The following is a 115,343-nucleotide window of genomic DNA, read 5'->3' as shown; positions in this document are numbered from 1 at the left end:
TGGCCTGTCAGCTGTTTCTCGAAACAATAGCTGACAGGATTGCCGATATATACCCCAAATGGTGCAATCGGCTGATAAGCCATCTCCTGATAGAGCGCAATAGCGCCAGATTGTTTGTTGCCGGTTTCCACCCGCATGCATATATATCCCTGTTGCAGGGCATGCTGTTCCAGCACTTGGATCAATCGTTTGGCAACTCCCTGCCGTCGGGCTTCAGGCAGGACAAAAAGTCGTTTGATTTCAGCACAGCCATCCTCCAGCGCCTGCATGGCAACACAACCTACCGCACGTGCATCGAGAAAGGCAATCAGAACCAATGGGCTATGCAATGGGCCCGGCTTCGGCATATCAGGGTAAATCTGCAAAAGCTCCTGCGTCATCTGCGTGAGCAGATGTTGCAATACGTCATCTTGCCAAGTACTCGCATGGATGACGATTGCGTCATTCACCAGCTATTCTTCGTCCTGATCTGGCGAATGGTAGGCAACATCGTCGTAAACCGACTCTGCGATCGGTAACAACGTTTCATGCAGGGCCTGCTCTGTCGTCAGGCTGTATTGCTGTTGCATGCTAAGAGTGGGATCTGTTTCCAGCGCGCGCAGCAAGGGTTCATAATCTGTTCCTGAAACACCGAAATGGTCATCGCTGCCGATAGGCTTGCTATAGGTGACCGAATATTGTTGCTGGTGCAGCCCAAGATCGAATCTGATATTAAAATACGGAGTAGCAGCGTCATTTTCCCTTGACTCAGCATAATCAAAGTCGAGCAGAACGGCGTTTACTCCCTGGATGTTGATGGTTTTGCCGCTTTGTGTCACTGCACAGTTCCCTTACTGACCAAATGCAGTATTGTACTTGTTTTCACCCTATTATATGACTCATCATTTTAAGGAGGATGTCATGGACAAGGTTTCCAAAACAGATGCCGAATGGCGCGAACAGCTCACTCCTCTCCAATACGAAGTCACCCGCCACGCAGCAACCGAGCGGGCGGGCACAGGAGAATATTCCCATCATTTTGAACATGGTATTTACCGTTGCGTCTGCTGCGGCACGCCTTTGTTCGCCTCTGATACCAAATTCAACGCCGGCTGTGGCTGGCCCAGCTACTTCGAGGCATTGAACCCGGAGCATATCCGGGAAGAACGGGATACCTCCCACGGCATGGTTCGCACCGAAGTGATCTGTAATGTATGCGATGCACACCTGGGCCATGTGTTCCCGGACGGCCCGCCACCCACGGGCATCCGTTACTGCATCAATTCCGCCTCACTGAATTTCGAGCCACGCTGAGCCTGCATGCGTGAACTGGACGAGCTGTTTGCGGCACTGGGGCGCTCTCGCTTCCGCAGCTCGTTCAGGCTCAATGCCCACGACCAGGCCTATCTGCATGCCAAGGGCCTGCCCGTCGTCGGCGACCACGCCCGCGACTTCATCGCCAAACGGCTGGCCCCCGCCGTCATTGCAAACGATGGCAAGCAGACGCCCTACCGCGGCCATCCGGTTTTTGTTGCGCAGCATGCCACCGCCTGCTGCTGCCGCGGCTGCCTGCAAAAATGGCATCAGATTCCCGCCGGGCGCGCGCTCAGCGCAGATGAGCAAACCTATGTGGTCAATGTGCTGATGCATTGGCTGGAAAAGGTTTATTGATATGGAAACAGAGTTTTACATCGCGGCGGCTTATGCCTATCATGGCGACCCAAGATCATCGCAATCCATATTCCCGGCCTGACATGAGCAATTCCATAGACACCGATATCCTGCTGGTTGGCGGCGGCATCATGAGCGCCACGCTGGGCACCATGCTTAACAAGCTCAACCCGGACTGGCACATCACCATGGTGGAGCAGCAGGCAGAAGTCGCCACCGAAAGCAGCGACGGCTGGAACAATGCAGGTACCGGCCATGCAGGATACTGCGAGCTCAACTACACGCCACAAAATGCTGATGGCAGCGTTTCCATCGCGCGCGCGCTCAAGATCAATGCTGCATTTGAGGAATCATTGCAATTCTGGGCCTGGCTGGTCGAACAGGACATTCTGCAAACCCCGGCCAGCTTCATCAACCCAACCCCGCATGCCAGCTTCGTTTGGGGAGAAAAGGATGTCGCATTCCTGAAAGCGCGCCATCAGGCATTGAGCGCACACCATTTGTTCGCCGATATGGAATACAGCGAAGACCCTGCAGTGTTGCAGCAGTGGATGCCCTTGGTCATGCAGGCCCGCAAGACAGATATGCCGGTAGCTGCCACCCGCGTCGCCTATGGCAGCGACGTGGACTTCGGCTCCCTCACCCGGCAACTGGTGCAGCACCTGCAATCCATGCCCGGCTTTTCTCTGTTGACCCGCCATGCAGTCACCAGCCTCCAGCAGAAACAGGGGCGCTGGCAGGTCAAAGCCGCAGACTTGTCCAGCGGCAAGCCCCTCACCATCCATGCGAATTTCGTTTTCCTCGGCGCGGGCGGCGCTGCGCTGCCCTTGTTGCAGAAATCCGGCATCAAGGAAGCCAAGGGCTATGGCGGCTTCCCGGTCAGCGGCCAATGGCTGGTCTGCCACAACCCGGAAGTCATCAAGCAGCATCACGCCAAGGTCTACGGCAAGGCGCCGATCGGCGCGCCGCCCATGTCGGTGCCGCACCTGGATACCCGCATCATCAACGGCAAGCCTGCCTTGCTGTTTGGGCCGTTTGCCGGGTTCACCACCCGTTTCCTCAAACAAGGTTCCTTGTTGGATTTGCTCAGCTCGGTCAAGCCTGGCAACCTGAAATCCATGTTGAGCGCAGGCTGCCACAATATGGATCTGACCCGTTACCTGATTGGAGAAGTGTTCCAGAGCCACCACCAACGTGTGACGGCCTTGCGCAATTTCTATCCAGACGCCATAGAAAGTGAATGGTCACTTGTTTCAGCAGGCCAACGCGTGCAGATCATCAAGCAATGCGACAAGCAAGGTGGCAAACTGGAATTCGGTACCGAGATCGTAGCTGCGCAGGATGGAAGCCTGGCTGCATTGCTGGGTGCCTCTCCCGGCGCTTCCACCTCTGTCCCCGCCATGCTGGAAGTCCTGCAGCGCTGCTTCGGCAAGCAGTTGCAAAGCGAACCCTGGCAACAGCGCATGCAGGCAATGCTGCCGTCCTATGGTCGATCCCTGGTGGAAGATGCCAACCTGTTGCGCACCGTGCGCCAACGCACCCTGAGCCGCCTGAATCTCGCATAAAGCATTTCCCGGATGCCATGCCCATCCGGGTATTCCTATTTGTCCTACACGGATATCAGCGTTTTCCAGACAGCTCCATACTGGAACATCCTTTATATTGAGCGGCGTATCCAGACACAATGAAGGAGGCCAAGATGCAAGCCTTATTGAACCTGCTGTTGATCACCGCGATGTTTGGCCCGGTGGCACTGGGCTTTATCTTTGGCTGATTACAGCCAGGGTTTACTATCCGCAGGCAGGCCTGCACAAGATAAGCGCCTGCCTGCCCCGCTCTTTTATTCCTATTTCCTTATGCTGCGCTGACTTGCCCAGCCCCAGTTTCCCTTTACAAATAACCAGCAAAGCCACACCGTCAGCCCTTTCCTACAGCACATTCAGTCACACGCCGATTAAGCCGCTCCCGCTATTTTTCTAGAATGAACACGGGTTCTATAGCAATAAACGCAATCAATAAATTCAAATCAAGGAGTCCAATATGAAAGCGAACTTGAAAAGCCTTATCCTGATCAGCGCGCTGCTCATGCCGGCAGCCAGCTTTGCCGCAGACGGCGACAGCATTGAAACCAAGCTGAGCGATTCCGTCATCACCACCAAGGTAAAGGCTGCCTTCGCCAAGGACAAAGTGGTCAGCGCCACCGATATCAAGGTGGAAACCGACAGCAACGGACTGGTGCAGTTAAGCGGTACCGCCAAGAGTAAAGAGGAAGCAGAACGGGCCGTGCAACTTACCAAGAGCGTGAAAGGTGTGACTGGCGTGAAGGACGATATCATCGTCCCCTAATCGCAACAAATACTGAATCACACACAAAATGAGGCGTCATGCCTCATTTTTCATGGTGTTTTATATGCCAGAGTCTTTGAGCCATAAATTGAGATACGCCAGGATTTCCTGCTTGAGCTGTTCGTGGAACTGCTCGCGGTCAAACCCTTCAGGGTCGGTAGTTGGTAATGAGCCGCCTTGCTTGATCTTGGATGGAAACGGGCTGAGAAAGGAAAAATGCCCGGCGTTTTTCACGCATCGGCTAGTCACTAGCGCCGGGGCAGGCACGCCTTTCAGCACAATCTCGTTATGCCAGGCCGGGGTGTAAGGATCATGCTCCGCGCTCAACATCAGAATGGGAACATCTACCCGCCTGAGCGCGTCCTGCGGTGAAAACCAGACGGTGGCCGGAGTGAGCAATATCAAGGCTTGCACCCGGTCGTCGTGCTCGACCTCGATTTGCATAGGTGCCGGGCCTGCATAATCCGGCTTGAACGCTTCTGGTGGATACCATGGTGTTCCGCCAGCCAGCGCCAATGCCGCGTAGCCGCCCATCGAATGGCCGATGACCCCGATCTTTTCCGGCTGCAAGTGCCCAGAGAATACCGCATCCTGAAACAGGTAATCCGCAGTCAGCTTGAGGTGCCGCGGTCGGTATTGCAGGTTTTCCACCTTCCCCATGAACCGGTTATCGAGCCGATTGTTGCCCGGGTGCTCGATCATGGCAACGATATAGCCATGGCGCGCCAGGTAGCTGGTGATGGTGCGATACAGCAGGTGCGAGCCGCCGCTGCCATGCGAAACCAGGATCAGCGGATATTGTCCCTCAGCCACCGGTGCATCCGGCCTGACCTCCATGACATAAGGGCCGAAAGCGTGGCTGGCAGCGGGCTGCCGCGTGGGATACATGACGAGCGCCGGAAAGGATAGCTCGTTCCCGGCGTCTTCCAATGTGAGTGCTTTGATGCCTACAAACATACCGTGGCAATAACCCTATTGAAATCAAGCAGTGACTCAAGATGACAGGCAAAATAAAAGCAGACACAAGGTCTGCTTTTATCAAATTTGGCGTCCCCACGGGGATTCGAACCCCGGTTACCGCCGTGAAAGGGCGATGTCCTAGGCCTCTAGACGATGGGGACATGAAACATAATGTTTCTAGAGGGTGCGAATTTTATCTAAAAACCCTGATGAGCGCCAGTTTATTTTGAAAATATTTTACCCACGCCTGTCCCCATGAGTTGCTGCATCCCGGCGCAATCATTGCTAGCATAGCGTCCAGATGAAAGACTCCCGCTTCCCCCACCGCCGCATTGCCCATCTCGACATGGATATGTTCTTTGCCGGTGTCGAATTGCTGCGCTACCCGGAATTGCGGGGGCAGGCCGTGGTAGTGGGCGGACGCTCAGCCATCCAGCCGCGATTGCTGGCAAGCGGACAGCATCAATTCGCGCGGTTGCGCGAATACCAGGGCCGTGGCGTGGTTACGACCTCAACTTACGAGGCCCGGACATTGGGCGTGTTCTCCGCAATGGGCTTGATGAAGTCCGCGCAACTCGCGCCGGACGCCATCCTGCTGCCCGCGGATTTCGAGTCGTACCGTCATTATTCCCGGCTGTTCAAGGCTGCAGTTGCCGCCATTGCGCCGCAGATCGAGAACCGCGGCATCGACGAAATCTATCTCGACCTCAGCGCCATCGAGGAAGAAACCGAGCCGCTGGCCCAGCGCCTGAAAAATGCCGTGCGGGAAGCCACGGGCCTTTCCTGTTCGATCGGCATTGCCGCCAACAAGCTGCTGGCCAAGATTGCCTCCGATCTCGACAAGCCGGATGGGCTGACCATCATCGACGCACAGGTTTTTCGTGAACGTATCTGGCCATTGCCTGCCAGGAAGATCAACGGCATCGGCCCCAAAGCGGCGGTCAAGCTGGAAAAACTCGATATCCGCACCATTGCCGACCTCGCTGCTGCCGACCTGGCGCTGCTGCAGGAACATTTCGGCCCGAGCTACGCGCAATGGCTGATGCAGGTGGCGCAAGGCCAGGATGAACGGCCTGTGGTGACTTCTTCCATACCCAAATCCATGAGTCGCGAAACCACCTTCGAGCGCGATATGCAGGCGCAACAGGACAAACGCTATCTCAGCACAGCATTCACCGCATTATGCGAACGGGTCGCCAGCGATTTGCAGCAGAAAGGCTATCTGGGGCACACCGTGGGCATCAAAATCAAATACCAGGATTTCCGCACGGCAACGCGCGACCTCACCCTGCCCTCACCCACTCACGATGCTGCCGCCATTCGCCGCGCTGCGGGCATTTGCCTGAAGCGCGTGCCCCTGGAGCAACGCTTCCGCTTATTGGGCGTAAAAGTCAGCAACCTGGTGCGCGCCGATGACATTGGCTCCGATATTCCTGAGCAAACCAGCCTGTTCAGCTAATCAAATCCACTAGCTAGCTTGAATATGGTGGGTGTTCACTTTTTCTGACACCCATGTAGGAAGCTGGCCGATGCACGGAAATTCAATCTCTCCTTACACTGATATCAAGGTTTCAGCTGGAAAAATGCGATTCAGCGGAACTGTGATGCATAAAACTTATCCCTATCAATAGGAGAACGTCATGCCAATGATCGAGAAATCCATAGAAGTTAACGTGCCTGTCAACGTAGCCTACGACCAATGGACACAATTCGAGGACTTTCCACAGTTCATGCAGGGGGTAATTGAAGTTACCCAAATCAATGACACTCATTTGCACTGGGTAGCTGAAATTGCTGGACGTCATGAAGAGTGGGAGGCCGAGATTACTGAGCAAATCCCTGACAAACGCATTGCCTGGCATAGTATTTCAGGCGCCCGCAATGCAGGTGTCGTCACCTTCCATCCAATTAGTCCATCTATTTCCCGCATCATGCTGCAAATGGAATATGACCCTGAGGGTTTTCTGGAAAATGCAGGTGATACGCTTGGCCTGCTCACGCACCGGGTGACAGGCGACATGGAGCGCTTCAAGGAGTTTATCGAGACGCGGAGGGCTGCAACCGGCTCCTGGCGCGGTGAAGTTGATCACGACACCCGCCATGTCACGCCACCCCGTTAACAGGTTTTATCTACTTTAGGAGGTTGATATGAAGTTACTGCTCAAAACCCTGGTTGCAGGTTATGTGGCCAAATGCCTTACCCACTATCTGCTCAACCACAAAAAAGCCAAGGCGACAGATGCCTGATTCCCAGCCGGGCCCTGCCCGGCTTCTTGTTTTTACGTCCGATTGCCCATGCCATATATTCTTCCCCTGCTATTGCTATGCCTGACCCTGGGCAATGCTTCGCTCCACGCCGCTGAAACTCGCCATCAATCGCTGAATGGCCGCTGGCAGTTCCTGCCCGTTACTGGAGAGGTCTCCGTCACTCCGCAACTGCAAGCGCCGCCCCAAGGCTGGAAATCCATCGACGTGCCGGACAACTGGTATCGCCAAGGCCATGACATCAATGGCTTTGCCTGGTATCAGACCCAGTTCAAGGTGGAAAGCAAAAATGCAGCACGAATAGCCAACCTGGTGTTCCATGGCGTGGATTACGCAGCCGATGTCTGGCTCAATGGTCATTATCTCGGCCATCACACTGGTTATTTTCAAGCTTTTGAGTTTGATGTCAGCGGCCTGCTTAAACCCGGCGGCAACCAGTTGCGCGTCCTGGTGAACAGCCCGTTGGAAAAACCACAAGACTGGTCGCTGCACAAGCGCCTGATCAAGGGCGTGCTCAGCCACCACGACACCCGTCCCGGCGGCGCATGGTCGGAGCGCGGACAGGAAAAGAATACCGGCGGCATCTGGGCGCCTGTCGAATTGCAGTTTTCCGACCAGCTCGCGCTGCGCCAGTTGCAGGTCATCCCCAACAAGCAGCCTACCCAGGCACAGCCGCAGCATTGGCAGATCAATGCCTCAGCCCAAGTTCGCCAGCATGTTTCACATGAAACATCCATCACTGTGGAAGCACGCATCAGCCCGGAAAATTTCAAGGGAGACTCCTTGAACTTCAGCCAGCAACAAACCCTGAAAGCGGGCGATAACTCCCTCGCCCTCAGTTTCCCGCTCGACAATCCCGTGCTCTGGTGGCCGTATGAACATGGCAAGCCCAACCTCTACAAGCTGCAACTCAGCCTGAAGGATGCACAAGGCAGGCTGCTCGACCAACAGGAGCAGGTGTTTGGCGTGCGCGAAGTCAGCGTCGATGACGGCTTGCAATGGCACATCAATGACCGCCGCCTGTTCCTGCGCGGCACCAATTACATCGCCAGCCAATGGCTGGCCGAAATGACGCCCGCCCGCTACCGCCAGGACCTGGAAATGATGCAGGCCGCCCACATCAACGCCGTGCGCGTGCATGCGCATGTCAGCGGCAAGGCTTTTTACGAGCTATGCGACCGCCTGGGCATCCTGGTCACGCAGGATTTCCCCCTGCTCTGGGGTTATAGCGACGATGCGGATTTCACCGCCGAGGCGCGCCGCCAGGCCAAAGACATGGTGCAGGCCTTGCAGCAACACCCTTCCGTCATCTCCTGGACCATGCACAACGAACCGCCATGGGATTCTCCCTGGATGGCGCAGAAATATCCCGATTACCAGCCCGACATCAATCGCAAACTGGACGAACTGCTGTACGAGGATGTCAGCAAGCTGGACCCGCTGCGCGTCGTGCGCAAGGAATCCGCCACCAAGGAACATGAATGGATGGGCTGGTATTTCGATCATTGGCTCGCTTTCTCCCGCCCGGCGCCAACGCCTTGGAGCACGGAATTCGGCGCTCAGGCTTTGCCTAGCCTCAAGAGCCTGAAGCGCATGTTCAGCGACGACCTGTTGTGGCCGGACAGCGAAGCCAAATGGCGCGAATGGGAATACCGCAACTTCCAGCGCAAAGAAACCTTCGAATTCGCGGGAGTGAAGCAAGGTGGCAATATCAATGAATTTATCGTCAATAGCCAGCAATATCAGGCCAAATTGATCCAGTTTGCCGTGGAAAATTACCGCCGCCAGCGCTACAGCCCGGTTTCTGCGGTGTTCCAATTCATGTTTGTGGAGAACTGGCCTTCCATCAACTGGGGCATTGTCGATTACTGGCGCGAACCCAAAGCCGGTTACGAGGCTCTGCGCACTGCCTACCAGCCCGTCTTGCCCAGCCTGGAATGGAAGCAGGAAGAATACAAGGTTGGTGAGGCACCCAGCATTGGGCTATGGGCCATCAATGACACTTGGCAAGGGTTTGAACATGCCAGTTATCACGTTACCCTTTATCGTGATGGAAAATCGCTGGACAGCCTTAGATTACCGCTGGAAATGCTGCCTGATTCGGGCTACAAGCTGCGGGATTATCAGCTAGCTGCACTGAAAACCGGCCAGTACGAACTCAAGGCGGAGATCATCAGCCAGGATGGCAAACCCATGGGAGCCAACCAATATCGTTTTCAGGTGAAATGATGACTAACATGTCCGTTTTCTGCCTGAAGTAAAACATTACCCTGAGAAATTGGTCCCACAAGCCACCAGTTGCGCAATCAGTGATAAATCAGCAATCCCGGTTGCAGGGAGCCCATGGGCAGCCTGATATTCACGAATACAGCGCGCGCTGGTATTACCATAGATACCGTCAGCCTTGATGTTCGTGCGCAATGCTGACAACCCCAATTGAACCAGGCGCACATCCAGCCCACGGATCAGCGGTGTCTGCACCGCAAGCGTACGGCTGCCGGGCTGGGGACCATCGAAACAACCAGCAGGCGTCGCTTCCAGGGTGACCCTGGACATCTCCAGCCCACGCACCACCAAGGGCAGCTCCAAGCCCCAATATCCCTGGTCGATCAGCCGCTGGAAAGCATCCATGCGATACACGGTAGGCCGCAGGTCGAGACGGTTGCCTGCCAGCCAGGCGCGACGGGTGCGCACATAAGCCTCGATCCATAGCTGCTCGCCTAGGGCGGCCAGCGTACCGGCTTGCTCATTGGTCCGGTCCCGCATCCGCACGACCGAACCGTGCACTACGCTGTCATAAATCACCGCGACGCCCAAAGGCGTCGTAATGCCTATCTGCCCGGCGATGCGTTCCGCGCTTTGCCAGAATCGGTGGTCAAAAAACACATCTTGAGTCTCACGCATCACCACATCATCCGCGCTGGCCTGCAATAGATTATGCAAATACTGATCGTGATCAAGGGAAAGGTCGCGGGACTGCAAACGGCTCAAATACTGGTGCAACGGAGCGCCAAACCGGGCACCGGGATTGTCGCAATACTGCCGTAACAAATTATGCAGATTACCCGAGCCCAAGGTCACCTGCGACCGGCCAAAAGTCAAATGCCCGGTATCGCCGGGCAGCAGCGTCACATTGCCATAATCCCCAAGCACGGAACCCGTTTCAAAAATGTTCACAATGGCCTGGGCAGTTTTCTTCTGGGTAGCGGTCAGCATGATCGAGACTCCTCAGAATATTTTCAGAAAACATCACGGGAAAAACTCACTGCGGCAAACGGCATTGCAACAAAATAATACCCGTCCGCCCGGCTGCCGGAAACACAAGCACGGCCATTGATCAGATAAAAATACTGCTATCTCAGGCCAATTGCTTGTCTTCCCGTATCATTGCCTCGAACTCCCACGGAGGGACAGGCCGGCTGAAGTAATAGCCTTGAATTTCGTCACAATGGTTCAAACGCAGAAAATGGTAATGCTGCTCTGTCTCCACGCCCTCGGCAATCACCTTGAAATTCAGGTTGTGGGCCAGCGCAATAACGGCGAGCACGATCGTGGCATCTTCGGTTTTCGTCAGCATATTGCGCACGAATGATTGGTCGATCTTCAGCGTATCCACATGGAACTGTCTCAGATAGCTCAAGCTGGAATATCCTGTGCCGAAATCATCGACCGATAGTTTCACGCCAATAGCCTGGAGCTGGTCGATCATATGGATCACTTTTTCGATATCTTGCGCGATTGCGCTTTCGGTCAGCTCAAGTTCCAGCCACTCAGGTGGCAAGCCGGTTTCCTCCAGCGTGCGCTTCACCCAGGCCACCATGTCCTGTTGCAGGAACTGGAGCACGGAAATGTTCACCGCAACGCGGACGGGCGGCATTCCGCTGTCCATCCAGCACCGTGCCTGCTCGCAGGCGGCATGCAATACCCAATCGCCGATAGAGACGATCAAACCCGAATCCTCTGCGATCGGGATGAAATCGGCGGGAGATACCGTTCCCAATTCCGGGTGATGCCAGCGCAATAGCGCCTCACAGCCGATGATGCTGCCACTCTCCAGATCCACCTTGGGCTGATAGACAAGCTGGAACTGCCCTGCAGCAGCGGCATTTCGCAGTTTGTTTTCGATATCCACGCGGCGTTGCGTCTCCTCGCTCATCTCACGCGTGAAGAATTGATAGGTATTGCGCCCCAGCTCTTTGGCCCGATACATCGCCATATCCGCGCTATCGATCAGATGACCCACATCCTCCCCATCCCGCGGAAACATGCTCACGCCAACGCTGACAGGCAGGTAGATTTCGCGGCCTTCGACGACAATCGGAGAATCCAGGCTTGCTACGATCTTGCGTGCCACGATATCGGCGTCGGTTGCCTGGCGCAAATCGGCAAGCAGGATCAAAAATTCATCCCCGCCAAGACGCGCCACGGGGTCTCCTTCGCGCACCAGCCCGCAAAGGCGCTTGCCAATCGCTTTCAGCACCATGTCTCCAAACAAGTGGCCATAACCGTCATTGACCCCCTTGAAACGATCCATGTCTACATAGAGCAGCGCGCCTAATGAGTTGGTGCGGCCTGCACGCGCAATCGCCTGCACGATCTCCTCCTCGATCATGTTGCGGTTTGGCAGCCCGGTCAGGTCGTCGTACATGGCCAGGTAACGGATATGCTGCTCGGCCTGCCTGCGCTTGGTAATGTCGCGATGGATCCAGATACGCCCGTAATAGTGCCCTTCCTTGTCGAGCACGGGCGCAGAATAGCGATCCAGGATAGTGCCGTCGATAAGCTCCAGTTCGTCATGCTCGATTTCTTCGGGGTGTTCATCGAGCCAGATGGCCTTGGCAATGAATTTGGTAGGAGATGTCGTGCGCTGCGCGACAAAATCGAGCAGGGACTCACTACCCGGCTCGACAGCAACGCGAGGCGGTATCTTCCATAGTTCACGCATACGCTGGTTTTCAATGACCAAATTCCCTTGCGTATCCACCACAATGATACCGTCGGGCGAACTCTCGACCTGGGCGTCGAACAACGCGGTTTTTTCGCGCAATCTCTCTTCCATCTGCTTGCGTTCGGTGATGTCATGACCAATGCCGACCACCACGCCATCAGCTCTGGAAAACGCCGCCGCCCAGAGCATGTGTACAACGCTACCGGATTTATGCACGCAACATGTCTCGAAATTCTTTGAGTTCCTGCCTTGCAGGACAGCTTGAAACTCGTCCTTGATACGCGCCAGATCATCAAGGTGGGCCAGCTTGTCGAAGTGCAGGCCTTCCAGCTCTCCAGGCTCATAACCCAATATGTTTTTCGCCGCGCTACTGACCTCCAGGAAATGACCTTGCTGGTCGAATAAGCAGATCAGGTCCGGCGAACTGTCGAGTATGATGGTCTTCATGCGCTCCAACCGATGCCGTTGACGCCTGATTTCAGCAGCATTGAGCGCCTGGTTGATCGCCGGGACGAGGCGGATCAGGTTCTGCTTGAGCAGGTAGTCGTCGGCGCCATGTTTGATGGTTTCGACCGCGACATCCTCTCCTACCGTGCCTGAAACAACAATTGCGGGAATATCGCAGTCCATTTCTCGAAGCACACGCAACGTTCCCTCAGCGTTGAAGGATGGCAGGCAGTAATCGCTCAGCACGATATCCCACTTCCCGTCCCGCAAGGCTTCACGCAAGCCAGCCTCTGTCTCGACGCGCATATGGCGCACATCTAGGCCTCCATGATTCAAGGTTTCCAGGATGAGGATCGCATCATCTTCGGAATCTTCGACCATCAGTATTCGAAGGATAGTTGTCATGCTCCATATCCACGTGTCGATTCAGGCGTTTCATTCAGCAAAAGCCAATACAGGCCGAGCTGGCGGACGGCTTCGAGGAATTCGGCGAAATCGACCGGCTTGCGCACATAACTGTTGCATCCCAGGCTATAGCTATCGATCAGATCCCGCTCTTCGCGCGAAGAAGTCAAGACCACGACCGGAAGAAATTTTGTCCGCGCATCCTCCCGGATACGGCGCAGCACTTCGAGGCCATCGACTTTAGGTAATTTGAGATCGAGCAAGACGATGGCAGGATCGATGCTGCCACCCTGGCTATCGGAGCCAAACAACAGGTCCAGCGCCTCCACGCCATCCCGCGCCACCGTAATGGTATTGAAGATATGGTTTTTCTCGAAAGCAAGCAATGTCAGCTCTTCGTCATCCGGGTTGTCTTCCACAAGCAGAATGGTTTTGCCGTTTTTTATGCTCATGATGCAGGCTGCCCTAAGGAAAAATGGAAGGTTGCGCCCTTGCCTGGCTCCGCATGCACCCAGATATGCCCGCCGTGACGGGTCACGATCCGTTTCACGGTAGCCAGGCCAATGCCGGTGCCGGGAAAGTCCGCTTCGCGATGCAAACGCTGGAAAGGACTGAATAGTTTGTTTGCGTAACGCATATCGAAACCATCGCCATTGTCGCTGATAAAGAAACTAGGCGTATCATCCTCGCCTTTCTCCGCAGCGAAGACGATACGCGCATCAAGGGTTTTGGCAGTGAATTTCCATGCGTTGCCCAGCAGGTTTTGCAGCATGATGCGCAACAGCCTGGGATCGCCCTCTGCGAGCAAATTATCCTCAACGACGGTTTCCACCTGGCGTTCCGGAGAACTCTCCCTAAGGTCGGCCAGAATCTCATTGGCCATTGCGCTCAGGTCGATAGTGTCGCGGCGCATTTCTTCGCGTGAAATACGCGAAAGCTGGAGCAAATCGTCGATCAATCCCTCCATGCGGCGCGTGGCTGCAAGCACGCGCTCCAGGTAATTCTTGGCTTTGTCATCGAGGCCATTGCCGTAATGTTGCACCACGATTTCGGCAAAGCCGGCAATACCGCGTAGCGGCGCGCGCAAATCGTGCGAGACGGAGTGGCAGAATGAATCCAGCTCCTGATTGGCAGCTACAAGCTCAGCAGTGCGGTGCGCCACGCGCTTTTCCAGCTCCGCGTTGAATGCGAGCAACCTAGCCTGAGCCCGCTTGCGCTCGGAAATATCATTGATAACCAGTGTATGAATTTCATGGCCATCCTGGACGACAACCACCAGCCTCAATTCCGCATCAAACTCTCCCTGCCCGCCTAGAAAGCGGAATGTGCCAGTGCCTTTCGTCCCCAGGATCGCCACCCAATCAGCAGAACCCTCTGGCGCCAATATGATTTCACTGACCGTGCGGCCAAGCACCTGGTCCCGTTCCACACCAAACAAATGCTCCGCGGCGGCATTCCATTCAATCACGCTCAATTGGCGGTTGAGGCTGAAAATCGCTGCTGAGGTAAAGTCAAAAATGGCTCCCTTGAGCGCAAGTGAAGCCATTTGCTGCTCCTTGGCAAGTACTTGCTGAGCAATAGCGAGAATCATGCGGTCGAGCGCTTCTCCAAGGCGCTGGGTTTCACGGAACTCTCCCGCAATAGCAACGCTGTCCGCATCCGACATATCCAGCTTATTTTCCTCGATGCGGATAACACGTTGCTCCAGCTCAGCCAGCGGCCTGCCGAAACGCCGTGCCATACGGACCAATACCATCACCAGCCCGGCTGCAATGAGCAATCCTATCCCGAGTAGCTGATACAACTGCTGACGCAATGCGTCACCGATAAAAGGCGCTGGCCGCGACACGACCACCAGCCAGGAAAGCCCCCCTGTGAGATCAATGCGTTTGGCCGCAATCCACCGGCGCTCCCCTTGCACCTCCATTTGTTTCAGGAAAATATCGCCAGAGAACCCAAGCAAGGAAGCAAACTCTCCAGGGACCGGAAGCGGTACTCTTCTGACCTTAGAACCACCAATCAACCGGGGAATCTCCCCCAGTTCCACAATGTGGATACGGGTACGGTATTCCTCGGCCAATGAATTGAGGAAACGGTTCAATGCCGGCATATCGAGATCAGTATCGAGCACGCCTATTACACGTCCGGACCTATCACGAAGAGCCTTGGCATAACTGAAACCCCAAAGCAGTTCGTTATCCGAGAAATGCGCGCTCCATTGATACATTGGTATCCAGGTGCTTCCATCTGGATCATCCAATGCCGCCTGATAGAAAGGCCGTTGGCGGGGATCATAACCATCAGTGGGATACGCTTCGTGTAGCACGAAGCCTTTTTCAGTGAGAATGAACCGCTGTATCAGCGGGTTTTCAATACGAGTGCCGGGAAAAGTCCTGAGCTGGATCGTGCCATTGGCTGCCCGCTCCAGGGCGCCATATTCCCCTGCTCCTGGCAAGGCAATTCCGAGATAGCTCAACTCCGGACGTTGTTCAAACGCGGCCAGCGAACTCTCCAGGATAGGTTTTATCGTTGCCCCCCGCAGCTCGGATGCTCGCACAACGCGTTCGGCAGATTCCACCGTCATCTCCGCTGCGCGAATAAGAAGCTGGAGACGGCTTGCCGTCAAGTTAAGCTTTTCACTGATTTCCTGCCGCGCTTCTTTCTCGGTGCTGACAATGGCCTGCCAAACCATTGCTCCAAGTAAAACCAAACCGAGGACAACAACCAACCCAGCGACGTTGGAAATCAAGACATAGGTAAATGAAGATGCTGGCTGTTGCCTGACATTCCTTGCGTGAAAACCGCTGTGGATGTCACGGCTGGATGCCATCAGTTGATCCGGTTCAGCTTGAGATGATTAGGCCAGCCAGCTGGCTGGCCTATTTGGGCGGTTCGACAGAACGCTGTTAGCGCTACTCGGCCCCGGTAAGTAAAATCCAACGGCTCATGCCATGACGGCATTACGCTGATCATGCTGCATCTCCCTAGATTAGGATTTATATTATTTGACAATAATGTTTAATAATATTCCAAGATGCAGCAGTTGTGTAGGTTCGCAAAAATACTGCGAACCTACGGCCCACTAGATATCCAGGTTATTGACGCCCAAAGCGTTTCCTTCAATGAACGCCCGGCGCGGTTCTACCTGGTCGCCCATCAATGTCGTGAAGATTTCATCAGCGGCAATCGCGTCGTCGATCTGCACCCTGAGCAGACGGCGAACGGCGGGGTCCATGGTGGTTCCCCACAGTTGTTCCGGGTTCATTTCACCCAGACCCTTGTAGCGCTGGATGTTGAGGCCGTGTTTGGCCTCACCCATGAGCCAGTCGAGCGCGGCTTTGAAACTGCTGATGGCTTGTTGTTTTTCGCCACGCTTGATAGTGGCGCCCTTGCCTACCAAGCCTTGCAGGATACGGTAAGTAGTTAATATCTGGTGATAATCGCCGCTGCTAACAAAATCACTGTCGATGACGGAAGCCTGCAGGTTACCGTGGACGTATTTATTGATTTCAATACGCCAGGTTTCAGTTTCCTGGTTATACGTCACTTGAATCTTGCTGTCGTCCCCGAGCAGCTTGCGCAATTGGGCGGCGCTGGCTTCTGCCGTTGACTGGCTTTCCAGCTCCACTTTATCCATTTCCAGCAAGGCGCGCAGGATGCTTTCATCAAAATGCGGGCCAAGGCGGCGGATGATGGCTTCGGTCAGCACCATTTGCTTGGCGATGACTTGCAGCGCTTCGCCGCTGATGGTTTCACCACCTTCCTGCTTGAGCAGTTCAGCGCCTTTCAATGCAGATTGCAGCAGGTATTGGTCCAGTTCCTGCTCATCCTTGAGATAGCGCTCATCGCGCCCCTGCTTGACTTTGTACAATGGCGGCTGGGCGATGTAGATATGGCCGCGTTCCACCAGTTCTCCCATCTGACGATAGAAAAAGGTCAGCAGCAAGGTACGGATGTGGGCGCCATCAACGTCCGCGTCGGTCATGATGATGATGCGGTGATAACGCAGCTTTTCCACATTGAAGTCATCCTTGCCTATGCCTGTTCCCATGGCGGTGATCAGGGTAGCGACTTCCTGCGAAGACAGCATTTTGTCGAATCGGGCTTTTTCCACATTCAGGATTTTGCCCTTCAGGGGAAGGATAGCCTGGAACTTGCGATCCCGGCCCTGCTTGGCGGAACCACCCGCTGAATCACCCTCGACCAGGTACAACTCACTCAGCGCCGGGTCTTTTTCCTGACAATCCGCAAGTTTTCCGGGCAATCCCATGGTATCCATGACACCCTTGCGGCGCGTCATTTCACGCGCTTTGCGCGCGGCATCGCGAGCACGGGCGGCATCAATGATCTTGTTGCAGATGACTTTGGCTTCGTTGGGATTTTCCAGCAGGTATTCAGCCAGTTTTGCCGATACCACTTCCTGCACCACAGGTTGCACTTCGCTGGATACCAACTTGTCCTTGGTCTGGGAAGAGAACTTGGGTTCCGGCACCTTTACGGACAACACGCAAGTCAACCCTTCGCGCATGTCGTCGCCACTGGTATCTATCTTGGCTTTTTTCGCCAGTTCGTTTTGTTCGATATAACTGTTCAGCGTCCGCGTCATTGCAGTGCGCAGGCCGGTCAGGTGCGTGCCGCCATCACGTTGCGGAATGTTGTTGGTGAAACATTGCACATTTTCGCTGTAGGAGTCGTTCCATTGCATGGAGACTTCCACTGTCATGCCGTCTTTATCGCCGGAAGCGTAAAAAGGCTTGGGATGCAGCACGGTTTTGCTGCGGTTCATATATTCCACGAAGCCTTTGACGCCGCCGGAGTGTGCAAAATTTTCTGTCTTGCCGTTACGGTGGTCGATCAGTTCGATCTTGACGCCGTTGTTCAAGAAAGACAGTTCGCGGATGCGTTTGGCCAGGATTTCAAAGTGGAATTCCACATTGGTAAAAGTTTCCGTGGATGCCAGAAAATGAACTTCGGTTCCCGTGCGCTCGGTTGTGCCGGTGACTGCCAATGGCGCGACAGGTACGCCACGACGAAACTCTATCTGATGCATCTGTCCATTGCGGCAAATACGTAGTCTGAGCCAATCGGAAAGCGCATTGACCACGGAAACACCCACCCCATGCAGACCGCCGGAAACCTTGTAGGAATTCTGGTCGAACTTGCCGCCGGCATGCAACTCGGTCATGACGATTTCTGCAGCAGAGCGCTTGGGTTCGTGCTTGTCGTCTTCCTTGATACCGGTGGGAATGCCTCGACCATTGTCCGAAATGCTGATCGAATTATCAGGATGGATAATGACCTTGATGTCGTCACAGTGACCCGCCAGTGCTTCATCAATGGCGTTATCCAACACTTCGAACACCATATGATGCAGACCGCTACCATCGGACGTATCGCCAATATACATGCCTGGACGCTTGCGTACTGCATCCAGGCCTTCAAGGATTTTAATACTGTCGGAATTATAGTCAGTCATAGTCCTGTGAGTTTCACGTGAAACAATCTAAATGTAATTAATATTCAAATGGTTAAATGCGCATTGGCATGACAACATATTTATAGTTGCTGTCATTGTCCACAGTCACCAGGCAGCTACTGTTGGCATCCGCAAATGAAAGCGTGACGCTTTCACTGTCCGAGTTGTTCAATACATCAATCATGTAAGTCACATTAAAGCCAATATCCAGGCTGCTACCGTTGTAGCTGATTTCAAGTTCTTCTTCCGCTTCTTCCTGTTCGCTATTGGTGCTGATCAGTTTCAGGCTATTGGCAGCCAATACCATGCGAATGCCACGATATTTTTCGTTGGACAGAATAGAGGCGCGCTGCATGGAGAGCAAAATAATTGTGCGGTCTATGGTAAAGCTGTTCTGATGCCCAGTTGGAATAACGCGTGTGTAATCCGGGAATTTTCCGTCAATTACCTTTGAAATCAATCGGATATTGCCAAATGCAAAATTTGCCTGCCCATTGGCAAGCTCTATTGTGACCTCTTCTTCGCTTTCATCCAATAGTTTTATCAATTCGATCACGGTTTTGCGCGGCAGGATGACTTCCTGTTTGTCATAACTGCTGTTGAGTTCTGCTGAGGTGAAGCTGAGGCGGTGACCATCGGTACCGACTACATTCAGACGGTTGCCGTTGACTTCGAACAACAGGCCGTTGAGGTAGTAACGGATATCTTGCTGCGCCATGGCGAATTCCACTTGCTTGAACAGGCGTTTCAGGAATTTCTGGCCAATGGTGATGACAGTATTACCTGTCTCGGCCGTTTTGGTCATCAGCGGATAATCTTGCGCGGGTAGGGTTTGCAGATTAAAGCGGCTTTTGCCGGTTTTTACCTGGATGCGGTTTTCCTGAGTGGCCATGGTGATGTCAGCGCTTTCAGGTAACGAGCGGCAGATATCAAGCAGTTTTTTGGCTGATATGGTGGTAGAGAGTTCACCCCCTACTGGTGTTTCTACAGAAAGCGATATCTGCATTTCCAGATCTGTGGCAGTCAAGACGATACTGTCTTGTTTTGCTTCCAATAACAGGTTGGAAAGAATAGGCAAGGTATGACGTCTTTCAACAATACTGCTCACGGATGAAAGAGGTTTTAGCAGAGTATCTCGGTTGATTTGGATGTTCATATCTTTAAAACCTAATATAGAAAAAATAAATTGATAATAACAATAACGTCGGTAACTTCTGTTGATAACTTTATTTTTTATTTAATATTCAATAAATTGAATGCAATTAAACTTTCTTGAAACTTTTATAATCTACTGTGGACAGAATGTTGGTTATTTTACTGTTTTCTCAAAATCATGTTTAACCTGCATATTTGTGCACAGCATTTCCATAGGTCTGGGTGATATTCAATCGCGGATAACCTGAATCAATACTGAAATATCCCTGGCCAGGTTGGGATCATTCTGACGGAGTTGCTCAATTTCATCACAGGCATGCATGACGGTGGTATGGTGGCGGCCGCCGAAGGCTTCTCCGATTTCAGGAAAGCTGTGGTTTGTGAGCTCACGGGCCAATGACATGGCAATCTGGCGCGGGCGGGCGAAATTGCGTGAGCGCTTCTTGCTGTACATCTCGGCTACTTTGATTTTGTAGTAGTCCGCCACGGTTTTTTGGATATTGTCGATAGTGATCTGGCGTCCACGTACGGCAATCAGGTCTTTCAGCGCTTCTTTGGCAAGACTCACATCAATCGCATGGCCGGTGAAGTTGGCCATGGCGATGATGCGGTTTAATGCGCCTTCCAGTTCCCGGACACTGGAGCGGACTTGTTTGGCAATAAAGAAGGCAACATCCTCATCCAACGTGACACGTGCTGCTTCGGCTTTCTTGAGCAAGATGGCGACGCGCATTTCCAGCTCAGGCGGCTCCACTGCGACTGTCAAACCCCAGCTGAAGCGGGTGCGCAGGCGTTCATCGACATCGGCGATTTCCTTGGGATAGGTATCGCAGGTAATGATGATCTGCTTTTTCGCTTCGATCAGGGAGTTGAAAGCGTAAAAAAATTCTTCCTGGGTGCGGCTCTTTTTGGCGAAGAACTGGATATCATCGATCAGCAGCAGGTCGAGCGAGTGATACTGGCGTTTGAATTCGTCAAACGCCTTGTGCTCGTATGCCTTAACCACATCCGAGACATAGCGCTCGGCATGTAAGTAGCGGATCTTGGCATCCGGGCGTTGCTGTTTCAGGTGATTGCCAATGGCTTGCAGGACATGAGTCTTGCCCAGCCCAACCCCGCCGTAAATGAATAATGGGTTATAGGCTGTGCCCGGGTTTTCTGCTACCTGGATAGCCGCAGCCCGTGCCAGTTGGTTGGCCTTGCCGGTAACAAAATTATCGAAACGGAAAGCAGAGTTGAGGCCATTGCTCTCGGTAGCGGCTTTGGTTTTCTTGACAGTTGCTGCGGCTGATTTGGCAGGTGTGACGGTCTTGGTGATTTTGCTGATTTCAGCTTCAATTTTTGCTGCTGGTTCAGGCTTTGCCACTATCGCAGGTTTGGCAATCGGCTTGATGGCTGCTTTGTCGCTGGCGTCATAAAGCGCCAACTCGATTTGCATGGGCGCAGGGAATACCTCCTCTGCCCAGTTGTTGATCTTCTGCAGGAAGCGATCCTTGACCCATTGCTGAACGAAACGGTTTGGCGCCAGCAGGCATAATGTGTCATCGCGTGTTTCAAAACGCAATGGCTTGATCCAGGTGTTGAATTGCTGTGCTGACAACTCTTCTTCAAAGCGACCGAGACAAAGAGACCAAAAATTTTCCATCGGTTGCCCGAAACTCCGCAGTGAAATGATGAATTGACGAATGAGTTGATATCAGGACAGCTGTTAATTTTGCTTGTTATTCAGCTGGATATTGGTTTGATGGGATTATTTAACCCAAAAACCATACTCAACGATTCTAGCCTGTTTGCCACAACTTATCCACAGGCAGGCCACAATCATTTTCACAGGCACTGCCTTTTTCCAAATAAACATTGACATAGGCGGATGTTTTCAGGTTAAATTACGCGTTTTTGATTCGTAACAAAGAATTCAACCGGAGATTCACATGAAACGCACTTACCAGCCTTCCAAAATCCGTCGTGCCCGTACGCACGGTTTCCTGGTGCGTATGAAGACCCGTGGTGGCCGTGCTGTGATTGCTGCGCGCCGTGCCAAGGGCCGTGCTCGCCTGGCTGTTTAATCAGCCGTTCGCCATCAGGGCGATTTTAGCTATACATGGTTTTGCCATCCTATGCGTTCAAGCGCCAGGCAAAATTGTTAAAAACGGATGAGTTTTCATCCGTTTTTAATTTCCGCAGACGGATATCGGGCCGATATCTGGTATTACATTACCGTTACAACGATCTTGATTACGCTAGGCTAGGCCTGGTGGTTGGTAAAAAAGTTGCTCGCCGTTCGGTTGACCGGAATTACATGAAGCGCTTGTTGCGGGAACTGTTCAGGCTCAACCAGCATCAACTATCAGGGTTGGATTTGGTTGTCAGGCCACAAATGTTGTTTTCACATGCGCAATATGCGGAAATAGCGCAGGAATTCATGGAGTTGCATAGCAAATTGCAGCGCAAGATAGCAACCCGGCAGGATACGGAATGAAGTTGTTGACCTGGGTCATGGTGGCCTTTATCAAGCTGTATCAATGGACATTGAGCCCGATGCTGGGCCAGCGTTGCCGTTTTTACCCTACCTGTTCGCAATATGCGATTGAAGTCATACAAAAACATGGCGCATGGCGTGGAGCTTTCTATACAATACGCCGTTTGGCCAAATGCCATCCTTGGCATGAAGGCGGTCATGATCCCGTGCCATGATATTTCATGGCTTGATGATTTAGATTAAGAGATTTATGGATACCAAGCGCCTGATTCTGTTTGTTGTTTTCTCATTTTCGATCCTGATGTTATGGGATTCCTGGCAACGCGAGCACAAGCCCGCTCCTGCTGCGATAGCAGTCGCGCAGCAAACCGAAGACAATAGCGTGCCTGGCGCGGCCAAGCCTGCAGGCAATAGCCAGCCTGCTTCCTTGCCTGTGGAAACAGGCTTCCGCCTGCAGTCGGCGGAGCGCATCAACGTCGTTACCGATTTATACAATGCATCTATTGACACCGTTGGTGGCGATTTGCGCCGTCTGGAACTGCGTGAGCACAAGGACGATGGTGACCTCAATCAGAACTTCGTTCTTATGGATGACCGCGCAGCGCCCATGCTGTATGTGGCGCAAACCGGGCTGATTGGTAGCGACTTGCCTACGCACAAGGCAATTTTCACTAGCGAAGCAAGCAGCTACGAACTGGCGCAAGGTGCTGACAAGCTGGATGTGCGGCTGACCTGGAAGGGCGACAACGGCGTCGAAGTAGATAAGATTTATACGTTCCATCGTGATAGTTATGCGATCGACGTGAGTTACCAGATCCGCAATCACAGCGAAGCAGCTATCGACCCTTCCGTGTATTACCAGATCGTTCATGACAACGAGTCCCACCAGGGTTCGCGCATGATGCCAACATTTACCGGCGCTGCCTATTTCACTGACGCTGACAAATACAAAAAGTTGAGCTTCTCCGACATGGCCAAGAGCAACTTGTCCAAGAATGCCGATGATGGCTGGATTGGCTTGGTGCAGCACTACTTCGTCAGTGCCTGGATTCCCAAGGAAGGCTTGGCGCGGGAATATTACTCCAAGAAACTTGCCGACAAGATTTATTCCATTGGCAGCGTCAGCCATCTTGGCAATATCGCGCCCGGCGCTTCTACAGAGCTCAAATCGCGTTTGTATGCCGGTCCGCAAAACCAGAATGACCTGGAAAGCGTCGCACCTGGCCTGAAATATACGGTGGATTACGGCATTCTCACCTTGATTGCCTCTCCCTTGTTCTGGGTGCTTTCTTCCATCCAGAAACTGGTGCACAACTGGGGTGTGGCCATCATTCTGTTGACCATTCTCATCAAGCTAGCTTTTTATCCGCTTTCCGCTACCAGCTATCGCTCCATGGCGCATATGCGTGAACTGGCTCCGCGTCTGCAACGTCTGAAGGAGCAATATGGCGATGACAGGCAGAAGATGCATCAAGCCATGATGGAGCTGTACAAGACCGAGAAGATCAACCCGATGGGTGGCTGTCTGCCTATCCTGGTACAAATTCCTGTCTTTATTGCCTTGTACTGGGTATTGCTGGGCAGCGTGGAAATGCGTCATGCGCCATTCATGCTCTGGATCCAGGACTTGTCCGCGCCGGATACCCTGTTCGGTACGATTCCCTGGTTGAATATGCCGATCGGCCTGCTGCCCATCCTCATGGGCGTGACCATGATCGTCCAGACCAAGCTGAACCCCAAGCCAACTGACCCGATTCAGGCCAAGGTCATGACCATCATGCCTATTGTGTTCAGCGTGTTCTTCTTCTTCTTCCCGGCTGGCCTGGTGCTGTACTGGCTGGTGAATAACATCCTGTCTATTGCTCAGCAATGGCATATCAACCGCACTACCGAGCGCGAAGCTGCCAAGAAGAAGGGCAATGCTCGCCGCTGATACCATCGCTGCCATTGCCACTGCTCCCGGCTCAGGGGGCATTGGCGTGGTGCGGGTTTCCGGGCCTTTGAGCCGGAAGGTTGCAGAAGGTGTACTGGGCCACTGCCCCGCGCCACGCCATGCAGCCTATCTTCCCTTCCGTGATGATAACCATGCCCTAATTGATCAGGGCATTGCCATTTATTACGCTGCGCCTTATTCCTACACTGGCGAGGATGTACTCGAATTACAGGCTCATGGCGGCCCTGCCCTCATGCAGATATTGCTGAACCGTTGCCTTGCATTGGGAGCGCGGCAGGCCGAGCCGGGTGAATTCACGCGTCGAGCCTATCTCAACGATAAGATCGACCTGGCCCAGGCCGAAGCTGTTGCCGATGTCATTAATGCTGCCACCGAGGCGGCCGCCCGTAGCGCGGTCAGGTCTCTTTCGGGTGAGTTTTCCAGCCGCATTCATAACCTGCTGCAACAGCTCATTGATCTACGATTATATGTTGAAGCGTGTCTGGATTTTCCTGAAGAGGATATTGATTTCATCAGCCAGGGCCGTGTAGCGGAAAAGCTGGCAAATGTGTCGGCTGGCCTGGAAGCTGTCTTCCATGAAGCGCGCCAAGGCAATTTATTGCGGGAAGGCATACAGGTGGTGCTGGTTGGCCAGCCTAATGTCGGCAAGTCCAGCCTGATGAACCAGTTGGCGGGCGAAGAAGTGGCTATTGTGACGCCTATTGCCGGGACTACTCGCGATACCATTAAAAATTCCATACAAATCAATGGAATACCGCTACATATCATTGATACGGCAGGTTTGCGTGACACTACAGATGAAGTAGAACAACATGGTATCGCCCGGACATGGCGAGCTCTGGAAAACGCTGGTGTTGCATTATTATTGCTCGATGCAGCTCATGGTATTGGCGAGATGGAAAAATCGATTCTGGAGCGATTACCGCAGTTTTTGCCCAAAATTTGGGTGCACAACAAGATAGATCTTGAATCAACAAGCCCGAAGATCGTAGAAATCGAGGGTCAGACCCATATTTATCTTTCAGCCAAAACTGGCGAGGGGATGGATTTGCTACGCCAGCGTTTGCTCGAAATCGCTGGGTGGCAACCCAGTGGTGAAGGCGTATTTATGGCCAGAGCCCGTCATTTGGAGGCAATGAATCAAGTACGTGGTCATCTCGATCTCGCCGCCGATTTATTGATGCAGCCTGAATTATTCGCGGAGGAATTGCGGCTGGCGCAAGAGGCTTTGAATACCATTACCGGCGAATTCACGCCGGATGATTTGCTGGGTGAGATATTTAGCCGGTTTTGCATCGGGAAGTGATGTGGAGTCCAGGGACATCCACTGAAGTCTACTCATGTGGCTGTAAGCCGCGTAAACAAAGGGATTTTTGTCTACTAGCGGATTCGGTGATACAGTCAAAGCCACTCTCTTTTATGTCCAAGTTTAGTTCCAAGTAGCTGGATAATTGCTTTCTTCCTCCTACTTGGACATACGGAGGATGAGATGGCACTGACCGACACCGCACTCAAGGCGCTCAAGTCCAGGGACAAGACCTACACGGTCACCGACGACCGGGGGCTTCATGTGGAGGTCTTCCCGACCGGGGGCATCGTCTGGCGTTACCGCTACCGGCTGAACGGCAAGTACGAGAAGCTGACGCTGGGCAAGTACCCCGCGTTGACGCTGAAGAACGCCCGTCTAAAGCGGGATGAGGCAGCTCAGCAAGTGGCGATGGGCGAGTCGCCCGCGAAGAAGAAGCAACAAGCCAAGGTGACCGGTGCTGAAGATGCCACCGTGGCCGACTTCGCCGAGCGCTTCTTCAAGGACATCCAGGCACGCGACCGCAAGGACGTGACCATGCCTCGTCGCTACCTGGAAAAGGACATCCTGCCGCACATCGGCAGCAAGCCGGTCCGGGAAGTCACCGCCGAAGACGTGCGCAGCGTCATCTGGCGCAAGAAGTCGCAAGGTTTCGACGCCGCCGCCGGCCAGGTGCGCGGCCTGCTCAAGCGCATGTTCGACTACGCGCTCACCTGCGGCCTGATCCAGGCCAACCCGGTCATGGCCCTGCCCATGCGGCACGTCTACCGCGCCGCCGCCCGCGACCGGGCGCTGACGCCAGACGAAATCCGGCGGTTCCTGCGCGCCATGCAGAGCTCCAACATCCGTCGCCAGTTCAAGATCGCCTTCCAGTTGATCCTGATGACCCTGGTGCGCAAGTCCGAGCTGATGCTGGCGCAGTGGAAGGACGTGCATCTGGACGAAGGCGAATGGCACATCCCGGTCGAGAACTCCAAGACCGGCAAGCCGCACATCGTCTACCTGTCCACCCAGGCGCAGATGCTGTTCAAGGAGCTCAAGCCGCTGGCCAGCAGCAGCGTCTGGGTGTTGCCGGGCCGTGGCACCCTGGCCAAGCCCTTCGCCAGCAATGCACTGAACCAGGCGCTGAAGGTGTCATTGCAGGGGCAGGAGATCCCGGCCTTCACCATCCACGACCTGCGACGCACCGCATCGACGCTGCTGCACGAACAGGGCTGGCCTTCGGATGTGGTGGAAAAGGCGCTGAACCACACCATCGGCGGTGTGCGTGGTGTCTACAACCGGGCCGAGTACGCCGAACAGCGGCGGGAGATGTTGCAGGCGTGGTCGGACTACATCGACGGGCTGGCGCCGTCGGGGAATCTGGTGATCGGTGCCGGCTAGACGTGACGGTGGCCTTTTCCTTTTCCGGGTAGGGCCGTTGTCTCTTGGGCACCATTCCCTTATCGCCTTTTCATCTTCCCTTTGGCCGGGCCAAGCCCGGCAATTCATTTTCTCTTTCTGCTGCTTTTGCCCGGCTTGGGCAGCGCCTTGGCGGCGTCCTCCAACGCTCGCACATTGGCATCTGCACCTTCGGCCTCCAACAAGGTCCGCCGCTGGACGGCGAACTGCTCATATTGGTTCTCAGCGTGGGCGTCGGCCTGCTTCTTGGAGATACGGCCTGCGCCGGTGAGCACATCGCGTTCGTTGAAGGCCAGGAAGGCATCGAGCCGCTCCGCCCAGTCCTTCAGGAACACCTCCTTGCGCCGGCGGGCCTGATCCTCGGCGAAGTCCAGCCACATCGTGACAATGCGGTTGAGTTCGCTAATTTCCGATTCCCGCAGGTAGTTCTTGGCAACGGTCACATCGGCCTTCTGTACGCTGCCGGATTTCCAAGTTGTCAGCCCCATGTTGGGCTGGCGGCTGTCGGCACGCTCGGCAATCAGTTCAGCGGCGGTCTTGCCGGTGACGGCGAAGTGCAGCTTGTTCTGAATGAAGCGGAAGAACTGGGTGGTTTCCGGCAACGTGGGCGAGTAGTCCGCCGCCATCGAGAAAATCTCGCGCACCCGCAGGTACATCCGGCGTTCGCTGGCCCGAATGTCGCGGATACGTTCGAGCAGCTCATCGAAGCGGTCGGGAACGGCGGAACCGGCGACGGGCGGGTTCTTCAGGCGTTCGTCGTCCAGCGTGAAGCCCTTGACCAGGTACTCCGCCAAGCGCTCCGTGGCCCAGCGGCGGAATTGTGTACCACGTGGTGAGCGCACTCGGTAGCCGACCGCCAGAATCGCCTCCAGGCTGTAGTAGGCCACCCGGTAACTCTTACCGTCAGAGGCAGTTGTCAACCATTGGTTGACAACTGCCTCGGGCCGCAGCTCCCCCTCGGCAAAGATCGCCTTCAGGTGTTTGGCAACGTTCTGCTTGCTGGTCTGGAACAGCTCGGCCATGCCCGCCTGCGGCAGCCACAGTGTATCGGCCACGAAGCGGCATTCGACGCGAGTGCGTCCGTCCTCGGTTTCGTAGAGCAGGAATTCACCAGGCAATGGTTGGAGCTGGTCAGTCATGAGCAATACATCCAAACGAGAGGATTTGCAGGGGATCGGCTTCGGTCATAGAGGCTATTTCAGTCATCGAATGCTCCCAAGCCGTCTGGGTTCTTACCTGCTTTTAGCATCTCGAACTCTTTCAAAAATTGTGAAACAGCCTCAGTCGCCTCACTGGGAACCGCCCCCTTTCTTGTCAATTGGGCCAATCTTTCGGCGCAGGCAGCAGTATCAAGATAACTCTCCAGCCATGTTGGATTGAGACGAGGCTGAAGGCGCACAGCCCAATCGCCCACGGTCTGGGATCTGGTGTGCTGAAGGAACTTTGACAGCAATGCCAAAAGCCCATCATCAGAAGCTGTTGTGCGGTCGCACCACGTTCTTACCTCGGAGCCATCGCCCCATTGCCGCCAAACGGCGAGCAGTCGTGGTAGTTCCGGATGTTCTATAAATTCGGCCTCGCCCGAAAGCACACGAACCCTATCGAGCCACGCGACCTTCAAGCTAGAGACTTCATCAGCCGATAGCAGCGTGGTTTCGTTCGTTTTCTTCGCCTTGGTGGTTTCATCATCCAAGGCTCGTAGGAGCCAAGCTTGAACTGCGACGGCGCTGCCTGACTTGATGGCAGCTTCCAGAACACTGGCGCGCTGATCAGCGGGTAATCTCTTCAACAAATGATAGACAGGGCGGGACGCACGCGAGATATTGCCAAAATCGAATGCGCCCCGTTCATCGGCAGGATCAATCAATGAATCGCCGATGTTGAAGATGGCTTGGATGACCAGCGGGATATGCTCATCCGGAATGTCTTTCTCGACGTGATCCATCAGGCGTTCGAGAAGCACCCGCGCTTTCGACAACCCGTCAGGACGCTTTTCTTCTTTGGCGCGAACGAGTGCATCACCGAAATCAGTGGGGGATGCCGCCAGACTCAGCAAGGCCATGATCTCATTGCGACGAACAGCACCAAGAGGCACGGTGAGCCGGAAATAGATCGGAAATACATCGGGGTGGGAGGCGCGCAGCTTCCTGCGCCACTCGTTCAACCATTCGGAGCCATACCCCATTTGGCTGATCTTCGGGAAAATACGTTCCAGCAATGCTTGGGTACTCGCCCGTAGCGACTCCGGCACCTGATTCACCCAGCCCTGACGGAAGGCTTGGGCTGCATTTCGATCCTCCTCGTATCTGTCGTCGCGGCTGTGGCCGGAGAACCTATTTGCATTCGCCCGAACAACTCCATACAGATCGGGCAGAAAGACTCTGACAGCTTCGAGTGCGATGAAATCGACAGGATTGACCTCTCCACGCACCGCCGGATAGGTCACGGACAGTGTATTCGTGAAGCGAACGACATCTCGGGGCACTTGTATAAGAGGATCAATGCCATCATAGAAAACGTTCGTCCAATAGGATTGGTCGAACAGACCATCTGGCGTGTCGCCCAATACCTGATCAAGGCGTTTGAAAAGCGCCGCCTGCAAGGCAACGCGTTCAATAGGCGGTAGCTCAAATGGAACCTGAATGATCTTTTCCAGGTATCGCTCACCTGGCAACCCGCTTTGCTGCTCGATGGCCTGCGCTGCAACGTCACGATCAAAAGCCAGCAGGTAAACCACGTTCGGGAAGTCCGCCAATGCCTTGATGACGGTGAATAACTGCCGTGTCTCATCAGGCGTCAGTCGATCGATGTCGTCGATCACGACCAATATGCGTTTCTTGGCCTCTCTCAATATCTTGCTGATCTCGGATTTGAGCGTGGGAACGTCTTTCGGCTTCCGCTTGGTCAGTATCCCGATGAGCTTCCCGAGCTTGCCTGCTGCACCGCCAGTCACACCAGATAGATCGATCAGTCCGCCCACGCCCTCTGCGAAATCACCGAGCAGGTCACCCAGCTTCTTGAACTTGTCACTCTTATTGGGCAGAACGGCTTGGAGTTGTCCAAGAAAAGCGCGAGCGAGGTTTTCTTGTCCAGAGAACCACCAAGGGTTGAACGGAACGACGACAGGCCGGTCTTCCTCAGGCTGTTGCTCAATGTAATGGCCGACATAGCCGAGCACCGTGGACTTTCCAGAACCCCATGGGCCGTAAAGGGCGAGCACTAAGCCATCGCTACCCGGATAACGATAAATGCTGTCAGCCAAGCTCTTGGCAAACGATGCATGGCCGAAAAGATCGTCTTTCGGGTCGATGCTGGGGCGATCAGCAGAAAGGGCGGTCATCTGTCACCCCTAAATCCATCCAGCAGACAGTGCCTCGGCTTGCTGCAACACCGTCTGCACCGCCGCGTCCTGCAAATCCGGCGGATAGCCGTACTTGCGCAGGATGCGCTTGACTAATACACGCATTCGGGCGCGTGCCGAATCGCGGTGTGCCCAGTCCACCGAGACGTTGCCTTTCAGGCTGACCAGTAGTTCATGAGCGATCACCTTGAGCTTGTCATCGCCCATTGCCTGCACCGCCGATTCGTTCTCGGCCAGTGCATCGTAGAAGGCGATTTCCTCGTCGCTGAGGCCGGATTCCTCTCCACGCTGCCGTGCCGCGCGGATGTCCTTCGCCAACTGGATTAGCTCCTGCAACACCTCGGCAGTGGTGATGGCATTGGCGTGGTAGCGCGCTACGGCGGCTTCAAGTCGTTCGGAAAACGTCCGCGTTTCGACGATGTTGGCCTTGCTGCGCGAACGGATGCCATCGTTGATGAGCTTGCGCAAGGCTTCCAGCGCAAGGTTCTTCTTCTGCATCTGTTGCACTTCGGCAAGAAACTCGTCGGACAGGATGGAAATGTCCGGCGACTGGATGCCTGCCGCTTTCAGGATGTCCACGATCTCGGTGCTGACCACGGCACGGCTGACGATCTGCTGGATGGCGAAGTCACGCTCTTGCGAGGTCACGCCAGAGCCAGTGCTCGATTTGACCAGCGCGGCGCGAATAGCTTGGAAGAAGCCGACTTCCTCGCGGATGCCGCGCGCCTCGTCGGAGGCTGACGCCAGCGAATACGCCTTCGACAAAGCCAGAACCGCGTCCTGATAACGCCGCTGAGCGTTCTTCTTGCCTTCCTCGGTGATCTTCGCCGCCGCCCATTGCTGCTGCTTGTCCAGAATCCACTCGATGGCTCCGGCCATCATCATCAAACGTTGATGGGGTGTGCCGTTCAGAGCTGTTGCGTAATCGAAGCCGTGGTACATGTCGCGCACCACTTCGTACTTCTCCAGCAGCACGGCCACAGCCTGCGCTTCATCGACGCCCGTGGTCGCCTGGTCGCGCGCCGAATACTGCGCCAGTGCCGACTTCAAACTCTGAGCAATGCCGATGTAGTCCACGATCAGACCCGCAGGCTTGTCGCGGAATACGCGATTGACGCGAGCGATGGCTTGCATCAGTCCGTGGCCCTGCATCGGCTTGTCCACATACATCGTGTGCATGCACGGAGCATCGAAGCCGGTCAGCCACATGTCGCGCACGATGACCAGCTTGAGCGGGTCTTTGGCATCGCGGGCGCGTTTGGCAAGCAGGTCGCGTCGCGTCTTGTTGCCGATGTGCTGCTGCCATTCGGGTGGGTCGCTAGCCGCGCCCGTCATCACGATTTTGATGGCTCCGGCATTGTCATCGGCGCTGTGCCAGTCCGGGCGCAACTTGACGATCTCGTTGTACAGCGCTACGCAGACGCGGCGGCTCATGCACACTACCATCGCCTTGCCATCCAGCGCGGCCAGCCTGTCTTCGAAATGGGCTACCAAATCCTGAGCCACGAGTGCGAGGCGTTTTTCGCTGCCGACCAGTTTTTCGACGGTCGCCCATTTCGCCTTCAGCTTTTCCTGTTCGGTGACTGCCTCGTCCTCAGTCAGCGCTTCCACCTCAGCGTCGAGCTTGGGCTTCTCATCTTCATTCAGTTCAATGCGCGCCAACCGCGATTCGTAGTAGATCGGCACCGTCGCGCCGTCCTCCACCGCGCGGCTGATGTCGTAGATGTCGATGTAATTGCCGAACACCGCCGGGGTGTTCACGTCGGTGGCCTCGATAGGCGTGCCCGTAAAGCCGATGAAGGAGGCATTGGGCAGCGCATCGCGCATGTACTTGGCGAACCCGTAGGAGACTTCGCCGGTCTTGGCATCCACTTTGGCGCGAAAGCCATATTGCGAACGGTGTGCTTCGTCGGCGATGACGACCACGTTACGGCGCGTGGTCAACGGCTCATTCACTTCTCCGAACTTCTGCAAGGTGGTGAAGATCACGCCGCCCGAAGCCCGGGCCAGCAGTTGCTGCAAATGCTCGCGGTTTTCGGCTTGGATCGGCGTCTGGCGAATCAGGTCGCGGCACATCGAGAAGGTGGCGAATAACTGGTCGTCCAGGTCGTTGCGATCGGTCAGCACGACAAGCGTCGGGTTCTCCATCGCCGGGTGTTTCACTAGTCGCCCGGCGTAGAAGGCCATCAACAAACTTTTGCCGGAACCCTGTGTGTGCCAGATCACGCCCGCACGCCGATCACCCTTGGATTGCGTGGCCACGCTGGGCAGACCGTAGGACGCCGGTTCCTCGTGCACCCCCTGCCACGGGTCGGCGGCGCGAATCGTCGATTCGACGGCGCGATTCACGGCGTGGTACTGGTGATAGCCCGCCACGATCTTCGCTAGGCCGCTGCCTGTTTCGCCGAACACGGTGAAGTGGCGCAGCAGATCGAGGAACCGCTGCTGCTCGAATACGCCTTCGATCAGCGTCGGCAGTTCCGGCAGGCCCTTTTCCAGAATGGACTTGCCATCCGTGGTGCGCCACGGCATGAAACGTTCCAGATCGGCAGACAACGAACCCACCCGCGCCGCGACGCCGTCAGACGTGACCAGCAGCGCATTGGTGTGGAACAGTGCCGGAATCTGCTGCTTGTAGGTTTGCAGTTGATTGAACGCGCCGGCCAGGTGCGCACCCGCGCTGCCCGGCGCTTTCAGTTCGATCACGGCCAGCGGCAAGCCGTTGACGAACAGCACGATGTCCGGCCTGCGGTTGACCTGGCCGTTGATGACCACAAACTGCTGCACCGCCAGCCAGTCGTTGCGTTCAGGCGCATCGAAGTCCAGAAGCTGAACCTTGCCCGCCGTCAGCACGCCATCGTCGCCGTAGTACTCAACATCTGCGCCTTCGGTCAGCAGCGTATGGATGCGACGGTTTTCTTCCAGCAGAGAGGGAAAGACGGATTGGGTGAGCTTGCGGGTGGCATCCGCCCGCGCTTCCGGCGGAAGCTGCGGATTGAGCCGTAGCACGGCGGCTTCCAGTCGCTTTTGCAGGATCACGACATCGTGACTGTCGCGTTCCGGCGCGCTGCCGTCCGGGCCGATGGTGTCGTCCGAGGCAATGGCGTAGCCCAGCCCGCGCAACTGATCGAGCAGGGCTTGTTCGACGGCGGCTTCGGATAGAAAGGCCATCAGGCTTCCCCTTGTTCTTCGTTTTGTTCCATGATGGCCGCGGGAACGCCACGCGCGGCGTTCAGGGCTTCGATGTAGGCACCTCGGTCGAGCTGATAGAGCAAGCGACTAACAGGGATATTGAGGGAAAGATATTCGCCGCCGGGCAGCAGAACCCGAAGTTCCGAGTTGCCGTCATCGTCCGTTACCAATTCCAAGCCGATAGTTGCGTCAATCAGTTGATTGAATGCCTCGAACCGTTCCCACGGTTCACGCGAACTGACGGGATCGCGCTGCGTTTCCAGATAGGCTTGGTGTAGGAACATCACCAGCGCATCTGCCGACAAAACTGCCGAGCGCCGATGATGGACAGACAGCTTGGCCAGGAATCCGTCCCGACCGTGGCTGACTGGCCCGGATTCATTCCGTAGATCGCCCAAGGCCGTCGTTAACTTGTGGTGCTGCGATACTAGCTTGAGGAACTTGTTGTTCTGGTTCTCGCCGAGCTTTAGCACTCGCACTGCTGCGCCGACCCATTCGCCGAAGTCCGGAGCCGCAGCCTTGGGCTTGACGGGGTGGGTAGGTGAATCCAGTTCGTCCACGATGATGCGACAGAACACTTCGACGATGGATTTCGCACAGTCGATGCACGCATCGTTATCCTGCTCCAAGGTACGCTCCAGCGCCTCAAAGGTCTGCTGCAACATCGGCGCATCGCGCCAATGCACGCAAGCTTCGCGAATACCGGGGCACCAATCCAGACTCATTGGGGCACCCGCAGTTGGCCGGAGAGAAGGCGTGGCAGCAGTGCGTCACGTATAGCTGCGAGGGTGGCAATGTGGCGCTCGTTGTTCTGGATGCGTTCCAGCATTGGTGCCGCCACTTCGTCGAACTGAGCCAGCGCGTCGGTCGGCGGCTGCACAACCTTGATGGGGCGAAATGCGGCCTTGCTGATCTCCATGAAGGTCGAGCCGTTGGCCTTTTGCTTGATGGCTTCCATGTTGACCTGCGCCCAGAACAGTAGCCACACTGGCGACAGGGCACCGCCGGGCAGCATGGCGATGAAGCCCTGATTGATGGCGACAGGCACGGCGGCGATGGCGAGGTAGCCGATGGGGGCACGCGACGACATCAATAGCGTGCCAGCGGGCAACAAGCCACTGCTGATGCGTGCTACGCCCGCATCGGTGATACGACGTTCGGTGGTTATCAGTATGGGCGCTTGTAGGCCGGATAAATCTTTCGGTGTGGCCCAGTGGTGTAAGCCGCCATTCCAAAAGACTTCGTCCTTGGTACTGGGTGTTGCGCCGCCCACGCACTGCACGAGCTTGCCGATTTCTTCCGCCCGCCACCCCTTGGGAATCAATCCGAGTTCCGATTCCTGCATATCCCCTGGCGGCACACCGTCAAAGTCCACAAAGCGGGACTTGAACAGCCCGGCGGCGATGGCTAGCAGCGTGGCGTTGGTCTGGCGCAGGTTGGCGATGCGGTCGTCGAGGGTTGCCAGAAAACCGGCAGCATCACGCCTAATGTCAGGCGACGGCAGTTCGATGGGATACTCTGCAATGGATTGCCACGAAACACGCTGACGCCCCGATGTGCCTTCCATCCGAGAGATGGCGAACTTGCGAAATTCCGGCTCCCTGCACAAGTAGTAAACGAAATCATTGTCCTCCGAATCGTGACCACAGAGCACGATGAACTCGGTTGAGCCTTCGCCGACGGCTCCATCTGCAAGCACATTGACCTGCGCCGTCTTGCCGTTTTCGAGGCACGGCGTAATCCGCGCAAGCAGCGTATCGCCGTTCTGAAAATGTGCGCCAGCTGCCTTTGCAACCCTAATTTCAACATCTGAAACCGAAATATCACGCCCACTCAAGGGCAACGCAGCCATTTGGATAAATGGCACGAATTCGCCTTTTTTGACCTTGCGGGTCGGGTTGATGGCGGCTACATCAGACAGCTTGGCCATAGCCCAACGCCTCCAACTTTTCACGGATGAGTGAATCCAGTTCGGTGCCACGCTCCGTCTGCTTGGACAACTGTGCAGTCAGGCGCCGCATCTTGTCGTCAAAAGCTTCGTCGTTATCCTCCTGTGCTTCCGCGCCGACGTAGCGACCCGGTGCCAATACATAGTCATGTTCTCGGATTTCTTCGAGGGTGGCGGATTTGCAGAAGCCGGGAATGTCCGAATATTCACCCGCGTCGGTTTCACCACGCCACGCATGGTATGTGGCCGCGATGCGGGAAATTTCTTCGTCGGTCAGTTCACGCCGCGTGCGATCCACCAGTACGCCCATCTTGCGTGCGTCGATGAACAGCACCTCTCCACGCCGGTCACGCAGCTTGGTCTTCTTCACCAAACCGTTGCTGCGGCCCTTCGCCAAAATCCATAGACAAGCCGGAATCTGCGTGGAATAGAACAATTGGCCAGGCATGGCGACCATGCAGTCCACCACGCCTGCCCCATCAGCAGCTTCAAGCATGGCTTTTCGGATCTCGCCTTCGCCGCTCTGCTGCGAGCTCATCGAGCCATTGGCCAGCACCACGCCTGCAACGCCATGCGGTGCAAGGTGATGGAAGATGTGCTGCAACCACGCGTAGTTGGCGTTGCCCACGGGCGGAGTGCCGAATTGCCAGCGCACGTCTTCACGCAGACGCTCGCCGCCCCAGTCGGAGATATTGAAAGGAGGATTGGCGAGGATGAAGTCGGCCTTGAGGTCGCGCAGCTCGTCCTTGTGGAAGCTGCCTTCGTTGTTCCAGCGGATGTCGCTGTCTATGCCACGCACGGCCAGGTTCATCTTGGCGAGGCGCCAAGTGGTGTAGTTGCTTTCCTGGCCATAAATGGCGATGTCGCCGATGCGCCCGCCGTGTTCGGTGACGAACCGTTCGCTCTGCACGAACATGCCGCCGCTACCGCAACATGGGTCATACACGCGCCCGTTATAGGGCTCCAGCATTTCCACCAGCGTGCGTACCACAGAACGTGGGGTGTAGAACTCGCCACCGCGCTTGCCTTCCGCACCTGCAAATTGGCCAAGGAAGTATTCATAGACGCGACCCAGTACGTCTTTTGATTTGTCGTTACCCTCGTTCAGCGTGATGCCGGAGATCAGGTCGATCAACTCGCCCAGCATCACCTTGTTGAGCGCGGGGCGGGCGTAGTCTTTGGGCAGCACGCCTTTCAGCGATTCGTTGTCTTTCTCGATGGCGCGCATGGCGTCATCGATCAGCGTGCCGATGCTGCTTTGCTTGGCGTTGGCTTGCAGATGCGACCAGCGCGCTTCCTTGGGCACCCAGAAGATGTTGTCGGCGAGGTATTCGTCCTTGTCCTCGGCGGCGGCGGCGTCCTCTGCCAGCAATTCAGCATGACGGGACTCGAAGGCATCAGAGATGTACTTGAGGAAGATCAGGCCCAGTGCAACGTGCTTGTAGTCACTGGGTTCCATGTTGCCGCGCAGCTTGTCGGCGGCCTTGAACAGCTCCGCTTCGAAGCCGAGGTTGCCGCCGTTGTTGTCGTTCTGTGCCATTGTTTCCTGTCCTATGTGCGTGCCGGGCCGCTCAGTACGACCAGAAGTTTTTTGCCACCGCTATTCATGAGCAAGCACCGCTAACAGGCTGGCGATGGCGGAGCGTGCCTGCTCCTTATCTGGGCTGGCCAACGTCGTGCGTACCCTCTGGGCCAAGTCGTCAGCCGATGGCGCCGATATCCCATTGCCGATATGCGCCTCCCGCATACAGGCATTGATCACCTTGGCGGGCGGGTCGTACTCCCCCCGCTCATACCGGCTCAACTGGGACTGCGAAACGCCCAGAACAGTGGCGAACTCCGCCTGGGTTCGCCCATTGCGGGCGGTCCGAATGAGATCAGCGACGCTGTTGACCATAGGGTGTCTCGGTGGCGGAAATATGCTTAATAAGCATTGTATACTATGTTTAATGCTTTAAGAGCATTTTTTCATCGAAGGCATCCGAGCCAATAGCTCGCTCCCCAGCCGCAAGCCCGGCATCAAGAGAATCAATTCATCGACCCAGGTACACCATCGTGATTTGCAGTCGCTCATGCCCCAATTCACGGCTGATCGTCTGTCGCGCAACCTGGTCCTGGCTGTGTTGTGCGGGTGTCAGTTGTTGTGTCGAAGAACCGCCTGCCGCCGGAGCCTTCCAGCCTGTCAGCACCAGATAGCGCGCTTGGGCATAGCGATGCCGCAGCCCGTGCATGTTGCTCAGGCCCGCTGCCTTGCATTGCCCGTCGTAGACGTGCCGCTGCTGGATGTAGGTCTTGTTCGCTGGGATCAGCGAGCCCAAACCTGCTAACCGATGCGCTTCGTCCAGCACCGCCCGCTGTTCCGGCGTCGTGATCGGCACCGTCCGGTCGCGCCCACCCTTGGCCCATGATCCCTTGATGGCGATGTGGTCGCGACGGTCGGCATAGTGGGGTTGGAACTTGATGGACTCCTCCCGTCGCAGGCCAAAGGCCGCTTGTAGGTGCAGGCTCATGCGAACGTAGGGATCGGTGATCCTGGCCAGCCCATCGCCCAGTTCCTTGGCCTTGCTATCGTTGGTCACATAGCGGCGGTCAGGGATGCCCAGCCTGGTGTTGTCCGCTGGCAGGATGCCTGCCTTGCCGACCTTCTCTGCCCACCAGCGCAGGTGGGCCATGCGGTTCTTGAGCGTGCCAGCCGACAGGCCTTCGGCCTGCCAGCGCTGCAACAGGGTTTCGACATGCTTGCCCTTGAGCGAGGTGGCCCGCATCTGGCGGAATCCGGCCTCGCGCAGTTGGCGAGCGGCCAGGCTCAGCGACCGTTGCCGGTCGGCCTGGGTGGCGTGGCTGCCGTCGCGGTTGCGCAGGCAGAGCTGGCGCAGGGTATAGGTCAGATCGTCCATCGCGGTGTTGTTCCATCGGTTGTCGGGGCTGAGAAGCAAACGGTCAGTGTTTTTGCCAACTCGCCAAGGCGAGATCCCCGAAGGGCAAGGGCCAGGCGCTCAGTTCACCTGTGACCTCGAATGAGGCGTCCGCCTTGCTTCCTGTGGGAAGGCCGGGCGGAAGAGTTGCAAGGGACGACAACGCGATGTGCTGGGATGGATACCCCCTGTTATGCAGTGGTGGAAAAGGAGCCGGCGGGCCGTATGAGGTCGGGCGAGCAGCGACGAAGCCTGGAAAGGCGAGCGTGTGTCGCGACGATGGCGGGACGAACCACGCCGAGGATGAGGAAGGCTCTGCCCATGGGTAGGGCGGCACACAGAGCGAGCCGGGGTGTGCCTGGGGTGGTTCCGCCCGGTGAACCGGGTCGGCGCTTGCAGGAACCTGCGCCAGGGTTCCGGTGCTCATACCCACCGGCAGGTCGTTGCTGGGCCAGTGTACCGAGGCATCGTCATGTGCGCAGCCATCAATGCGATGCTGTGCCAACCCGCATTCCTGCTGCAGTTCGTCGGGCCGTCACTGCGGCGGGCAGTGACGGCCCCATCTGTCTCACGCCGAACCCAGTGGCCCCAGCCTTGCAGCAGCAGGCGTATTTCCCGGGGCTGTTGGCAGCATTCCGCTGTCAGCCATGCACCCGATGATCTGCCCGATGGGCAGCGATGGCGTCTTCAACATGCGCCTGATCTGATCCAGATGCCGTTGCGCCACCTCGCGCGACGCAGGCTTTGCGGCTTGGCTGCTGGACGATGGCGAAGGAGCAGGCGGCGAGCTATGTTGGCTGTTGCTGACGGCCTGCACGGGTGTCTGCTGCGGGGTGGATTTGCGCGCCGCCCAGAGCTTGAACACGCCTTGCACGGCCTTCTTGATCAACCCGTAGAGGTAGGCGATGGCGTTGTGCACGCCACCTGATTCGCAGCGCACGTCCCACTCGGCCAGCACCGCCAGGCGTTGCTCCAGAGGCAAGCCCCTGAGACGAGCGGTGAGAATCTGCTGCTGATCCTGCGGCAGTTGCCGGAAGCGGACTGGCATATCTGGCCCCGATACCCGCACTTCAGGTTGTGAGCGGTACGTACGTACTTCTTTTAATACTTCTTTTTCTACAGTACGTACTGCTGTCGCAGATGCCGGAACGGGTTTCGGAATGCCGCCGCTGGCTTCGGGCACGAGGGCATCGCGCGCAGTTGAGCCACCAGGACTGCCCGGGTCATGGTCGTCGCCACGGTGCTGTAGGCGCCTGATCCGCTCTTGCATCGTTGCAGGCAGCTTTTCCAACCTGTCCGGATGGCGCATGGCCTCATCGAGAATGGACTGAGCCAGTTGGCGAATCGTCGCACTGGCATGGCCGAGTGCCCGTTCCAGCAGTGGCAGGTAATCCTCGTCCTCCATGCAGGCGTCGTCGAACGCGAGGGGCTGATTCCGCACCGCGTAGCGGCTGGCCATCGAGAAGCCGGTCATCGGGTTGCGGCGGTACTCGACCAGCGCAATCCACGTGGACAGCCGCAGGCACAGCACGGCCCTGGACACGGTTTCCAAGGCAGCCCTCTTGCTGCCCGGTGCGCTGGGAAGGTATCCGCGCAGCGCGTCGTAGCTGAGAACCACGGTGCCGTCGCTGCTGGCCAGCGCACGGAAAGTCAGCCAGGCATTGCGCTCCAGCGGCGTCAGTCGCTCATCGAGCAACAGGGCTTTCGGGGTGATGATGTCTGAGGCTTGGTGTGACATGGCGAGGCTCCCATCGGTATCGGCCAACTGGCCAAAGGAGCCGCCATCTCACTTCGGCATCACCGCTGCCGCAGCCATCAATCCGAACTGCGCGCCTCCCGTTTTTTCGGGCTGAAGCAGGGCGCAACATCCTTGGTGTTCTGGATCAGGAGGTGGGAAACTGAGCCTCCGCTACAGTCATTGGACGTTGCTGAACGTCGGTGGCCATGTTCGCCGTCCTTGATCAGACCGCTTGCTGGCGTGCTGTACCGGCGACGAGAGTGCGGGGAGCGTCCAAGATGGGCCATCCGCCGCTACCAAGGGACACACTTGGTGCTTGGGTCCAAGAATAGGTACAAGCACGTTGCGGGACCGCCTTAATTGGCTTGAAAATCAACGACATGCGGAATTAGTGCCGCTTCTGCATCGGGAAGTAATATCTCAATACGTGTCCTGCCAATAAAAAAGCCCGGAAATTCCGGGCTTTTTTATTGGCTAAATCTCTGCTTGTTTATGTACGACGGCGTGCGGCAAACGCCAATAAACCCAAGCCCACCATGAACATGGCATAGCTGGAAGGTTCAGGAACGGCGGTAATGACAACATTACCGGTAAAGGGCTGTAAATGAATCTCGCCATATTGGTTGAGATTCTTCACAAATACACCGCCTTCGATGTTCTGGTTATTGGACAATGCTGCATCCACTGCCAGGATCGAACCGCCGAACTGGGAATTCAGGGTAATGCTGGAAGCATCATAAAAATTCCAGATGACGGAGCTACCGATGGCTTGCGCGGAGCCGCCGAGGAAATTGGCGCCGATATTGATGTTTTGCAAGCCGGAATTGATAACAATGGTCGTTGCGCCATTCAGCAGGAAATCAAATTCACCCAAGCTAAAGATTTGAGCGGCTTGAGCATCGGTCAGGTTGAAAACAGCTAACCCTGTATTGTCTGCAACGGCAGAGAAAGTTGCCTTGTTGCCATTCACGATGACATCGCTGGTATTGCCCAACTGGCGCAAGGAGTCAGAGGTATTGCTCAACACGCTATAGAAGTCTGTTGAGTCAACCGCATTCATATTGGTTTGCATCAGGCTGCTAGGGGTTGCAAGCTTGCCGCCATTGAAATTGCTACTGTTGGTAGTTCCTTGCACATAGGCAGGCCCATTCAGGTTGCTGTTGAGTACATTGCCAAGAACGGCAGTGCTGCCGGTATTGACAATTGAATTACTGAAATTACCGCTAATGACTGCACCCAATCCGTTCACATGCAAATTGCTGGCGTTGCCTTTTACGGTCAGGCCAGCGTAGCTGGAAGCAGGAGTATTGGAACTGTGTTGTACATAATCGCCACCAGTAACATTACCACCTATCCAGGATCTTCCGTCAATGTGTGAATTTGATACGACATTGCCAAAGACAATGGCATTGAACTGGTTCAAGGTTTGATTGGCATCTAATGCAGCATGAGCGCCGATGCTATAGAAAGTAGCTGCTACAAGAGCTGGTAATACTAAGGTACGCGTTAGTTTCATGATTATCCCCGTAAGTTAAATGGAACGCCCGGCAACACTTGCCGTCCGACAAAGAAAAGTCTGGGCATTCGCAGGGTTGCAATTATGATGTTATGGAAAATACCATATTGCTGGTAAGGATTATATAGTCCGAATGGATAACGGAGATACTTGGGAAGTGTTAACAATCGTCAAATGTTTCACGTGAAACCAGATTTCTGATTTTTTTGGCAAACTTGATACGTTTCACGTGAAACATTGGTTATCGAGACTGACAGGTAGTGGCGAATGCAGTATCATTCGCTTGGTTACATCTAGGTTTTTTTCATGCAATATCCCGAAAAATTTGATGTCATCGTTGTCGGTGGCGGTCATGCAGGCACAGAAGCGGCGTTAGCAAGTGCTCGCATGGGGCGGAAAACTCTGTTGTTGACCCACAATATCGAGACACTGGGTCAGATGTCCTGTAATCCATCCATTGGTGGAATAGGCAAAGGACATCTGGTAAAGGAAGTGGATGCATTAGGCGGCGCCATGGCAGCTGCCACCGATGAAGGAGGTATCCAGTTTCGCATTCTCAACTCCAGTAAAGGTCCCGCAGTGCGGGCGACGCGCGCCCAGGCGGATCGAGTATTGTATAAAGCTGCCATACGGCGTCGGCTGGAAAATCAGCCCAATCTTTGGCTGTTCCAGCAAGCCGTTGATGACATCATTCTTGATGGTGAGCGCGTTGCTGGCGTAGTGACGCAACTAGGATTGCGTTTTGAAGCCAAGGCAGTGGTATTGACGGCTGGCACTTTCTTGGCGGGATTGGTGCATGTGGGCTTGGCAAATTACCAGGCAGGGCGTGCTGGTGATCCGCCCTCAGTATCATTGGCGGTGCGATTGCGGGAAATCGGGCTGCCCGCAGGGCGACTGAAAACAGGTACGCCGCCGCGTATTGACGGCCGCACGATTGATTACAGCGTCATGACCGAGCAGCCGGGAGATACCCCTGTACCGGTCTTCTCCTTTCTCGGCAATGCCGACCAGCATCCTGCGCAACTCCCCTGCTGGATTACCTTCACTAACGAGAGAACCCACGACATCATCCGCAGCGGCCTGGACCGTTCGCCCATGTATACCGGCGTGATTGAGGGGGTTGGCCCTCGCTATTGCCCTTCCGTGGAAGACAAGATACACCGCTTCGCGGATAAGGAATCGCACCAGATTTTCCTGGAGCCCGAGGGCCTGACAACCAACGAGATATATCCGAACGGTATTTCCACGAGCCTGCCTTTCGACATCCAGTATCAATTGGTGCGTTCGATCAAAGGACTGGAAAATGCTCATATCCTGCGTCCCGGCTACGCTATTGAATATGACTATTATGATCCACGTGGCCTGAAGGCATCTCTGGAAACCAAAGCTGTGCGAGGGTTGTTCTTTGCGGGACAAATCAACGGCACTACCGGCTATGAGGAGGCTGCCGCGCAGGGCTTGCTGGCGGGTGCCAATGCGGCGTTATATGTCCAAGAAAAAGAAGCATGGTGGCCTAGCCGCGACCAAGCCTATCTGGGCGTGCTGGTGGATGACCTTATTACGCGCGGCGTGAATGAGCCTTATCGCATGTTTACCAGCCGTGCCGAGTATCGTCTTATGCTGCGTGAGGATAATGCCGATATGCGACTGACGGAAATCGGCCGCAAGCTGGGCCTGGTAGATGATGCGCGCTGGGAAGCTTTTCAGCGCAAACAGGAAGCTATCGAGCGCGAGCAGCAGCGGCTGCGCCGGACGTTCATCCATCCGCAGCATGTGCCAGCAGAGCAATTACAGCAGATATTCGGTAAGGTGTTGGAGCGAGAGTATTCCATGTTCGAGTTGTTGCGCCGTCCGGAAATCAGTTATGAAGCCCTGCTCTCTCTTCCTCGGGCCGGTGAAGGCGAGGCAGATCCGCAAGTGCGTCAGCAATTGGAAATTGCTGCCAAGTATCAGGGATATATTGACCGTCAGGCCGAGGAAATCGAGCGTTTGAAAGAAAGTGAGCACTACAAACTGCCGATGGATATGGATTATGGCGAGGTGCATGGACTGTCGATCGAAGTGCAGCAAAAGCTCAACAAGCAAAGGCCGGAAACCATTGGTCAGGCCGGTCGCGTTTCGGGTGTGACGCCAGCAGCCATTTCCCTGTTGCTGGTGCATCTTAAGCGCAAGCAACGCAAGCATGGCGCTGCGGCGGATCACGTCGCATGAGCTTGCAGGAAAAGCTGGAAGCCGGGGCGCGTCAACTAGATATCGACCTGGCGCCACCCACCATAGATAAATTGCTGGCCTATCTCGCATTATTGGTGAAATGGAACAAGGTGCATAACCTGACCGCGGTGCGCGACCCCGAGGAAATGGTGACGCTGCACCTGCTGGATAGCTTGTCCGTTCTGCCGCATGTGCCCGCGGGCCGATTGCTGGATGTGGGCAGCGGCGCTGGTTTGCCAGGAATCGTGCTGGCTATCTGTCGTCCCGATCTGCAGGTGACGACCATAGATGCCGTGCAGAAGAAAGCCAGCTTCATGCGACAGGCCAAGGCTGAGCTGCAGATAGCCAACCTGCAGGTGGTAGCTGGCCGTGTTGAGCAACTTAAGCCGGTTGAGCCGTTCAATATCGTGATTTCCAGGGCGTTTTCCGAGATTGCGTTGTTTATCAAGCTGACCAGACACCTGATTGCGGAGGATGGCTTATGGCTGGCCATGAAGGGGCAAATGCCGCAGGAGGAACTGGAGGCGATAGCGCTCAAGCCTTCGAGAATTGAAGAGCTGAAAGTGCCAGGGCTGGATGCCCAGCGACACCTGGTTTTCCTGCCGGTGCGGCAACTTTGACGAATTCAACTAATGGGATGGCTTAAATCATGAGGATTCTGGCAATTACCAATCAGAAAGGCGGCGTGGGGAAAACCACGACATGCGTCAACCTGGCGGCCAGCCTGGCCGCCACCAAGCGCAAGGTGCTTGTGATTGACCTCGATCCACAGGGGAACGCCACCACGGGTTGTGGCATTGATAAATCCAAGATGAAGCACACCATCTACCATGTATTGATCGGTGACAAGACCTTGCGCGAGGTGATGCAACGCTCGGAGCGGGGCCGGTTCGATGTGGTGCCGGCCAATCGTGAGCTGGCGGGCGCGGAGGTGGAATTGGTCAACGAGTTTGCGCGTGAAACGCGCCTCAAGACCGCGTTGGCGGAATTGGGGGATGGGTATGACTATATCCTGATCGATTGCCCCCCTGCCCTCAACCTGACCACGGTCAACGCCTTGACGGCGGCGCATGCGGTCATGATTCCCATGCAATGCGAATACTACGCGCTGGAAGGTTTGTCCGATCTGGTGAACACCATCAAGAAGGTGCGCGCGCACCTGAATCCGCACTTGGAAATCGAAGGCTTGCTGCGTACCCTGTTCGATAACCGCAATACTCTGGCGCAGCAGGTTTCCAACGAGCTGGCGCAGCATTTCGGAGACAAGGTTTACCGCACCGTGATACCACGCAATATCCGCCTGGCAGAAGCGCCGAGCTACGGCGTGCCGGTATTGCTGTATGACAAGGCGTCCAAGGGGGCGAAAGCATATCTCGCGCTGGCGGGGGAAATCATTAACCGGCATCTCGTCAGCAATAGGCAAGCTGCGGCAAATTAGGAGTAGGCATGGTGAAGTTGAAGGGATTGGGGCGCGGATTGGATGCTCTGTTGGCAGGCGATATGGAGAGTGTGACGGGTAACGATGCGCCCAATACCCTGCCGATCGAGCAATTGCAACCGGGGAAATACCAGCCGCGCACGCATATGGACCAGGAATCGCTCAACAGCCTGGCAGATTCCATCAAGGCCCAAGGCATCATGCAACCTATTCTGGTGCGCAAGATTGCAGAAAACAAATATGAAATCATCGCTGGCGAACGCCGTTGGCGCGCATCACAACTCGCCGGTCTGACGGAGGTGCCCGTGCTGCTGCGCGACATTCCTGATGAGTCGGCGCTGGCAATGGCCTTGATCGAAAACATCCAGCGCGAGAACCTCAATCCGCTGGAGGAGGCACAGGGCATTCAGCGGCTGATCAATGAATTCAATATGACGCACCAAGCTGCTGCAGATGCTGTAGGTCGGTCACGCAGCGTGGTCACCAATCTGCTCAGGCTGCAGAATCTGAATAGAAATGTGCAGGACATGCTTATGAAAGGACAGCTGGATATGGGGCATGCCCGCGCCCTTCTTGCCCTGCCAGAGGCTAAGCAAATCATGGCGGCGGAACAGATTTTCCAGAAACGGCTTTCTGTTCGGGAGGCAGAAAAACTGGTTAAGCAGTTGAGTACCGAACCACAATCCAAGCCCGCAAAGATGGTTGATCGTGATGTATTGCGGCTGCAGGAGGGCTTGTCAGAGCTGCTGGGGGCGACTGTTGAAATCCGGGCCAAGGGCAAGGAGCGTGGCGAAGTCAAAATCCATTACAGCAGTTTGGATGAATTAGATGCTCTGATTCAGCGGTTTAAGAATGAAAATTAACAAATAAACTTGACTTAATGCTGATTTAACAACAGAATCTCGTGATTTTCACGGGTAGGGCAAATTTGCCTAGCTTTATTTTTGCCCATTATTTGTGAAACAGGGAACTCCGCACGGCATGGAAGCATTACTGGCAAGAATGATAAAAAGACAGGTTTTTGCCACGCTGGTAGTTGCAGTGCTTGCCTTTATTTTTCTTAATCAGTTTGGTGTTGGCTTGCATGGCGCAGTTTCGGCGCTGGCGGGAGGTTGCTCTGCCATACTGGGAGGGCTGGCTGCCAAAATGAAACTTCAGAATAAGGCAGTCGGCACCGGGGCGGGTTCTGTGTTGGTCAATATCTTGATTGCTGAGGCAATCAAGATCGCAGTGATTGCAATATCACTGCTCTTGGTATTCAAGTTTTATGAAAAGCTGGTTCCTGTTGCGCTGATTGCAGGGCTGGCAGCGGCGGCAGTCGTATCTGGCGCCGCAATTTTTGCAATTAACGAAAAAAACAACGCTTAAGGTTTGATGTTATGGCGACAGGTCAATTAACTCCTTCGGAATATATTGGGCACCACCTCTCCTTCAATGAAAAGGTAGTGGGTGATGGCGGTTTCTGGGTATTGCACATGGATACTCTGATGATGTCCATTGTGCTGGGTGTTGTGGTATTTGGCCTGCTGTGGTGGGTTGTGCGCGGTGCCACTTCTGGCGTGCCGACCAAGCGCCAGGCTTTCGTGGAATTATTGATCGAATTCATTGATAACCAGGTCAAGAGCATTTTCCATGGCGATCGCCATGCCTTCCTCGCGCCATTGGCTCTGACCGTATTTGTCTGGGTGCTGGTGATGAACGCGATGGATTTCCTGCCTATCGACATTATGGCGATTATCTATGGCTGGCTGGGTCTGCATGAGTGGCGCAGTGTGCCGACTTCCGATGTCAACGCTACTTTTGCCCTGGCGCTATCTGTTTGGTTGTTGATGATTTTCTTCAGTATCAAGGTCAAGGGTCTGGGCGGCTGGATTCATGAACTATTCTGCTCGCCGTTTGGCAGCAACCCGCTGGTTTGGCCCGCCAACTTCGCGTTCAACCTGATCGAATACGTTTCCAAGCCCCTTTCACATTCCCTGCGTTTGTTCGGCAATATGTACGCAGGCGAGATCATTTTCCTGCTGCTCGGCATGTGGGCGGCGACTGGCTTGGCAGGCACTTTCTTTGGTGCGCTGCTGGGTGCTGGCTGGGCGATCTTCCATATTCTGATCGTCTGTCTGCAGGCATTCATTTTTATGATGCTGACAGTTGTCTACATCGCCATGGCGCATGAAAGCCACTAAATTAGTTTTGTTTTTATATTTGATTTTTTATCGTTAACACTCTCTAAAAGCCGAAAGGAAATTAAATGGAGAATTTGCAATTGTTGGCCATGATTCAAGCTTACACCGGTGTTGGTATCGGTTTGATCATCGGTTTGGGCGCAGCTGGTGCCTGTATTGGTATCGGTATCATGTGTGCAAGCTTCCTGGATGGCGCAGCTCGTCAACCAGAACTGATTCCTGCCCTGCAAGGTAAGGTATTCCTGCTGCTGGGTCTGATCGACGCTTCCTTCATTATCGGTGTTGGTCTGGCTATGATGTTCGCCTTTGCAAACCCATTGCTGAGCGTAGTTGCTTAACTGAGCCAGTTCTGAATTAAGTGTAAGAATTAAACTTAAATCTGACTGGATTTAACGGCTCGGGAGCAAATATGAATATCAACCTGACATTAATTGCGCAGGCGGTCTCATTTGCCATTCTGATCTGGTTCACCACAAAGTTTGTGTGGCCATATCTCCTGAATGCAATCGAGACACGCCAGAAAACCATCGCGGATGGTTTGGCTGCAGCCGAGCGCGGTAAGCAGGAGCTTGAAGTGGCAACTCAGCGTTCCGCTGAAGTCGTCAACGATGCCAAGCAAAAAGCGACTTCCATCATTGCGCAGGCTGAAAAGCGCGCCAGCGAAATCGTGGAAGAAGCCAAGGCGAATGCCAAGACTGAAGGTGACCGTATCATTGCCGGCGCCAAGGCCGAGATCGATCAGGAAGTCAATCGTGCCAAGGAAGGCTTGCGCCAGCAGGTTTCTGTGCTGGCCGTGACTGGTGCGGAGAAGATTCTGCGCAAGGAAATCGATGCCAAGGCGCATGCTGACTTGCTGAACAGCATCGCAAGCGAGCTCTAAGGAATGGGGGCACGACATGGCTGAAGCGATCACCATTGCAAGACCTTATGCAGTCGCGGTTTACCGCCTGGCGAAGGAAAAAAATGCGCTGACAGACTGGTCGCAAATGCTCGCGTTGGCTTCGGCTATCGCGTCTGATGAGCAAATGCGGGCATTTATCGACAACCCCAAGGTTGACGCGGCTGATGTGGAGCGCGTATTCCTTTCCATAAGTGGAGATAAGCTCAACGAGGCGGGCATCAACCTGATCAAGTTGCTGGTGGAGTACAACCGCTTATCCATCCTGCCGGAAATCGCCGCTGCATTTGAAGAGCTGAAGGCGCAGGATGAAGGTGTGCTGGAGGCGGATATCATTGCTGCTGTGCAACCCAGCCAGGCTGAAATTGCAGCCATCGTGAAGCGTCTGGAAACCAAGTTCGGCAAAAAGGTTGAAGCAAGCGTAAAAGTGGATCCGGAAATTATTGGCGGGATCAAAATTGTAGTCGGCGATACGGTCATTGACGCTTCAGTCCGTGGCCAATTGCAAGAGATGGCCTACACGCTGAAAGGTTAGGAAAAAGTAATGCAATTATCCACATCAGAAATCAGTGAACTGATTAAGAGCAGATTAGAGAGTTTTTCCACCAGTGCTGAAGCGCGTACCCAGGGTACCGTGATTTCGGTGACTGATGGTATCGTTCGTATTCATGGGCTGTCCAATGTGATGGCTGGTGAAATGATCGAATTCCCAGGCAATATTTATGGCTTGGCGCTTAACCTGGAACGCGACTCCGTAGGTGCCGTGGTTCTGGGTGACTATGAAAACATCACCGAAGGTGACGTCGTCAAATGTACCGGCAAGATTCTGGAAGTACCTGTTGGCCCTGAGCTGATTGGTCGCGTTGTGAATGCGCTGGGCCAGCCTATCGACGGCAAGGGTCCGATCAATGCCAAGCTGACAGACAAGCTGGAAAAGGTCGCACCTGGCGTAATCGCCCGTAAGTCCGTGTCCCAGCCTGTGCAGACTGGTATCAAGGCGATTGACTCCATGGTACCGGTTGGCCGTGGCCAGCGTGAGTTGATCATTGGCGACCGTCAAACCGGTAAGACGGCAGTTGCGGTTGACGCGATCATTAATCAGAAGGGTCAGAACATGACCTGTATCTATGTTGCGATCGGCCAGAAGGCATCTACTATCGCCAACGTGGTACGTAAGCTGGAAGAGCATGGCGCGATGGAATACACCATCGTCGTGGCTGCAGCGGCTTCTGACCCTGCCGCATTGCAATTCCTGGCACCGTATGCTGGTTGTACTATGGGTGAGTACTTCCGTGATCGCGGCCAAGATGCATTGATCGTCTATGACGACTTGACCAAGCAAGCTTGGGCTTATCGTCAGATTTCCCTGTTGCTGCGCCGCCCACCTGGCCGCGAAGCTTATCCAGGCGATGTGTTCTACATCCACTCGCGCTTGCTTGAGCGTGCTGCTCGCGTAAGCGAGGAGTATGTTGAGAAGTTCACCAACGGTGAAGTGAAGGGCAAGACTGGTTCCTTGACCGCATTACCTATCATCGAAACTGCTGCTGGTGACGTTTCCGCGTTCGTTCCGACCAACGTGATCTCGATTACCGATGGCCAGATCTTCCTGGAAACCGACTTGTTCAACGCCGGTATCCGCCCTGCGATCAACGCCGGTATTTCTGTATCGCGCGTTGGTGGCGCAGCTCAGACCAAAGTCATCAAGAAGCTTGGTGGCGGTATTCGACTGGCGCTCGCGCAGTACCGTGAATTGGCTGCGTTTGCGCAGTTCGCTTCCGACCTCGACGAAGCTACCCGCAAGCAGTTGGAGCGTGGCCGCCTGGTTACCGAACTGATGAAGCAGGCGCAATATGCGCCATTGTCTACTTCCGATATGGCGGTGAGCTTGTTGGCAGTCAACAAGGGTTATTTCGATGATGTGCCGGTTGCCCGCGTGTTGGCGTTTGAATCTGCCCTGCACTCCTTCCTAAAGTCCAAGTACAAGAATATCCTGGACAAGATCGACAGCACCAATGATCTTGGTGGCGACGACGAGAAGGCCTTGGAAGCGGCAATTCAAGACTTCAAGGCAACTAACGCTTACTAAGCTTAAGTACAGACAGGCAGACTAGACAATGGCTGGTAGCAAAGAGATACGTAGCAAGATCAAGAGCGTGGAAAACACGCGCAAGATCACCAAAGCGATGGAAATGGTCGCGGCATCCAAGATGCGCAAGGCGCAAGAACGCATGCGCATGGCTCGCCCCTACGCAGAAAAAATTCGTAATGTGACAGCCCACCTGTCCCATGCCAATTCCGAATACAAGCATCCTTTTGTCGTTAAGCGGGAAAAGGTTGGCAACGTCGGCTTGATCGTCGTGAGTTCGGACAAGGGCTTGTGCGGTGGCCTCAATACGAATGTTCTGCGTTTGTCCATCAACCAGATGAAGGAGTGGGAAGGTGAAGGCAAGAAAACCTTGGTCAGCGCCATTGGCAACAAGGGGTTCACTTACCTGAATCGTATCAATGCTGATGTGCAATCTCATGCAACAGGTCTGGGAGATACGCCGCATCTGGAGAAGCTGATCGGCACGATCAGGGTCATGCTGGATGCTTACATGTCAGGCGAGATTGATCAGCTATATATCTCTTATACCCGCTTTATCAACACAATGAAGCAGGAAGCCGTGATCGAACAGGTCTTGCCATTGACTGATGACAAGCTGGATGTTTCGGCTACCACGGCAAAAGGCCATTGGGACTATATCTACGAGCCTGAGGCCAATGTGGTGATTGATGAACTGATGACCCGTTATATCGAGACCATCATTTATCATGCGGTAGCTGAAAATATGGCGTCTGAGCAAAGTGCTCGTATGGTGGCGATGAAGGCGGCTTCGGATAATGCGAAGAATGTGATCGGCGAGTTGAAGCTGGTGTACAACAAGGCACGACAGGCTGCGATCACCAAGGAAATTTCAGAAATTGTTGGTGGCGCAGCGGCTGTTTAAGGCGCGATCCCGCAGAATTTAAGTATAGATTGAGGATACCAAGATGAGTCAAGGTAAGGTTGTTCAATGTATTGGTGCCGTGGTTGACGTAGAGTTCCCACGTGACCAGATGCCCAAGGTATATGACGCGCTGATTCTGGATGAAGATACATCTACAGCAGAAGCGGGTCTGACCTTGGAAGTACAGCAACAGTTGGGTGATGGCGTGGTGCGTACCATTGCCATGGGTTCGAGCGACGGTTTATCCCGTGGCATGAAGGTGAAGAACACCGGTAACCAGATCCAGGTTCCCGTGGGACACGGCACACTGGGTCGTATCATGGACGTGCTGGGACGTCCTATCGACGAAGCAGGCCCGATCGAAGCCGACGAAAAGCGTTCCATTCACCAGAAGGCGCCAACTTTCGAGGAGCTCTCCCCTTCCGTCGATCTGCTGGAAACCGGCATCAAGGTGATTGACTTGGTTTGCCCGTTCGCCAAGGGTGGTAAGGTTGGTCTGTTCGGCGGCGCCGGTGTGGGCAAGACCGTGAACATGATGGAGCTGATCAACAACATCGCCAAGCAGCACAGCGGTTTGTCCGTGTTTGCTGGCGTGGGCGAGCGTACCCGCGAAGGTAACGACTTCTACCACGAAATGAAAGACTCCAACGTTCTCGACAAGGTAGGCATGGTGTTCGGCCAGATGAACGAGCCGCCAGGCAACCGTCTGCGCGTTGCGTTGACCGGCCTGACCATGGCCGAGCGTTTCCGTGACGAAGGCCGTGACATCCTGTTCTTTGTCGACAACATCTACCGTTACACCCTGGCAGGTACCGAAGTATCCGCGCTGCTGGGCCGTATGCCTTCCGCCGTGGGTTATCAGCCTACACTGGCTGAAGAAATGGGCCGCCTGCAAGAGCGGATTACTTCGACCAAGGTGGGTTCGATTACTTCCATCCAGGCCGTTTACGTTCCTGCAGATGACTTGACCGACCCCTCTCCAGCGACTACTTTCCTGCACTTGGACTCCACCGTCGTGCTGTCCCGTGACATTGCAGCCCTGGGTATCTACCCAGCTGTTGATCCGCTGGATTCCACTTCCCGTCAATTGGATCCACAAATCGTCGGTGAAGAGCACTACAGCGTGGCACGTGCTGTTCAATCTACACTGCAGCGCTACAAGGAACTGCGTGACATCATTGCGATTTTGGGTATGGATGAATTGTCTCCGGAAGACAAGCTGTCTGTAGCACGGGCTCGTAAAATTCAGCGCTTCCTGTCCCAACCGTTCCACGTGGCCGAAGTATTTACCGGCGCACCTGGCAAGTACGTTTCGTTGAAGGACACCATCAAGGGCTTTAAGGCTATCGTCAACGGTGAATACGATCACCTGCCAGAACAAGCGTTTTATATGGTAGGCGCGATTGAAGAAGCGGTTGAAAAGGCCAAGACACTCAACTAATTCCTGCGAAGCGAAGGATAGGACGATATGGCATCAACAATACACTTGGACGTGGTTAGCGCTGAAGAGTCTATTTTCTCGGGCGAGGCAGAGTTTGTCGCCGCGCCTGCGAAACTGGGCGAAGTGGGTATTTATCCCAACCATGCGCCGCTGATCACTACCATCAAGCCAGGCGTGCTGCGAGTCAAGGTTGCCAACAGCGGCGAAGAACAGGCTATCTACATTTCCGGCGGTTTGCTAGAAGTGCAGCCTGGCGTCATTACTGTGCTGGCAGATACTGCGATTCGCGGACATGATCTGGATGAAGCCAAGGCGATCGAAGCCAAGCGTGTTGCGGAAGAAGCGTTGCGTAATAATAATGCAGGCGTGGACTATGCTCGTGCCCAGGCTGAATTGTCCGAGGCGCTTGCTCAATTGCAGACAATTGAGCAGTTACGCAAGACGACGCACTGAAACCTGCAAGTTTTGCGTGAGAAGGCAGCCATTTGGCTGCCTTTTTTGTTTATACTTTCAAATCATTCTCAATGCTCAAACTGGATCAGAATTTGTCTCACTCCTCATCTTCCAAGCTGAATATCGTGATTCTCGCAGCGGGCAAAGGTACTCGCATGCATTCCAACAAGCCCAAGGTACTGCACGCGCTGGCTGGTAAACCCATCCTTCAACACGTGCTGGATACGGCACGCCAGCTCAAGCCTAGCAAGATCATCGTCATCTATGGTTTCGGCGGCGATGCAGTGCCGCAGGCCTTGTCAGCCGATGACATTACCTGGGTGGAACAGGCCGAACAATTGGGCACAGGGCATGCCATGCAGCAAGCCCTGCCTCACCTCGAGGCTGATGCGAGGACATTGATCTTGCTCGGAGACGTGCCGCTGCTGGAAGTGGCAAGTTGCGAGAAGCTGCTCGCGGAGCAAGCTCCGTTGGCTTTGCTTACCGTCATCAAGCACAATCCTGCGGGCTATGGCCGCATCGTGCGCGAACAATCCTCGGTGAAGGCAATCGTCGAGCACAAGGATGCCTCGGAAGCGCAACGCGCGATCCAGGAAGTGAATACGGGCATCATGGCGGCGGAGAATGCCTGGTTGCAGCAATGGCTGACTCGCCTGGATAATCGCAATGCCCAGCAGGAGTACTACCTGACGGATATTGTGGCATTGGCAGTAGCGGATGGACAGGCAGTTGCGGCGACGCAAAGCGATGATGAATGGCAGGTGGCTGGCGTCAACTCCAAGCAGGACTTGGCGACGCTGGAGCGCGTCTATCAGCAGCGCTATGCGGCCAGGTTATTGGCGCAGGGCGTGACGCTGGCGGATCCCGCACGGATTGATATACGCGGTACATTGATTGCGGGACGTGATGTCGAGATTGATGTCGGCTGTGTGTTCGAGGGTGAGGTGACGCTGGCCGACAATGTACAGGTCGGCCCTTATTGCGTGATTCGCAATGCCATGATCGGTGCTGGCACCGTATTGGCAGCTTATACCCATATCGACGATGCCAGCTTGGCGGAAGATTGCCGTATTGGCCCTTATGCGCGTTTGCGGCCGGGTACTAAGCTGGCAGATCATACCCATGTTGGCAATTTTGTCGAATTAAAGAATGCGTTAGTGGATATGGGCAGCAAAATCAACCACCTGAGCTATGTAGGTGATGCCACCGTAGGCAAGGACGTAAATATCGGCGCAGGTACTATCACCTGCAATTATGATGGTGCCAATAAATTCCGAACTGTTATTGAAGACAGGGTATTCATTGGTTCCGATACGCAATTGGTGGCGCCTGTGACTGTCAAGGCGGGTGCGACCATTGCGGCCGGATCCACGATCACGCAAGAAGCACCCGCGGACAAACTGACCATGTCGCGCGTGCGTCAATTTACGATAGAAAACTGGAAACGACCTGAGAAAGTGAAGAAATAAGATGTGTGGCATCGTAGGCGCAGTTGGCGCGCGTAATATTGTCCCGGTATTGATCGAGGGCTTGAGCCGCCTGGAATACCGCGGTTATGACTCAGCAGGGGTTGCCGTACTCAGCGAGGGTACTATCCGCCGCGTGCGCGCGGTGGGCCGCGTGGCGGAAATGCAGGGCAAGGTCCAGGCGGAAAACCTGACCGGGATGCTCGGCATCGGCCATACGCGCTGGGCCACCCATGGCGGCGTGACGGAGTCCAACGCACACCCGCATATCTCGCGCGGGGAAATTGCCGTGGTGCATAACGGCATCATCGAGAACCATGACGAGCAGCGTCAACGCCTGCAAGCGATGGGCTACGAATTCGAGTCGCAAACCGACACCGAGGTGATTGCGCACCTGATCCATCATTACCTTGCCCAGGATTTGGCATTGCTGGACGCGGTCAAGCATGCGGTCAAGCAGCTGACCGGCGCGTTTGCGATCAGCGTGGTGTCCATCCACTATCCAGGCCAGATGATCTGCGCGCGCCAGGGCTGTCCGTTGTTGATCGGCCTAGGGGAAGGCGAAAACTTCATTGCTTCCGACGTTTCTGCCGTGCTGTCCGTCACCCGCAACGTGATCTATCTCGAGGATGGCGATGTGGCGGATATCACCAAGGACAAGGTGATGATATTCGATGCCGCTGACCAGCTGGTGGAGCGTACCGTGCACCGCAGCGACCTCTCGCTGGCCTCTCTGGAACTGGGCCCCTACTCCCACTTCATGCAGAAGGAAATCCACGAGCAGCCGCGAGCATTGACCGACACGCTGGAAGCCATCATTGACGACAACGCCTTCAGCCCGGCCTTGTTCGGCGCAGAGGCGGAAACAGTATTTAACGAGGTGGACAGCATCCTGATCCTGGCGGCAGGCACGAGTTATTACGCAGGCCTGACGGCCAGGTACTGGCTGGAGAGCATCGCGCAATTACCTACTTCAGTGGAAATTGCCAGCGAGTACCGTTACCGAAAATCCGTGCCCAACCCCAGGCAGTTGATCATTACCATCTCCCAGTCCGGCGAGACCCTGGATACCATGGAAGCGCTCAAGCATGCCAAGTCGCTGGGGCAGCATTTGACGCTGGCGATCTGCAACGTGCAGGAAAGCGCCATTCCCCGGGCATCACGCCTTGTCTTGTATACCCGCGCAGGCGCCGAGATCGGCGTGGCGTCGACCAAGGCGTTCACTACCCAATTAGTGGCCTTGTTCACGCTGGCCGCGACGTTCGCCAAGCAGCGCGGCTTGCTGAGCCAAGAACAGGAGCAGGCGTATATTGAGGACCTGCGCCATTTACCTGGTACGGTGCAATATGCGCTCAACCTTGAGCCACAAATCCAAAAGTGGGCCAAGGCATTCAGCAACAAATCTCATGCCCTGTTTCTTGGTCGCGGCATGCATTACCCCATCGCTCTTGAGGGAGCACTCAAGCTCAAAGAGATTTCCTATATCCATGCCGAGGCCTATCCCGCTGGTGAGCTTAAGCATGGTCCATTGGCGCTGGTAGATAGCAATATGCCAGTTGTGGTGATTGCGCCCAATGACGCTCTGCTGGAGAAAGTAAAATCCAATATGCAGGAAGTCAGTGCGCGCGGTGGTGAGTTATTTGTATTCGCCGATGCTGATAGTAACTTTACTGCCAGCGAAGGTGTGCACGTTATTCGTACTCCGCGCCATGTAGGAGTGCTCTCCCCTATTTTGCATACTATTCCAGTGCAGATACTGGCCTATCATGCTGCCTTGCTCAAGGGCACGGATGTGGACAAGCCGCGTAATCTGGCTAAGTCCGTGACCGTGGAGTAATGACAGAGGCTTGCGCCTGTCCAGCGTGCTAACAAGTGCATAGGCTCGTTGTTGCAGACGATTTTGGTACTTGCCAATATTGATGGGTTCACAACAACAAGATTTATGGTCTGATGCAAACATAATATACAGATTGCGAAGCACAACATAATGGGTCCACATATTTTTGCGCAAGGCTTGAGTGAGGATATGCAGCTCAAGATGCTGGGTTTTGCGATGAATCGAGTCCAGGAAGCAGTTCTTATTTGCGACCAGGATGCCAGGATACGTTTGGTAAACCGAGCTGGCTGTGAGGAGCTCGGTTACCACGAGGTTGAACTGTTGCAGATGTCGGTAACAGACGTGATTGACGGCCTGGAGATTGGGCGATGGCATGCTGAATGGCAATTGTTGCAGCAACAGCAAACTAGTATGCGTGAAGCCCGGTTGCGCACCAGCATGGGCACGAAAGTGCCTGTCGAGATACGGGCCAGTTATTTTGTGGATACGGATCAGCAGTATTGCGTTTTGCTCATGCGTAACCTTACTTCCTATATCGATATGTTGGAAAAGCTGCGCGAGCAGGAGCTGCAATATCGCCAGCTGGTGAAGAATTCCCCGGATATTTTTATTCGTTATGATCAGGATTGCCGCCGTATTTTTCTCAGTGATCGTTATGAGCGTGTATTTGGATTACCTGCAGTAGAGGCCTTTGGCAAGAAGCCCACCGAAGCCTGGGGTTGGCCGATGATGCGTCCGGAGGATTATGAGGCATGGTTACGCGAGGTTATGCAATCCGGCGTAGCACAGGAGATTGAACTCGATTGGATGGCGGACGGGCAATATATTTGTCAGTCCATGCATGCTACCCCTGAGTGGAATGTCAAAGGCGAGTTGACGGGTGTCCTGATCATCACGCGTGATATCTCTCATATCCGCCGCGTGGAGCGGGAGTTGAGGAAGCGCGAGAAATATCTGAGTGCGTTGATCGAGAATTTTCCGTTCGTGGTCTGGCTCAAGGATCTGGATGGCAGGATACTGATCGCCAATAGCGCCTATGCCCAATTTGCCAGGGTAGCTACCAAAGAGGAGTTGGAGGGAAAGACTGATATGGAGTTATTCCTGCCAGAGCATGCCATAGCTTATGTTGAAGGGGATAGGCGGGTGTTGCAGAGTGGTATGCCATATCTTTCCATTGACTCCATGATCACGCCCAATAATGAACATGCTTGGATAGAAACTTACAAGTCACCGATAGAAATGGATGGCAAGTTGCTCGGTACGGTAGGGTTCTTTCGCGATGTGACCGATATCAAGCAGAATGAAGAAAAACTGTTGCAGCGTGAGCGTGAGTTGCAATCACTGATTGACAATACCCCAGATACCATCATCCGTTATGATCTCAACGCCCGCCGGTTATACATCAACACACCCAAACTGAAACGTGTTGGTATTGAAACCAACAAATTGATCGGTACCACTCCCTCGGAGCTTCCTGGTGACGATGCCTCTGTTAAATATGAGGAAAAGATTAAGGGCGTCATTGAAAGCGCCATGCCGGACTTTCTGGAGCTGCACGGCAAGGCCGATGATGGCAGTAACTGGTTCATCCATGTGCGCATCGTGCCAGAATTTGGCGATGATGGCCGGGTCATTGGCGTGCTAGCGGTAGAGCGTGATATTACCGAGCTGATGGAGTACCGCGAGCGCATCCACCATTTGGCTTATTACGATGCATTGACCGGCTTGCCTAATCGCACCCTGTTTGCGGATCGCGTGAACCAGGTGCTGGCGGATGCAAGCTGGCATGAGCAGTGTTTTGGCATCATGATGCTGGACCTGGACCGCTTTAAGGAAGTAAATGATACGCTGGGACACCAGGCGGGAGATGATCTGCTGGTTGCCGTCGCCCAGCGGCTCAATGCGTCGGTGCGCAGCTATGACACGATTGCCCGCTTGAGCGGGGATGAGTTTGCGATATTGCTGCCCGAGTTGCGCAGTTCCGATGACTTGGCGACCATTGCCCGCAAGATCAATGAGGAAATTGCCAAGCCGTTCCTGATCCATAAAAAAGAACTCTTCATTTCTACCAGTATCGGTATCGCCATTTATCCCGAGGATGGCCGTGACCGCGCGGCGCTGTACAAGAGCGCAGATGTCGCGATGTACCATGCCAAGAACTATGGCCGTAACAACTACCAGTTCTATTCGCGCGAGCTGGGCTTCAAGGCTTCGGAATACATCATGCTGGGCGCTTCCATCCGCCAAGCGCTCAAGAATGCGGAATTCGAGCTGTTCTACCAGCCACAGGTAGACCTCATCACGGGCCAGATTGTCGGGGCTGAAGCGCTGTTGCGCTGGCGCAACCCCCAGCTGGGCCTGGTGGCACCCGATCGCTTTATCAGGGTGGCGGAGGAAAGTGGGCTGATCGTGGAAATCGGGGAATGGGTGTTGCGGGAAGCATGCAATGCCGTGGTGCGTCTGAACCGTGACCGCCCTGCAGACAGTCCGCTCAGCATGGCAGTCAACCTGTCCTCGCGCCAGTTCCTCTACAACGACCTGCTTGCCTCGGTGAAGCAGATGTTGGCTGAAACGGGTTGCAAGCCGGAATGGCTGAAGCTGGAAATTACGGAAAGCCTGCTGCTGGAGGATAGTCAGGAAATCATCCATACCCTCAGCATGTTCAAGGCCATGGGTATCACTATCTCGATTGATGATTTCTGTACCGGTTATTCCGCCATGAGCTACCTGGGCCAGTTCCCCATTAGCCAGGTTAAGATAGACCGTTCCTTCGTGCGCGATATTGCTGCCAAGCAGGACAAGCTCGAGCTGGTGACCGCTATCATCCGCATTGCCCATGCCTTGCGGCTGGAACTGGTGGCCGAAGGCGTAGAGAGCAAGCAGCAGGCCAACCTCCTCAAGGTGCAGGGATGCACGATCGCGCAGGGATATTTCTTCGGCAAGCCCATGCTATTAAGCCATCTGGAGCTGATCCTGTCTGAAGGGCAGAACCTGATGCAGTAATGCACCTTTGAGGTGCCTACGGTTTCCCTTTTTATATTTGTAATTGCTTGCTGGGCTGCGTCCAGATATAGCCCGGCCGTTCCTTTCCATCTTCTCCTGATGCCATCGCTATTCTCCATGCACGGAAATTGTGCCTGAAAGATGCATGCGCACATTTTTGGTGCTTTTATCAGGTCGATTAACAGCCTGTTTCATGTAAGAAAAGCCAGCTATGTTTTTATAAGCCATTGTTTGTTAATGAATAATGTTGCCTGGTGCACGACCTTATGCAGAGTGGGGAAACACACATTGGCACGCCAATTGCATATATCAAAGCCCGGCACCAGCAGGGTGCAGGCGGCGGGCGATCAGACATCATGTACATGGAACATGGATGCCAAGCCCCGGACATCAATGAATTGCTGGAGAAGCACATGGGCACAATCAATGGTTCGCAGGACGAAAGCGCTTTCGGCTTGTATGACAGCTCCCTGGAAAAGGATAACTGCGGTGTTGGTTTCATCACCCGCAAGGATGGCGTGCAAACGCATGACGTGCTGGTCAAGGGGCATGAGGCGCTGTGCACGATTCCCCATCGTGGCGGCATGTCTGCCGAAGGGGTGGGCGATGGTGCGGGTGTATCCATTGATCTTTCATTGGCGTTTTTCCGCAGGCTGACCGGCCAGGCGCTGGAAGCAGGCCGCTTTGGCGTGGGCAATTTCTTTCTGCCCAATGATGAGGCGAGCTACTCCCACGCTGAGCAAGTCATTCGCAATGCATTGCAGAATCAAGGGTTCGAGGTGCTGCTTGTGCGCGAGGTGCCTGTGGACAACACTGTCATCCGCCCTGCGGCCATTCGCTATCAGCTTCCTATCCAGCAATGGGTGTTTGCCGCGCCTGCCAGCATGGACGGACAAGGATTCGATCATGCCATCTACCAGGCGCTGCTGGCGATCGAGGAACAGGCCTATACCGATTCCGCCTTGAGCGGGCTGTATCTGTTATCCATGTCCGCGCATACCCAGGTGCTCAAGGGCCGCCTGAATTCCAACGAGGTCATCCCCTATTTCCATGACCTCATGGCGGAGGATCAGGCGGTGCATACCATGTATTTCCATACACGGTTTTCCACCAACACCGACCCGCACCCCAGCATGGCGCAGCCATTCCGTCTCATGGCGCACAACGGCGAACTGAATACCGACCGCAAGAACCGCATCGCGGAAGCAGCGCTGGCGCGCGCGCGCAACAGCCGGATTTTCCGCCCCAAGGGTCAATCGGACAGCTCGCGCCTGGACCAGACATTGAACAGCCGCCTGATGGACGACGGCCTGGACTTGGTTACAGCAGTGGTATCCATGATGCCGCCCGCCTGGGAAAATGACTCTACCTTGCCGGACAACGTCAAGGCCATGCTGGAGTATTTCTCGCTCTATGAGGAAAAGAACGACGGTCCTGCCGCGCTGATTTTCGGCAATGGCAGCGTTGTGGGCGCGCGGCTTGACCGTCTGGGTCTGCGTCCTTTGCGCAGCGTGGAGACGGAAGAATACCTGTGCGTGATGTCCGAGGCGGGCCAGATCAATTTCGCACCGGAAAACGTGTTGCGCCGTGGCCGTATCGAGGCTGGCGGCATGCTCTATTACGACCACAATGAAAAACGCGCGCGCGGCACGCTGGAAACTCTGGAAATGCTGGCGGCCAAGCGCGATTACCCAGCCCTGCTGGCGCAGGCGCGCGCCACGTTGCAGCAATTGCCTGCAGTGCCTGCCGAAGTTGCGGGCTCTCCATTGCGCTATAACGGCGATCTGGCGCTGTATCAGCGCTTTGTCGCCTATTACTACAACCAGGAAAGCTTCAAGTTCATGATGGACCCGATGCTGGCGACTGGTGCGGAAAAGATTTCCGCCATGGGCTACGGCAACGCCATCAATGCCTTGAGCGGCCATGAAGGCGGCGTGGCGCACTATTTCTCGCAGCGTTTCGCCCAGGTGACCAATCCGCCGCTGGATTCCATCCGTGAGGCAGACGGCATGACATTGCGCGTGGCTCTGGGCGCCAAGCCTAACATGAACAAGGGCCGTGAGGGCAATGGCAAGCGCCGCCAGATCGTTATTGCATCCCCTATTCTCAGCCATCTCGATATGCTCAGGCTGCGTGAGCAGCAGGAAACGCCGTACCAATGCTTCGAGTCGCTTTATACGCCAATCATCGACGATGCAGCCGCGAACCAACAGGCGCTGGAACAGGCCATAGATGCGCTGGCGGAAGCGGTGGTGGATTTCGCTCGCGAGCAGGGCGGTATTGCCGTGATTTCCGACCGTCATATTTCCTCCAGCCAGGCAGCCATGCCCTTGCTGCTGGTGGTGTCTGCAGTCAACCAGCGCCTGATCGACGCCGGGCTGCGCCTGGATGTATCGCTGGTGGTGGAAAGCGGCCAGGTCGTTTCTTCGCACCATGTGGCTACTACCTTGGGTTTTGGCGCTTCTGCCGTTTACCCGATCGGCGTGCAGTTGCGTGCCGAGGAAAAATACGGCGCTGATGCCGACAAGGCATTCAAGAAATATGCCAAGGCGGCGGAAAAAGCCTTGATGAAGACCATGGGCAAGGTTGGGCTGTGTACCGTGGAAAGCTACATCGGCGGCGAATTTTTTGAACCCAATTTCCTCAATACCAATGACCCGGTATTAAGGAAGTATTTCCCCAATCTGAAAACTCCGGTGGGCGGCGCAGGCTTCGCGGAAATCGCGCAAATGGTCGCGGACTGGCATCAGGAAGCGCTCACTATCGCAAATGAGGGTGATGTGCCTTTGCTGGGATTGTTCAAGGAGCGTTCCGAAGGTGCTGGCCACTCTTATGGCACCATCGCCGTGCGCGGTTTTGTCGAGATGACGGAGGAAAAAATCCAGTTCCAGCCGCGCGGCAAGTCTTCGTCACAGGAGCAACCGGCAAGCGAGCAGCCGGAAAACGACTTCCTGCGCCTCATGACCCTATCGCGCCTTGAAGATGCTTTCCAGCTCAACAAGAAGCAAGTATTCAACGGCAGTTTCGACCGCCTGAGTGCGGAAGAAATCAACAGTGCTGCCATCACCCAAAGCTATCGCAGCTTCTCCCACATGATGGCGGATGAGCGCGCCAAGCGTCCTGCGGCATTGCGCGATGTGCTGGCTTTCCCGGCAGAGATGAACGCTTGCAAGACTGCGGATGAGTTCCGTGCCGTGCTGGCGCGCGATGCTGTCACTGGCAACAATAATATCGCTGTACGTGGCCTGGAAGCGCGAGAGGTGGCAGATCAGCGTTTCAGCCTGACACTGGCAGATGGCGACCTCTCCCGCCTTTCCGCGTTGGGCCAGGCGCTGGTGGCGCATTTTGGCAAGGAGATCAATGGCCATTGGCTGGAAAGCCAGGCATTGGCGGTGGAAGCCAGCGGCAAGGCTGCCGAATATCTGAGATTGTTGCGCCCAGCGCCTGCCAGCGTGCCACTGGCCGAAGTGCAGCCAGCCAGTGAAATCACCCGCTGCTTCGCGTCCGGCGCGATGAGCCATGGCGCATTGGTGGCGCCTGCGCATGAAGCGGTGGCGCACGGTACCAATATGGTAGGCGGCATGTCCAACTCCGGCGAGGGTGGCGAGCATATCTCCCGCTACGGGACTATTCGTGCCTCTCGGATTAAACAGCTTGCATCCGGCCGTTTCGGCGTATGGGCGGGTTACTTGGCCGATCCGATGCTGGAGGAGCTGGAAATCAAGATTGGCCAGGGCGCCAAGCCGGGTGAAGGCGGCCAATTGCCTGCGCCCAAGGTCACGGTGGAAATTGCCGCCGCGCGTGGCGGCACGCCAGGTGTGGAGCTGGTGTCCCCGCCGCCGCATCATGATACCTATTCAATTGAGGATCTGGCGCAGCTAATCCATGACTGCAAAGCAGCGCGGGTAAGAGTCATCGTCAAGCTGGTGTCTTCCGAGGGCATAGGCACGATTGCCGTGGGTGTCGCCAAGGCAGGCGCGGATGTCATCAATGTTGCAGGCAATACCGGCGGCACGGGTGCGGCTTCCGTCACCAGTCTCAAGTACACGGGCCGCGTGGCCGAAATCGGCATTGCCGAGGTGCATCAGGCTTTGTGCGCCAACGGTCTGCGCGACAAGGTGATACTGCGCTGCTCCGGCGCGCACCAGACCGGCAGCGATGTCGTGAAATCCGCCATGCTGGGTGGCGATAGTTTCGAGTTCGGCACTACCGCGCTCATGATGCTCAAATGCGTGATGGCGAAGAACTGCAATGTCAAATGCCCTGCCGGACTGACTACCAATGCGGAAGTGTTTGACGGCGATCCGCGTGCGCTGGCGCAATACTTGCTCAACGTGGCGCATGAAACCCGCGAGGTGTTGGCTGCTGTCGGCCTGCGCTCTTTGAGGGAAGCACGTGGCCGCAGCGATTTGCTGCAGTTGCTGAATCATCCGGCTACTGTAGGGCAGCTCGACTTGCGCGCCATGCTGACCGTGGTGCCTGAAGTTAAAATCGAAAATCCGGTTTATATGGAAAAGGATTTCGCGCTGGATGATGCATTTATTGATGTACTGTGCGAGGCGCTGGTGAATGGCGGTCAGCGTGAAGTGCAGTTGGGTGAAGGCCGTACGCTGAACAATTGCAACAAGACTGTGGGCGGCCAGCTGGCGATTGATATCGAACGCATGCTCAACCATGAGATGAGCGCAGAAGAGGCATTGCGTCTGCCTGCTGTTGTCGCGGACCAGCGTGGCCGCCGCTTCCTCAAGCCCGAGAGCGTCAAGGTCAGCACCACTGGTTCTGCTGGTCAATCCTATGGCGCGTTTTGCAACGACGGTATGGTGATGCAGCATAGCGGCACCTGCAACGATGGCGTGGGCAAGGGTCAGTGCGGCGGTACCATTATTGTCACTTCGCCCGGCGGTGGTTCCGAGCAGGCCGGCGGCAATGTGCTGGTGGGCAATTTCGCGTTGTTCGGCGCGACGGGCGGCCGCCTGTTCGTCGAAGGCCAGGCTGGTGACCGGTTTGCCGTGCGCAACTCCGGCGCGACTGCGGTGGTGGAAGGCGTGGGCGACTTTGCCTGCGAATACATGACCAATGGCGCGGTGCTCAACCTGGGTGCGTTCGGCAAGGGCTTCGGCAACGGCATGAGCGGCGGTTTCGCCTACCAGTACGATCCCTATGGCGAGCTGGCGGGCAACGTCACGGACGATTCCGTGCTGCTCGGCAATATCAGCGATGACAACGACATGGCGCGCGTTCACAGCCAGTCAGTCCAGCAATTGCTGCAATGGCATCTGGAGGCTACCGGTTCCAAGCGTGCTGCCTGGTTGTTGCAGCATTGGGAAACCGAGCGGCAGCACTTCGTATTTGTCATGCCGCGCGCCCTGCTGCTCTATCAGGATAGCGAGGAAATCCTCAAGGCCAAGCCGCGCAAGGAATTGCTGGAAGAGTTGTCCACTGCGTTGGCGACTTTCCAGGTGCGCAAGTTCAAGTTGGCCTACCGCGACGGCAAGCCAGTGCTGGGCGGTAAAGTGCCGGGGCAGGATGAGGTGGATGGCGAGCAGATGTTCGAGCTGCTCAACAACTACACGGTGCTCAATATGGCGCAACAGGTGGCGATGGCCAAGGTGCCCAACGCCCAATCTGCGACCGACCCCACAGTACAGAAAGCGGTGCGCAACCTGTTGCTGACCGAGGATTTCATGCTCATGCAAAAGCTGCAGCGCTATGCGCGCGAAGCGATCGAGGGCTACAGCGACCAGCAACTGGCTGTGCTGATTGCCGCCAAGCGCCTGCGCGACTACAAGGAGGCGTTGAGCCAGCGCAATATCCTCTCCATGGACAGTCCGGGCACCTATGGCTGGATTCTGTACCAGGATGCCCGCAACCGCGCGCAGCTTGGCGATCTGCCCAGCCTGGAAGCCCTGTTCGCCAGGGCGGCCATGCAGGACCTGGCAGCGACGCTCAAGGCGCACGCATGATTTTCTCCAACACCTTATGGCGTGCGGATGCATGACAGATATTCGTGAAGAACAATATGAAAATACCTTATATCCCTGACGACGCGCCGTTCAACCAGGACCAGAAATCCTGGTTGGGCGGTTTCATGGCCGGTCTGCAAACCCGCTTGCTGGATACCGGGAATGTTTCTGCCGCTGCCAAGCCGCCGCTTTACATCCTCTACGGCTCCCAGACCGGGAATGCCGAAGGGCTGGCCCGCACCGCTGCGGCAGACGCCAGGCAGCATGGCCTGGAGCCTGTGGTCAAAGCACTGGATGAAGTGGAGGTGGCGGCGCTGGGCGGCATGCGCCGCGTGCTCATCGTGACTTCCACCTATGGTGAGGGCGAAATGCCCGACAATGCCCAGTTGTTCTGGGAAGCCTTGTCAGCAGGCGATGCGGCGCGTATCGAAGACACGCGCTTCGCCGTGCTCGCGCTCGGCGACACTGGCTACGATGGCTTTTGCGAAGCAGGCAAGAGCCTGGATACACGGTTTGAACAGCTGGGCGCCAAGCGTTTGCTGGCGCGGGTGGACTGCGACGTGGATTTTGAGGCTGCCGCCAATGCCTGGCTGGAAGCCGCCCTGCCCTTGTTTGCTGAAGTTCCCGGCGGCGCAGACGAGCTGGCAGCTATTCCGGCAGCGGCGGAGGCACCTGCAACAACAGCTTCCCTCTACAATCGCAAGAACCCTTATACATCGGCGCTGGCGGTGAACCGTCGCCTGTCCGGCAATGATTCCGCCAAGGAAATCCGCCACTATGAGTTCGATTTGGGCGACAGCGGCATCCACTACGAAGCAGGTGACGCGCTGAATGTAGTACCGGAAAACAATCCTGAACTGGTGCAATTGCTCCTGGCGCGTCTGGGTGCTGCTGCGGATGCAGCCGTCGCCAGTCATGACCAGCCGCTGGCTGAACTACTGACCAGCAGTTTCGAGATTTCCACACCTTCGCGCGAGTTGATTGCGGCGATAGCGCAACGGGCCGGCAACGAAGACTTGAGCCGGTTGGTGCAAGGTGGCGACAAGGCCGCGCTGGAACATTGGCTCTGGGGCAAGGATATTCTCGACCTGCTGCAACTTAATCCCACGCTGAATCTGGGCGTGGATGAGTTCGTTGGCCTGCTCAAGCCTTTACAGCATCGCGCCTACTCGATTTCCTCCAGTTCGCTGACGCATCCAGGGCGCATCCATCTCACTGTCGCGAGCGTGCGCTATGCGGCTGGTGGCAGGCAGCGCGGCGGCGTGTGTTCCACCTATCTGGCCGACCGCGTGGCGGAAGGCGGCCACGCAGGTATTTTTCTCAGCAGCAACAAATCCTTCCGCGTGCCTGCCGACAAGCAAGCGCCTGTCATCATGGTAGGGCCTGGCACCGGTATTGCGCCCTTCCGCGCTTTCCTGCAGGAGCGCCGGGAATCTGCAGCTTCTGGCCGCAACTGGCTGTTTTTTGGCGACCAGACCCGTGCCAGCGACTTCATCTATGAAGACGAGCTCACCGCAATGATGAAGGACGGTGTGCTCAACCGCCTCGATCTGGCCTTCTCGCGCGACCAGGCCGAGAAAATCTACGTGCAGACCCGCATGAGGGAAAACGGCAAGGAGCTGTATGCCTGGTTGCAGGATGGCGGCCATTTCTATGTTTGTGGCGATGCCAGCCGCATGGCGAAGGATGTCGATCAGGCCCTGCACGACGTGGTTGCCGAGCACGGCGGCATGGATGTGGAGAGTGCCACGGCCTACGTCAACCAGCTCAAGCGCGAGAAGCGCTATCTGCGCGATGTTTATTAGGCGAATAGATATTTTTGCGGCGCAATGGGGCTTCGGCCCCGTTTCATCAAGTTGATCCCAAAATCCAATAGAATTACCAAACAGGATTTGTTGTATAGTCACCACCTGATTAATTCCTGTTCTCAATCAGCATGTCTGACAGCACACCACTCATTACCCCTGAACACCTGAACAACATCACCGAGGAAGAGTTGAAGCGCCGCCTTGCAGGCGATCCGCGCGAAGCTGTGCAGTGGATACAGGCATTGGCTGAACAAGGAGAGCCGGAGGCGCAGGTATTGTTGGGGCAGGCTTATCTGGATGGCCATGGCTTGGAGCCAGACCCCAAGCAAGCCAGAATCTGGTTCCGTAAAGCAGCGGAGGCGAGCCACTTGCTGGGCATGAACATGCTCGGACGTGCCTATGATCAAGGCTGGGGTGGGCCAGTGGATCATGACAGCGCTGCTTATTGGTTTCGCATGGCCGCCAATCAAGGGCTGGATTGGGGCATGTACAACTATGCGCATCTGTTATTGCACGGGCAAGGTGTGGCGAAAGACGAACCGCAGGCATTCGATTGGTATAACAAAGCTGCAGAGCTGGGGCATGCCAAGGCGTTGGGCGTGGTCGGCAGGTTTTTCGAGGAAGGCTGGCTAGGCGAGCAAGATCAGGAAAAGGCGTTCGATTATTACCGCCGCTCGGCTGAGGCGGGTGATTTCCGTGGTCAATACAACTATGCCCTCATGTTGTCGGAGCGCGGTCAAATAGAGCAAGCACGTTATTGGATGCGCGAAGCGCTGAAAAATGCGCATCTGGCATTTTCTCGCACCATGGCCATCAATTTGCGAAATCACCCGCAGCCGGCGTTACGTCAGCTAAGCATGGAAGCTCTGCACAAATGCGCGCACCAAGGCAATGTGGATGATGCTTATGCTTATGCAGAGTTTATGTTGAGCCAAGGTGATATTGTTAGCCGTTCCGTCGGGCGCTGGTGGATGCGTTGGGCAGCATACCAGGGACATATGCAGGCCCGGCAGGAAGTTTCCCTTTTTATCAGCCTGGTTTGAGGATTGTTGGTTAGCAGATATTGGCAATAGATATAATAATGATATTGACAATCATTATCGATAAAAATATAGTGGAAGCCATACATTACTGGCACCCAACTTTCTCCGCCAATAATGTCATTCCCGAAGCCAGTGACCCGGAGATGGGTGACTGACCTTCTATTTTATCTTCCGAGCTTATTCAAGCTACTATTGCCCTATAATTTGGCAATCACACGCGTTCCTGCGTCTGAAATCCGACTTTTTGCTGGAAGCTGCTTGGATGCATTCCACCTATATAGCCTGATCCATTGAGAGGAGGTTGTCATGAGCCAGAATTTCCATCGATTTTCCGAGCTGTTTGCCCAACTGGGCTTGCCGAATAGAGAATCGGATATTCGTGGATTCATCATCATTCATTCCCCTTTGCCTCACGCGGTCGCATTGCATGACGCACCTTTCTGGACACCATCACAATCCGCTTTTCTGCGTGAAGAGTGGTTGAAGGATGCCGACTGGGCCGAAATTATCGACCAATTGAACAGCGCATTGCGGTCCGCTTGAGATTTGGCTGATCAGGCGTAATCCTAGCGCGGATTCTTTTTTGATGTGTTGTCGTGATCTGACACTATTCTGGGCTTGTGTGGCGCGTTCTTTGTCGCTCTGTCCCACAGCCATCGCGGGATAACGCGCAATATGCGAGCTACCCAAGCCATTTGCCAAGGGATGACGACAAAGCGTTTGCGCTTGGCAATAGCATGGACAAATTTTGCTGCAGCAATATCAACATCCATGAGAAAAGGCATGCGGTAGCCGTTGACGTCGGTCATGGGAGTGCGGATATAGCCGGGGGCAATCGTGGTAACGGCAATGCCATCATGCTGCATTTCCGTGCGCAGGCTTTCGAGATAGGTGATGGCGGCGGATTTGGAGGCGCTGTAAGCGCCCGCGCCAGGCAGGCCGCGTATGCCTGCGACGCTGGCGATACCGACTAGCTGTCCTGGCGTGCGCGATTGCCGCATGGCATGAATGAAGGGCTGGAAGGTATGCACCATACCAAATACATTGATCTCAAACACGCTGTGAAAAGCAGTGATATCCTCTGCTTCTGCTGTTAATGTGCCGCGACTGACCCCGGCGTTGGCGATGACGATATCCGGAATACCAGCAGCGGAGATAAATTGTTCAGCACAGCGACGCATGGCTTCTGCATCGCGTACATCGACTTGATATGCCAGACAACGACCAGCAGGAAATTCCGCTGCCAGCGCTTGTAACGGCGCCAATCGGCGTGCGGTAGTGCCGACGATGGCTCCCTTTTTCAGATAATGTCGTGCCAAGGCCAGCCCGATACCACTGGATGCGCCGGTAATAAAAACCCGCTGGCTGGCAGCGGGTTTGATATTTAAGAACATATCAGCGATGGCCGGATTTACTTGGCGCCACCGCTTTTTTCCTTGCGGACGTTTTCAATGATGTAATCCGCTGTCTGCAATACCGCCTGGTTGCCGCCTGCCATAGAGCTGGAAGTCAGGTAGCGGCCATCGATGATGAGCGCAGGCACGCCGGTGGCACCCGAATCACGGAAAGTATTCATGGCACGTACCATGTTGTTATTGTTGGAGAAGGAGTTGAATGCTTCTTCTACTTTCTTGCGGTCCTGACCGCCTTTTTTCGTGATCCAGTCGATCAGTTGCGCTTCCACAGTCGGGTTAACGCTGCGCTCCTTGTGGATGGCGTCAAACAATTGCGCATGTAGTTTGTCTGTCAGGCCCAATGCTTCCAGTGCATAGAATGCCTTACCCGCAGGCGCCCAATTGGGGTTGGGCACGCCTGGCACGCGTTTGAAATACACATCTTGCGGCAGTTTTTTCACCCAAGTGGTCAGTAAGGGATCCAGCGTGTGGCAGTGGCCGCAGCCATACCAGAAGATTTCCATGACTTCGATCTTGGCCGGATTGTCGGTCTTGATGGTTTTGGCGGTCTGGAGGAATTCATTGCCAAGCTGGGGCGCAGCCATGGCGGTTGCGGAGGCCAACAGCAGCAAGGCGGCAAACAGTTTCTTCATGGTGGTTGTGTCCTTTGTTAAGTTGAATGGTTAACGTGCTGTATCGCTGGCAGGATGACACCGCGTTACGGCGTTGTGGAGTTGACTTTGATCAGGTCTGCCTTGAATCCGTTCTGTGCCAGGTCGGCTTTTGCGCTGTTGATCTGGCTCAGTTCGGTGAACGGGCCGACGCGCACGCGGTGCCAAACACCCTTATCAGGAATGGTGGCGGTCTGCACGATGGCTTCCATGCCCAGCAAGGCGAGGCTGGCTTTCATGTTGTCGGCTTCTTGCTCAGTCTGAAACGCGCCAACCTGCAGAAAATAGCTTTCTTGGCTTTGCGCCGGTGCCGGGTCGGCCTCTTTCTGCTGGACCTCCTGTTCCGTTACCTGGCTTTCTGTCCCTGGCAGAATGGTATAGAAGTCGAAACGCGGGCGCTCGCTGCTGGGTTCAGTGGCGGCATTGTTGGGTTTGGGTTCTGCCTTGGGCAGCACAATTTCGCCAGGCTCCAGCTCTTTGGGCTTGCCTGCCTTGTCGGAGAAGGGGCTGTCGCTCTTCATGACGACGATGGCGACGGCGACGGAAATGCCGACGCCCAGCAGCAGGCCAACCAGCAGGCCGGTAAAAAATGAACTGCCTTTGTTACTGCTGCTGGCGCTGGATTTGCGCTGTGCAGGCTTGTAATCTCGACTCACGATAATTCCTTTTCCTCTTTCACATTCATGCCCCGCTGGTTTTGTAGAGAACTAGCTGAGGACTTGATTCAGGTTGCATGGTTCCCCGAGATATAGGTTTACATCTTTTCTGGCGCACTGACCCCGAGTAGAGTCAACCCGTTGCGCAAGACCTGGCGAGTCGCATGGATCAAGGCCATGCGTGCCCTGACCAGCTTGCTGTCCTCAACCAGGAATTTGTGTGCGTTGTAGTAGCTGTGCAGGTCGCCTGCCAAATCCTTGAGATAGGTCGCCACCATGTGCGGTGCCAGTTCCTGTGCGGCGTTGGCGACCAGTTCCGGGAACTCGTTTAGACGTTGCATCAGCACGGCTTCGTGCTCGGTATCCAATGGACTGAGGTCGGCCTGCGCCAGGCTGGCGATGTCGCCGCCCCATTCGTTCAATACGCTGCAGATGCGCGCATGGGCATACTGGATGTAATAGACCGGGTTGTCGTTGCTCTGGGCGCGGGCGAGGTCGATGTCGAACACCAGTTGCGAATCGGCGCGGCGCGCGGCCAGGAAGTAGCGCGTGGCATCGCAGCCGACTTCCTCGATCAGGTCGCGCAGCGTGACGTAGCTGCCGGCACGCTTGGAAATTTTCACCTCCTCGCCGCCGCGCATCACGGTGACCATCTGGTGCAGCACGTATTCCGGCCAGCCCTTGGGGATGCCGACATCAAGCGCCTGTAAGCCGGCGCGCACGCGGGTGATGGTGCTGTGATGGTCGGCGCCCTGCTCGTTGATCACGCGTTCGAAGCCGCGCTGCCATTTGTCGAGGTGGTAGGCCACGTCGGGGACGAAGTAAGTATAGCCGCCCTCGCGCTTGCGCATGACGCGATCCTTGTCGTCGCCGAAATCGGTGGTGCGCAGCCAGAGGGCGTCGTCCTGCTCGTAGGTGTGGCCGCTCTTGACGAGGTTGCCGACAGTGCTTTCCACCTTGCCGTCGCGATAGAGCGCGGATTCGAGCGAGAACACGTCGAAATTGATCTTGAACGCCTTGAGGTCGAGATCCTGCTCGTGGCGCAGGTAGGCCACTGCAAACTGGCGGATCGCCTCGGCGTCTTCGGCGTCGCCTTTGCCGGTAACGGCCTGGTCGTCGGCGGTGACGGTTTCCTTCGCCATGTAGGCGGCCGCGACATCGGCGATGTAGTCGCCGCGGTAGCCGTCTTCCGGCCAGGCGGCATCGTCAGGCGTGATGCCTTTGCAGCGCGATTGCACGGAGATGGTGAGATTGTCGATCTGCGCGCCGGCATCGTTGTAGTAGAACTCGCGTGTGACCGCCCAGCCGTTGGCGGCGAGCAGCCGCGCGAGACAGTCGCCCACCGCCGCGCCGCGGCCATGACCGACATGCAGCGGGCCGGTCGGGTTGGCAGAGACGAATTCCACCTGCACCTTGCGCGACTGACCGATATTGTTGTGGCCATATTGCGCGCCCAGGCGCTCAATTTCGCGTACCACTGCCTGCCTGGCCGTCGGACTGAGGTGGAAATTGATGAAACCGGCACCAGCGATTTCCACCTTGGCGACATATTCCGAGGCAGGCAGCGCCTTGATGAGGGATTCGGCAATCGCGCGCGGATTCTGGCGCAGCGGTTTAGCCAGCATCATGGCGAGGTTGGTGGAGAAATCTCCGTGCTGCGCGTTCTTGGGGCGCTCCAGCTGGATGGCGATCACGCCTGCATCGGCGTTCAGGCTGTTTGCGGCCGCCTGTAGTAATTCGGTAAGATGTGCTTTCAAGGCAGGGCTACGAAACGTGAATAAAAGCATTATTTTAACCTACTGCAAGCCCGCGCTGATATGCAATTGTCGAACTTCATCACGGACGCCGATCATCAACCAGCAGAAATCCCGGGAAAAAGCGCCAACGAGGCAACTGGCATGACGGAACAAGCGCATAGCCAGCCCTTGCATATCCTCAAGGTGGCATTGGATGTGCCGCTCGACGGCGTGTTCGATTACCGTGCCGATACTATGCTCCAGGCTGGTCAGCGCGTGCTCGTGCCTTTTGGCTCGCGCCAGCAGGTCGGGATTGTGGTGGCGACTGCCAGTGAAAGTGAGCTGGAGCCCAGCAAGCTCAAGGCCATCATCCGTCATTTCGACCAAGAGCCGGTGCTGGACGCCGAATTTTTCTCATTGCTGAAATTCTGCGCTGATTACTACCAGTACCCTTATGGGCAGGCACTGCTCTCCGCTCTGCCTGCACGATTGCGGCAGACGGAACCAGCGCAGGCCCGGCAGCAGTTCCGCTATCGGCTCAATGCTGCCGGGCTGGCGGCGGGTGTGGCTGACCTGCCGCCTCGACAGGTGGTGCAGCGGCGAATTTTTGCCACATTGCGCGAGCGTGGCAGGCTGGATGAGGCCGAGCTGGCTGAGCTCAGTCCCAGCTGGCGCAAAGGTATTGCCGCGCTGTGCGAAAAAGGCTGGCTGGAGGAGGAACAGGTTTATGCCGGACTACGCGCAAGCTTACAGGCTTCCAATGTGGAGCCGGAGCTGAATGCTGAGCAAGCACATGCCGTGCAGAGTATCCTGCTGCAGCGCGACACATTCCAGCCGTGGCTGTTGCATGGCATCACTGGCAGCGGCAAAACCGAGGTCTACATCCGCTTGTTGCAAGCAGTGCTTGAAGACAACGATGGCCAGGCGCTGGTGCTGGTGCCCGAGATCAACCTCACGCCACAGCTGGAAGCACGCTTTCGCAGCCGCTTGCCGCAATATCCGCTGGTCACGTTACACAGCAATCTTAGTGAAAGTGAGCGCTTGCAAAACTGGCGACTGGCGCAAAGCGGTGATGCACGCATCGTTATCGGTACGCGTCTGTCCGTATTCACGCCCATGCCTAAGCTCAAGTTCATGATCGTGGATGAGGAGCACGATACTTCCTATAAACAGCAGGATAGTATGCGCTACCATGCGCGCGACGTGGCGCTGGTGCGCGCGCAGCGTCGCAATATTCCTATCGTGCTTGGTTCAGCCACTCCGGCGCTGGAAACCTGGTACAACGCGCAGAGTGGGCGTTATGGCCTGCTGACCATGCAGCAGCGAGCGGTGAGCCAGTCTCAACTGCCGCAGGTGAATTGCGTGGATGTGAGCCGGGTGCAGATACAGGACGGATTGTCGCCGCCATTGCTCAAGGCACTAAGAAAGCGCCTGGAACGCGGTGAACAAAGCCTGTTGTTCATCAACCGGCGCGGCTATGCGCCGGTGCTGTTATGCAATGCCTGCCACTGGATCGCGCCTTGTATGCGTTGCAGCAGCCGGCTGGTGGTACACCTGCGCCAGGGGCGCCTGCGCTGCCACCATTGTGGGCATGAGCAGAAGATTGCGCGCCAATGTCCGAGCTGCGGCAATCCCGATCTGCACCCTACCGGACATGGCACGCAGCGGCTGGAAGAAACCTTGGTCAAATTGCTGCCGGATGCGCGCATATTGCGCGTCGATCGCGACAGTACGCGGCGCAAGCATGCGTTGAGCGAGATGCTGGCCGCCGTGCATGCGGGAGAGGTGGATATTCTGATTGGCACACAGATGCTGGCCAAAGGCCATGATTTTCCCAACCTGACGCTGGTTGGCGTGCTGGATACCGACAGTGCCTTGTTCAGCCCGGATTTCCGCGCCGCCGAGCGCCTGTTCGCCCAACTGATGCAAGTGGCCGGACGCGCCGGACGTGCGGATAAGCCCGGTGAGGTGCTGATACAGACAACCTTTCCCGAGCATCAGTTGTTCAACGCGCTACGCAGCCAGGATTACGCCGCTTATGCCCAGGCACTGATGCAGGAGCGCGAGGTCGCGCAGTTCCCGCCCTACGAGTTTCTGGCGCTTATCAAGGCTGAGGCGAATGATTACGCGCCGGTGCAGCAATTCCTGCAATTTGCCGCCGATACCGCGCGCGGGCTAGGCAGCGATGCATTGGTCTATGACCCGGTCAGACCACAGATGGAGCGTTTGAAAGGCATGGAGCGCGGGCAGTTATTGTTCCAGGCAGCGACCCGACAAGCTCTGCAGGTAGTCCTGAGACAGCTCACCCCGCAATTGCGCGCGCATCCGCTGGGTAACCGGATACGCTGGGCAGTAGATGTGGATCCACAGGAGTTCTAGCGCGTGATAGCCCACTTTCGCGCATCATTGCCTGCAATGAAACAAGGATCGCATATGGACAGGGCGTAAAAAATACCCGGATATAAATCCGGGTATTGTTGAGAACGTTTGCTGCTTTTGCGAGATTATTCGTCGTGTTGGGCAGCGGCATCGTGCGCCTTGCTGATGGCATCCTCAGCCGCTTCCTTGGCATCTTCTGCGGATTCCTTGATGGATTCAGCCGCTTGTTCGGCGTGCTCTTCTGCCTGTTGTACTGCTTGGGCAGCAGCGGCTTCAACATTTTCTTCTTCTTTATTGCTACAACCACCCAACATGAGGCTGGCAAGGAAAATGGCAAGGGCGGAAGTCGAGAGTAGTTGTTTCATGTGTAATCTCCTGTACAGGGGGGTTATTTAGGGATACGTAAGGTCTGGCCCGGATAGATTTTATCAGGGTGCGTCAGCATGGGCTTGTTGGCTTCAAAGATTTTCATGTAGGAGTTGGCATTGCCATAATGATCCTTGGCAATCTTGGAAAGTGTATCGCCGCGTACTACGGTGTAGAACACTGGCGCGGATTCAGCTGCTGTCACCTTGAGGTTGTCCACCACTTCGCTGACACCATGGATGTTGCCGCAGCACAGCAGAATCTTTTCCTTGATTTCCTGCGTGGCTGCGGTGCCGGCTACGGTGACCTTGCCGCTTGCCCCATCAAAATCCACTTGCAGGCCATCCGCATCTAACTCCATCTTGTGAATGTAATTAAGGATAGCTTTGCCTGCTTCGGCATTGGCAGAAGCGACTGGATTTTCGGTTTTGGCTTCAGCAGCGGCGGGATGAGTACCGAATAGCTTTTCGCCCGCATCCTTGATGAAAGAAATCAAACTCATTTGCTAATCTCCTTGTTGTGATGAAGCTGTGACAAACGAAATGTATCAGTCGTTTATCTTACAACGATATTGCCAGGGCTGGCGGCAGCGATTGTGATTTTTTTGTCAATTACCCCTGCCAGCGGTGTTGCGTTTGAAAACGCATCCGCATCAGGCGTGATACTGACGGCTGAGGTCGTGCACGGCCTGGATCATGGCGCCGGCATTTTCGGGCGGCGTGAATTGTGTGATGCCGTGGCCAAGGTTGAACACATGGCCGTTGCCAGCGCCGAAATCAGCCAGGATGCGCTCGACTTCCTTTTCCACTGCTGCTGGCGTGGATAGCAGGATAGCCGGATCCATATTGCCTTGCAGCGCCACTTTGCCGCCTACGCGTTTGCGTGCTTCGCCCAGGGAAACTGTCCAGTCCAGCCCCAGTGCATCCGCACCGGTTTCTGCTTGCGCTTCCAGCCACAATCCGCCGCCTTTGGTGAAGACGATGCTGGGCACGGCGCGGCCCTCGTTTTGCTTGGTCAGTCCGCTGACGATACGGCGCATATATTGCAGCGAGAATTCCTCATAGGCATGGTGCGACAATGCGCCGCCCCAGGAATCGAAAATCATCACGGCTTGCGCGCCTGCGGCGATTTGCGCATTGAGGTAGGCAATCACCGTTTGCGCGGTAATGTCGAGAATGTGGTGCAGCAGGTCGGGCCGGGCGTAGGCCATCTGCTTGATGGTGAGGAAGTCCGTGCCTCCTCTGCCTTCGACCATATAGGTGGCCAATGTCCACGGGCTGCCGGAAAAACCGATCAACGGCACCCGTCCATCCAGCGCGCGGCGTATCTGGCTGACGGCATCGGTGACATATTTCAGCGATACGCCTACATCGGGTGCGGTCAGCTTGCGGATATCTGCTTCCTCGCGCAGCGTGCGCTCAAACTTGGGGCCCTCGCCCTCCTCGAAATACAGCCCTAAACCCATCGCGTCGGGAATTGTCAGGATGTCCGAGAACAGGATGGCAGCATCCAGCGGATAACGGTCCAGCGGCTGCAGGGTGACTTCCGTGGCGAAATCCGGGCTTTGACATAGGCTCATGAAGCTGCCCGCATTCTTGCGGCTGGCGCGGTACTCGGGCAGGTAGCGCCCGGCCTGGCGCATCATCCAGACCGGAGTGTAAGGCGTGGGCTGGCGTTGCAGCGCGCGGAGGAAAATATCGTTTTTCAAGGCGGTCATGACGATTGTCCTGTCAGTAAATTCTTTAGTGTCTCAAGCCTGCAGGCTGGCAAATGCCTTGCGCGCGGCGGCGACGGTCTGGGCAATATCGTCCTGGCTGTGGGCGATTGAGACAAATCCGGCTTCAAAGGCGGATGGCGCGAGATACACACCCTCTTCCAGCATGGCATGGAAGAAGCGGTTGAAAGCCTGTTTGTTGGCCTGCATCACTTCGTCAAAGCTGCCGGGACAGTTGGCGCTGAAATATACGCCGAACATGCCGCCTACGCTTTGGGCGCTGAACATGATGCCAGCATCACGTGCGGCCTGGGTCAGGCCATCGGTAAGCTGGTGGGTTCTGGCGGCGAGCTCGTCATGGAAGCCGGGACGCTGCAATTGCTTCAATGTCGCCAGGCCTGCGGCAACGGCGACCGGGTTGCCGGACAGCGTGCCCGCCTGGTAGACCGGCCCCAGCGGCGCGAGAAAGGCCATGACATCGGCACGGCCGCCGAACGCGCCGACCGGCAGGCCGCCGCCGATGACTTTGCCCAGTGTGGTGAGGTCTGGTTTGGTGCCGAATAATTGCTGCGCGCCGCCAAGGGCGACGCGGAAGCCGGTCATGACTTCATCGAAAATCAGCAAAGCGCCGGATTGGGTACAGAGCGCACGCAAGGCCACGAGGAATTCAGGCGTGGGCTTCACGAGGTTCATATTGCCGGCTACCGGCTCCAGGATGACGCAGGCTATCTCATTACCGGCCTGCGTGAACAATTGCTCCAGCGCTGCAACATCGTTATAGGGCAAGGTCAGGGTGTGGGCTGCAAGTTCCGGCGGAACGCCAGCAGAGCTGGGCTGGCCGAAAGTGAGCGCTCCCGAACCTGCCTTGACCAGCAGGGAGTCGGCATGGCCGTGGTAGCAGCCCTCGAACTTGAGTATCTTGCTGCGGCTAGTGAAGCCGCGCGCCAGTCGGATGGCGCTCATGGTGGCTTCCGTCCCTGAGCTGACCAGCCGCACTTGCTCCATACTGGGGACGAGTTGCGTGATTAGTCGCGCCATTTCCAGCTCCAGCGAGGTCGGCGCGCCGAAAGACAGGCTGTTGGCGGCGGCGGCTTGCACGGCGGCAACCACATCGGGCTGCGCATGGCCGAGGATCATCGGGCCCCATGAGCCGACGTAGTCGATGTATTCCTTGCCATCCTCATCCCATAACCTGGAGCCCAGGCCGCGCTTGAAGAACACCGGCGTGCCGCCGACCGAACCAAACGCGCGGACGGGGGAATTGACGCCACCGGGAATCAGGGCTTGGGATTGCTCGAATAATTGCTGGTTTCTGCTCATGGCCTTGCTCTAGCTGAAAAGTTGGTTGAATTGTCTGACTCGCGCCGTGATGTCCGTGGTGTTCCACAAGGCGCCGATGACGGCAATGGCATCGGCGCCAGCTGCGATGATGTTGCTGGCGTTTTCAAGGGTAATGCCGCCTATGGCAACGATGGGCAGGTTGAGTTCATGCGCGGCGTTGAACAATGTGAGTTCTGCGCGTGGCGCGTCTGGCTTGGTGGTCGAGGGAAAGCAGGCGCCGAAGGCGATATAATCTGCACCCAGCCTTGCGGCCTGACGTGCCAGCACCAGGTTGTTGTAACAGGATGCGCCAATGATCTTTTCGCTGCCCAGTTGCTGACGGGCTGCGGCGATATCTCCGTCATCAATGCCCAGGTGTACGCCGTCGGCATCCAGTTGCAGGGCAAGCTGCACGTCATCGTTGATGATGAGTTGCGCTTGATAGCGATGGCACAGGGTCACTAGCGCACTGGCCTGTCTCATGGCTATCTCGCCGCTGACATGCTTGTTGCGATATTGCATCAGCTTGGCGCCGCCTGCCAGCGCTGATTCGCATTCCGTCAACAGTTTCCCGGTATCGGTTTCGTCCGGGGTGATGGCATACAGCCCGGCAATGGATGGAGCATTACTCCGCGTCATCAGCTTCTTCACGCGCCCAGAACAGGCGGTCGGGAATATATTGGCCCATGCCGGGGCGGAAAGCATTCTGCAAGGAGTGCCAGGTGTATTCCTGTGCCTCGGCAATGGCTTCTTCCACACCTAGGCCATGTGCCAGGCAGGCGGCAATTGCAGAGGTCAGGGTGCAGCCTGAGCCATGGTAGCTGCCGGGCAGGCGTTCGCATGGATAGGAACGCAGCAGTTTCTGCGAGCCGTACAGGTTGTTGACGACTTGCGGTGAGCGCTCGTGCGTGCCGGTGATCAGCACATATTCAGGACCCAGCGCCAGCAGGCGTTCGGCAATTTGATCCATGGAGGCGTTTTCGACTTCGTCGGTAAAGTCGCCAGTAAATGCCAGGCGCCGCGCTTCGAGAATATTCGGCGTGATCAGGGTCGCTTGCGGGAACAGCAGGTCTATCATGGCTTCCTGCATGGCTTCATTCGCCAGTTCATCGCCACGGCCTGAAGAGAGCACCGGGTCTATCAGCAGGGGCACGTCGGGATAATCGGCGACGATCTCGGCGATGACGGCAATGTTTTCCACGCTGCCCAGCATGCCCAGCTTGAAGGCGGAAACCTGCATATCTTCCAGGATGGTGCGCGCCTGGTCGTCGATCAGCTCGGCATCAAGGGGAACGACATTCTCTACGCCCACGGTATCCTGCACAGTGATGGCCGTGACTACTGACAAGGGGTGGCAGCCGATGCTTGCCAGCGCCAGCAGGTCTGCCTGCAAGCCAGCGCCGCTGCTGGGGTCGGTGGCGGCAAAAGTGAGCACGCAGGGAGGCATGAGATTGATTGTTTCCATGGCGGTCCTGTCAAGAGATAAACACGCCTGGGCCGGGCAAGATGCTGGCGGAACCAGGAGCGTAAAGAGGTCTATTTTAGCCTAATCATGCTTGAAAAGAGAGGCTTGCCTTGTCCACGGATGAAGTTGTAGCGGTTTCCGATACTTGATGCCGCTGGCAACAGCTGGCTACGCTGTGATGTGGACGCCTAATTAGGCCATATCCAGGAAATGGTTTTGCCTCATTCTGACAAAGGCTCTTAAAATAGGGTATTCGGATTTAGTGGTTGATTTTACTCTGCATTACAATGAGGCAAGCTAAGATCCCATCGGATTATCTGGTTGATGCTTCAACCTACTGCTTATGCGCACTTCCCTTGCCGATTCCAGCAAGAACCCCACAAGCCTCAACTTCCCGGCCATCGCTACAACCCGCTCTCAGCGAAACGAGTTGTTTCTCAAGCGCTTGCAGAGCGGTTATCTGCGACCGCACATGAGAGATGTGATCATCGAGCAAGGCGTTGACGGCGGTACAAGGCTGATGAGGGTCGTCCTGATAGCTCTGTAGTTCGTGAATCTCAGCCAGTGACAGGCCCAGGATTCTGCAGCGACGGATGAAGGCCAGCCCCTCACCATGCTTCTCGGTATAGACACGGTAACCGTTGTCCTGCCGATCAGGCGGCGGCAACAAGCCCTGCTGTTCATAGAAGCGGATCGTCTGTGTTTCGACCCCTACCAACTGCGCCAACTGACCAATGCGCATCAGCCTCCTCCCCAACGGATTCTTTACTCTATTGACCTTATAGTAGCTTTATAGTTTTAAATGGTACCACAACATTGTTCAAGTGGAGTCGTATCATGAGCAAATCCTGTGGTGGCGCCTGTGGCGGTGATGCAACGTCCGCAGCGGATACCGATATACAGGCCTCCTCCGAGGCGCCAGGGAGATGGGTCAGTGTTTATGCCGTGCCGAAGATGGACTGTCCATCAGAAGAACGAATGATTCGCCTAGCCCTGAACGGCTTTGAGGAGATTCGGGCGCTGTCCTTCGACTTGTCGAACCGCCGGCTGAAGGTCGTGCATGACGGCGAGGTCGAGCCCGTCACCTCGAAACTGAAGACCTTGGGGCTAGGCGCCTCGCTTCAGGAAACCGTCGCTGCAAATCCGGAGACCATCAAGGCCGCCGAGTTTTCGGCAGCTTCTGCTAAGCAAGAATCCGGGACCCTGCGCTGGTTGCTCGGCATCAATGCACTTCTGTTCGTGGTGGAAATGACTGCCGGTCTGATCGCCCAGTCCACCGGCCTGATTGGAGAATCCCTGGACAATTTTGCCGATGCGGCGGTGTACGGGCTCGCCCTTTATGCGGTTGGACATAGCGTGAAAATGCAGGTACGTGCCGCGCATCTTGCTGGTGTACTGCAACTGATCTTGGCTGTGGGCGTGCTCGTAGAGGTGGTGAGACGCTTTGTATTCGGTAGTGAGCCTGAATCGCTGGTGATGATGGCTATCGCATTCGTCGCATTGATTGCCAATACCAGTTGTCTGCTGCTCATATCCAAACATCGGGAAGGCGGGGCGCACATGAAGGCAAGCTGGATATTCTCGGCCAACGACGTGGTGATCAACCTGGGGGTCATCACCGCCGGCGCCCTGGTCGCGTGGACCGGTTCCAATTATCCGGATCTGATTATCGGCACCATCGCGGGGGGCATTGTACTTAACGGTGCCAGACGCATTTTGGCGTTGAAGGGTTAAATAATGCTCATTATTGGCAAAAAGCTCTCGCCGTATGCCCTATTGTCCATATCGGGCCTGCTGGCAGCGTCTGATCAGGCTGTAAAGTGGCTGGTGCAGCAATCAATGGCCTATGGCGAGTATGTTTCGGTGACCCCGTTCTTTAACTGGGTGCACCTATGGAACACCGGTCGCGAAATTGCATCCCCACTGCTCACCTAATTTCATTCCATACTTCTCAGTAATTGCATAAGGTAATGCGCATCGATTTCATCTTTACTATTCACCAATTGCATGTGGCTGCTCAGCAATTGCATCATAGTGCTCAGCAGCACCCGAGTAATCAGTGAATTTTTAAGTGACGCCAAGACACACCGCCCTAGCGTCTTACCCCATCAGTCCTTTGCTCTACTCTTTCGCATAGAGTCTCCATTCAAATGAATATGGTGCGCAGAATGTACAATGCGATCCAGTATCGCATCGGCAACCGTAGGATCCCCCAGTAATGAATACCAGTTATCAGTCGGATATTGGCTGGTAATAACCAGAGGGCCTGTGCGCAACCGGTCACGTTCATCGACAATTGAAAATAGTGTTCTGGCTACCAGAGCGTCAAATGGCATTAACCCTAAGTCATCAATGACAAGGATAGCAGCCTTGACCAATCTCCCTTTCAGTTGCGGCAATGAGCCAGTTGCCTCTGCAATGATAATTTCTTCAGCAATTTGACTGGAAGAGCGGTAGATTGCCGATAAACCCAGACGGCACCCCTGAACAGCTAATGCGCATGCGACCCAACTCTTACCGGTACCTGTGGCACCGGTAAAGATAATGTGCCTGCATTGACGTACCCAGTCGCAAATGGTCAGCACTGCAAACAGTCCCTTCTCCAACCCACGGGATTCGCGGAAATCTACATCCTCGAGACAAGCAGAGGGGTACCGCAACTTGGCAACCTTCAACAGCCGATTCAACCGCCGACTTTCGCGAGAGGACACTTCACTGTCAACGAGGATACCTATCTGCTCCTCAAATGACAGGCTACGGAACGCCGGCTGCCCAAGGTTGGCTTGCAACGCATCTGCCATACCCAGTAGCTTCAGTTCTTTCAATTTCGATAGAGTTTGTTGTGTCATCATTCCTTTTCTCCGATACTTTGTTTGTAGTAATCACCACCACGTAAATTGGCGTGGCTAGCTTGTGCTTCAGTTTTTGAGGGTTTCTCCGGGCGTTGATCCACCTTGCTACGGAAAATAGACAGGATGCTGGAGTGGGTAACAGAGTTGATCCGGATGGCGTACTCGCATACTGCCTCCAGCCTCTCCACACCGTATTGACGGCCTAACTTCTGGATTGCACATGCGGTGCGTATTCCATTCGCCAGATGGCGACTTTCCAGCAGATGCTGTTGGAATACCTTTTCGGTTGCCGTGCCAACACTTTTTGACCATTGCAGCAATTGATCCGGACCACCTTCAAGATAGGCAATATGGTTTGGTGACCTATGTTGCGGATGGGTGGTATAAACGCCAGGGAGATTGGATAATACATGTGACGCCACCCGCATCCCGTTATGAATGATCTCTATGGTTTTCGAGCTGGCACGGATATCTACAAAGCTATGAGCAAGTGCATACGGCACTGAGTAGTAATGTCCATCATGGAGTACGTGGTAGTTATCACCGACCCGCACCTTGAGCCGCCAGGCGGCATATTCATAGGCAGTATCAGGTAGCGGCTTTAACGCAGACTTGTCCAGCATTTCGTAACGCTGCTGACGCGAAGCTTTGTATGCTTTCATTTCCCGATGGTTGAGTATTTCCAATAGCCTCAGGATTTCGGCATTGGCTTCTTCCAGTGAGAAGAATTGCCGATGACGAAGTGCCGCCAGAATCCAGCGCTGGACGATCTGCACCGATACTTCTACTGAGCCCTTATCATCCGGTTTGCGCGAGCGTGCCGGCAGTATTGCGGTACCGTAATGCTCGGCAAACTCGGCATAGGTAGGATTGATCAGTGGTCCGCTGCGGGTGATTTTGGTCACGGCGGACTTGAGGTTGTCCGGGGTGATGATGCGCGGTACCCCGCCGAAATATTCCAGCATCTTGACGTTGCAGAGTATCCAGTCTGGGATGGTTTGGGACCAAACTGCCATAGAGAAAGAGTAGCTTGAGGCACCCAACGTAGCCACGAATACCTGGGCACGTCGTACCTCATGGTTATCGGGGTTATAAATCGGTAAAGTGCGTCCGGCAAAATCGACAAATATGGACTCACCGGGATAATGGATTTTGCGCATACTGACGCGCTGCTTTTTCAGCCATTTACGATAGATGCGTGTTGCCTGTGGGTAGGAAACGCCATCACGATGGTCTGTATGCCATTCTTCCCACAACAAACGTAACGTCACATCCTTGTCGCGCTCCATTTCCATATGCCATAGCAGGCAATCTGGATAAGGTCGATTTGACTGTATTGGTTTTGGTTTGTTGATAAAGGCGGCCAGAAAGTCATCGTCGTCTAGTGTTTTAAGCTCATCCCAGGACATTCCCAACATCGGCAGTTGAGATGCGATCTTGTTGACAGAGCCGGATGCAACCTCAAGCATGTTAGCGATCTGGCGGTTCGATAAATTGCTGTTTACGCATAATAGGCGCACGATTTCACGGCGCTTGAAAATGGGTATTGCCATGACTACTCCTCACAGCTGCCAGCATGGATGCGATCAGCTGCATGATTAAAGAGTGTGGTTGGTGTTCGGATAAACTGAGGCCTCGGCCTTGACAGCCGATTTAGTAGCGTAGACAATAAAGTCATCAAGGGTGCAATTCTTGAGGTTTTGCCGAAAGGCTTGGGTCCACATAACCCAAGCCTTTTGCGCTTCTGGGCCTGACTAAAGCTTGCTGCTATGGTCCCATCATGATTTCCTTCTCATCATTATTGATTTGCAATGTTTTTATCTTGATCATTACTGCCACTGTTAGCGTGGCTTGCAAGCCCGGCGCGTTCCGATAGCCATTTCTCCACTTCGGTGGATAGGAATAAGCGGCACCTTCCCACACGAAATGAGGGAGGCATTGGCAAGCCCAGGCTCAACCGGTTGCGGCCGGTGTTTTCGTTTATCTTCAGAATCCTGCAAACGTCATTCAAAGTCATGGTTTCCACAATGGCTTCTCCATAAAAAACCCGAAACATCACGATGGGACATACTAGGAAATTTTGATAAGGTGTCGCTAGTCTCTGTTTTGGACACTTGATTCCAAATGCCTCTATATCTTGATTCGTCTGTGATCGAAGCTAGTTTCAGTGAGCCGGTGGCGGAAGCCCTGTTGGCAATCAAAGCTGCCATGGACGGCAAGCCCGCAACGCCAAGCTTAGCTGCACGCCTCATTAAGGATCATCTATTGCCGCTCATTGCGCTTGAGCATCGTGATATGTTCACCCCCGGCAAAGCCCCCAGTTGGGATGACATTGCACATGCCTACCCGACATTGGTTTTCCGTAGCGAAGGACAGAAGGGAATACTGACCGAGGTAGCAAGCGCGATTAATGCAATCTGGACGTATACGAAATCGCCGCCCCGTGATGTTGTGATATCAGACTTGATTGAAGTCAGTCACTTCTTTCACCTGTGCTCTTAAGATTCCGGTGAAGCACTTGCGTTACCAGCATGGCACATCTTTTGACCTGTTCCGATTCTGCAAATACTGCTGGCGCCGACCGGTGCCTGGGCGATCTATCTGTCCCGTGCATACATTGGGCAGCAATCATGTCAGTGGTATCGGGCCTCATTCGGAAACAAACCATCATAGTGATCTGGGGTTTCTGGAATATAAGGAAGGTAAGCGCCAACGAGAACGTTTCGATGCAGCCGTAAACGATATCCTGACGCGGGAGGTCATGGAATTTCATGATAGCAATTTCACTGCACAGATTTTGTTGCTAGCGGCAGGAATCAAGGACTGGCTAGCATTGCGCAGACCGCATCTGCGAGCCGCGCTTGCGCTTGAATGGGCATCGGCAACAGATGAGACCGTGATTGATATTTTAATAAAAGCCCTGCATAACCCGGGCAGAATGGCATTCTCGGTACAGCAAGCTTATGATCAGGCAAATGCCATGTTCAGCAATAACCCCATCCTGATTTGGCCGATGCTGCTGCGTGCAGAGGCTTGGTTGGTCGCCAGGCAGGAGCGACATGACAATTGGGGTGGGCAGAGAATGAAGGCGGGAAGGAAGAAAACCATACCAGCTATTGATGTGTCAAATTTCTGTAGCTACATAAAGAATTCACACATTTTGAGTTGGTGGTGACTTACAGTGGAGATTCAGGGTCAGTTCTGGCTGCTGCTGCGTAGCAGACGAAGTCCATTAAATACCACGATCAGACTTGTGCCCATGTCGGCAAATACGGCCATCCATAGTGTGGCTGCTCCTATTACAGCAAGCACCAGAAACACAACCTTGATACTCAAGGCAATGAAAATGTTCTGTTTCAGAATAGCGGCGGTTTTCATGCTCAGTCGAATAAACTGTGGAATCTTGCGTAAATCGTCATCCATTAATGCCACATCTGCTGTTTCCAGTGCTGTATCGGTGCCGGCAGCACCCATGGCAAAACCGATACTGGATTTGGCTAATGCAGGCGCATCGTTGATACCGTCGCCTACCATACCTACCGTTTCATAACTTGCCAGCTCAGCATTAATGACAGCCAGCTTATCTTCGGGCAGTAAATTGCCTCGCGCGTCGTCTATACCCACTGATTTGGCGATCACATTTGCCGTCAGGTCATTGTCACCAGTCAGCATCAGGGTACGTATAGCCAGTGCGTGCAACTCTATAATGGCCTGGCGGCTGGTTTCGCGAATTGTATCCGCCACACCAATCACCGCAAGCGGGGCTGTTTCGCTGCAAATGACGACAGCGGTTTTGCCTTCGCTTTCCAGTCTGCTCAATACACTCTCCGTCGTAGCATTGCATATGCCCAGCTCTTCGACTAGACGGTGGTTACCCAGGTAAAACCATTGATCTGCAATTCGGCCTTTTACACCGCGGCCGGTGATGGCTTCGAAGTCGCTGACTTCGTCCAGTACAACCGCGTCTGCTTGTGCTTTCCAGTAGACACTGACGGCGGTTGAAACCGGATGGTCGGAGCGTTCTGCCAATGCGGCTGCCAATTTCAGGCTGTCTTTCTGCTCGCCGCTCAATGCCACTAGGTCAGTGACCACCGGTTTTCCTTGGGTGATGGTGCCGGTTTTATCCAGAGCCAACGATTTCAGCTTGCGTCCTTCTTCAAGATAGACGCCGCCCTTAATCAGAATACCCACTTTAGCCGCCGCTGCCAGTCCGCTCACAATCGTCACCGGCGTTGAAATCACTAATGCACAAGGGCAAGCAATGACTAATAGTATTAGCGCCTTATATACCCATGGCAGCCAAGGCAGTGAGAATGCGAGCGGTGGTACGATGGCGATACTTAGTGCAAGGATAAATACAATAGGCGTATATATCTTGGAAAAATCGTCCACAAAGCGTTGCGTGGGGGCTCGGCCACCTTGCGCGTCTTCAACCGCACGGATGATGCGTGACAAAGTAGAGTCAGTTTGTGCAGCAGTGATGCGATACTCAAAAGAACCGGTTTCATTGATGGTGCCTGCAAACACCTTGTCACCGATCGCTTTAGAAACCGGCATGCTTTCTCCAGTGATCGGTGCCTGATTGACGGCAGATTGTCCTTTGGTCAATTCACCATCCAACGCTATCCGCTCGCCTGGTCCCACGCGCGCTATTGATCCGACCATTATCGTTGCCGCCTCCATTTCTTTCCATGTACCGTCTTCCTGTAATACATGGGCTTTGTCAGGGGTCATTTCCAGCAAACCGCGTATGGCATTGCGTGCACGGTCTAGGGATAGCGCTTCTATCATCTCGGCCAATGTAAAAAGCACCATCACCATGGCGGCTTCCGGCCATTGCCCGATAATCACCGCACCGGTAACAGCAATCGCCATCAGTGCATTGATGTTCAGATTGCGGTTTTTGAGCGCGATCCAGCCTTTAATATAGGTGCCGGTGCCACTGCTTGCAATTGCACACAGGGAGAGGGCAATTACTGGCCAGGATTTGTCCGTGCCAGTGCTCCAGGCAATAACTTCAGCAAGTATTGCGGCTACGCCGCCGAGGCCTAATAACCACCATCTTTTGTGCGAGTTTGGCGCTGGCATTTCTGCGGATGCGCTTGACCCCAAGGTCCTGGCTATCGGCACCGCATGCATGCTGATGGCTATCAGTGCCTGCTGGATTAGCTCTGGCTGATCTAGCGTATGTGTAACGGTGAGTTTGCGCTGCATTAGATTGAAATCCAGTTTTTCAATCCCATCCATGGGTAACAGTTTGCTGCGAATCAAGGCCTCTTCGGTCGGACAATCCATGTTGTCAATAGTGAAGATGCTTTGCGAACTGCTGCCATGCGGAGTCTCTATCGCTGGCCCCATGTCAGGTTTAGCCACTGTGGGCTGTGAATTTGACGGATTAGCGTGATTGCAACATTGGTGTTCCTGGTCCGACGTCATGATGTTTTCCTTGATAAGCGCTTATTTCAGAGCTACCTGCCTTAGCAGGTAGACGATCAACTCTTGGATCGATAAATCATTTGATAAAGCACTGGCAACACCAGCAAGGTCAGTAGTGTGGACGATAAGATGCCACCAATCACTACAGTTGCCAGTGGCCGTTGCACCTCGGCACCAGTACCTGTCGCAATCGCCATAGGAATAAAGCCTAGTGAAGCGACCAAGGCTGTCATCAGAATAGGCCGCAACCTGGTGAGCGCACCTTCTTCTATCGCTTCCATCAACGGCTTACCTTCGTCTCTCAAAGCGCGAATGAAGCTGATCATTACCAAACCATTGAGTACCGCTACGCCCGACAAGGCAATGAAACCGACTCCCGCCGAGATTGAGAGCGGGATACCACGTAACCATAAAGCGATTAATCCGCCAGTCAGAGCAAACGGGATTCCTGTAAACACGATAAGTCCGTCTTTCATATTGCCGAACACGGCATAGAGCAGCATGAAGACCAGCAACAACGAGATCGGAATGACGATCTTGAGTCGCTCTGTGGCCGATTGTAGTTGTTCAAATGTGCCACCCCAGCTCAACCAGTAACCAGTTGGTACTTTGACCTGTCCATCGATGCGCTGCTGGGCTTCGGCTACAAATGAACCAATGTCGCGATCACGTACATTCGCTGTGACGACCACCCGCCTTTTGCCATTCTCACGGCTGAACTGGTTGGGCCCGGGCGCTATATCAAGCTCGGCTACTTCGCCCAACTGCAGATAGACAGGATTGCCTGTGGTTGTCGATGGCAGGCGGATAGGCAAGCGCTTGAGCGCTTCCACATCGGTACGCATGGTTTCAGGCAACCTGACGACCAGTTCAAAGCGGCGATCACCCTGAAACACCATGCCCGCCTCCTGCCCATTGGTAGCGGTTGCCACAGCTTGTTGCACATCGGCAACATTGACCCCCAGCCTTGCAATCTTGTCGCGGTCGATTCTGACGGTCATGATGGGCAAGCCCGAGGTCTGCTCGATCTTGATATCCTGCCCACCTGGTATGCGGTTCAATACCTCAGCGATCTTGCCAGCCGTCTGGTTCATGACGTTCATGTCGTCTCCAAAGACCTTGATACCGACATCGCTACGCACCCCGGAAATCAACTCATTGAAGCGCATCTGAATAGGCTGCGTGACTTCAAAGTTATGTCCTGGCACTTCCTGCACGGCATGCTCGATACGCGCAATGAGCTCGTTACGGCTTAATGCAGGATTCGGCCATTCCGCTTTGGGCTTGAGCATGATGTAGGTATCGCCCATATTCGGCGGCATGGGGTCGCTGGCAATCTCAGCCGTCCCCAGTTTGGAGAAGACGCGCTCAACTTCCTTAAATTGCATGATCGTATGCTCGATCTCGCGCTGCATTTTAAGGGATTGCGTGAGGCTGGTTCCCGGGATGCGTATTGGTTGAATGAGCATATCTCCCTCGTTGAGGCTGGGGATGAATTCACTGCCCATGCGTGTGGCCATCAATCCGCTAAGCAGCACGGTGACAAGCGCTGCCGTGAGCACAATCGCCTTGTTGGCCATCGTCCAGTTGAATACAGGGTGATAAAGACGCTTGGCCCATGCAATAAGACGATTCTCTTTTTCTGAGACGTGACCCGTAATGAAAAGCGCGATGGCTGCCGGGATAAAAGTCACTGATAGCAACATGGCACCGATCAAGGCCGTCACCACGGTAAAGGCCATGGGATGGAACATCTTGCCTTCTGTTCCGGTCAGGGCAAAGATGGGCAAGTAAACCACCATAATGATGAGCTGCCCGAAGATCAGCGGTCTGCGCGCTTCGCTGGCTGCCTGAAACACTGCCGTGAAACGCTCCTCCTGCGTCAGCAGCCGTCCACTAGTCTGCTGTGCGTGGGCCAGCCGGCGCATGCAGTTTTCCACGATAACGACAGCACCATCGATGATGATGCCGAAATCGAGTGCTCCCAAGCTCATCAGGTTGGCACTAACTTTGTTGCTTACCATGCCGGTAAAGGTGAACAGCATGGATAGCGGGATAATCAGCATGGTAATGATGGCGGCCCGCATATTGCCGAGAAACACAAATAGCACAGCAATAACCAGCAAAGCGCCTTCGACCAGGTTCTTCTTTACCGTGTTGATAGCCTTGTCGATCAGATGGGTGCGGTCGTAGACGGTTTTGGTCAAGATTCCGGGTGGTAATGTCTTGTTGATCTCGGACAGGCGCTTATCCACAGCCGCTGAGACTTCACGACTGTTTTCCCCAATCAGCATGAATACGGTGCCGATCACGACCTCCTCACCATTTTCCATAGCAGCACCGGTACGCAGCTCATTGCCGAAACCAACCTCCGCCACATCCTTGATTCGTACTGGTATGCCGCTTTTACTGGCGACCACGATGTTGCCGATATCGTTGAAACTGCTGACCTGGCCCGGTACACGGATCAGGTATTGTTCGCCTGACCTCTCGATATAACCGGCACCAATATTGGCATTATTGCGTTCCAGCGCCTCCACGAGGTCGGTCAAAGCCAGGCCTTGCGCAACCAGGCGATCAGGAAACGGGGAAACCTGATACTGCTTGGTATAACCCCCGATGGTGTTGATCTCGTTCACGCCAGGTACATTCCTGAGCTGGGGTTTTACGATCCAGTCCTGAATCTCGCGCAGATCCATGGGAGTGTAAGGCGTGCCATCAGCTTTGAGTGCGCCTTCCCTTGCTTCCACTGTCCACATGTATATTTCGCCCAGGCCGGTCGATGTCGGCCCCATGGCGGGGATTATCCCTGTTGGCAATTTCTCCCTGGCCTGACCAATACGCTCATTGACCAGCTGCCGTGCAAAATAGATATCAGTGCGTTCCTTGAATACCACCGTGACTTGCGAGAGGCCATAGCGCGAGATCGAACGTGTCGATTCAAGCCCGGGCAATCCAGCCATTGCTGTTTCTATGGGATAGGTGATACGTTGTTCGACCTCTAGTGGCGAGTAGCCAGGTGCCACTGTATTGATCTGTACCTGAACGTTGGTGATATCGGGTACGGCATCGATAGGCAACTTCTGGTAGCTATAGAGGCCAATAGCCGCGATCGCCAGCGCTAGTATCATCATGAGCCAGCGCTGGGTGATGGATAAACGGATCAATTTATCGAACATGATGGCTACTCCTCATGCTCAGCGTGAGCCTTGCCAAGCTCGGCTTTGACCAGATAGCTGTTTTCGGACGCATAAGTATCACCGGCCGATATACCTTCGACCACCTCGGCATAACGCTCATCCTTGTGCCCCAGTTTGACTGGCTGGGTCTGGAAGTACTCTCCTTCACGACGAAATATCACCGTTTCACCATCCAGCTCTTGCAGTGCTTCCGTCGAGACCGCTACCGCCACTTCGATTTCCTGCGCTTTCAGGTCAATATTCACAGGTAGCCCTGGCAACCAGGTGCGGTCAGGATTTTGCAGCACAACACGCGCCATGGCCGTTCTGGATTCCTGGCCAACAAGGGCGCCGACATAGGTCACTGTGCCTTGGGCCTCTGCTTCAAAGGCTGTAGACTTGACCACAACCTGCTGGCCAACCTTGACGGTATTGATATCCTTGGCGTAAATGCGCATCTCGGCCCAGACAGTAGATAGGTCGGAAATCAGAAATAGATTCTCGGTGCCGACGAGTACCTGACCAGTGGCGACCTGTTTTTCGGTAATGATGCCATCGATAGGCGAGCGTATCTCGTAACGAGTCAGGTTGCTGCTGCCAGTACTTGCTCCTATCGCCTGTAGCTTCTGTCTCGCCTGTTGCACAGCGATTTCAGCTTCCTGCTGAACTTGCCTTGCTTGCTGGTAATCCTGCTCTGCGGATATCTTCTCTTCCCACAGCTTCTTCTCTCTGGCATAAGTCAGTTGCGCCAGTGCTAGGCGCTTCTCTGCAGCCAATAATTCACTGCGCTGATCAGCTATCGACTGGCTGGAAATGACGGCGAGCAATTGGCCTTTCCTGACCTTCTCGCCAGCATTCGCCGAAACCGTTTCGACTATTCCCGGTAATCTGGGAACGACCTGCACGTTGCGATCAGAATTAACGCGGATTTCGCCGATCAATCGCAAGCTGGTTCGTATACGCGCAGGTTCCGCCTTCAGGAGTTCGATTCCATTGAGCTTGACCTGCCTGTCGCTCATGGTCACGCGACCTTTGACCTCAGCCCCCTCATTACCATGCTCATGCTGGGCAACGGTTTTATCGGCAGCGGCTTCAGCCTTGGCTTCATCAAACTCCTGCCGCTGGGGCTGTCCATTACGCAGAATCAGCACGGCGAGCAGCACACCGACAAGCACAATATTTAGGATGATCGGTAGCTGCTTCAGCGGTAATTTTTTTTTGAGATTATCGAGTGACATGTAAGCCTCCTAAGGCTGTTTGTCCGGGTGCGGCATTGCATCACCCAGAATGCGTTCAATTTCTGCGGATGCCTGATGCGCTTCCACAAGTGCGTTGAGATATTGGTTCCTGGCCTGGAATAGTGTGCGTTGTGCGTCCAGCACTTCGAGATAGCTGAACTTGCCATAGGCGAACCCCTTGCTGGCAGCCTCGAAAGCACTCTGGGCACCTGGCAAAATTTCGCTCTTCAACGTCTGCTTCGCATCAATTGCGGCGCGCAAGCGTTCATAGCTCTCAGCCAGTTGAGCCTCAAGCTGAACCTGCAGAGCAGTCAACTCGTCACGGGCCTTATCGGTGCGGCTCAGCGCCTCTTGCAGATTGCCCTGGTTACGGTCAAATACCGGAATCGGTACCGTGAGCCCGAGCAGCGCTTGGTTGGCACCCAGTTCCTCATTGCGTTGCGCACCTACGCTGACGGTAATGTCTGGCGTCCTGCGCGTGGATTCGATGGTGGCCAACGCTTGGCGCGTCTCGATTTCCAGCTTGGCCTGCTTGATGGCTGGGGCCTGTTCTAGTTTCGATGATAGGTATTCGTATGCTACCAATGGCGAGATGCTCTCAATATCACCATCAGCTTCAGTAAATCGTGGAAGGGCATTACCCCATAAAGCAGCCAGTCGCTTGCGGGCAGCATTCAATTCGGAAACTGCCTGATTGGCCTCGATCTTGGCAGCGGATTCAGCTACGCGCGACCTGGTTTCCTCTACAGGCGAAATCTTGCCAGCCTGAACTCGCTTGGCTGCAGCATCACGTGCCTGACTGGCAATCCCCAGCGAGGCTTGAGCCAGTTTCAGCCGCTCCTGAGCTGCCAGCAAGTTATAGAACGCATTCAAGACGTTGGCACGAATCTCGGCCTGCTTGGCCTCTATCGCAGCAGAGGCTGCGTTATAACGTGCCTCTGCTGCACCCAAGCGTGCCGCGCGCTTGTTACCTAGCTCGAATGGTTGGTTAAGCATCACAGCCGTTTTTTGTGCGGAGTTTCGAGTAGTTTCGACCGATGTCGATATGGATGGGTTGGGGCGCAATCCAGCTTGCACACGCATGCCCTCGACGGCTTCACGCTCCCGCATTGCAACTGCGATTTCAGGATTAGCTTGCAGAGCCAGTTTGAGTGCATCCTGCAATCGTAATGCCGCAGCAGGCTCATTTTGGCCAGGCGCAGAATAACTGGTATCGGCTGCGAAAGCCGGAAGTGCTATCAGGATCAAACTGATCCATAGGAATAAATGACGCATTGAATTCTCCAAAAAGATGGGCGGAATTCAGCGAGCGTGAACAGCTAGGGTATTTAAAGTGTTAACAGGCTGGCGTCTCGCTGAACTAGGCAGCGATGAGCCAATTGGGGCGTTCCGGCTGGAGCGGGATCACTTGAGGAAAGGACTGTAGTATCTCGATGATATGCGGTGGCGCGTTAGCCGAAGGCGTAATAGTCGGTACCGGCAACATTGATTTCATGGCACCCAAGTGACAGTAGGGGCAATCACTATCCACACTTGGCATGGGTTTGCTATCGACTTTGAGGATGGTCTGATCAAATGCGGCTGGATCGCCATCCTTATGCTGATGCGTATGATGGCCAAAATGTTGGCCGGTTAGCCCAAGCTCATGACGGCAATATTGCGCTGCTGCAGCCCATGTGGACTCCATCAGGAATATAAGGATTATCAATCTGAGTATCAACCGAACCATAAGCATAGTCTATGCTTATTTAGGTAAACCAACAAGATTATGAAAGGCTTGGTTGGGAAAACGACAAAGGCCACAATTTTTCACGGCATTTACCGACTATAAAGACCGGGGGCGGGACGAAAACTTGTGACCTAGCGAAATTGTACGCTTCTCGAGCGTGCACCAAAAGAAATATCCTATACAATGACTTTCAAGCAAGGAAAAAAGATGTTTGAACTTAAGACTGTCGCACTATTTGTGATCACTGCTCTGGCGGAAATCATTGGCTGTTATCTGCCTTATTTGTGGCTAAATCAAAACAAAAGCCCACTTCTCCTGATTCCAGCAGCAATCTCATTGGCATTATTTGCATGGTTATTGACGCTTCACCCGTCTGCAGCAGGCAGGGTTTATGCAGCTTATGGTGGTGTGTATATATTTGTAGCTATCTTCTGGTTATGGGTAGTGGATGACATTATACCAAGCAACTGGGATTTCTTGGGAGCCTCGGTAGCATTACTTGGCATGGCAATTATCATGTTCGCGCCAAGAAGCACTTAACTAAACAATTCTATCGATTCAGCAATACTCACATAGACCAGTTCACTATGGGTTGACGGCAAAATCTATTTCAAATTTTGCTGTTCAATTTCTTGAATCTGACTTTGAACCATATTGATAAGCTCATTCAAATCTCTATTTTTTTCTAAATTGGTATAGGTCAGAAACAACAGCGTTAAAGGGTGAACCACTGTGGAGGTATGCTCAAACAGCATCTATGCCCCATGGTTTTATGTTGAATACGAAATTGATTATGGTGATTGGAAGCCTAAATCGATATTGCTATTAAACACTCTGGATCACTTAGACGAAATATCTTCTAGATCGGATATTAAAATCACACAGGCACACGTAGTAACGCCTGTGTATCTCAATAATTCAAACGACTGGAAAATGGATCGACTGAGTCAGGTACTCAAGGCTACAAGAAAAATAAAAGGTAACGAGATACCAGTTACCATCTATATATTGAGCGATGGCAGAAAATTAACTGACAGCCAAATCACTGAGAAATCGAAGTTAAAAAATCAAGGAATCGTTTTTACCCACTAGTCCCGCATGCACTCAAGAACCTAGAGTTCAACTACAGGTAAATATAGAGTTTTAGGCGTGAGCTGTATGCGCATTTCGCAATGACCACCATCACTATGCAATATAAAACATAACTGAGCAATCAGGGGGATCAAGGTGAGCATTTCTCTTGGAAATTAAGTGCCTAATTCAATGAAATTGGTCGCCGGTGCCGCATTCAGTCTTTTTGCGAATGGTGGAGGCTGGCAGCGCTACTTTTTTATCGGAATCGCGGTAGTGGTCTCGATTTTTCTGATCAAGCTGATCCTTGAAAATCGTCATAAAGGAGAAGCCATCGCTTACAGTCTTATCCTCGGTGGCGCCATGGGCAACCTGATTGACCGGGTCTTTCGCGGCTATGTTGTGGATTCCTTTGATTTCTATTGGCGAGACTGGCATTGGCCGGCCTTCAACCTGGCTGATATTGCAATTGTCCTCGGTGCCTTACTTTTCGTTTCCAGCAGCTTGTTGGGTAAAAAAGCAAACACCAATGCCGAGCCGGATGGATCTGACTGACACTACGCCTATACAACACCATGACCGAACTTCCCGACAACATCCTTCACCTGCCGCAATACCAAGTACTGGGCTGCAAATCCACCGACGACGAAATGCACTTCCAGGTGGACGTGCCCGATCCCATCGCCTGCGAGGAATGCGGCGTGCAGGGTGAGTTCGTACGGTTCGGCAAGCGTGACGTTCCCTATCGTGATCTGCCCATCCACGGCAAGCGGGTCACTCTCTGGGTGGTCCGCCGCCGATACACCTGCCGGGCCTGCAAGACAACATTCAGGCCCCAGCTACCGGAGATGGTGGACGGATTCCGTATGACACTGCGGCTGCATGAGTACGTGGAGAAGGAATCCTTCAACCACCCCTACACCTTTGTGGCGGCACAGACCGGCCTGGACGAGAAGACGGTGCGCGACATCTTCAACGCCCGTGCCGAGTTCCTGGGGCGTTGGCACCGCTTCGAGACGCCCCGCATTCTGGGCATCGACGAGCTGTACCTGAACAAGCGCTACCGCTGCATCCTGACCAACATCGAGGAGCGAACCCTGCTTGACCTGCTGGCCACCCGCCGTCAGGACGTGGTGACCAACTACCTGATGAAGCTGAAAGACCGGCAGAAGGTCGAGATCGTCAGCATGGACATGTGGAACCCCTACCGGGCAGCGGTCAAGGCTGTGCTGCCCCAGGCCCGTATCGTGGTCGATAAGTTCCATGTGGTGCGCATGGCCAACGATGCCCTAGAGAGAGTGCGCAAGGGCCTCAGAAAGGAGCTGAAACCGTCCCAGAGCCGGACTCTCAAGGGAGACCGGAAAATCCTGCTGAAACGCGCTCACGAAGTCTCAGACCGGGAACGCTTCATCATGGAGACCTGGACAGGCGCATTCCCGCAACTGCTGGCCGCCTACGAGCACAAGGAACGCTTTTACGGCATCTGGGACGCCACCACACGACCCCAGGCAGAAACCGCCCTGGACAACTGGATAGCCACCATTCCGAAGGGCCAGAAGGAAGTCTGGAGCGATCTGGTCAGGGCTGTGGGCAACTGGCGCGAAGAGATCATGACCTACTTCGAGACGGACATGCCCGTCACCAATGCTTACACGGAGTCCATCAACCGACTGGCCAAGGACAAGAACCGTGAAGGGCGAGGTTACTCCTTCGAGGTGATGCGGGCACGAATGCTCTACACTACGAAGCACAAGAAGAAGGCTCCGACTGCGAAGGTCTCTCCGTTCTACAAGAAAACCATCGGTTACGGACTGCCGGACTTCGCAGTGGAACTCAACTACGGTGTCGATCTATCAACCATCTGAGGGTGGTATCAGGTTGGTGGGGTGAAGGTGCCCCATCAACCATTAAATCCCTATACCCTTAAAATAAAAGATATTGATCACCGAAAGCTCATGCCCATGCTGCCATCCAGCGAGACAGCTCTGAACAAAACCAGCCCGCTCTGGCATGCGCTTGCTATAGGTGAAACGCTTGAATGCGTGCAATCCACCCCTGCGGGGCTCAGCAGTGAGGAAGCCGCGCGTCGTTTGCAGCAACACGGGCGCAACGAATTGCCCGCGCCGCGCCGCCAGCATCCGGTCATGCGCTTTCTGTCGCAGTTCAACAATGCCTTGATCTATTTCATGCTCTCCGGGGCAGTGATCGCCTTTTTCCTCGACCACAGGATTGACTCTGCGGTGATTTTTGCCGTGGTGCTGATCAATGCGATCGTCGGTTATATCCAGGAAGGCAAGGCGGAGCAGGCGCTGGACGCTATCCGCAATATGATGACGACGCAGGTCACGGTGTTGCGCGATGGACACAGGCGGCACCTGGACATGGGAGAGCTGGTGCCGGGCGATGTGGTGGTGCTGGAAGCCGGTGACAGCGTCCCGGCGGATGCGCGCGTGCTCAAGGCCAGACAGCTTGCCAGCGAGGAAGCCATCCTCACCGGGGAATCCCTGCCCAGCCAGAAGCAGGAGCAGGCAGTGGCCGCGGATGCTAGCCTGGGCGACCGGTATTCCATGCTGTATTCCGGCACCATCGTCGCGACTGGCCAAGCGCGCGCAGTGGTGGTGGAAACCGGCAGCGGCACCGAGATAGGCCGGATCAGCAGCCTGATTTCGCGGGTGGAAACCCTGGAAACACCGCTGCTGCAGCAAATCAACCATTTCGGCCGTCGCTTCACCTGGTTCGCCATCGGCTTGGCCTTGTCGCTGCTGATATTCGCCCGGCTTGTGCAGAACTATGACTGGATAGATGGCTTCATGATCGTGGTGGCCATCTCGGTCGGATTGGTGCCGGAAGGACTGCCTGCGGTAATCACCATCACGCTCGCCATCGGCGTGCAGCGCATGGCCAGGCAACATGCCATTATCCGCCGTCTGCCCGCTGTGGAAACGCTGGGCGCAACTTCCGTCATCTGCTCTGACAAGACAGGGACGCTGACTTGCAATGAAATGACGGTTAAACGGCTGGTCGCGGGCCGGGAGCTTTATCTGGTGGAAGGCAGCGGCTACGCGCCCGAAGGCGGCATTATTCCGCAAGATGGCGCGCCGCAGGACGGCTGGGAGGCATTGGTGCGAGCTGGCCTGCTTTGTAATGACGCCAAGCTCAAGCAGCAAGCGGAACAATGGCAAGTGCTGGGCGACCCGATGGAAGGCGCGCTGGTGGCGTTGGCGATGAAGGCGGGCAAGGATGTGCAGCAGGAACGTCAGCGCTGGCAACGGCTGGATGAGGTGCCGTTCGACAGCAAGCACAAATTCATGGCGACGTTGCATTACCATCAGGAGCAGGGCTACTGGATTTTCATCAAGGGCGCGCCGGAAAGTGTGCTGGCTCGCTGCCATGATGTAAACCACGACGATTGGGCGCAATGCATCAGCGAAGCGGCACAGCATGGCGAGCGTGTTCTCGGGTTTGCCGCCAAGCGCTGTGAAGAGTCCCAGCAACACTTGGCATTTCAGGATGTGGAGAGCGGCTTTGAGTTCCTCGGCATCATGGGCTTTATTGACCCGCCGCGCCCGGAAGTGCCGGAGGCGATTGCGCGCTGCCGCTCTGCCGGGGTCAAGGTCAAAATGATCACTGGCGACCATGCGGCGACGGCCAAGGCCATTGCGCAGCAGTTGCGCTTGGCCGATGAGCCGGGCGTCATGACCGGCGCGGAACTGGACAAGGTCTCTGATGACGAATTGGGTGCTGTGCTGGCAAGAACCGGCGTATTCGCGCGCACGACACCGGAACACAAGCTGCGCATCGTCAAGGCATTGCAGCAACAGGGCGAGGTAGTCGCCATGACTGGTGACGGTGTCAACGATGCGCCTTCGCTGAAGCAGGCTGACGTTGGCATTGCCATGGGCAGGAAGGGTACGGAAGCAGCCAAGCAGTCGGCGAAAATGGTGCTCGCGGATGACAATTTCGCCACCATTGTCTCCGCCGTGCATGCCGGACGCACCGTGTATGACAATGTGCGTAAGGTGATTGCCTGGACCTTGCCTACCAATGGCGGCGAGGCGTTGGCGGTGGTGGTGGCGCTGATGCTGGGCATGACGCTGCCGATGACGCCCGCGCAGATTCTCTGGATCAACATGGTGCTGACTGTGACGCTGGGGCTGGTGCTGGCATTTGAACCCGCAGAGCCCGATGTCATGCAGCGTCCGCCACGCTCGCGTAATGCTGCCCTGCTTTCTCCCTTCCTGCTCTGGCGTGTGGGTTTTGTTTCCGTACTATTCACGATAGGCGTATTCATTATTTTTGCCTATGCCATGCAACGTGGGTTGGGAGAAACGGCAGCGCGCACTCTGGTAGTGAATACCCTGGTGGTGCTGGAAATTTTCTACCTCTTCAATGTGCGCTATCTCAATTCTCGTTCTTTTACCTGGCGCGGTGTGCTTGGCACGCCCATTCTGCTGGTCGCGCTCGCCGCGGTGATCGTGGCACAACTGGCGTTCACGTATGCGCCGCCTTTGCATGCCCTGTTTTCCAGCACGCCAATTGACTGGATGGATGGTCTCGTGGTCATATTGATCGGCATTGTGTTCATGCTGGTGCTGGAGTGCGAGAAAATGCTGATACGGAAATACATCAAGATCAAAGTGCTGGCGTAATAACAGGAAAGGAAACCCGGTGGTGACAGAGTTCAAGACCAAACAACCGAGCCGGCTGGTGCTGGCGACTGACCTTGGCGCGCGTTGTGACCGGGCATTGGATAGGTCAGTGCAGCTTGCCCGCCAATGGCATGCTGATTTGACTGTTGCACATGCGTTTGAGCAACCCATTGTGCCGATCGCCGAAGAGCCATCCTGGCGGCAGCCCCAGAATGCGGTGCTGGCTATCCAGTCTGAGTTGGAGGAAGTGCTGGGCGAGACAGGCATGGCTGGTATCAGCGCACGTGTGGTGCGGGGTAAGCCGAGCGCCGCGATATTGCAGCTGGCGGAGGATGTGCAGGCCGAGTTGATCCTCACTGGCGTCAAGCGCGATGGTGCATTCGAAAAAGCATTGCTGGGCGATACGGTGACCGAATTGGCGCGGCAATCCCGCGTGCCGGTGCTGGTGGTGAAAAAGCGCGCGCGCAAACCCTATGGCAAGATTGTCGTGACAACGGATCTTTCAGAGTCGTCACGTGTGGCGCTGGCCCGCGCGATGGACATGTTCGGCCCCGAGAACCTAGTGTTGTTCCATGCTGCCTTTGCCCACTTTGCCAGCCGCATGGATGACAGGGTCGCCTATGAAAGCGAATTGCGCGGTGACGTCATCCAGAATTGTCGCGACTTTATCCTGGATGTCGTGGGCCAGGAAGCGGCGGACAGGATAGAAGTAGTCGTGGAGTATGGCGAACCGGATTTGCTGCTGGAGCAATATGTGCAGGATAAGCGCGTGGACCTGGTCGTGGTGGCAACCCGTGGCCGCAGCGGGCTATTGGGCCTGCTGCTGGGCAGCGTGGCTACGCGCATCCTGGACAGCGTAGCCTGTGATGTATTGATCGTGCGGAGTTGAGAGATATAACGATACGATACTGTGCAAGAGACTTTTAGAAAATTCTGACAAGATTGTCAGCAACAGTCTGATACTGCTGCTTCAAGATGCCGGTTAGGCTGGAGACTCATTATTGACAAAGAGCACTATCATGAGTCTCTCCCACGGAATTCTACCCGGCATGCCAGTTATTTGTTCTGAAGGCATGCAATTTGCCACTGTTGACCATATGGAAGGCAGCAATCAGATCAAGCTCAAGAAGGACGAGAACGGCCAGCATCACTTCATTCCTGTGAGCTGGGTTGCGGCCACGGACAATGCCGAAATCAAGTTGGATCGGCCTCACGAAGAAGCCATGCAGCAATGGTTCACCAAGCCTCTGCCTGATCAACCTCATGCTGATGAGCAGCGAGGCTGAACAAGGCAAGGATGATCAGAACGAATACACCCATTGGGCGCTGAGGAGATTGACCTTGGAATTAAATTCCCCCTCAATGTTGTGACGCAGCGCTCCTTCGCTGGAGTGATTGGTTGCCGAGTCCCTTAGGCGCAGATAGGCATAGCCAATATCCACGGTGTTGGATGGGTCGACTTTCCAGCTTGCGCCCACGGCGAACCAGATGCGGTCGGCATCGGGGATGCGTGGCGTGCGGCGGCTGGCATCTGGGATAGGCGTCTGGTCGTAGGCAACGCCCGCGCGCAAGGTAAGCCTGTCGCTATACCGGTAATTGCCGCCCAACGATACCCGGTAAGTGTCATCCCATTTCGTGGTTGTCACATTGTCGTCCAGAGCGCTATTAAATTTGACGCGCAGTTCCTTGAAACGGCTCCAGTTGGTCCAGGTGACATCGGCAAGCAGTTCGAATTTGTCAGTTAGGGATTGAGCAAGACTCAAGGACACGGTTTCTGGCAGTGATACACTCGCGCTGGCATCAGAATTGGGCAGACGAGTTGCCAAGGCAGGAGAAGCATGTTTGAAACGCGCTTCACCGTCCAAAGAATGCTTGATATGTGAGCGATAATTTACGCCCAGGGTGGTGCCTTCCCATGGCTTATAGATTGCGCCCAGGTTGAAACCCCAGCTTAGGTCGTCTCCTGACACTTTGCTGTGACTGTCTTTTGTAACGGCGCCCGAAGTGATAGCAGAAGCATCTATAGCATTGGTGAGTTCCGCCTTGATGTACTGCAGGCTGATACCGCCGCCGATAGACCATTGTTCCGAAGGTTTGAACGAAAAGGCTGGATTGATATTGACGGTAATCAGTTCTGACTTGAGTGCCTGATAACGTCCTTTCCATCCATTGTTGTACTCCGAAGTCAACCCATAGGGCACGGTGATGCCCAGGCCGAACTTGATATCCGGGCTCACGTCCGTTGCAAAGTAAAAGTTAGGCACGAGTTCCAGCGAACCAGCATCGCCCCCATTATTGCCAGGGACCGAAATGCCAGTACCGGCATAAGTAGCGTTGGAATCCTTGAGCTTGGCGCTGGGCAGGATGGCACTGCCTCCGAGTACTATCTGTTTCCCCGCAGGCAGCCACGAAAGGCTGGCAGGGTTGAAAAATTGCGCGCTGGCATCATCTGCGCGCGCCGCCATGCCTGCATAAGCATTTCCGAGGCCGGAGGCGCTTTGTTCAATCAGGGCAAACCCTGCCGCTTGCGATGACAGGGCGACTCCGCTGCCGATCCCTGCAATCACTAAAAAGCCTAGCTGTTTCATCATTTGTTTGTTTTCCGGGGGTGGTATCTTGATTAAGCCTGAATATTAACGGCAAATCCTGGCGATTGTTGAATTTTCAATAATCAATCAGACATTTACCTTGCCACACAATTGTGTTACGTGTGTACCTGTAGTGCTTTTTTATTCTTAACTTAATGGGGAATCCATCATGAATGCCATCGTCGATTTCAATCCTTTAAATTCCGTTCAATTTGAGCAAGTGCGCACGCGCTATGACGCCGAGTTTGGTATCAGCTGGCTGTTCATGCAGCCTAGCCCGCGTCCATGCTTTAACCGGATATGTATGCGCGAATTGCTGCTGAACCAGACGCAGATCGAGGCAGCACATCTTGACCCTCAACACCGTCCGCACCTGGCAACCAATTACCTGGTGCTGGCATCTGATGTTGAAGGTGTGTTCAATCTGGGTGGAGACCTGGCCACTTTCAAGGAAGCCATCGAAAAACGCGAGCGCAGCAAGCTGCTCGACTATGCCTATCTGTGCATAGAAAACCTGTGGACTTTCTATAATATGCAGGCACCAATCACTACGATTGCGCTGGTGCAAGGACAGGCAATGGGGGGTGGCTTCGAGGCTGCCTTGTCCGCACATGTGCTGGTGGCCGAGAAAGGCTCGCTCATGGGCTTGCCTGAAGTGCTGTTCAACCTGTTCCCCGGCATGGGGGCGATGAGTTTCCTTGCCCGCCGCATTGGCTTGCCCGCTGCGGAAAAAATGATCCGCTCAGGCAAGGTATATACCGCCGAGGAGTTGTATGACATGGGCGTGGTGGACGTGCTGGCTGAAGCTGGTGAAGGTGAAAAAGCCTTGCAGGATTGGGTGCGCAAGACTCATAAGTCGCTGAACTCCTTCCAGGCTATCCAGAAAGCCAAGCATCGCGTCAACCCGCTGACCAAGCAGGAATTGCTGGACATTACGGAAATCTGGGTGGATGCTGCATTGCGCCTGACCGAGCGTAACCTTAAGGTGATGGAACGTCTGGTGCGCGCCCAGAATGTCAAGGTGAACGAGCAGGAGGAGGCAATCAGGGCGGCAGGATGAGTGTCAGCTCGAGGCTGCCTTGCGGCTACTCAAGTAATCATTGATAGCCTGCTTGGCTGCCTCGAATTCTTTTTCCAGTTGGTCGAACATGATGGTGCCGCGGAAACGCAGCTCCTCGGGGCTCGCCTTGTCCAGCAGTTCCGCCTGTTTGCTGACTGCCATGGCGCCCACGCTCAGACTATTGCCTTTGAGCGCATGGCAGAATTCATGCAACTCGCCATAGCGCTTTGCAGACAAGTTCTGCTTGATTACTTTTACCAGCGCGCCGCAGTCGGTCACATATTTACTCAGCAAGCGCGGTACGAACATATTGTCCTGCCCTCCCAGGAATTCCAGCTCCGATAATGTCAGGGAGGATAAGACCTCATTGATGGTGGGACCTGCTTCTGCTGGAGATGCTTCGCTTGCGTTGGCGTAAAGCTGTGCTACCTGGTTGGGAATCGACAGGTCGCCCTTGAGGCTGGCAATGGTGTCGAACAATAACTTGGTTTCGATGGGTTTGGTCAGGTAAGCGTCAAACCCGGCGATTTCCGCTGCGGTCTTGGTTTCTATGGTGGCGTCGGCAGTGAACAGAATGAATTTGGTGTCATGGTCATCGGGGCGGAGGAAGCGGTATAGCTTCAAGGCGTCGATTCCCGTCATGCCGGCCATGTTGAGATCGGAAATGACCAGGTCAAACTGTTCGGCTTCCAGTTTATCCAGCAATTCGTCGGCATTGTTGGCTACAGCCACCTCATGCCCGGGCAATTGCAGCAATTTGACGAGGATGGTCTGGTTGGTAGCATTGTCCTCGCACACCAATATCTTGAGTGGTGAGGTTGCAGACTGTTGGGCGATTTCTATTGATTCCGGCGCGATGGCAGGGGCTGGCGTATTGAATCCCAGGGAAAGGTCGAACCAGAAACGGCTGCCGAGATTGGGAGAACTGTTCAGGTGCAGTTTGCTGCCCAGCGCCTCGACCAATCGCTTGGCAATGGTGAGGCCCAGGCCGCTGCCGCCATATTTGCGCGTGGTGGAAATATCGGCCTGGGTAAAACTCTCAAAAATACGGCTGCGTTGCTCCTCGGAAATGCCGATGCCGGTATCGATGACCTCGATGCGGAATATGCCATGGTCAATGGTTGATTCCAGCACATGCATAGCCAGCGTGACTGAGCCGCGCTCGGTGAATTTGACGGCGTTGCCGACCAGGTTGGCGAGTACCTGCTGCAATATGTAGGGATCGCTGTGCACGCGGATATCGTCAAGCTCTATGCTGCTTTCCAGGCTGATGCGCTTGTTGAGCGCTTGCCCACGGAATACCTCTATGGTTTGCGCTGCCAGTTGATGCAGGGAAAACTCGGTATGCTCGATTTGTAGCTTGTCCTGCTCGATCTTGGCAAAGTCCAGCACGTTGTTGAGCTGTGCCAGCAACAGCTTGGACGAGCTTTCCAGCGTTTGCAGCAATTCTTCCTGGTCGCTGTTGAGCGGCGTGTTGCGCAGCAATGTGCTGATGCCGATGATGCCGTTGAGCGGGGTGCGGATTTCATGGCTCATATTGGCGACAAAGCGTGTTTTGGCGTGGTTGGCGACCTCGGCCTTTTGCCTGGCTTCCTCGATGCGGGTGATGAGGGTGGCGACATAGAGTGGCAGCGCCGCCAGCATGAGCAGCAGGCTATAACTGATGGCTTTGTGTTGCAGCCAGAAGGGATTGACGTTGATGGTGTAGAAGAACCCGATCAAGCTGAGCGCCTGCGAATGGAACAGGTAGTTTTTTCCATAGCGGAAGCCGTTGCCGAAAGTCACCCAAAGATAAACCCCGACCAGGATAACGCCCAGTTCGCCTGTCATTGCCATGAACATGGTGGGCAGGCCGATGTCCAGCCAAGCGCATGATAACCTGCGCAGCCTGGCGTGCGTATGCGTTAACAGGATCAGTCCAAGCAGGACGAAGGACAACAGCTGAAAAATCAGCGTCATCGGGATAGCATGAGGGAAGCTCTCGCTGAGCGGCGTGAGGCTGGTGAGTTCCTGATAAATCAGGAACGAAATAAAGATGATGCCCAGCGCGATGCGGATCAACGCCTGCTCTAATTCAAGCGGGTCGCAGTGCCTGCGTAACGACTGCCAGTATTGTCTGGCTCGCCTGAAAGATTGCATAAGTGCCATCGTGCTTAGTCAGTATATTGGGGACGGAAACCGCTGCAATGCAATTGCAGCGTCTTGTTCTTCTCTGAAGCACTTGTAAGGTTGCGCCCAGATAAAGTTATATTCAAGCCCCGAGCGGGGGTTTTTACAACTTTCAGGAAGAATAGCGGTGATGGATTTCCTCGAATAGCATGCGCACATCGGGGATCAGCTTGATCAATTCGGGGTCGAAATGCTTGCCGCTTTCAGCATGCAGGTATTCCACCGTGCTTTCGACGCTCCAGGCTTCTTTATAAGGCCGGCGGCTGGTGAGTGCGTCGAATACATCCGCAACTGCCACGATGCGGGCGGACAAGGGAATTTCCTGGCCCGAGATGCCGTAGGGGTAGCCGGAGCCATCGAATTTCTCATGGTGAGCCAAGGCGATTTCACTACCTTTCTGCAGATATTTGGAAGGGCTACCCTGCAGAATTTCATAACCAATCAAGGGGTGGCGTTGCATGATCTTTTTTTCTTCAGGCGTAAAAGGGCCTTGCTTGAGCAGCACGCTATCCGGGATGCCGATCTTGCCGATATCATGCAAAGGTGAGGCTAGTTCGATCAGCTCAGCCTCTTCATCAGGAAATCCCATTGCCTCTGCCAGGACGCGGCTATATAACGACATGCGCAGCAAATGCTGTGCGGTATCATAGTCGCGATATTCTCCAGCACGCGCCAGATGCATCAGCGTTTCCTTCTCGCGCATCAGGATGTTTTCCGTTGCTTCGCGCACCATGCTTTCCAGCAAGCGGCTCTTGTCTTCCAGGGTCAGTCGTTGCTGGCGCAGCGTGATCAGGTTTTTGCAGCGCGCCATGCATTCATGCATGTCCACAGGCTTGGTGAGAAAGTCGGTAACGCCTGCATCCAGCGCTGCGTAGCGGATTTCCACATCGTGCTTGATGGTGATCATGATGGTGGGAACGGACTGATACCGCGGCATGCGGGTGATCTCGTTGATGAAGCACAGTCCATTCATACCCGGCATCTCATAATCCACCAGCAACAGGTCTGCGGTATTGTCCTGCGCCCATACCAATGCTTCGGTAGGTGATGAGAATTCATAAGTCTTGATACCGCGGCCCAGGTTTCTGACGATTTTCGACAGAATGGAACGGCTGACGGCCTGATCATCCAGAATTAATACCTTGGCGGTATCAACGAGGTTGAGAGTTTTCATAATTACCTAACAATGCTTAATCCAGTGGAGTTGAGTCCGGTTTTACCATCTCGATTAAGGGGTGAATTTATCGCCAATACAATGGAGAGTACGTTTCATTATCGTACAGCTGGTCCCGAAATTGAAGTATTGATATATCAATCGGCAGCAAGAAACAAAACATTAGGAATGCCTTGCAGATGGTTATGAGCGATACCGAATTAAATGCGGTCCTCATGGGAAAACCATGTTGTAAAAAAATGTAAAAGTTGTTTGGCAATGGGTCCGATCATTATTTGATGCGTGGTGAGACAGCACGGGCAAGGAAAAATGCCAACGCTACAAAAAACAATACCACCAGCAGCGCCTGGCGCAAGGAGAAATGTTCACCGAGGAAACCCAGCAATGGCGGGCCTGCGAGGAAAGCAATGTAGCCTGCGGTGGCGACAACGCTGACGCGTGCAGTGGGGTGGTTGCCTGTGTCGCCTGCGGCGGAAATGGTGAGCGGAAAGCCCAATGACGTGCCCAGTCCCCAGAACAGCACCGCCGTGGCGGCCACGTAAGGGTTGGCGGAAAAAATGACCAGGCTGATGCCGATGACACCCAATAGTGCGCTGGTGCGTACAACAGCTACCCTGCTGAAATGCTTGAGGAAAAAATGACCGCTGAAACGTCCTAGCGCCATCATGCCAGCAAAGCCGGTATAGACCATGGAGCCGAGGGCAGCGTTGAAGCCGTGCTCGTCCACCATGAGGATGGGAATCCAGTCGGTGGCCGAACCTTCGGCCAAGGCCATGCCGAGCACGATCAGGCTGATGCACAACAATTGCCCGTCCTGCCATGGCTTGAACGGCGGGCCAGGCTCAGCAGAAGTATCTGCTGTGGAGTCTGTCTCAATGCCCACGTCTGGTGGAATTGCCTGTAGCCCCCACAAGGTGAGTGGCACGCCCAGCAATGCAGTCAGGCCGATGTGCCATGTGACGGGAAAGGCAATGCTAGCCAAGTAGATGCCCACTACGCCACCGAGGAAGGTTCCCAGGCTGAAGCCTGCGTGCAGCATAGCCAGCGCGGGCTTTGCTGTAATACGCTCGACTTCCGCGCCCTCGACATTGAGCGCGATCTCCCCTACCCCAATGCCCAGGCCGAACAGCATGAGGCCCAATGCCGCCAGGAATACCATTGGGGCGCCCAGCCCCACCGCCAGCACGCCCAGGCCGGATAACATCAGCAGTATGCCGCTGCGGATCACTGGCTTGGTACCCCAGCGCTGCACCAGCCTGCCGGAACTCAGGATGCCGGTCATGGCACCAACCGAGATGCTGAACAGGATCATCCCCATTTCCGCAATCGACACGCCTAGCTGATCACGAATCGCAGGCGTGCGTGTGACCCAGGAAGCCACAGCCAGCCCGGTCAACAGGAAAAACACGAACAAGGCACGGCGGCGCTGCAATGGGGAATCAAGCATGGGGGATAAGTCGCTCAAAAGAGGCGGGAAGCAGAGAATGCGGGCATATTTGGCGATGGAGGGTGATGGCTTGCCATATCGTATGGGGTAGGGATTATAAGGGAATCGGTGGTGAAAGACCGTCCTGCGTCTGAAATGTTGCGACCGATTATGGGTCAGGGGAGAACGCCTGATGTTGTTCTGCCAATTGCTGCGGCGACATGTGCAGGCTGGGAGTGGATTGCATGAGCGCAAACGCCCAATCCACAAAACAGCGCACCCGCGCGGAAAGGTGTTTGTTGCTGGGATAGAGAATATGGATGGGACGCGAGGGAAAATGCCAGTGCGGCAGCACTGGTACCAGCGCCCCGCTTCGCACCCAATGCTCGACGGCAAAGGGTATGCCGGGACAGATTCCGCTTCCCGCGATACAGACAGTGGTTGCCACCTCGGAGTTATCGAATTGCATGGCGGATTCCAGGTTAATTTCACAGGACTCCGTAGCGCATTGCAGTTGCCATGCGCCGGGATTGCGCTGATTGGTGAACCATGTCAGGCAGCGGTGTTGCGTCAATTCCGCAGGGTGGCTGATCGCGCCTGCTGCCGCCAGATAGGCAGGTGCAGCATATAGGCCGGGCGTGATGTCGCAGATATGGCGTGCGATCTGGCTGGAGTTTTCCAATTGTCCGCCGCGAATGGCGCAATCTATGCCTTCTTCCAGCAATTGGCTGATGCGGTCGCTGCTGTCCAGCCGTAATGCTATATCGGGATAGCGCGCCTGGAATTCAGGCAAGGCAGGCGCCAATATCCAGCGCGCGATGGAGACCAGCGAATCTACCCGCAGTTTGCCGCATGGGGCAGTGTTTTTACCGGTGAGCGCATCTTCCAGTTCGTGGATATCCTGGAGAATGAGCTGACATTTGGCAAAGTAGGCCCGCCCGTCCTCGGTCAGATTCAATGCGCGGGTGGTGCGTTGCAGCAACCTGACGCCCAAATGATGCTCCAGGTCGGAAACACGCTGAGAAACACGGGGCTTGGGCAGTGCCAACAGGTCGGCAGCTTTGGTGAAACTACCAGTTTCAACCACTGCGGCAAAGGTGGTCATGGCAGCAAGTTTATCCATGATATTGTTAAATAAAATTTAATAAATAATTATATTGTCAGGTATATATTAAAAATTCAATGACAATTAATATATAAGCTAAATTGAACAGCTCAATATCGAGCGGAAACGGTATGGATTGCATGATGCATTGTGACCCTGAGACAGGCGCGTGTTTGTCATCAACTCCCGCAACGACGGATAAACGAGTGAGTCCAACAGCCTCGGGCCGGGTGGTACATTACATTGGCGATCCCATGTGCTCCTGGTGCTGGGGCATCGCCCCGGCAATCAAGGCAGTGGCAGATTTTTGCACTGCAGCAGGTGTTACGTTCAGGATAACCATGGGCGGATTACGTGCTGGCGGCGGTGATTTATGGAACGCGGAGTTCAAGGCATTTTTGCGGCAGGAATGGAGCAAGATTGCGCAAATGACAGGCCAGCCCTTTGGCTTTACCCTGCTGGATGCTCCGGCTTTTAATTACGACACTGAGCCCGCCTGCCGCGCCGTGGTGGTGGCGCAACTGCTACAGGCTCGGCACCATCTCCCGCCAACCATGGCGCTGGAATTTCTCGCAGCCCTGCAACACAAGTTTTATGTGGATGGCCAAGATCCTGGCGAGATGCGTTTCTATGTGGAGATATGCGCCAGTCTGGGGCTGGATGCCGCTGAATTCCACGAAGCATTCGAATCGGCTGCGGCAAAACAGCAAACGCAACAGCACTTCATGCGCAGCCGCGAATGGGGCGTCCGTTCTTTTCCGACATTGCTGCTGGAACGGGATGGGCAATTCATCCCTCTCGCCGTGGGCTATGTGAGCGCAGAGCAACTATTGTCCCGGTTGAGGCAGCAACTGGGATAAGCCGGGCGGCGTAAAGCGCCATATCAATAGAAGTCAACAATAAATAAACTGGAGAAAGAAATGGTATTACTGGATGGAAAAGAAAAATATGGATTGGTATCACGGCTATTGCACTGGGGCATGGCCGCGCTCTTCGCTTGGCAATTTACTGGCATGATCCTGCTGGCGATCCTGGGCAAGACGCCATTGGTCAAATTCTTTCTCGGCACGCACGGCAATATCGGCGTACTGTTGCTGACCTTGATCGTGCTGCGCGCGATATGGGCACTCAGCAATGCCAGCCGCCGTCCAGCAGCTATCAACATCATGGCGCAGCTGGGACATCTCGCCCTGTATGGCTTGGTGCTGATTATCCCTACCCTGGCCTTGATACGTAGCTACGGCTCGGGTCGCGCATTTGTTCCTTTCGGCATTCCATTCTGGGATGCCAGCGAGAAAATCGAATGGATGGTCGATCTTGGCGATATGTTCCATGGCGAACTGGCCTGGCTGTTGCTGGCACTCATTGCAGGACACATAGTCATGGCGCTTTGGCACCGGACGGTCAAGCGTGACCGGGTGTGGGAAAGAATGGCGTAAATATCATCAAAGGTTGGAGCAGTCCGAGTGAGTTGCTCCAACCGTTCATTTTGGTGGCCTGGTTTTTTCAATCACTGCCGGCTTTGATGCGGGGCGATGTTTCAGTTTGAACAGATGGTCAGAAGGGATTCCAGTCAGGCTGAATTGGAGCGGGCGACGGGAATCGAACCCGCGTATCAAGCTTGGGAAGCTGGCGTTCTACCATTGAACTACGCCCGCGCTGGCGGCAATTATACCTGTTTCTTATCCATGCACCATGCGCCAGGTGCGACATTATGACGCATCCTTGTAGATGAGCTGTGCCATTACAATTCAGCCTTTTGATCAGCGCCTGCGTGAGTGTGCGGTGTGAGTGGCGGGATGAAACAATAATGGATACAGCAATGAGGATTTCAGGAATGGCGAGAAACGGCATGCGTTTCAAGTGGGCGGTGCTGGCGTTGGCGCCATTGTTCAGCGGCGTGGCGCAGGCGGATCATGACCATACGCATGAGCTGCCGGCAGTTGAGGTGACAGCGCATGCGCATGACAGTAGCGGGCATTTGCACCAGCGCATGGTAAATAGCGCTGATACCTCGGAGATGCTGCAGGACTATATCGGCGCATATTCCTATCAGGCGGGAGGTATTTCCGCCCTGCCGAACATCCGCGGCATGAACGACAACCGCATCCGCGTGCTGGTGGACGGCACGGAGTTGACGGCGGCATGCGCCAACAGCATGAACGCGCCGCTGACTTACATTTCCCCCGCTGCCGTAGCCAATGTCAGCGTGCTGGCGGGCATCACGCCGGTGAGCATGGGCGGCGACAGCATTGCCGGGACGATCACTGTGGATTCCGCCAAGCCGGTGTATGCCGATAGTGCCGATGCATGGCTGTACCAGGGCAGTTTCTCTACGGTGTACCGCAGCAACAATAACGGCCTGAGCACGGCATTGAGCGCGACTGCCGCCAGCGACAACCTGAGCCTGAATTTCACCAGCACCATGGACCGGGCGCAGAGTTATGAGGACGGCAATGGCCGCAAGGTCAGGTCAACGCAGTTTGAGCGCCATATCCAGACATTGACGATAGGCGCCAAGGGCGATAATGAAGATTTCGTGCTGCGATTGAGTCACCAGGAAGTGCCGCACCAGGGCTTCCCCAATCAGCGGATGGACCTGGTCGGCAACAAGGCGGATTCCATCAACGCGAGCTACAGCCGCCAGTTCGGCTGGGGCGATCTGGATACGCGCATATATTGGCAGGAAGTCAGCCATGAGATGGGATTTTTCTCCTCGGAAAAGCCCGGCATGATGCCGATGAATACGCATGGCAAGGATATGGGCTACAACATCAAGGCGACCATCCCGCTGAATGACGCGCATCTCCTGCGCATCGGCAATGAGTTCCACCGCCAGACGCTGGATGATGAATGGCCGCCTGTCTCCAATAACCCAATGAACATGATGAGTCCGAATACCTTTGTGAATATCAACGATGGCCGCCGGGACCGTATCGGGATATTTGCGGAAGTGGAATCGCAATGGGATAGCCGTTGGAGTTCATTGCTGGGTGCGCGCGTGGATCATGTGCGTAGCAGTGCAGGCAGAGTGCAGCCGTACGGCAACAACATGATGAATATGGCAGACGTGACAGCCGCAAACATCTTCAATGCAAGTAGCCGTTCTGACAGCAACAACCATCTTGATCTGACGGCCACCGGTAAATACGAGTTTTCCGATACCACCAGCCTGGAATTTGGCTATGCGCGCAAGACGCGTTCTCCCAGCCTGTATGAACTATATTCCTGGGGGAAAGGGCCAATGGCGCGCAACATGATAGGCTGGTTCGGCGATGCCAACGGTTATCTTGGCAATCCTGATTTACGCCCTGAAAAGGCCAATACCATCAGCGCCACGCTGGATTGGCATGACGCCGAGGGTAAATCCTGGCAGGCCAAGGTGACGCCTTACTTTACATATGTGCAGGATTACATTGGCGTGGAGCGTGATCCTAGCGCACCTGGTAATGCGCCCAGAACTCACTTGATCTTCGACAACCAGGATGCCCGTTTCTATGGCATCAATATGGAAGGCGCGAAACAGCTTTGGCATGACACCCCTTGGGGTGAGGGGCGCATGAAGGCCAGCCTGGCCTGGACGCGCGGCGAGCGTACCAATGGCGATTCGCTCTATCAGATCATGCCGCTCAATGCGCGTATCAGCTTGGAGCAAAAGAAAGGCGCATGGGCCAACGGCATTGATGTGCAGTTCGTCGACCGCAAGACGCGCGTCGATGACACCCGGCTGGAGCCGGAAACCGGCGGCTATACTTTGGTAGATTTGCGCAGCAGCTATCAATGGAGCAAGGCCAGGCTGGATTTCAGCGTGACCAACCTGTTCGATCGCTACTATGCCTTGCCGACTGGCGGCGTGGCGTTCGCCGATTGGAAAGCCAATGGCTCGGTCGGTGCCATGGGGCCGGTCGCAGGCATGGGCCGCTCCGTCAATGTAGGGCTAACGCTGGATTTTTAATCTGAGGCACTACTCCACACCCACCATGCGCAGATAGCGCTCGCGCATGGTGGCGCTTCCTCTCAGGCCGCCCTGGTGCAGGTAAAGCCAGGGCTGTTTGAATCGTTCGCGCTGATGCAGGATGCTGGCCCAGGCGGGCAAGTCGTAAAGCAGGTCGAACGGGATGCCGGTGTGCGCCAGCAGTTCTGCTTGCAGTTCCCACAACTCCCGATATAAAGCGCCAAAACGGTAAGCATGCTTCGGCGGCAGGATGACAGGTATGGCTTCGTCTGGTTGCTGCATTGAGGCCACTGCGTTTTGCAGATAGTCCGTATCGCCATAGACCGGCATGGTCATTACTTCCATTTCAGGCAACGAAGCTGCGAGATGGCAGGCGCTTGCTCCCGTGCCGGAAGGCAGGAGCACGCGGTTCAACGACAACTCCTTGCCACTCTCCACTAATTCCTTGCCCAGTATGGCGAAGCCATGGCGCAGATACGCATGGCTGGCGCCCTCCCCGAATATCCATTCATCCTCTTTCACTACCAAGGCGTGCTGCGCCATGCGGCGATATAGTGTGCTGTCTATATGCAATTGCATGCCACGTTCGAGTGCCAATGCCAGATTGCCGGCAGGCTGTGTTTGCAGCGTATCCGGCAGATATGGCACGACATAATGAAATTCAGCCTGCAAGAGCTGTGCCATCGCGCTTAATGCCAACATGGCGTTCGATTGTGCCGAGCCATGGCTCCAGATGCGCCGTACGGGCGGTAGCGCAGAGAGGTTTTCCAGGTAATACGCCAGTTTATACAGCTTGTTGCCCTCGATGGCAGCCAGTGATGCCGGTGGAATTTTTTGGGAGAAGGCAGGCGCTGGCATGGTGTGGATGACTCGGTTGCTGGCAAGCAGCGCGGGCGCAAGCAGGCTGGATTCGATACGCACGGTGAAATCCAGGCCGGCGAAATTGCATGCGATATAACTGAAACTGGGTAAGAACATGCGAAAGCGACTCAATTTTTCTGCTGATGATAACGCGGACAACCCATGAGCCGTTAATAAAAAACCGGCCCGCGGGCCGGTTATCAAGGGAGAGCTATTGGAGAAGAATATATCGATAGCGTTGGCTAATGACAGTCGCAATTCTTATTGAAAGATTCAATCTGCTTCTCAGCTTCTTCTTTTGAAATGCCGTATAGCTCCTGCAATTTGCCAGAGAGCATTTCGCGGTTGCCCTTGATCTGATCGAACTGGTCGTCGGTCAGCTTGCCCCATTGCTGGCGTACCTTGCCCTTCAGTTGTTTCCAGTTGCCTTCTACTTGATCCCAATTCATGGTGAACTCCTTTTGTGAGTGAGTCGGATAGAAATCGCATGGCGATTGATCTGGTGCTCATCATAGGAAATACGGACTGATCAGGCAGTCGGGGCAAGGATGAATTATGTGTCAGCGCATGCTGACAACTGCAAACATTCATTGCGACTGAAGAGCATAGCGCGTCCATGATGCAATGGATGACGCATCACCTCGAAGATGGGCGTATGACGCGTGCCAGGACGCTATCATTGCCTCATCCAGAAGATAGGATGTCCATGTCAGGCAGGCCGCACCGGATATTGCGCTGCAATTCAGGCGGTAGGCGTACTGCTCGTTCTGGCAGATGCTGAACGCCTGCAAGGCGTCTGGATTTGCGTCCACCAGCACGTATCGCCATGGTCCTTGCGGCAGCGGCGAGCCTTGTTGCTGCAAAGAGTAAGGAAGAGAAATGGCGGGGTGAAGATCGCGCCATGCCAGCACTGAAAAGTGTTGTTTTAATTCAAGCATCAATTCGGCTGGAACG

Annotated in this window: 94 protein-coding genes and 2 tRNA genes (2 of these 96 only partly in view); 48 read left to right on the top strand and 48 right to left on the bottom strand. The window is 55.0% G+C overall.

The features are described from left to right. On the bottom strand, positions 1-449 hold the 5' portion of the coding sequence (locus tag V7Z75_RS07710; protein ID WP_334108027.1) for a GNAT family N-acetyltransferase. The gene continues 7 nt to the left of window position 1, outside the view; only the first 449 of its 456 coding nucleotides appear in the window; its start codon is at positions 447-449; its stop codon lies off the left edge, out of view. Positions 450-452: 3 nt separating this feature from the next. Continuing rightward, positions 453-818, bottom strand: coding sequence for a hypothetical protein (locus V7Z75_RS07705; protein ID WP_334108026.1), 366 nt, complete (start codon positions 816-818; stop codon positions 453-455). 82 nt (positions 819-900) lie between these two features. On the opposite strand from V7Z75_RS07705, the gene msrB reads away from it, so the two are divergent. The 4 genes from msrB (at position 901) to V7Z75_RS07685 (ending at position 3,996) form a co-directional block, all read left to right on the top strand. Next, a complete protein-coding gene (gene msrB / locus V7Z75_RS07700; protein WP_334108025.1) occupies positions 901-1,293 on the top strand; it encodes a peptide-methionine (R)-S-oxide reductase MsrB in 393 nt (130 codons plus the stop codon). A 6-nt stretch (positions 1,294-1,299) separates the two neighbouring features. Beyond that, complete coding sequence (locus V7Z75_RS07695; RefSeq protein ID WP_334108024.1) at positions 1,300-1,650, top strand: DUF4186 domain-containing protein; 351 nt, start codon at positions 1,300-1,302, stop codon at positions 1,648-1,650. A gap of 83 nt (positions 1,651-1,733) precedes the next feature. Then, positions 1,734-3,215, top strand: coding sequence for a malate dehydrogenase (quinone) (gene mqo, locus V7Z75_RS07690; RefSeq protein ID WP_334108084.1), 1,482 nt, complete (start codon positions 1,734-1,736; stop codon positions 3,213-3,215). A gap of 475 nt (positions 3,216-3,690) precedes the next feature. Then, on the top strand, positions 3,691-3,996 hold the full coding sequence (locus V7Z75_RS07685; RefSeq protein WP_334108023.1) for a BON domain-containing protein: 306 nt from the start codon (positions 3,691-3,693) through the stop codon (positions 3,994-3,996). Positions 3,997-4,056: 60 nt separating this feature from the next. Here the strand turns inward: V7Z75_RS07685 and V7Z75_RS07680 are convergent, their stop codons facing one another. Together V7Z75_RS07680 and V7Z75_RS07675 are read right to left on the bottom strand one after the other, a co-directional pair. Further along, positions 4,057-4,953 (bottom strand): alpha/beta hydrolase family protein, encoded by an 897-nt coding sequence (locus V7Z75_RS07680; protein WP_334108022.1) that lies wholly within the window; start codon positions 4,951-4,953, stop codon positions 4,057-4,059. An 88-nt stretch (positions 4,954-5,041) separates the two neighbouring features. Beyond that, positions 5,042-5,117, bottom strand: a tRNA-Glu gene (locus V7Z75_RS07675). A 140-nt stretch (positions 5,118-5,257) separates the two neighbouring features. Between V7Z75_RS07675 and dinB the strand changes: the two genes are divergently transcribed. From dinB to V7Z75_RS07660, 3 genes are all read left to right on the top strand, one after another. Then, a complete protein-coding gene (dinB, locus tag V7Z75_RS07670) occupies positions 5,258-6,415 on the top strand; it encodes a DNA polymerase IV (protein ID WP_334108021.1) in 1,158 nt (385 codons plus the stop codon). Between the two features lie 181 nt (positions 6,416-6,596). Then, positions 6,597-7,076 (top strand): SRPBCC family protein, encoded by a 480-nt coding sequence (locus V7Z75_RS07665; RefSeq protein WP_334108020.1) that lies wholly within the window; start codon positions 6,597-6,599, stop codon positions 7,074-7,076. Between the two features lie 175 nt (positions 7,077-7,251). Next, complete coding sequence (locus V7Z75_RS07660; protein ID WP_334108019.1) at positions 7,252-9,450, top strand: glycoside hydrolase family 2 protein; 2,199 nt, start codon at positions 7,252-7,254, stop codon at positions 9,448-9,450. A gap of 36 nt (positions 9,451-9,486) precedes the next feature. On the opposite strand, the gene V7Z75_RS07655 is transcribed toward V7Z75_RS07660, so the two are convergent. The 7 genes from V7Z75_RS07655 to dnaA form a co-directional block, all read right to left on the bottom strand. After that, the gene (locus V7Z75_RS07655; RefSeq protein WP_334108018.1) at positions 9,487-10,437 is read right to left on the bottom strand and encodes a peptidoglycan-binding protein; all 951 of its coding nucleotides are present in this window, start codon (positions 10,435-10,437) and stop codon (positions 9,487-9,489) included. A 142-nt stretch (positions 10,438-10,579) separates the two neighbouring features. Next, complete coding sequence (locus tag V7Z75_RS07650) at positions 10,580-13,021, bottom strand: EAL domain-containing protein (protein ID WP_334108017.1); 2,442 nt, start codon at positions 13,019-13,021, stop codon at positions 10,580-10,582. Further along, the gene (locus V7Z75_RS07645) at positions 13,018-13,473 is read right to left on the bottom strand and encodes a response regulator (protein WP_442919898.1); all 456 of its coding nucleotides are present in this window, start codon (positions 13,471-13,473) and stop codon (positions 13,018-13,020) included. Before V7Z75_RS07645 ends, V7Z75_RS07650 begins: the two co-directional genes overlap by 4 nt. After that, positions 13,470-15,851 (bottom strand): sensor histidine kinase, encoded by a 2,382-nt coding sequence (locus tag V7Z75_RS07640; protein WP_334108016.1) that lies wholly within the window; start codon positions 15,849-15,851, stop codon positions 13,470-13,472. The genes V7Z75_RS07645 and V7Z75_RS07640 overlap by 4 nt, the downstream gene beginning before the upstream one ends. 252 nt (positions 15,852-16,103) lie before the next feature. After that, positions 16,104-18,497 (bottom strand): DNA topoisomerase (ATP-hydrolyzing) subunit B, encoded by a 2,394-nt coding sequence (gyrB, locus tag V7Z75_RS07635; protein ID WP_334108015.1) that lies wholly within the window; start codon positions 18,495-18,497, stop codon positions 16,104-16,106. A 52-nt stretch (positions 18,498-18,549) separates the two neighbouring features. Further along, positions 18,550-19,653: a DNA polymerase III subunit beta gene (dnaN, locus tag V7Z75_RS07630; RefSeq protein ID WP_334108014.1), complete on the bottom strand. Its 1,104-nt coding sequence runs from the start codon at positions 19,651-19,653 to the stop codon at positions 18,550-18,552. Positions 19,654-19,881: 228 nt separating this feature from the next. Next, on the bottom strand, positions 19,882-21,297 hold the full coding sequence (gene dnaA / locus V7Z75_RS07625) for a chromosomal replication initiator protein DnaA (RefSeq protein WP_334108013.1): 1,416 nt from the start codon (positions 21,295-21,297) through the stop codon (positions 19,882-19,884). A 286-nt stretch (positions 21,298-21,583) separates the two neighbouring features. Between dnaA and rpmH the strand changes: the two genes are divergently transcribed. The 6 genes from rpmH to V7Z75_RS07595 all read left to right on the top strand — a co-directional run bounded on the left by rpmH (position 21,584) and on the right by V7Z75_RS07595 (position 26,774). Beyond that, positions 21,584-21,718: a 50S ribosomal protein L34 gene (gene rpmH / locus V7Z75_RS07620; RefSeq protein WP_230348357.1), complete on the top strand. Its 135-nt coding sequence runs from the start codon at positions 21,584-21,586 to the stop codon at positions 21,716-21,718. 35 nt (positions 21,719-21,753) lie between these two features. Continuing rightward, positions 21,754-22,131, top strand: coding sequence for a ribonuclease P protein component (gene rnpA / locus V7Z75_RS07615; RefSeq protein WP_334108012.1), 378 nt, complete (start codon positions 21,754-21,756; stop codon positions 22,129-22,131). Continuing rightward, entirely contained in the window at positions 22,128-22,346 is a 219-nt protein-coding gene (gene yidD, locus V7Z75_RS07610) for a membrane protein insertion efficiency factor YidD (protein ID WP_334108011.1), read from the top strand. Before rnpA ends, yidD begins: the two co-directional genes overlap by 4 nt. Positions 22,347-22,381: 35 nt before the next feature. Continuing rightward, on the top strand, positions 22,382-24,064 hold the full coding sequence (gene yidC, locus V7Z75_RS07605) for a membrane protein insertase YidC (protein WP_334108010.1): 1,683 nt from the start codon (positions 22,382-22,384) through the stop codon (positions 24,062-24,064). After that, positions 24,051-25,391: a tRNA uridine-5-carboxymethylaminomethyl(34) synthesis GTPase MnmE gene (gene mnmE / locus V7Z75_RS07600; RefSeq protein WP_334108009.1), complete on the top strand. Its 1,341-nt coding sequence runs from the start codon at positions 24,051-24,053 to the stop codon at positions 25,389-25,391. The genes yidC and mnmE overlap by 14 nt, the downstream gene beginning before the upstream one ends. Positions 25,392-25,574: 183 nt before the next feature. Further along, positions 25,575-26,774, top strand: a complete 1,200-nt coding sequence (locus tag V7Z75_RS07595) for a tyrosine-type recombinase/integrase (RefSeq protein ID WP_320564616.1) — start codon at positions 25,575-25,577, stop codon at positions 26,772-26,774. 104 nt (positions 26,775-26,878) lie between these two features. Here the strand turns inward: V7Z75_RS07595 and V7Z75_RS07590 are convergent, their stop codons facing one another. The 10 genes from V7Z75_RS07590 to V7Z75_RS07545 all read right to left on the bottom strand — a co-directional run bounded on the left by V7Z75_RS07590 (position 26,879) and on the right by V7Z75_RS07545 (position 41,462). Further along, positions 26,879-27,931, bottom strand: a complete 1,053-nt coding sequence (locus V7Z75_RS07590; RefSeq protein ID WP_320564615.1) for a virulence RhuM family protein — start codon at positions 27,929-27,931, stop codon at positions 26,879-26,881. 59 nt (positions 27,932-27,990) lie between these two features. Continuing rightward, on the bottom strand, positions 27,991-30,132 hold the full coding sequence (locus V7Z75_RS07585; protein ID WP_320564614.1) for a KAP family P-loop NTPase fold protein: 2,142 nt from the start codon (positions 30,130-30,132) through the stop codon (positions 27,991-27,993). A 9-nt stretch (positions 30,133-30,141) separates the two neighbouring features. Next, entirely contained in the window at positions 30,142-33,324 is a 3,183-nt protein-coding gene (locus V7Z75_RS07580; RefSeq protein ID WP_320564613.1) for a type I restriction endonuclease subunit R, read from the bottom strand. After that, positions 33,324-34,070 (bottom strand): abortive infection family protein, encoded by a 747-nt coding sequence (locus V7Z75_RS07575; RefSeq protein ID WP_320564612.1) that lies wholly within the window; start codon positions 34,068-34,070, stop codon positions 33,324-33,326. The genes V7Z75_RS07580 and V7Z75_RS07575 overlap by 1 nt, the downstream gene beginning before the upstream one ends. Then, a complete protein-coding gene (locus tag V7Z75_RS07570; protein ID WP_320564611.1) occupies positions 34,067-35,275 on the bottom strand; it encodes a restriction endonuclease subunit S in 1,209 nt (402 codons plus the stop codon). Before V7Z75_RS07570 ends, V7Z75_RS07575 begins: the two co-directional genes overlap by 4 nt. Next, positions 35,259-36,833 carry a class I SAM-dependent DNA methyltransferase gene (locus V7Z75_RS07565; protein ID WP_320564610.1) on the bottom strand — a complete coding sequence of 525 codons (1,575 nt, stop codon included), beginning with the start codon at positions 36,831-36,833 and terminating at the stop codon, positions 35,259-35,261. The genes V7Z75_RS07570 and V7Z75_RS07565 overlap by 17 nt, the downstream gene beginning before the upstream one ends. 60 nt (positions 36,834-36,893) lie before the next feature. Beyond that, positions 36,894-37,190, bottom strand: a complete 297-nt coding sequence (locus V7Z75_RS07560) for a helix-turn-helix transcriptional regulator (RefSeq protein WP_126671507.1) — start codon at positions 37,188-37,190, stop codon at positions 36,894-36,896. 136 nt (positions 37,191-37,326) lie between these two features. Continuing rightward, positions 37,327-38,190, bottom strand: a complete 864-nt coding sequence (locus V7Z75_RS07555) for a phage integrase N-terminal domain-containing protein (protein ID WP_320564609.1) — start codon at positions 38,188-38,190, stop codon at positions 37,327-37,329. A gap of 586 nt (positions 38,191-38,776) precedes the next feature. After that, entirely contained in the window at positions 38,777-39,946 is a 1,170-nt protein-coding gene (locus tag V7Z75_RS07550; protein ID WP_320564608.1) for an STY4528 family pathogenicity island replication protein, read from the bottom strand. Between the two features lie 490 nt (positions 39,947-40,436). Further along, positions 40,437-41,462: a choice-of-anchor A family protein gene (locus V7Z75_RS07545; protein ID WP_334108008.1), complete on the bottom strand. Its 1,026-nt coding sequence runs from the start codon at positions 41,460-41,462 to the stop codon at positions 40,437-40,439. A 306-nt stretch (positions 41,463-41,768) separates the two neighbouring features. On the opposite strand from V7Z75_RS07545, the gene mnmG reads away from it, so the two are divergent. The 20 genes from mnmG (at position 41,769) to V7Z75_RS07445 (ending at position 68,739) form a co-directional block, all read left to right on the top strand. Beyond that, positions 41,769-43,673 (top strand): tRNA uridine-5-carboxymethylaminomethyl(34) synthesis enzyme MnmG, encoded by a 1,905-nt coding sequence (mnmG, locus tag V7Z75_RS07540; RefSeq protein WP_334108007.1) that lies wholly within the window; start codon positions 41,769-41,771, stop codon positions 43,671-43,673. Beyond that, positions 43,670-44,293 carry a 16S rRNA (guanine(527)-N(7))-methyltransferase RsmG gene (rsmG, locus tag V7Z75_RS07535; RefSeq protein WP_334108006.1) on the top strand — a complete coding sequence of 208 codons (624 nt, stop codon included), beginning with the start codon at positions 43,670-43,672 and terminating at the stop codon, positions 44,291-44,293. The genes mnmG and rsmG overlap by 4 nt, the downstream gene beginning before the upstream one ends. A 29-nt stretch (positions 44,294-44,322) precedes the next feature. Continuing rightward, positions 44,323-45,111 carry a ParA family protein gene (locus V7Z75_RS07530; protein WP_334108005.1) on the top strand — a complete coding sequence of 263 codons (789 nt, stop codon included), beginning with the start codon at positions 44,323-44,325 and terminating at the stop codon, positions 45,109-45,111. Positions 45,112-45,119: 8 nt separating this feature from the next. Then, on the top strand, positions 45,120-45,974 hold the full coding sequence (locus V7Z75_RS07525) for a ParB/RepB/Spo0J family partition protein (RefSeq protein WP_334108004.1): 855 nt from the start codon (positions 45,120-45,122) through the stop codon (positions 45,972-45,974). 118 nt (positions 45,975-46,092) lie between these two features. After that, positions 46,093-46,479, top strand: a complete 387-nt coding sequence (locus tag V7Z75_RS07520; RefSeq protein ID WP_334108003.1) for an ATP synthase subunit I — start codon at positions 46,093-46,095, stop codon at positions 46,477-46,479. A gap of 11 nt (positions 46,480-46,490) precedes the next feature. Beyond that, positions 46,491-47,294 carry a F0F1 ATP synthase subunit A gene (gene atpB / locus V7Z75_RS07515; protein WP_334108002.1) on the top strand — a complete coding sequence of 268 codons (804 nt, stop codon included), beginning with the start codon at positions 46,491-46,493 and terminating at the stop codon, positions 47,292-47,294. A 65-nt stretch (positions 47,295-47,359) separates the two neighbouring features. Next, positions 47,360-47,632, top strand: coding sequence for a F0F1 ATP synthase subunit C (gene atpE, locus V7Z75_RS07510; RefSeq protein ID WP_011480965.1), 273 nt, complete (start codon positions 47,360-47,362; stop codon positions 47,630-47,632). Between the two features lie 71 nt (positions 47,633-47,703). Next, positions 47,704-48,174 carry a F0F1 ATP synthase subunit B gene (locus V7Z75_RS07505; protein WP_334108001.1) on the top strand — a complete coding sequence of 157 codons (471 nt, stop codon included), beginning with the start codon at positions 47,704-47,706 and terminating at the stop codon, positions 48,172-48,174. A gap of 16 nt (positions 48,175-48,190) precedes the next feature. Continuing rightward, positions 48,191-48,727, top strand: a complete 537-nt coding sequence (locus V7Z75_RS07500) for a F0F1 ATP synthase subunit delta (RefSeq protein WP_334108000.1) — start codon at positions 48,191-48,193, stop codon at positions 48,725-48,727. Positions 48,728-48,736: 9 nt separating this feature from the next. Beyond that, complete coding sequence (atpA, locus tag V7Z75_RS07495) at positions 48,737-50,278, top strand: F0F1 ATP synthase subunit alpha (RefSeq protein WP_334107999.1); 1,542 nt, start codon at positions 48,737-48,739, stop codon at positions 50,276-50,278. 28 nt (positions 50,279-50,306) lie between these two features. Continuing rightward, positions 50,307-51,182 carry a F0F1 ATP synthase subunit gamma gene (atpG, locus tag V7Z75_RS07490; RefSeq protein ID WP_334107998.1) on the top strand — a complete coding sequence of 292 codons (876 nt, stop codon included), beginning with the start codon at positions 50,307-50,309 and terminating at the stop codon, positions 51,180-51,182. Positions 51,183-51,225: 43 nt separating this feature from the next. Next, on the top strand, positions 51,226-52,623 hold the full coding sequence (gene atpD / locus V7Z75_RS07485; protein ID WP_334107997.1) for a F0F1 ATP synthase subunit beta: 1,398 nt from the start codon (positions 51,226-51,228) through the stop codon (positions 52,621-52,623). 27 nt (positions 52,624-52,650) lie between these two features. Next, on the top strand, positions 52,651-53,076 hold the full coding sequence (locus V7Z75_RS07480) for a F0F1 ATP synthase subunit epsilon (RefSeq protein WP_334107996.1): 426 nt from the start codon (positions 52,651-52,653) through the stop codon (positions 53,074-53,076). A gap of 71 nt (positions 53,077-53,147) precedes the next feature. Next, positions 53,148-54,545, top strand: a complete 1,398-nt coding sequence (gene glmU, locus V7Z75_RS07475) for a bifunctional UDP-N-acetylglucosamine diphosphorylase/glucosamine-1-phosphate N-acetyltransferase GlmU (RefSeq protein ID WP_334107995.1) — start codon at positions 53,148-53,150, stop codon at positions 54,543-54,545. Between the two features lies 1 nt (position 54,546). Further along, complete coding sequence (gene glmS / locus V7Z75_RS07470) at positions 54,547-56,379, top strand: glutamine--fructose-6-phosphate transaminase (isomerizing) (RefSeq protein ID WP_334107994.1); 1,833 nt, start codon at positions 54,547-54,549, stop codon at positions 56,377-56,379. 150 nt (positions 56,380-56,529) lie between these two features. Next, complete coding sequence (locus tag V7Z75_RS07465) at positions 56,530-59,382, top strand: bifunctional diguanylate cyclase/phosphodiesterase (RefSeq protein WP_334107993.1); 2,853 nt, start codon at positions 56,530-56,532, stop codon at positions 59,380-59,382. A 413-nt stretch (positions 59,383-59,795) separates the two neighbouring features. Then, positions 59,796-65,345 carry a glutamate synthase-related protein gene (locus tag V7Z75_RS07460; protein WP_334107992.1) on the top strand — a complete coding sequence of 1,850 codons (5,550 nt, stop codon included), beginning with the start codon at positions 59,796-59,798 and terminating at the stop codon, positions 65,343-65,345. 56 nt (positions 65,346-65,401) lie between these two features. Next, positions 65,402-67,150 (top strand): sulfite reductase subunit alpha, encoded by a 1,749-nt coding sequence (locus tag V7Z75_RS07455; RefSeq protein WP_334107991.1) that lies wholly within the window; start codon positions 65,402-65,404, stop codon positions 67,148-67,150. Positions 67,151-67,281: 131 nt separating this feature from the next. After that, positions 67,282-68,196, top strand: a complete 915-nt coding sequence (locus tag V7Z75_RS07450; RefSeq protein WP_334107990.1) for a tetratricopeptide repeat protein — start codon at positions 67,282-67,284, stop codon at positions 68,194-68,196. A 306-nt stretch (positions 68,197-68,502) separates the two neighbouring features. Continuing rightward, positions 68,503-68,739, top strand: coding sequence for a DUF2789 domain-containing protein (locus V7Z75_RS07445; protein ID WP_334107989.1), 237 nt, complete (start codon positions 68,503-68,505; stop codon positions 68,737-68,739). Between the two features lie 23 nt (positions 68,740-68,762). On the opposite strand, the gene V7Z75_RS07440 is transcribed toward V7Z75_RS07445, so the two are convergent. The 4 genes from V7Z75_RS07440 to argS all read right to left on the bottom strand — a co-directional run bounded on the left by V7Z75_RS07440 (position 68,763) and on the right by argS (position 72,674). Continuing rightward, positions 68,763-69,590, bottom strand: a complete 828-nt coding sequence (locus tag V7Z75_RS07440; protein ID WP_334107988.1) for an SDR family oxidoreductase — start codon at positions 69,588-69,590, stop codon at positions 68,763-68,765. 17 nt (positions 69,591-69,607) lie between these two features. Next, positions 69,608-70,243, bottom strand: coding sequence for a thiol:disulfide interchange protein DsbA/DsbL (locus V7Z75_RS07435; protein WP_334107987.1), 636 nt, complete (start codon positions 70,241-70,243; stop codon positions 69,608-69,610). A 65-nt stretch (positions 70,244-70,308) separates the two neighbouring features. Continuing rightward, the gene (locus V7Z75_RS07430; protein WP_334107986.1) at positions 70,309-70,917 is read right to left on the bottom strand and encodes an SPOR domain-containing protein; all 609 of its coding nucleotides are present in this window, start codon (positions 70,915-70,917) and stop codon (positions 70,309-70,311) included. Between the two features lie 98 nt (positions 70,918-71,015). Further along, complete coding sequence (gene argS / locus V7Z75_RS07425; RefSeq protein WP_334108082.1) at positions 71,016-72,674, bottom strand: arginine--tRNA ligase; 1,659 nt, start codon at positions 72,672-72,674, stop codon at positions 71,016-71,018. A gap of 141 nt (positions 72,675-72,815) precedes the next feature. Between argS and V7Z75_RS07420 the strand changes: the two genes are divergently transcribed. Beyond that, a complete protein-coding gene (locus V7Z75_RS07420) occupies positions 72,816-75,032 on the top strand; it encodes a primosomal protein N' (protein WP_334108081.1) in 2,217 nt (738 codons plus the stop codon). 125 nt (positions 75,033-75,157) lie between these two features. On the opposite strand, the gene V7Z75_RS07415 is transcribed toward V7Z75_RS07420, so the two are convergent. The 7 genes from V7Z75_RS07415 to cadR all read right to left on the bottom strand — a co-directional run bounded on the left by V7Z75_RS07415 (position 75,158) and on the right by cadR (position 80,639). Next, complete coding sequence (locus V7Z75_RS07415) at positions 75,158-75,397, bottom strand: hypothetical protein (RefSeq protein ID WP_334107985.1); 240 nt, start codon at positions 75,395-75,397, stop codon at positions 75,158-75,160. A gap of 23 nt (positions 75,398-75,420) precedes the next feature. Next, positions 75,421-75,900 carry a peptidoglycan-binding protein LysM gene (lysM, locus tag V7Z75_RS07410; protein ID WP_334107984.1) on the bottom strand — a complete coding sequence of 160 codons (480 nt, stop codon included), beginning with the start codon at positions 75,898-75,900 and terminating at the stop codon, positions 75,421-75,423. Positions 75,901-76,050: 150 nt separating this feature from the next. Continuing rightward, the gene (gene hemE, locus V7Z75_RS07405) at positions 76,051-77,115 is read right to left on the bottom strand and encodes a uroporphyrinogen decarboxylase (protein ID WP_334107983.1); all 1,065 of its coding nucleotides are present in this window, start codon (positions 77,113-77,115) and stop codon (positions 76,051-76,053) included. A gap of 33 nt (positions 77,116-77,148) precedes the next feature. After that, positions 77,149-78,432 (bottom strand): glutamate-1-semialdehyde 2,1-aminomutase, encoded by a 1,284-nt coding sequence (gene hemL, locus V7Z75_RS07400; protein WP_334107982.1) that lies wholly within the window; start codon positions 78,430-78,432, stop codon positions 77,149-77,151. A gap of 9 nt (positions 78,433-78,441) precedes the next feature. After that, a complete protein-coding gene (gene thiE, locus V7Z75_RS07395; RefSeq protein ID WP_334107981.1) occupies positions 78,442-79,071 on the bottom strand; it encodes a thiamine phosphate synthase in 630 nt (209 codons plus the stop codon). Further along, positions 79,058-79,897 (bottom strand): bifunctional hydroxymethylpyrimidine kinase/phosphomethylpyrimidine kinase, encoded by an 840-nt coding sequence (gene thiD / locus V7Z75_RS07390; RefSeq protein WP_442919897.1) that lies wholly within the window; start codon positions 79,895-79,897, stop codon positions 79,058-79,060. The genes thiE and thiD overlap by 14 nt, the downstream gene beginning before the upstream one ends. A gap of 334 nt (positions 79,898-80,231) precedes the next feature. Next, positions 80,232-80,639, bottom strand: a complete 408-nt coding sequence (gene cadR / locus V7Z75_RS07385) for a Cd(II)/Pb(II)-responsive transcriptional regulator (RefSeq protein WP_334107980.1) — start codon at positions 80,637-80,639, stop codon at positions 80,232-80,234. A gap of 95 nt (positions 80,640-80,734) precedes the next feature. Between cadR and V7Z75_RS07380 the strand changes: the two genes are divergently transcribed. Continuing rightward, complete coding sequence (locus tag V7Z75_RS07380) at positions 80,735-81,631, top strand: cation transporter (RefSeq protein WP_004574643.1); 897 nt, start codon at positions 80,735-80,737, stop codon at positions 81,629-81,631. Between the two features lie 3 nt (positions 81,632-81,634). Next, a complete protein-coding gene (locus tag V7Z75_RS07375; protein WP_442919896.1) occupies positions 81,635-81,832 on the top strand; it encodes a hypothetical protein in 198 nt (65 codons plus the stop codon). Positions 81,833-82,005: 173 nt separating this feature from the next. Here the strand turns inward: V7Z75_RS07375 and istB are convergent, their stop codons facing one another. Both istB and istA read right to left on the bottom strand, forming a co-directional pair. Further along, positions 82,006-82,749: an IS21-like element helper ATPase IstB gene (gene istB, locus V7Z75_RS07370; RefSeq protein ID WP_334107979.1), complete on the bottom strand. Its 744-nt coding sequence runs from the start codon at positions 82,747-82,749 to the stop codon at positions 82,006-82,008. Next, entirely contained in the window at positions 82,746-84,302 is a 1,557-nt protein-coding gene (gene istA / locus V7Z75_RS07365) for an IS21 family transposase (RefSeq protein ID WP_334107978.1), read from the bottom strand. The genes istB and istA overlap by 4 nt, the downstream gene beginning before the upstream one ends. Before the next feature lie 595 nt (positions 84,303-84,897). On the opposite strand from istA, the gene V7Z75_RS07360 reads away from it, so the two are divergent. Both V7Z75_RS07360 and V7Z75_RS07355 read left to right on the top strand, forming a co-directional pair. Continuing rightward, complete coding sequence (locus tag V7Z75_RS07360; RefSeq protein WP_334107977.1) at positions 84,898-85,251, top strand: hypothetical protein; 354 nt, start codon at positions 84,898-84,900, stop codon at positions 85,249-85,251. Between the two features lie 106 nt (positions 85,252-85,357). After that, positions 85,358-85,924 carry a hypothetical protein gene (locus V7Z75_RS07355; protein ID WP_334107976.1) on the top strand — a complete coding sequence of 189 codons (567 nt, stop codon included), beginning with the start codon at positions 85,358-85,360 and terminating at the stop codon, positions 85,922-85,924. Positions 85,925-85,944: 20 nt separating this feature from the next. Here V7Z75_RS07355 and V7Z75_RS07350 read toward each other — a convergent pair whose 3' ends face one another. The 5 genes from V7Z75_RS07350 to V7Z75_RS07330 form a co-directional block, all read right to left on the bottom strand. Further along, on the bottom strand, positions 85,945-88,185 hold the full coding sequence (locus V7Z75_RS07350) for a heavy metal translocating P-type ATPase (protein WP_442919895.1): 2,241 nt from the start codon (positions 88,183-88,185) through the stop codon (positions 85,945-85,947). Between the two features lie 56 nt (positions 88,186-88,241). Beyond that, entirely contained in the window at positions 88,242-91,364 is a 3,123-nt protein-coding gene (locus V7Z75_RS07345) for an efflux RND transporter permease subunit (RefSeq protein ID WP_011480769.1), read from the bottom strand. 5 nt (positions 91,365-91,369) lie between these two features. After that, on the bottom strand, positions 91,370-92,602 hold the full coding sequence (locus V7Z75_RS07340) for an efflux RND transporter periplasmic adaptor subunit (protein WP_011480770.1): 1,233 nt from the start codon (positions 92,600-92,602) through the stop codon (positions 91,370-91,372). A gap of 9 nt (positions 92,603-92,611) precedes the next feature. Then, complete coding sequence (locus tag V7Z75_RS07335) at positions 92,612-93,877, bottom strand: TolC family protein (RefSeq protein WP_011480771.1); 1,266 nt, start codon at positions 93,875-93,877, stop codon at positions 92,612-92,614. A gap of 85 nt (positions 93,878-93,962) precedes the next feature. Next, positions 93,963-94,310 carry a hypothetical protein gene (locus tag V7Z75_RS07330; RefSeq protein ID WP_334107975.1) on the bottom strand — a complete coding sequence of 116 codons (348 nt, stop codon included), beginning with the start codon at positions 94,308-94,310 and terminating at the stop codon, positions 93,963-93,965. A 228-nt stretch (positions 94,311-94,538) separates the two neighbouring features. On the opposite strand from V7Z75_RS07330, the gene V7Z75_RS07325 reads away from it, so the two are divergent. The 6 genes from V7Z75_RS07325 to V7Z75_RS07300 all read left to right on the top strand — a co-directional run bounded on the left by V7Z75_RS07325 (position 94,539) and on the right by V7Z75_RS07300 (position 101,337). Beyond that, positions 94,539-94,871: a YnfA family protein gene (locus tag V7Z75_RS07325; RefSeq protein ID WP_011480772.1), complete on the top strand. Its 333-nt coding sequence runs from the start codon at positions 94,539-94,541 to the stop codon at positions 94,869-94,871. A gap of 723 nt (positions 94,872-95,594) precedes the next feature. Further along, a complete protein-coding gene (gene lspA / locus V7Z75_RS07320) occupies positions 95,595-95,957 on the top strand; it encodes a signal peptidase II (RefSeq protein ID WP_442919894.1) in 363 nt (120 codons plus the stop codon). Positions 95,958-95,977: 20 nt separating this feature from the next. After that, a complete protein-coding gene (locus tag V7Z75_RS07315) occupies positions 95,978-97,267 on the top strand; it encodes an ISL3-like element ISPpu12 family transposase (RefSeq protein WP_334107974.1) in 1,290 nt (429 codons plus the stop codon). A 90-nt stretch (positions 97,268-97,357) separates the two neighbouring features. Continuing rightward, the gene (locus V7Z75_RS07310; RefSeq protein ID WP_334107973.1) at positions 97,358-100,051 is read left to right on the top strand and encodes a cation-translocating P-type ATPase; all 2,694 of its coding nucleotides are present in this window, start codon (positions 97,358-97,360) and stop codon (positions 100,049-100,051) included. A gap of 22 nt (positions 100,052-100,073) precedes the next feature. Continuing rightward, complete coding sequence (locus tag V7Z75_RS07305; RefSeq protein ID WP_334107972.1) at positions 100,074-100,940, top strand: universal stress protein; 867 nt, start codon at positions 100,074-100,076, stop codon at positions 100,938-100,940. A 130-nt stretch (positions 100,941-101,070) separates the two neighbouring features. Next, positions 101,071-101,337: a DUF2171 domain-containing protein gene (locus V7Z75_RS07300; RefSeq protein WP_334107971.1), complete on the top strand. Its 267-nt coding sequence runs from the start codon at positions 101,071-101,073 to the stop codon at positions 101,335-101,337. Positions 101,338-101,352: 15 nt separating this feature from the next. Here the strand turns inward: V7Z75_RS07300 and V7Z75_RS07295 are convergent, their stop codons facing one another. Continuing rightward, entirely contained in the window at positions 101,353-102,642 is a 1,290-nt protein-coding gene (locus V7Z75_RS07295) for an OmpP1/FadL family transporter (protein WP_334107970.1), read from the bottom strand. 166 nt (positions 102,643-102,808) lie between these two features. On the opposite strand from V7Z75_RS07295, the gene V7Z75_RS07290 reads away from it, so the two are divergent. After that, the gene (locus V7Z75_RS07290; RefSeq protein WP_334107969.1) at positions 102,809-103,699 is read left to right on the top strand and encodes a crotonase/enoyl-CoA hydratase family protein; all 891 of its coding nucleotides are present in this window, start codon (positions 102,809-102,811) and stop codon (positions 103,697-103,699) included. Between the two features lie 3 nt (positions 103,700-103,702). Here the strand turns inward: V7Z75_RS07290 and V7Z75_RS07285 are convergent, their stop codons facing one another. From V7Z75_RS07285 to V7Z75_RS07270, 4 genes are all read right to left on the bottom strand, one after another. Next, positions 103,703-105,838 carry an ATP-binding protein gene (locus V7Z75_RS07285; protein WP_334107968.1) on the bottom strand — a complete coding sequence of 712 codons (2,136 nt, stop codon included), beginning with the start codon at positions 105,836-105,838 and terminating at the stop codon, positions 103,703-103,705. Positions 105,839-105,980: 142 nt separating this feature from the next. Further along, positions 105,981-107,042 (bottom strand): response regulator, encoded by a 1,062-nt coding sequence (locus V7Z75_RS07280; RefSeq protein ID WP_334107967.1) that lies wholly within the window; start codon positions 107,040-107,042, stop codon positions 105,981-105,983. Positions 107,043-107,313: 271 nt separating this feature from the next. Next, positions 107,314-108,489, bottom strand: a complete 1,176-nt coding sequence (locus V7Z75_RS07275) for an MFS transporter (protein WP_334107966.1) — start codon at positions 108,487-108,489, stop codon at positions 107,314-107,316. Between the two features lie 148 nt (positions 108,490-108,637). Beyond that, complete coding sequence (locus V7Z75_RS07270) at positions 108,638-109,591, bottom strand: LysR family transcriptional regulator (RefSeq protein ID WP_334107965.1); 954 nt, start codon at positions 109,589-109,591, stop codon at positions 108,638-108,640. Between the two features lie 188 nt (positions 109,592-109,779). Here V7Z75_RS07270 and V7Z75_RS07265 point away from each other — a divergent pair, with 188 nt between their 5' ends. Next, complete coding sequence (locus V7Z75_RS07265; protein ID WP_334107964.1) at positions 109,780-110,433, top strand: DsbA family protein; 654 nt, start codon at positions 109,780-109,782, stop codon at positions 110,431-110,433. A 60-nt stretch (positions 110,434-110,493) separates the two neighbouring features. Further along, on the top strand, positions 110,494-111,012 hold the full coding sequence (locus tag V7Z75_RS07260; RefSeq protein ID WP_334107963.1) for a cytochrome b: 519 nt from the start codon (positions 110,494-110,496) through the stop codon (positions 111,010-111,012). 145 nt (positions 111,013-111,157) lie between these two features. Here the strand turns inward: V7Z75_RS07260 and V7Z75_RS07255 are convergent. Next, a tRNA-Gly gene (locus tag V7Z75_RS07255) sits at positions 111,158-111,231 on the bottom strand. Between the two features lie 194 nt (positions 111,232-111,425). On the opposite strand from V7Z75_RS07255, the gene V7Z75_RS07250 reads away from it, so the two are divergent. Next, positions 111,426-113,528: a TonB-dependent receptor gene (locus V7Z75_RS07250; protein WP_334107962.1), complete on the top strand. Its 2,103-nt coding sequence runs from the start codon at positions 111,426-111,428 to the stop codon at positions 113,526-113,528. Between the two features lie 9 nt (positions 113,529-113,537). Here the strand turns inward: V7Z75_RS07250 and V7Z75_RS07245 are convergent, their stop codons facing one another. The 3 genes from V7Z75_RS07245 to V7Z75_RS07235 all read right to left on the bottom strand — a co-directional run. Further along, complete coding sequence (locus V7Z75_RS07245) at positions 113,538-114,506, bottom strand: hypothetical protein (protein WP_334107961.1); 969 nt, start codon at positions 114,504-114,506, stop codon at positions 113,538-113,540. A gap of 125 nt (positions 114,507-114,631) precedes the next feature. Continuing rightward, positions 114,632-114,838, bottom strand: a complete 207-nt coding sequence (locus V7Z75_RS07240; protein ID WP_334107960.1) for a CsbD family protein — start codon at positions 114,836-114,838, stop codon at positions 114,632-114,634. A 138-nt stretch (positions 114,839-114,976) separates the two neighbouring features. Then, on the bottom strand, positions 114,977-115,343 hold the 3' portion of the coding sequence (locus V7Z75_RS07235) for a hypothetical protein (RefSeq protein WP_334107959.1). Its footprint extends 725 nt past the window's final position; the window shows 367 of its 1,092 coding nt (coding positions 726-1,092); its start codon lies beyond the right edge, outside the window; the stop codon is at positions 114,977-114,979.

It is taken from the genome of Methylobacillus sp. (assembly GCF_036844465.1).
GTDB lineage: Bacteria > Pseudomonadota > Gammaproteobacteria > Burkholderiales > Methylophilaceae > Methylobacillus.
This window is presented reverse-complemented; position numbering and strand designations above follow the sequence as displayed.

Bases quoted from the DNA above. Each gene is read 5' to 3' on its own strand.
- thiD (WP_442919897.1), bottom strand. From the start codon at position 79,897: ATGGAAACAATCAATCTCATGCCTCCCTGCGTGCTCACTTTTGCCGCC.
- V7Z75_RS07455 (WP_334107991.1), top strand. From the start codon at position 65,402: ATGAAAATACCTTATATCCCTGACGACGCGCCGTTCAACCAGGACCAG.
- V7Z75_RS07660 (WP_334108019.1), top strand. From the start codon at position 7,252: ATGCCATATATTCTTCCCCTGCTATTGCTATGCCTGACCCTGGGCAAT.
- V7Z75_RS07325 (WP_011480772.1), top strand. From the start codon at position 94,539: ATGTTTGAACTTAAGACTGTCGCACTATTTGTGATCACTGCTCTGGCG.
- V7Z75_RS07345 (WP_011480769.1), bottom strand. From the start codon at position 91,364: ATGTTCGATAAATTGATCCGTTTATCCATCACCCAGCGCTGGCTCATG.
- V7Z75_RS07335 (WP_011480771.1), bottom strand. From the start codon at position 93,877: ATGCGTCATTTATTCCTATGGATCAGTTTGATCCTGATAGCACTTCCG.
- V7Z75_RS07290 (WP_334107969.1), top strand. From the start codon at position 102,809: ATGAATGCCATCGTCGATTTCAATCCTTTAAATTCCGTTCAATTTGAG.
- V7Z75_RS07380 (WP_004574643.1), top strand. From the start codon at position 80,735: ATGAGCAAATCCTGTGGTGGCGCCTGTGGCGGTGATGCAACGTCCGCA.
- glmS (WP_334107994.1), top strand. From the start codon at position 54,547: ATGTGTGGCATCGTAGGCGCAGTTGGCGCGCGTAATATTGTCCCGGTA.
- V7Z75_RS07435 (WP_334107987.1), bottom strand. From the start codon at position 70,243: ATGAAGAAACTGTTTGCCGCCTTGCTGCTGTTGGCCTCCGCAACCGCC.
- V7Z75_RS07655 (WP_334108018.1), bottom strand. From the start codon at position 10,437: ATGCTGACCGCTACCCAGAAGAAAACTGCCCAGGCCATTGTGAACATT.
- V7Z75_RS07280 (WP_334107967.1), bottom strand. From the start codon at position 107,042: ATGAAAACTCTCAACCTCGTTGATACCGCCAAGGTATTAATTCTGGAT.
- istB (WP_334107979.1), bottom strand. From the start codon at position 82,749: ATGATGACACAACAAACTCTATCGAAATTGAAAGAACTGAAGCTACTG.
- V7Z75_RS07340 (WP_011480770.1), bottom strand. From the start codon at position 92,602: ATGTCACTCGATAATCTCAAAAAAAAATTACCGCTGAAGCAGCTACCG.
- V7Z75_RS07415 (WP_334107985.1), bottom strand. From the start codon at position 75,397: ATGAAACAACTACTCTCGACTTCCGCCCTTGCCATTTTCCTTGCCAGC.
- atpG (WP_334107998.1), top strand. From the start codon at position 50,307: ATGGCTGGTAGCAAAGAGATACGTAGCAAGATCAAGAGCGTGGAAAAC.
- lysM (WP_334107984.1), bottom strand. From the start codon at position 75,900: ATGAGTTTGATTTCTTTCATCAAGGATGCGGGCGAAAAGCTATTCGGT.
- V7Z75_RS07525 (WP_334108004.1), top strand. From the start codon at position 45,120: ATGGTGAAGTTGAAGGGATTGGGGCGCGGATTGGATGCTCTGTTGGCA.
- atpA (WP_334107999.1), top strand. From the start codon at position 48,737: ATGCAATTATCCACATCAGAAATCAGTGAACTGATTAAGAGCAGATTA.
- V7Z75_RS07275 (WP_334107966.1), bottom strand. From the start codon at position 108,489: ATGCTTGATTCCCCATTGCAGCGCCGCCGTGCCTTGTTCGTGTTTTTC.
- msrB (WP_334108025.1), top strand. From the start codon at position 901: ATGGACAAGGTTTCCAAAACAGATGCCGAATGGCGCGAACAGCTCACT.
- rpmH (WP_230348357.1), top strand. From the start codon at position 21,584: ATGAAACGCACTTACCAGCCTTCCAAAATCCGTCGTGCCCGTACGCAC.
- V7Z75_RS07270 (WP_334107965.1), bottom strand. From the start codon at position 109,591: ATGGATAAACTTGCTGCCATGACCACCTTTGCCGCAGTGGTTGAAACT.
- cadR (WP_334107980.1), bottom strand. From the start codon at position 80,639: ATGCGCATTGGTCAGTTGGCGCAGTTGGTAGGGGTCGAAACACAGACG.
- V7Z75_RS07375 (WP_442919896.1), top strand. From the start codon at position 81,635: ATGCTCATTATTGGCAAAAAGCTCTCGCCGTATGCCCTATTGTCCATA.
- rsmG (WP_334108006.1), top strand. From the start codon at position 43,670: ATGAGCTTGCAGGAAAAGCTGGAAGCCGGGGCGCGTCAACTAGATATC.
- V7Z75_RS07555 (WP_320564609.1), bottom strand. From the start codon at position 38,190: ATGGACGATCTGACCTATACCCTGCGCCAGCTCTGCCTGCGCAACCGC.
- V7Z75_RS07250 (WP_334107962.1), top strand. From the start codon at position 111,426: ATGCGTTTCAAGTGGGCGGTGCTGGCGTTGGCGCCATTGTTCAGCGGC.
- V7Z75_RS07315 (WP_334107974.1), top strand. From the start codon at position 95,978: ATGACCGAACTTCCCGACAACATCCTTCACCTGCCGCAATACCAAGTA.
- rnpA (WP_334108012.1), top strand. From the start codon at position 21,754: ATGGTTTTGCCATCCTATGCGTTCAAGCGCCAGGCAAAATTGTTAAAA.
- V7Z75_RS07590 (WP_320564615.1), bottom strand. From the start codon at position 27,931: ATGACTGACCAGCTCCAACCATTGCCTGGTGAATTCCTGCTCTACGAA.
- yidC (WP_334108010.1), top strand. From the start codon at position 22,382: ATGGATACCAAGCGCCTGATTCTGTTTGTTGTTTTCTCATTTTCGATC.
- V7Z75_RS07350 (WP_442919895.1), bottom strand. From the start codon at position 88,185: ATGACGTCGGACCAGGAACACCAATGTTGCAATCACGCTAATCCGTCA.
- V7Z75_RS07685 (WP_334108023.1), top strand. From the start codon at position 3,691: ATGAAAGCGAACTTGAAAAGCCTTATCCTGATCAGCGCGCTGCTCATG.
- V7Z75_RS07440 (WP_334107988.1), bottom strand. From the start codon at position 69,590: ATGTTCTTAAATATCAAACCCGCTGCCAGCCAGCGGGTTTTTATTACC.
- gyrB (WP_334108015.1), bottom strand. From the start codon at position 18,497: ATGACTGACTATAATTCCGACAGTATTAAAATCCTTGAAGGCCTGGAT.
- V7Z75_RS07650 (WP_334108017.1), bottom strand. From the start codon at position 13,021: ATGACAACTATCCTTCGAATACTGATGGTCGAAGATTCCGAAGATGAT.
- V7Z75_RS07450 (WP_334107990.1), top strand. From the start codon at position 67,282: ATGTCTGACAGCACACCACTCATTACCCCTGAACACCTGAACAACATC.
- V7Z75_RS07680 (WP_334108022.1), bottom strand. From the start codon at position 4,953: ATGTTTGTAGGCATCAAAGCACTCACATTGGAAGACGCCGGGAACGAG.
- hemE (WP_334107983.1), bottom strand. From the start codon at position 77,115: ATGACCGCCTTGAAAAACGATATTTTCCTCCGCGCGCTGCAACGCCAG.
- hemL (WP_334107982.1), bottom strand. From the start codon at position 78,432: ATGAGCAGAAACCAGCAATTATTCGAGCAATCCCAAGCCCTGATTCCC.
- V7Z75_RS07550 (WP_320564608.1), bottom strand. From the start codon at position 39,946: ATGTCACACCAAGCCTCAGACATCATCACCCCGAAAGCCCTGTTGCTC.
- V7Z75_RS07460 (WP_334107992.1), top strand. From the start codon at position 59,796: ATGGGCACAATCAATGGTTCGCAGGACGAAAGCGCTTTCGGCTTGTAT.
- istA (WP_334107978.1), bottom strand. From the start codon at position 84,302: ATGGCAATACCCATTTTCAAGCGCCGTGAAATCGTGCGCCTATTATGC.
- V7Z75_RS07240 (WP_334107960.1), bottom strand. From the start codon at position 114,838: ATGAATTGGGATCAAGTAGAAGGCAACTGGAAACAACTGAAGGGCAAG.
- V7Z75_RS07640 (WP_334108016.1), bottom strand. From the start codon at position 15,851: ATGGCATCCAGCCGTGACATCCACAGCGGTTTTCACGCAAGGAATGTC.
- mnmG (WP_334108007.1), top strand. From the start codon at position 41,769: ATGCAATATCCCGAAAAATTTGATGTCATCGTTGTCGGTGGCGGTCAT.
- dnaA (WP_334108013.1), bottom strand. From the start codon at position 21,297: ATGGAAAATTTTTGGTCTCTTTGTCTCGGTCGCTTTGAAGAAGAGTTG.
- V7Z75_RS07520 (WP_334108003.1), top strand. From the start codon at position 46,093: ATGGAAGCATTACTGGCAAGAATGATAAAAAGACAGGTTTTTGCCACG.
- thiE (WP_334107981.1), bottom strand. From the start codon at position 79,071: ATGACGCGGAGTAATGCTCCATCCATTGCCGGGCTGTATGCCATCACC.
- V7Z75_RS07575 (WP_320564612.1), bottom strand. From the start codon at position 34,070: ATGAGTCTGGATTGGTGCCCCGGTATTCGCGAAGCTTGCGTGCATTGG.
- V7Z75_RS07565 (WP_320564610.1), bottom strand. From the start codon at position 36,833: ATGGCACAGAACGACAACAACGGCGGCAACCTCGGCTTCGAAGCGGAG.
- V7Z75_RS07545 (WP_334108008.1), bottom strand. From the start codon at position 41,462: ATGAAACTAACGCGTACCTTAGTATTACCAGCTCTTGTAGCAGCTACT.
- V7Z75_RS07505 (WP_334108001.1), top strand. From the start codon at position 47,704: ATGAATATCAACCTGACATTAATTGCGCAGGCGGTCTCATTTGCCATT.
- V7Z75_RS07560 (WP_126671507.1), bottom strand. From the start codon at position 37,190: ATGGTCAACAGCGTCGCTGATCTCATTCGGACCGCCCGCAATGGGCGA.
- V7Z75_RS07580 (WP_320564613.1), bottom strand. From the start codon at position 33,324: ATGGCCTTTCTATCCGAAGCCGCCGTCGAACAAGCCCTGCTCGATCAG.
- V7Z75_RS07285 (WP_334107968.1), bottom strand. From the start codon at position 105,838: ATGCAATCTTTCAGGCGAGCCAGACAATACTGGCAGTCGTTACGCAGG.
- V7Z75_RS07695 (WP_334108024.1), top strand. From the start codon at position 1,300: ATGCGTGAACTGGACGAGCTGTTTGCGGCACTGGGGCGCTCTCGCTTC.
- lspA (WP_442919894.1), top strand. From the start codon at position 95,595: ATGAAATTGGTCGCCGGTGCCGCATTCAGTCTTTTTGCGAATGGTGGA.
- V7Z75_RS07645 (WP_442919898.1), bottom strand. From the start codon at position 13,473: ATGAGCATAAAAAACGGCAAAACCATTCTGCTTGTGGAAGACAACCCG.
- yidD (WP_334108011.1), top strand. From the start codon at position 22,128: ATGAAGTTGTTGACCTGGGTCATGGTGGCCTTTATCAAGCTGTATCAA.
- V7Z75_RS07530 (WP_334108005.1), top strand. From the start codon at position 44,323: ATGAGGATTCTGGCAATTACCAATCAGAAAGGCGGCGTGGGGAAAACC.
- V7Z75_RS07465 (WP_334107993.1), top strand. From the start codon at position 56,530: ATGGGTCCACATATTTTTGCGCAAGGCTTGAGTGAGGATATGCAGCTC.
- V7Z75_RS07570 (WP_320564611.1), bottom strand. From the start codon at position 35,275: ATGGCCAAGCTGTCTGATGTAGCCGCCATCAACCCGACCCGCAAGGTC.
- V7Z75_RS07585 (WP_320564614.1), bottom strand. From the start codon at position 30,132: ATGACCGCCCTTTCTGCTGATCGCCCCAGCATCGACCCGAAAGACGAT.
- dinB (WP_334108021.1), top strand. From the start codon at position 5,258: ATGAAAGACTCCCGCTTCCCCCACCGCCGCATTGCCCATCTCGACATG.
- V7Z75_RS07665 (WP_334108020.1), top strand. From the start codon at position 6,597: ATGCCAATGATCGAGAAATCCATAGAAGTTAACGTGCCTGTCAACGTA.
- atpE (WP_011480965.1), top strand. From the start codon at position 47,360: ATGGAGAATTTGCAATTGTTGGCCATGATTCAAGCTTACACCGGTGTT.
- V7Z75_RS07500 (WP_334108000.1), top strand. From the start codon at position 48,191: ATGGCTGAAGCGATCACCATTGCAAGACCTTATGCAGTCGCGGTTTAC.
- V7Z75_RS07420 (WP_334108081.1), top strand. From the start codon at position 72,816: ATGACGGAACAAGCGCATAGCCAGCCCTTGCATATCCTCAAGGTGGCA.
- dnaN (WP_334108014.1), bottom strand. From the start codon at position 19,653: ATGAACATCCAAATCAACCGAGATACTCTGCTAAAACCTCTTTCATCC.
- V7Z75_RS07595 (WP_320564616.1), top strand. From the start codon at position 25,575: ATGGCACTGACCGACACCGCACTCAAGGCGCTCAAGTCCAGGGACAAG.
- V7Z75_RS07445 (WP_334107989.1), top strand. From the start codon at position 68,503: ATGAGCCAGAATTTCCATCGATTTTCCGAGCTGTTTGCCCAACTGGGC.
- atpB (WP_334108002.1), top strand. From the start codon at position 46,491: ATGGCGACAGGTCAATTAACTCCTTCGGAATATATTGGGCACCACCTC.
- mnmE (WP_334108009.1), top strand. From the start codon at position 24,051: ATGCTCGCCGCTGATACCATCGCTGCCATTGCCACTGCTCCCGGCTCA.
- mqo (WP_334108084.1), top strand. From the start codon at position 1,734: ATGAGCAATTCCATAGACACCGATATCCTGCTGGTTGGCGGCGGCATC.
- V7Z75_RS07295 (WP_334107970.1), bottom strand. From the start codon at position 102,642: ATGATGAAACAGCTAGGCTTTTTAGTGATTGCAGGGATCGGCAGCGGA.
- V7Z75_RS07300 (WP_334107971.1), top strand. From the start codon at position 101,071: ATGAGTCTCTCCCACGGAATTCTACCCGGCATGCCAGTTATTTGTTCT.
- V7Z75_RS07480 (WP_334107996.1), top strand. From the start codon at position 52,651: ATGGCATCAACAATACACTTGGACGTGGTTAGCGCTGAAGAGTCTATT.
- V7Z75_RS07260 (WP_334107963.1), top strand. From the start codon at position 110,494: ATGGTATTACTGGATGGAAAAGAAAAATATGGATTGGTATCACGGCTA.
- V7Z75_RS07245 (WP_334107961.1), bottom strand. From the start codon at position 114,506: ATGTTCTTACCCAGTTTCAGTTATATCGCATGCAATTTCGCCGGCCTG.
- glmU (WP_334107995.1), top strand. From the start codon at position 53,148: ATGCTCAAACTGGATCAGAATTTGTCTCACTCCTCATCTTCCAAGCTG.
- atpD (WP_334107997.1), top strand. From the start codon at position 51,226: ATGAGTCAAGGTAAGGTTGTTCAATGTATTGGTGCCGTGGTTGACGTA.
- V7Z75_RS07310 (WP_334107973.1), top strand. From the start codon at position 97,358: ATGCCCATGCTGCCATCCAGCGAGACAGCTCTGAACAAAACCAGCCCG.